The sequence below is a fragment of the Mycobacterium syngnathidarum genome (assembly GCF_001942625.1).
Classification (GTDB): Bacteria; Actinomycetota; Actinomycetes; order Mycobacteriales; family Mycobacteriaceae; genus Mycobacterium; species Mycobacterium syngnathidarum.
Genome location: NZ_MLCL01000024.1, coordinates 57672 through 167906, shown reverse-complemented (window position 1 = coordinate 167906; position 110235 = coordinate 57672). Strand labels below are relative to the sequence as shown.

Annotated in this window: 120 protein-coding genes and 6 pseudogenes (2 of these 126 running past the window's edge); 62 read left to right on the top strand and 64 right to left on the bottom strand. The window is 64.8% G+C overall.

Going from position 1 to position 110235, the window contains the following annotated elements; translation table 11 throughout:
* Positions 1–330, bottom strand: the 5' end (the start) of a protein-coding gene (locus BKG60_RS06995; protein ID WP_070944942.1) for an acyl-CoA thioesterase. Its footprint begins 468 nt before the window's first position; the window shows 330 of its 798 coding nt (coding positions 1–330); its start codon is at positions 328–330; its stop codon lies off the left edge, out of view.
* A 27-nt stretch (positions 331–357) separates the two neighbouring features.
* The gene (locus BKG60_RS06990) at positions 358–1515 is read right to left on the bottom strand and encodes an acyl-CoA dehydrogenase family protein (protein WP_070944943.1); all 1158 of its coding nucleotides are present in this window, start codon (positions 1513–1515) and stop codon (positions 358–360) included.
* Between the two features lie 103 nt (positions 1516–1618).
* Here BKG60_RS06990 and BKG60_RS06985 point away from each other — a divergent pair, with 103 nt between their 5' ends.
* From BKG60_RS06985 to BKG60_RS06975, 3 genes are read left to right on the top strand one after another with little or no spacing between them, the layout of a single operon-like run.
* Positions 1619–2164 (top strand): RNA polymerase sigma factor, encoded by a 546-nt coding sequence (locus BKG60_RS06985; RefSeq protein WP_070944944.1) that lies wholly within the window; start codon positions 1619–1621, stop codon positions 2162–2164.
* A complete protein-coding gene (locus tag BKG60_RS06980; RefSeq protein ID WP_083339253.1) occupies positions 2157–2768 on the top strand; it encodes a methylated-DNA--[protein]-cysteine S-methyltransferase in 612 nt (203 codons plus the stop codon). Before BKG60_RS06985 ends, BKG60_RS06980 begins: the two co-directional genes overlap by 8 nt.
* On the top strand, positions 2765–3484 hold the full coding sequence (locus tag BKG60_RS06975; RefSeq protein WP_070944945.1) for a 2OG-Fe(II) oxygenase: 720 nt from the start codon (positions 2765–2767) through the stop codon (positions 3482–3484). Before BKG60_RS06980 ends, BKG60_RS06975 begins: the two co-directional genes overlap by 4 nt.
* A 127-nt stretch (positions 3485–3611) precedes the next feature.
* Here BKG60_RS06975 and BKG60_RS06970 read toward each other — a convergent pair whose 3' ends face one another.
* From BKG60_RS06970 to BKG60_RS06960, 3 genes are all read right to left on the bottom strand, one after another.
* Positions 3612–6521: an MMPL/RND family transporter gene (locus BKG60_RS06970; RefSeq protein ID WP_075909444.1), complete on the bottom strand. Its 2910-nt coding sequence runs from the start codon at positions 6519–6521 to the stop codon at positions 3612–3614.
* The gene (locus BKG60_RS06965) at positions 6518–6973 is read right to left on the bottom strand and encodes an MmpS family transport accessory protein (protein WP_075909443.1); all 456 of its coding nucleotides are present in this window, start codon (positions 6971–6973) and stop codon (positions 6518–6520) included. Before BKG60_RS06965 ends, BKG60_RS06970 begins: the two co-directional genes overlap by 4 nt.
* Positions 6974–7170: 197 nt before the next feature.
* Positions 7171–7788 (bottom strand): sigma-70 family RNA polymerase sigma factor, encoded by a 618-nt coding sequence (locus BKG60_RS06960; protein WP_083650260.1) that lies wholly within the window; start codon positions 7786–7788, stop codon positions 7171–7173.
* Between the two features lie 315 nt (positions 7789–8103).
* On the opposite strand from BKG60_RS06960, the gene BKG60_RS06955 reads away from it, so the two are divergent.
* The 3 genes from BKG60_RS06955 to BKG60_RS06945 all read left to right on the top strand — a co-directional run bounded on the left by BKG60_RS06955 (position 8104) and on the right by BKG60_RS06945 (position 10910).
* On the top strand, positions 8104–9516 hold the full coding sequence (locus BKG60_RS06955; protein ID WP_075909442.1) for an NCS2 family permease: 1413 nt from the start codon (positions 8104–8106) through the stop codon (positions 9514–9516).
* A 38-nt stretch (positions 9517–9554) separates the two neighbouring features.
* Complete coding sequence (locus BKG60_RS06950; RefSeq protein ID WP_075909441.1) at positions 9555–10517, top strand: DUF808 domain-containing protein; 963 nt, start codon at positions 9555–9557, stop codon at positions 10515–10517.
* A gap of 189 nt (positions 10518–10706) precedes the next feature.
* Positions 10707–10910 carry a cold-shock protein gene (locus tag BKG60_RS06945; RefSeq protein ID WP_036447055.1) on the top strand — a complete coding sequence of 68 codons (204 nt, stop codon included), beginning with the start codon at positions 10707–10709 and terminating at the stop codon, positions 10908–10910.
* Positions 10911–10972: 62 nt separating this feature from the next.
* Here BKG60_RS06945 and BKG60_RS06940 read toward each other — a convergent pair whose 3' ends face one another.
* From BKG60_RS06940 to BKG60_RS06915, 6 genes are all read right to left on the bottom strand, one after another.
* On the bottom strand, positions 10973–11446 hold the full coding sequence (locus BKG60_RS06940; protein WP_249383772.1) for a DUF5994 family protein: 474 nt from the start codon (positions 11444–11446) through the stop codon (positions 10973–10975).
* Positions 11447–11791: 345 nt separating this feature from the next.
* Positions 11792–12646, bottom strand: a complete 855-nt coding sequence (locus tag BKG60_RS06935) for an oxygenase MpaB family protein (protein ID WP_075909440.1) — start codon at positions 12644–12646, stop codon at positions 11792–11794.
* A 66-nt stretch (positions 12647–12712) separates the two neighbouring features.
* On the bottom strand, positions 12713–13345 hold the full coding sequence (locus BKG60_RS06930; RefSeq protein WP_070945052.1) for a TetR/AcrR family transcriptional regulator: 633 nt from the start codon (positions 13343–13345) through the stop codon (positions 12713–12715).
* A gap of 5 nt (positions 13346–13350) precedes the next feature.
* On the bottom strand, positions 13351–16239 hold the full coding sequence (locus BKG60_RS06925) for an MMPL/RND family transporter (protein WP_070187714.1): 2889 nt from the start codon (positions 16237–16239) through the stop codon (positions 13351–13353).
* Positions 16236–16664, bottom strand: coding sequence for an MmpS family transport accessory protein (locus tag BKG60_RS06920; RefSeq protein ID WP_070187715.1), 429 nt, complete (start codon positions 16662–16664; stop codon positions 16236–16238). Before BKG60_RS06920 ends, BKG60_RS06925 begins: the two co-directional genes overlap by 4 nt.
* A gap of 116 nt (positions 16665–16780) precedes the next feature.
* Complete coding sequence (locus tag BKG60_RS06915) at positions 16781–17449, bottom strand: TetR/AcrR family transcriptional regulator C-terminal domain-containing protein (protein WP_075909439.1); 669 nt, start codon at positions 17447–17449, stop codon at positions 16781–16783.
* 101 nt (positions 17450–17550) lie between these two features.
* Between BKG60_RS06915 and BKG60_RS06910 the strand changes: the two genes are divergently transcribed.
* On the top strand, positions 17551–18615 hold the full coding sequence (locus BKG60_RS06910) for an NAD(P)H-dependent amine dehydrogenase family protein (protein ID WP_075909438.1): 1065 nt from the start codon (positions 17551–17553) through the stop codon (positions 18613–18615).
* A 42-nt stretch (positions 18616–18657) separates the two neighbouring features.
* Entirely contained in the window at positions 18658–20355 is a 1698-nt protein-coding gene (locus BKG60_RS06905; RefSeq protein ID WP_075909437.1) for a hypothetical protein, read from the top strand.
* On the opposite strand, the gene BKG60_RS06900 is transcribed toward BKG60_RS06905, so the two are convergent.
* Positions 20300–20812 (bottom strand): OsmC family protein, encoded by a 513-nt coding sequence (locus BKG60_RS06900; protein ID WP_075909436.1) that lies wholly within the window; start codon positions 20810–20812, stop codon positions 20300–20302. The two genes, BKG60_RS06905 and BKG60_RS06900, sit on opposite strands and share 56 nt — an antisense overlap.
* Positions 20813–20892: 80 nt before the next feature.
* Between BKG60_RS06900 and BKG60_RS06895 the strand changes: the two genes are divergently transcribed.
* Together BKG60_RS06895 and BKG60_RS06890 are read left to right on the top strand one after the other, a co-directional pair.
* The gene (locus BKG60_RS06895) at positions 20893–21837 is read left to right on the top strand and encodes an oxygenase MpaB family protein (RefSeq protein WP_075909435.1); all 945 of its coding nucleotides are present in this window, start codon (positions 20893–20895) and stop codon (positions 21835–21837) included.
* Positions 21838–21850: 13 nt separating this feature from the next.
* A complete protein-coding gene (locus tag BKG60_RS06890; protein WP_070187721.1) occupies positions 21851–22432 on the top strand; it encodes a TetR/AcrR family transcriptional regulator in 582 nt (193 codons plus the stop codon).
* Positions 22433–22435: 3 nt separating this feature from the next.
* On the opposite strand, the gene BKG60_RS06885 is transcribed toward BKG60_RS06890, so the two are convergent.
* Together BKG60_RS06885 and BKG60_RS06880 are read right to left on the bottom strand one after the other, a co-directional pair.
* Positions 22436–23293: a LysR family transcriptional regulator ArgP gene (locus BKG60_RS06885; RefSeq protein WP_075909434.1), complete on the bottom strand. Its 858-nt coding sequence runs from the start codon at positions 23291–23293 to the stop codon at positions 22436–22438.
* A gap of 9 nt (positions 23294–23302) precedes the next feature.
* Entirely contained in the window at positions 23303–23989 is a 687-nt protein-coding gene (locus tag BKG60_RS06880) for a TetR/AcrR family transcriptional regulator (protein ID WP_070944956.1), read from the bottom strand.
* A 150-nt stretch (positions 23990–24139) separates the two neighbouring features.
* Here BKG60_RS06880 and BKG60_RS06875 point away from each other — a divergent pair, with 150 nt between their 5' ends.
* The 12 genes from BKG60_RS06875 to BKG60_RS06820 all read left to right on the top strand — a co-directional run bounded on the left by BKG60_RS06875 (position 24140) and on the right by BKG60_RS06820 (position 34739).
* Complete coding sequence (locus tag BKG60_RS06875) at positions 24140–24382, top strand: hypothetical protein (RefSeq protein ID WP_075909433.1); 243 nt, start codon at positions 24140–24142, stop codon at positions 24380–24382.
* 90 nt (positions 24383–24472) lie between these two features.
* Positions 24473–25690: a sensor histidine kinase gene (locus tag BKG60_RS06870; RefSeq protein ID WP_075909475.1), complete on the top strand. Its 1218-nt coding sequence runs from the start codon at positions 24473–24475 to the stop codon at positions 25688–25690.
* Positions 25687–26349, top strand: a complete 663-nt coding sequence (locus BKG60_RS06865; protein ID WP_075909432.1) for a response regulator transcription factor — start codon at positions 25687–25689, stop codon at positions 26347–26349. The genes BKG60_RS06870 and BKG60_RS06865 overlap by 4 nt, the downstream gene beginning before the upstream one ends.
* 83 nt (positions 26350–26432) lie before the next feature.
* Positions 26433–27932 carry a bifunctional aminoglycoside phosphotransferase/ATP-binding protein gene (locus tag BKG60_RS06860; protein ID WP_075909431.1) on the top strand — a complete coding sequence of 500 codons (1500 nt, stop codon included), beginning with the start codon at positions 26433–26435 and terminating at the stop codon, positions 27930–27932.
* Positions 27933–28105: 173 nt separating this feature from the next.
* Positions 28106–28780, top strand: a complete 675-nt coding sequence (gene crp / locus BKG60_RS06855; RefSeq protein WP_075909430.1) for a cAMP-activated global transcriptional regulator CRP — start codon at positions 28106–28108, stop codon at positions 28778–28780.
* A 55-nt stretch (positions 28781–28835) separates the two neighbouring features.
* Positions 28836–29336: a MarR family winged helix-turn-helix transcriptional regulator gene (locus BKG60_RS06850; RefSeq protein WP_075909429.1), complete on the top strand. Its 501-nt coding sequence runs from the start codon at positions 28836–28838 to the stop codon at positions 29334–29336.
* Between the two features lie 15 nt (positions 29337–29351).
* Complete coding sequence (locus BKG60_RS06845; RefSeq protein WP_070188618.1) at positions 29352–29780, top strand: DUF5313 domain-containing protein; 429 nt, start codon at positions 29352–29354, stop codon at positions 29778–29780.
* Positions 29781–29842: 62 nt separating this feature from the next.
* Entirely contained in the window at positions 29843–30490 is a 648-nt protein-coding gene (locus BKG60_RS06840; RefSeq protein WP_242671587.1) for a GntR family transcriptional regulator, read from the top strand.
* Entirely contained in the window at positions 30487–31743 is a 1257-nt protein-coding gene (locus BKG60_RS06835; protein WP_075909427.1) for an MFS transporter, read from the top strand. Before BKG60_RS06840 ends, BKG60_RS06835 begins: the two co-directional genes overlap by 4 nt.
* 222 nt (positions 31744–31965) lie before the next feature.
* Complete coding sequence (locus BKG60_RS06830; protein WP_075909474.1) at positions 31966–33447, top strand: serine hydrolase domain-containing protein; 1482 nt, start codon at positions 31966–31968, stop codon at positions 33445–33447.
* Positions 33448–33513: 66 nt separating this feature from the next.
* Positions 33514–34098: a helix-turn-helix domain-containing protein gene (locus BKG60_RS06825; RefSeq protein WP_075909426.1), complete on the top strand. Its 585-nt coding sequence runs from the start codon at positions 33514–33516 to the stop codon at positions 34096–34098.
* Positions 34095–34739 (top strand): RES family NAD+ phosphorylase, encoded by a 645-nt coding sequence (locus BKG60_RS06820; RefSeq protein WP_075909425.1) that lies wholly within the window; start codon positions 34095–34097, stop codon positions 34737–34739. The genes BKG60_RS06825 and BKG60_RS06820 overlap by 4 nt, the downstream gene beginning before the upstream one ends.
* A gap of 25 nt (positions 34740–34764) precedes the next feature.
* On the opposite strand, the gene BKG60_RS06815 is transcribed toward BKG60_RS06820, so the two are convergent.
* Genes BKG60_RS06815 through BKG60_RS06800 form a run of 4 tightly spaced genes read right to left on the bottom strand, consistent with a single transcriptional unit; the run spans position 34765 to position 37135 of the window.
* Entirely contained in the window at positions 34765–35064 is a 300-nt protein-coding gene (locus tag BKG60_RS06815; protein WP_075909424.1) for a cytochrome C oxidase subunit IV family protein, read from the bottom strand.
* Positions 35065–35640 carry a cytochrome c oxidase subunit 3 gene (locus tag BKG60_RS06810; RefSeq protein WP_075909423.1) on the bottom strand — a complete coding sequence of 192 codons (576 nt, stop codon included), beginning with the start codon at positions 35638–35640 and terminating at the stop codon, positions 35065–35067.
* A complete protein-coding gene (locus tag BKG60_RS06805; RefSeq protein WP_075909422.1) occupies positions 35637–36431 on the bottom strand; it encodes a hypothetical protein in 795 nt (264 codons plus the stop codon). Before BKG60_RS06805 ends, BKG60_RS06810 begins: the two co-directional genes overlap by 4 nt.
* The gene (locus tag BKG60_RS06800) at positions 36428–37135 is read right to left on the bottom strand and encodes a hypothetical protein (RefSeq protein ID WP_070944966.1); all 708 of its coding nucleotides are present in this window, start codon (positions 37133–37135) and stop codon (positions 36428–36430) included. Before BKG60_RS06800 ends, BKG60_RS06805 begins: the two co-directional genes overlap by 4 nt.
* A 165-nt stretch (positions 37136–37300) precedes the next feature.
* Between BKG60_RS06800 and BKG60_RS06795 the strand changes: the two genes are divergently transcribed.
* Together BKG60_RS06795 and BKG60_RS06790 are read left to right on the top strand one after the other, a co-directional pair.
* Positions 37301–37816 (top strand): TetR/AcrR family transcriptional regulator, encoded by a 516-nt coding sequence (locus BKG60_RS06795; protein ID WP_075909473.1) that lies wholly within the window; start codon positions 37301–37303, stop codon positions 37814–37816.
* Positions 37817–37937: 121 nt separating this feature from the next.
* Positions 37938–38966 (top strand): coiled-coil domain-containing protein, encoded by a 1029-nt coding sequence (locus BKG60_RS06790; RefSeq protein WP_075909421.1) that lies wholly within the window; start codon positions 37938–37940, stop codon positions 38964–38966.
* Between the two features lie 29 nt (positions 38967–38995).
* On the opposite strand, the gene BKG60_RS06785 is transcribed toward BKG60_RS06790, so the two are convergent.
* Complete coding sequence (locus BKG60_RS06785) at positions 38996–39886, bottom strand: helix-turn-helix domain-containing protein (protein WP_075909420.1); 891 nt, start codon at positions 39884–39886, stop codon at positions 38996–38998.
* A 128-nt stretch (positions 39887–40014) separates the two neighbouring features.
* On the opposite strand from BKG60_RS06785, the gene BKG60_RS06780 reads away from it, so the two are divergent.
* Together BKG60_RS06780 and BKG60_RS06775 are read left to right on the top strand one after the other, a co-directional pair.
* On the top strand, positions 40015–40920 hold the full coding sequence (locus BKG60_RS06780; protein ID WP_075909419.1) for an MBL fold metallo-hydrolase: 906 nt from the start codon (positions 40015–40017) through the stop codon (positions 40918–40920).
* Between the two features lie 25 nt (positions 40921–40945).
* Positions 40946–42382: a carboxylesterase/lipase family protein gene (locus BKG60_RS06775; RefSeq protein WP_070188608.1), complete on the top strand. Its 1437-nt coding sequence runs from the start codon at positions 40946–40948 to the stop codon at positions 42380–42382.
* 82 nt (positions 42383–42464) lie between these two features.
* Here BKG60_RS06775 and BKG60_RS06770 read toward each other — a convergent pair whose 3' ends face one another.
* The 3 genes from BKG60_RS06770 to BKG60_RS06760 form a co-directional block, all read right to left on the bottom strand.
* The gene (locus BKG60_RS06770; protein ID WP_083284494.1) at positions 42465–43808 is read right to left on the bottom strand and encodes a PucR family transcriptional regulator; all 1344 of its coding nucleotides are present in this window, start codon (positions 43806–43808) and stop codon (positions 42465–42467) included.
* Positions 43809–44129: 321 nt separating this feature from the next.
* Positions 44130–44588: a DUF3237 domain-containing protein gene (locus BKG60_RS06765; protein WP_070188607.1), complete on the bottom strand. Its 459-nt coding sequence runs from the start codon at positions 44586–44588 to the stop codon at positions 44130–44132.
* Positions 44585–45067, bottom strand: coding sequence for a nuclear transport factor 2 family protein (locus BKG60_RS06760; protein WP_075909418.1), 483 nt, complete (start codon positions 45065–45067; stop codon positions 44585–44587). The genes BKG60_RS06765 and BKG60_RS06760 overlap by 4 nt, the downstream gene beginning before the upstream one ends.
* A 288-nt stretch (positions 45068–45355) precedes the next feature.
* On the opposite strand from BKG60_RS06760, the gene BKG60_RS06755 reads away from it, so the two are divergent.
* Positions 45356–46399, top strand: coding sequence for an NADP-dependent oxidoreductase (locus tag BKG60_RS06755; RefSeq protein ID WP_070188606.1), 1044 nt, complete (start codon positions 45356–45358; stop codon positions 46397–46399).
* Positions 46400–46429: 30 nt separating this feature from the next.
* Here BKG60_RS06755 and BKG60_RS31090 read toward each other — a convergent pair.
* The 3 genes and pseudogenes from BKG60_RS31090 to BKG60_RS06735 form a co-directional block, all read right to left on the bottom strand.
* A pseudogene (locus BKG60_RS31090) lies at positions 46430–46743 on the bottom strand (hypothetical protein); the annotation flags it as partial.
* Positions 46722–47278 (bottom strand): annotated as a pseudogene (locus BKG60_RS06740) (IS607 family transposase). The pseudogenes BKG60_RS31090 and BKG60_RS06740, both read right to left, overlap by 22 nt.
* A 261-nt stretch (positions 47279–47539) precedes the next feature.
* Entirely contained in the window at positions 47540–49042 is a 1503-nt protein-coding gene (locus tag BKG60_RS06735) for a long-chain-fatty-acid--CoA ligase (RefSeq protein ID WP_070188605.1), read from the bottom strand.
* 244 nt (positions 49043–49286) lie between these two features.
* On the opposite strand from BKG60_RS06735, the gene BKG60_RS06730 reads away from it, so the two are divergent.
* The gene (locus tag BKG60_RS06730; protein ID WP_423226850.1) at positions 49287–49997 is read left to right on the top strand and encodes a TetR/AcrR family transcriptional regulator; all 711 of its coding nucleotides are present in this window, start codon (positions 49287–49289) and stop codon (positions 49995–49997) included.
* Positions 49998–50047: 50 nt separating this feature from the next.
* On the opposite strand, the gene BKG60_RS06725 is transcribed toward BKG60_RS06730, so the two are convergent.
* The 4 genes from BKG60_RS06725 to BKG60_RS06710 all read right to left on the bottom strand — a co-directional run bounded on the left by BKG60_RS06725 (position 50048) and on the right by BKG60_RS06710 (position 53533).
* Complete coding sequence (locus BKG60_RS06725) at positions 50048–50914, bottom strand: mycofactocin-coupled SDR family oxidoreductase (protein ID WP_075909417.1); 867 nt, start codon at positions 50912–50914, stop codon at positions 50048–50050.
* An 80-nt stretch (positions 50915–50994) separates the two neighbouring features.
* Complete coding sequence (locus BKG60_RS06720; protein ID WP_070188603.1) at positions 50995–51420, bottom strand: VOC family protein; 426 nt, start codon at positions 51418–51420, stop codon at positions 50995–50997.
* Positions 51417–52922, bottom strand: a complete 1506-nt coding sequence (locus tag BKG60_RS06715) for a CoA-acylating methylmalonate-semialdehyde dehydrogenase (RefSeq protein WP_075909416.1) — start codon at positions 52920–52922, stop codon at positions 51417–51419. The genes BKG60_RS06720 and BKG60_RS06715 overlap by 4 nt, the downstream gene beginning before the upstream one ends.
* Positions 52923–52972: 50 nt before the next feature.
* Positions 52973–53533, bottom strand: coding sequence for a cupin domain-containing protein (locus BKG60_RS06710; RefSeq protein WP_064934158.1), 561 nt, complete (start codon positions 53531–53533; stop codon positions 52973–52975).
* A 229-nt stretch (positions 53534–53762) separates the two neighbouring features.
* On the opposite strand from BKG60_RS06710, the pseudogene BKG60_RS31400 reads away from it, so the two are divergent.
* From BKG60_RS31400 to BKG60_RS06690, 4 genes and pseudogenes are all read left to right on the top strand, one after another.
* Positions 53763–53906 (top strand): annotated as a pseudogene (locus BKG60_RS31400) (DUF3237 family protein); the annotation flags it as partial.
* Positions 53907–53932: 26 nt separating this feature from the next.
* Complete coding sequence (locus tag BKG60_RS06700; RefSeq protein WP_070944976.1) at positions 53933–54865, top strand: alpha/beta hydrolase; 933 nt, start codon at positions 53933–53935, stop codon at positions 54863–54865.
* Positions 54866–55011: 146 nt separating this feature from the next.
* Entirely contained in the window at positions 55012–56370 is a 1359-nt protein-coding gene (locus BKG60_RS06695; RefSeq protein ID WP_165617774.1) for a lipase family protein, read from the top strand.
* Positions 56371–56462: 92 nt separating this feature from the next.
* The gene (locus tag BKG60_RS06690; protein ID WP_070944977.1) at positions 56463–57308 is read left to right on the top strand and encodes an LLM class F420-dependent oxidoreductase; all 846 of its coding nucleotides are present in this window, start codon (positions 56463–56465) and stop codon (positions 57306–57308) included.
* A 56-nt stretch (positions 57309–57364) separates the two neighbouring features.
* On the opposite strand, the gene BKG60_RS06685 is transcribed toward BKG60_RS06690, so the two are convergent.
* Positions 57365–57904 (bottom strand): Rossmann-fold NAD(P)-binding domain-containing protein, encoded by a 540-nt coding sequence (locus BKG60_RS06685; protein ID WP_239252202.1) that lies wholly within the window; start codon positions 57902–57904, stop codon positions 57365–57367.
* A gap of 179 nt (positions 57905–58083) precedes the next feature.
* The gene (locus BKG60_RS06680) at positions 58084–58455 is read right to left on the bottom strand and encodes a DUF2834 domain-containing protein (RefSeq protein ID WP_200806173.1); all 372 of its coding nucleotides are present in this window, start codon (positions 58453–58455) and stop codon (positions 58084–58086) included.
* Positions 58456–58562: 107 nt separating this feature from the next.
* On the opposite strand from BKG60_RS06680, the gene BKG60_RS06675 reads away from it, so the two are divergent.
* Both BKG60_RS06675 and BKG60_RS06670 read left to right on the top strand, forming a co-directional pair.
* The gene (locus tag BKG60_RS06675) at positions 58563–59168 is read left to right on the top strand and encodes a TetR/AcrR family transcriptional regulator (protein WP_070944978.1); all 606 of its coding nucleotides are present in this window, start codon (positions 58563–58565) and stop codon (positions 59166–59168) included.
* 26 nt (positions 59169–59194) lie between these two features.
* On the top strand, positions 59195–60406 hold the full coding sequence (locus tag BKG60_RS06670; protein WP_070944979.1) for an acyl-CoA dehydrogenase family protein: 1212 nt from the start codon (positions 59195–59197) through the stop codon (positions 60404–60406).
* Between the two features lie 11 nt (positions 60407–60417).
* Here the strand turns inward: BKG60_RS06670 and BKG60_RS06665 are convergent, their stop codons facing one another.
* Positions 60418–60684, bottom strand: coding sequence for a YdeI/OmpD-associated family protein (locus BKG60_RS06665; RefSeq protein WP_070944980.1), 267 nt, complete (start codon positions 60682–60684; stop codon positions 60418–60420).
* Between the two features lie 152 nt (positions 60685–60836).
* On the opposite strand from BKG60_RS06665, the gene BKG60_RS06660 reads away from it, so the two are divergent.
* Positions 60837–61505 (top strand): SDR family oxidoreductase, encoded by a 669-nt coding sequence (locus tag BKG60_RS06660; protein WP_070188595.1) that lies wholly within the window; start codon positions 60837–60839, stop codon positions 61503–61505.
* A 12-nt stretch (positions 61506–61517) separates the two neighbouring features.
* On the opposite strand, the gene BKG60_RS06655 is transcribed toward BKG60_RS06660, so the two are convergent.
* Complete coding sequence (locus BKG60_RS06655) at positions 61518–62612, bottom strand: tartrate dehydrogenase (RefSeq protein WP_070944981.1); 1095 nt, start codon at positions 62610–62612, stop codon at positions 61518–61520.
* Positions 62613–62701: 89 nt separating this feature from the next.
* The gene (locus BKG60_RS31395) at positions 62702–62869 is read right to left on the bottom strand and encodes a hypothetical protein (protein ID WP_120764836.1); all 168 of its coding nucleotides are present in this window, start codon (positions 62867–62869) and stop codon (positions 62702–62704) included.
* A 304-nt stretch (positions 62870–63173) separates the two neighbouring features.
* Between BKG60_RS31395 and BKG60_RS06650 the strand changes: the two genes are divergently transcribed.
* Positions 63174–63725, top strand: a complete 552-nt coding sequence (locus BKG60_RS06650; protein ID WP_070944982.1) for a VOC family protein — start codon at positions 63174–63176, stop codon at positions 63723–63725.
* Between the two features lie 5 nt (positions 63726–63730).
* Here BKG60_RS06650 and BKG60_RS06645 read toward each other — a convergent pair whose 3' ends face one another.
* The gene (locus tag BKG60_RS06645) at positions 63731–64894 is read right to left on the bottom strand and encodes an aromatic ring-hydroxylating oxygenase subunit alpha (protein WP_070944983.1); all 1164 of its coding nucleotides are present in this window, start codon (positions 64892–64894) and stop codon (positions 63731–63733) included.
* A gap of 69 nt (positions 64895–64963) precedes the next feature.
* On the opposite strand from BKG60_RS06645, the gene BKG60_RS06640 reads away from it, so the two are divergent.
* The 3 genes from BKG60_RS06640 to thiD all read left to right on the top strand — a co-directional run bounded on the left by BKG60_RS06640 (position 64964) and on the right by thiD (position 67581).
* A complete protein-coding gene (locus BKG60_RS06640) occupies positions 64964–65563 on the top strand; it encodes a TetR/AcrR family transcriptional regulator (protein WP_070944984.1) in 600 nt (199 codons plus the stop codon).
* 24 nt (positions 65564–65587) lie between these two features.
* Entirely contained in the window at positions 65588–66550 is a 963-nt protein-coding gene (locus BKG60_RS06635; RefSeq protein WP_083339261.1) for a universal stress protein, read from the top strand.
* A 233-nt stretch (positions 66551–66783) separates the two neighbouring features.
* Positions 66784–67581 (top strand): bifunctional hydroxymethylpyrimidine kinase/phosphomethylpyrimidine kinase, encoded by a 798-nt coding sequence (thiD, locus tag BKG60_RS06630; RefSeq protein WP_070944986.1) that lies wholly within the window; start codon positions 66784–66786, stop codon positions 67579–67581.
* Between the two features lie 12 nt (positions 67582–67593).
* Here the strand turns inward: thiD and BKG60_RS06625 are convergent, their stop codons facing one another.
* A complete protein-coding gene (locus BKG60_RS06625) occupies positions 67594–69504 on the bottom strand; it encodes a DNA/RNA non-specific endonuclease (RefSeq protein ID WP_070944987.1) in 1911 nt (636 codons plus the stop codon).
* A gap of 176 nt (positions 69505–69680) precedes the next feature.
* Between BKG60_RS06625 and BKG60_RS06620 the strand changes: the two genes are divergently transcribed.
* Together BKG60_RS06620 and BKG60_RS06615 are read left to right on the top strand one after the other, a co-directional pair.
* On the top strand, positions 69681–70460 hold the full coding sequence (locus BKG60_RS06620) for an SDR family NAD(P)-dependent oxidoreductase (protein WP_070944988.1): 780 nt from the start codon (positions 69681–69683) through the stop codon (positions 70458–70460).
* Between the two features lie 84 nt (positions 70461–70544).
* Positions 70545–71171: a hypothetical protein gene (locus BKG60_RS06615; protein WP_070188586.1), complete on the top strand. Its 627-nt coding sequence runs from the start codon at positions 70545–70547 to the stop codon at positions 71169–71171.
* Between the two features lie 10 nt (positions 71172–71181).
* Here the strand turns inward: BKG60_RS06615 and BKG60_RS06610 are convergent, their stop codons facing one another.
* The 3 genes from BKG60_RS06610 to BKG60_RS06600 are packed head-to-tail and all read right to left on the bottom strand — an operon-like array spanning position 71182 to position 74535.
* Positions 71182–72159, bottom strand: coding sequence for a glycoside hydrolase family 6 protein (locus tag BKG60_RS06610; protein ID WP_075909415.1), 978 nt, complete (start codon positions 72157–72159; stop codon positions 71182–71184).
* Between the two features lie 40 nt (positions 72160–72199).
* Entirely contained in the window at positions 72200–73441 is a 1242-nt protein-coding gene (locus tag BKG60_RS06605) for a sulfotransferase family protein (protein ID WP_075909414.1), read from the bottom strand.
* A complete protein-coding gene (locus BKG60_RS06600) occupies positions 73438–74535 on the bottom strand; it encodes a DUF1214 domain-containing protein (protein WP_242671585.1) in 1098 nt (365 codons plus the stop codon). Before BKG60_RS06600 ends, BKG60_RS06605 begins: the two co-directional genes overlap by 4 nt.
* Positions 74536–74601: 66 nt before the next feature.
* Here BKG60_RS06600 and BKG60_RS06595 point away from each other — a divergent pair, with 66 nt between their 5' ends.
* Positions 74602–75234, top strand: coding sequence for a TetR/AcrR family transcriptional regulator (locus tag BKG60_RS06595; protein ID WP_075909412.1), 633 nt, complete (start codon positions 74602–74604; stop codon positions 75232–75234).
* A gap of 12 nt (positions 75235–75246) precedes the next feature.
* Here the strand turns inward: BKG60_RS06595 and BKG60_RS06590 are convergent, their stop codons facing one another.
* Positions 75247–76869 carry an FAD-binding protein gene (locus BKG60_RS06590; RefSeq protein ID WP_278247912.1) on the bottom strand — a complete coding sequence of 541 codons (1623 nt, stop codon included), beginning with the start codon at positions 76867–76869 and terminating at the stop codon, positions 75247–75249.
* 74 nt (positions 76870–76943) lie between these two features.
* Here BKG60_RS06590 and BKG60_RS06585 point away from each other — a divergent pair, with 74 nt between their 5' ends.
* The 4 genes from BKG60_RS06585 to BKG60_RS06570 are packed head-to-tail and all read left to right on the top strand — an operon-like array spanning position 76944 to position 78904.
* Positions 76944–77543: a TetR/AcrR family transcriptional regulator gene (locus BKG60_RS06585; RefSeq protein ID WP_075909410.1), complete on the top strand. Its 600-nt coding sequence runs from the start codon at positions 76944–76946 to the stop codon at positions 77541–77543.
* Positions 77544–77565: 22 nt separating this feature from the next.
* Positions 77566–78246 (top strand): DsbA family protein, encoded by a 681-nt coding sequence (locus BKG60_RS06580; protein ID WP_075909471.1) that lies wholly within the window; start codon positions 77566–77568, stop codon positions 78244–78246.
* A 47-nt stretch (positions 78247–78293) separates the two neighbouring features.
* Positions 78294–78524 (top strand): type II toxin-antitoxin system Phd/YefM family antitoxin, encoded by a 231-nt coding sequence (locus BKG60_RS06575; protein ID WP_075909409.1) that lies wholly within the window; start codon positions 78294–78296, stop codon positions 78522–78524.
* A complete protein-coding gene (locus BKG60_RS06570) occupies positions 78521–78904 on the top strand; it encodes a type II toxin-antitoxin system VapC family toxin (RefSeq protein ID WP_075909408.1) in 384 nt (127 codons plus the stop codon). The genes BKG60_RS06575 and BKG60_RS06570 overlap by 4 nt, the downstream gene beginning before the upstream one ends.
* Positions 78905–78928: 24 nt before the next feature.
* Here BKG60_RS06570 and BKG60_RS06565 read toward each other — a convergent pair whose 3' ends face one another.
* Entirely contained in the window at positions 78929–79306 is a 378-nt protein-coding gene (locus BKG60_RS06565) for an ArsR/SmtB family transcription factor (protein WP_075909407.1), read from the bottom strand.
* A 67-nt stretch (positions 79307–79373) separates the two neighbouring features.
* Here BKG60_RS06565 and BKG60_RS06560 point away from each other — a divergent pair, with 67 nt between their 5' ends.
* Positions 79374–79793 (top strand): DUF5313 domain-containing protein, encoded by a 420-nt coding sequence (locus BKG60_RS06560; RefSeq protein ID WP_070188635.1) that lies wholly within the window; start codon positions 79374–79376, stop codon positions 79791–79793.
* A 5-nt stretch (positions 79794–79798) separates the two neighbouring features.
* Here BKG60_RS06560 and BKG60_RS06555 read toward each other — a convergent pair whose 3' ends face one another.
* From BKG60_RS06555 to BKG60_RS06540, 4 genes are read right to left on the bottom strand one after another with little or no spacing between them, the layout of a single operon-like run.
* Complete coding sequence (locus tag BKG60_RS06555) at positions 79799–80737, bottom strand: M56 family metallopeptidase (protein WP_075909406.1); 939 nt, start codon at positions 80735–80737, stop codon at positions 79799–79801.
* Positions 80734–81108, bottom strand: a complete 375-nt coding sequence (locus tag BKG60_RS06550) for a BlaI/MecI/CopY family transcriptional regulator (protein ID WP_070188575.1) — start codon at positions 81106–81108, stop codon at positions 80734–80736. The genes BKG60_RS06555 and BKG60_RS06550 overlap by 4 nt, the downstream gene beginning before the upstream one ends.
* Positions 81109–81165: 57 nt before the next feature.
* Entirely contained in the window at positions 81166–82041 is an 876-nt protein-coding gene (locus tag BKG60_RS06545) for a cytochrome c biogenesis CcdA family protein (RefSeq protein WP_075909405.1), read from the bottom strand.
* Complete coding sequence (locus BKG60_RS06540; protein WP_075909404.1) at positions 82038–82775, bottom strand: DsbA family protein; 738 nt, start codon at positions 82773–82775, stop codon at positions 82038–82040. The genes BKG60_RS06545 and BKG60_RS06540 overlap by 4 nt, the downstream gene beginning before the upstream one ends.
* A 186-nt stretch (positions 82776–82961) precedes the next feature.
* Here BKG60_RS06540 and BKG60_RS06535 point away from each other — a divergent pair.
* Positions 82962–83783, top strand: a pseudogene (locus BKG60_RS06535) (L,D-transpeptidase); the annotation flags it as partial.
* Between the two features lie 186 nt (positions 83784–83969).
* Entirely contained in the window at positions 83970–85439 is a 1470-nt protein-coding gene (locus BKG60_RS06530; protein WP_070188572.1) for a glyceraldehyde-3-phosphate dehydrogenase, read from the top strand.
* Here the strand turns inward: BKG60_RS06530 and BKG60_RS06525 are convergent.
* From BKG60_RS06525 to BKG60_RS06495, 7 genes are all read right to left on the bottom strand, one after another.
* Positions 85415–86080 (bottom strand): MspA family porin, encoded by a 666-nt coding sequence (locus BKG60_RS06525; RefSeq protein ID WP_070188571.1) that lies wholly within the window; start codon positions 86078–86080, stop codon positions 85415–85417. The genes BKG60_RS06530 and BKG60_RS06525 overlap by 25 nt on opposite strands.
* A gap of 61 nt (positions 86081–86141) precedes the next feature.
* Positions 86142–86774, bottom strand: coding sequence for an MspA family porin (locus tag BKG60_RS06520; protein WP_374243098.1), 633 nt, complete (start codon positions 86772–86774; stop codon positions 86142–86144).
* A gap of 328 nt (positions 86775–87102) precedes the next feature.
* A complete protein-coding gene (locus BKG60_RS06515; protein ID WP_131823164.1) occupies positions 87103–87678 on the bottom strand; it encodes a hypothetical protein in 576 nt (191 codons plus the stop codon).
* Positions 87679–87801: 123 nt separating this feature from the next.
* Positions 87802–88242, bottom strand: a complete 441-nt coding sequence (locus tag BKG60_RS06510) for a hypothetical protein (RefSeq protein ID WP_234998528.1) — start codon at positions 88240–88242, stop codon at positions 87802–87804.
* Positions 88243–88337: 95 nt separating this feature from the next.
* Entirely contained in the window at positions 88338–90089 is a 1752-nt protein-coding gene (locus BKG60_RS06505) for an alpha/beta fold hydrolase (protein WP_234998527.1), read from the bottom strand.
* Positions 90082–90381, bottom strand: coding sequence for a type VII secretion target (locus BKG60_RS06500; RefSeq protein WP_070188568.1), 300 nt, complete (start codon positions 90379–90381; stop codon positions 90082–90084). Before BKG60_RS06500 ends, BKG60_RS06505 begins: the two co-directional genes overlap by 8 nt.
* 124 nt (positions 90382–90505) lie before the next feature.
* Positions 90506–90865: an Rv2640c family ArsR-like transcriptional regulator gene (locus BKG60_RS06495; RefSeq protein WP_070945060.1), complete on the bottom strand. Its 360-nt coding sequence runs from the start codon at positions 90863–90865 to the stop codon at positions 90506–90508.
* Positions 90866–90967: 102 nt separating this feature from the next.
* Between BKG60_RS06495 and BKG60_RS06490 the strand changes: the two genes are divergently transcribed.
* From BKG60_RS06490 to BKG60_RS32760, 4 genes and pseudogenes are all read left to right on the top strand, one after another.
* Entirely contained in the window at positions 90968–91447 is a 480-nt protein-coding gene (locus BKG60_RS06490; protein WP_070944997.1) for an ArsI/CadI family heavy metal resistance metalloenzyme, read from the top strand.
* A gap of 115 nt (positions 91448–91562) precedes the next feature.
* Positions 91563–91931 carry an ArsR/SmtB family transcription factor gene (locus BKG60_RS06485; protein WP_070188566.1) on the top strand — a complete coding sequence of 123 codons (369 nt, stop codon included), beginning with the start codon at positions 91563–91565 and terminating at the stop codon, positions 91929–91931.
* Positions 91928–93516: pseudogene (gene arsB / locus BKG60_RS06480) on the top strand (ACR3 family arsenite efflux transporter). Before BKG60_RS06485 ends, arsB begins: the two are co-directional and overlap by 4 nt.
* 28 nt (positions 93517–93544) lie before the next feature.
* Positions 93545–93727, top strand: a complete 183-nt coding sequence (locus BKG60_RS32760) for an arsenate reductase/protein-tyrosine-phosphatase family protein (RefSeq protein ID WP_083284489.1) — start codon at positions 93545–93547, stop codon at positions 93725–93727.
* Here the strand turns inward: BKG60_RS32760 and BKG60_RS06465 are convergent.
* The 7 genes from BKG60_RS06465 to BKG60_RS06440 all read right to left on the bottom strand — a co-directional run bounded on the left by BKG60_RS06465 (position 93679) and on the right by BKG60_RS06440 (position 97710).
* Positions 93679–94044, bottom strand: coding sequence for a SpoIIAA family protein (locus tag BKG60_RS06465; protein WP_070944999.1), 366 nt, complete (start codon positions 94042–94044; stop codon positions 93679–93681). The genes BKG60_RS32760 and BKG60_RS06465 overlap by 49 nt on opposite strands.
* Positions 93962–94222, bottom strand: a complete 261-nt coding sequence (locus tag BKG60_RS32880; RefSeq protein WP_083339262.1) for a MerR family DNA-binding transcriptional regulator — start codon at positions 94220–94222, stop codon at positions 93962–93964. Before BKG60_RS32880 ends, BKG60_RS06465 begins: the two co-directional genes overlap by 83 nt.
* Positions 94219–94566 carry a hypothetical protein gene (locus BKG60_RS06455; RefSeq protein WP_070945000.1) on the bottom strand — a complete coding sequence of 116 codons (348 nt, stop codon included), beginning with the start codon at positions 94564–94566 and terminating at the stop codon, positions 94219–94221. The genes BKG60_RS32880 and BKG60_RS06455 overlap by 4 nt, the downstream gene beginning before the upstream one ends.
* A gap of 121 nt (positions 94567–94687) precedes the next feature.
* Entirely contained in the window at positions 94688–94939 is a 252-nt protein-coding gene (locus BKG60_RS32685; RefSeq protein WP_278185116.1) for an MBL fold metallo-hydrolase, read from the bottom strand.
* Between the two features lie 5 nt (positions 94940–94944).
* The gene (locus BKG60_RS32680) at positions 94945–95403 is read right to left on the bottom strand and encodes an MBL fold metallo-hydrolase (RefSeq protein ID WP_165617776.1); all 459 of its coding nucleotides are present in this window, start codon (positions 95401–95403) and stop codon (positions 94945–94947) included.
* Between the two features lie 13 nt (positions 95404–95416).
* Complete coding sequence (locus tag BKG60_RS06445) at positions 95417–96370, bottom strand: fumarylacetoacetate hydrolase family protein (RefSeq protein WP_239252210.1); 954 nt, start codon at positions 96368–96370, stop codon at positions 95417–95419.
* A complete protein-coding gene (locus tag BKG60_RS06440; RefSeq protein ID WP_083339263.1) occupies positions 96367–97710 on the bottom strand; it encodes an alpha/beta hydrolase family protein in 1344 nt (447 codons plus the stop codon). Before BKG60_RS06440 ends, BKG60_RS06445 begins: the two co-directional genes overlap by 4 nt.
* Positions 97711–97858: 148 nt before the next feature.
* Here BKG60_RS06440 and BKG60_RS06435 point away from each other — a divergent pair, with 148 nt between their 5' ends.
* From BKG60_RS06435 to BKG60_RS06420, 4 genes are all read left to right on the top strand, one after another.
* The gene (locus BKG60_RS06435) at positions 97859–98419 is read left to right on the top strand and encodes a TetR/AcrR family transcriptional regulator (protein ID WP_070945002.1); all 561 of its coding nucleotides are present in this window, start codon (positions 97859–97861) and stop codon (positions 98417–98419) included.
* A gap of 137 nt (positions 98420–98556) precedes the next feature.
* Entirely contained in the window at positions 98557–99156 is a 600-nt protein-coding gene (gene lysE / locus BKG60_RS06430) for an L-lysine exporter (protein WP_070945003.1), read from the top strand.
* Positions 99157–99284: 128 nt separating this feature from the next.
* Positions 99285–100166: an alpha/beta fold hydrolase gene (locus tag BKG60_RS06425; protein ID WP_165617777.1), complete on the top strand. Its 882-nt coding sequence runs from the start codon at positions 99285–99287 to the stop codon at positions 100164–100166.
* 53 nt (positions 100167–100219) lie between these two features.
* Positions 100220–100468, top strand: coding sequence for a hypothetical protein (locus BKG60_RS06420; RefSeq protein ID WP_070945005.1), 249 nt, complete (start codon positions 100220–100222; stop codon positions 100466–100468).
* A gap of 6 nt (positions 100469–100474) precedes the next feature.
* On the opposite strand, the gene BKG60_RS06415 is transcribed toward BKG60_RS06420, so the two are convergent.
* The gene (locus tag BKG60_RS06415; protein ID WP_070945006.1) at positions 100475–101329 is read right to left on the bottom strand and encodes an SDR family NAD(P)-dependent oxidoreductase; all 855 of its coding nucleotides are present in this window, start codon (positions 101327–101329) and stop codon (positions 100475–100477) included.
* A 62-nt stretch (positions 101330–101391) separates the two neighbouring features.
* Complete coding sequence (locus tag BKG60_RS06410; protein ID WP_083339271.1) at positions 101392–102741, bottom strand: cytochrome P450; 1350 nt, start codon at positions 102739–102741, stop codon at positions 101392–101394.
* A gap of 153 nt (positions 102742–102894) precedes the next feature.
* Here BKG60_RS06410 and BKG60_RS06405 point away from each other — a divergent pair, with 153 nt between their 5' ends.
* Entirely contained in the window at positions 102895–103464 is a 570-nt protein-coding gene (locus tag BKG60_RS06405) for a TetR/AcrR family transcriptional regulator (protein WP_070945007.1), read from the top strand.
* A gap of 16 nt (positions 103465–103480) precedes the next feature.
* Here the strand turns inward: BKG60_RS06405 and BKG60_RS06400 are convergent, their stop codons facing one another.
* Positions 103481–103909: a hypothetical protein gene (locus BKG60_RS06400; RefSeq protein WP_070945008.1), complete on the bottom strand. Its 429-nt coding sequence runs from the start codon at positions 103907–103909 to the stop codon at positions 103481–103483.
* A gap of 291 nt (positions 103910–104200) precedes the next feature.
* Between BKG60_RS06400 and BKG60_RS06395 the strand changes: the two genes are divergently transcribed.
* Together BKG60_RS06395 and BKG60_RS06390 are read left to right on the top strand one after the other, a co-directional pair.
* Positions 104201–105553 (top strand): MFS transporter, encoded by a 1353-nt coding sequence (locus BKG60_RS06395; RefSeq protein WP_070945009.1) that lies wholly within the window; start codon positions 104201–104203, stop codon positions 105551–105553.
* A gap of 110 nt (positions 105554–105663) precedes the next feature.
* The gene (locus BKG60_RS06390; protein ID WP_070945010.1) at positions 105664–105990 is read left to right on the top strand and encodes an MmcQ/YjbR family DNA-binding protein; all 327 of its coding nucleotides are present in this window, start codon (positions 105664–105666) and stop codon (positions 105988–105990) included.
* Positions 105991–106009: 19 nt separating this feature from the next.
* Here BKG60_RS06390 and BKG60_RS06385 read toward each other — a convergent pair whose 3' ends face one another.
* On the bottom strand, positions 106010–107479 hold the full coding sequence (locus BKG60_RS06385; protein WP_070945011.1) for an amidase: 1470 nt from the start codon (positions 107477–107479) through the stop codon (positions 106010–106012).
* An 83-nt stretch (positions 107480–107562) separates the two neighbouring features.
* On the opposite strand from BKG60_RS06385, the gene BKG60_RS06380 reads away from it, so the two are divergent.
* The gene (locus BKG60_RS06380) at positions 107563–108435 is read left to right on the top strand and encodes a crotonase/enoyl-CoA hydratase family protein (protein WP_075909401.1); all 873 of its coding nucleotides are present in this window, start codon (positions 107563–107565) and stop codon (positions 108433–108435) included.
* 13 nt (positions 108436–108448) lie between these two features.
* Here the strand turns inward: BKG60_RS06380 and BKG60_RS06375 are convergent.
* Positions 108449–109244, bottom strand: a pseudogene (locus tag BKG60_RS06375) (SDR family NAD(P)-dependent oxidoreductase).
* Positions 109245–109344: 100 nt separating this feature from the next.
* On the opposite strand from BKG60_RS06375, the gene BKG60_RS06370 reads away from it, so the two are divergent.
* Positions 109345–110235, top strand: partial view of an acyl-CoA dehydrogenase family protein gene (locus BKG60_RS06370; RefSeq protein WP_070945013.1) — the 5' portion only. It continues 288 nt past the right edge of the window; only the first 891 of its 1179 coding nucleotides appear in the window; it begins with the start codon at positions 109345–109347; the stop codon falls past the right edge of the window.

Sequence of the window (110235 nt, the reverse complement as noted above, 5' to 3'; positions counted from 1 at the left end):
GTCGCGACGCAGCCCGAAGATCGCGGTCGCGGTGGTCTTGACCTCACCGTCCTGGCTGAGTTCGACGATCCAGTGCTGATTGGACCGGTTGGTCTTGACGACCCTCGTGACGATGTCGAACTCGCCGTCGGCGATCGGCGCCACATAGTTCACCGTCAGGGCGATGGGCTGGCCGTGCCGTTGCGGATGCAACTCGACCGCCCGCACCAGGGTGGCCGCCGTGATGCCGCCGAACGGTCCCACCATGTTGGCCCACTCCGGCACGGTCCGCCCGCGCCACCGTCCGTCATCCGACGGTTCGAGTTCCAGGGCCTTGTCGAAGGGATGCACCCGGCCACAGTACCGACGCGGCTGCACTCACTTTGCCGGCGCATAGCTGGGCCGGCCCAGGCCCAGCGCTTGCTGCGCGATCATGTTGCGGAACACCTCAAGGGTGCCGCCGTAGATGCCGGTCGGCCCCGCCAGTCGGAAGATGTACTCGGCTCCCCCATCATCGGCGGCCCCGGCCGTCCCGACCGGCAGCGCACCGGCGGGTCCGACGATGTCCATCAGGTCCGGCGACACCTCACGCATGGTTTGGGCGATCGCGACACGGCCGTACATGTCGGGACTGCTCAGCGCCGCTTCCAAGCGGGCGATGCCCCGGCCCAGCCGGTAGTGCGACGCGGCATCGTCGGGGGCGACGGCCGCGACGCGGTCCACCGCCTCGGCCATCAAGGTGATGTGCTCGGTCATGGTGGCCAGCTTCTGCAGTCCGCGCGTCTCGCGCTCAAAGGTGCCGTGCTCGAGCTCGAGCGCACCGCGCAGCACCGTCCATCCGCCGTTGACCTCGCCCACGCGGTACCGATCGTCGATCCGGACATCGCTGTAGTAGGTGATGTTGGTGCGGTCGCCGTCCACGGTGCGCAACGGCTGGATCTCGACGCCCGCGGAATCCAGCGGCACCAAGAACATCGTCAGGCTCTTGTGTTTGGGCGCGGCCGGGTCGGAGTTGGTCAGCAAGAAAACGTACTGGGCGTTGTGCGCATTCGACGTGAACATCTTGGAGCCATTAATGACCCAGCTTGATCCATCGGCTTCTCTTACGGCGCGCGTCTTGCAGGTGGCCACGTCGGATCCACCCTCGGGCTCCGTGTAACCCAGGCACAGCCGCACGCTTCCGTCCAACACGCCCGGCAACACCTCGTCGAGAAGCTCCGGTGCGGCGAACTTCTCCACCGTGTGGGCGACCATCGCGGTGGTTCCCCAGTGGAACCACGGGGTGTGGGCCCGGCCGATCTCCAGTTCCCAGATCCGGCGCCGGACGGCACTGAACCCGCCGTCGGCCTCGTCCCGGTAGTCACCCGCCAGATAACCCGCCGCGCCCAAGGCCAGATGCACTGTCTCGTCGAAGTTCTCGCCGGTCTGACGGTCGCGTTCGATCACCTCGTCCGTAACGACCCGGGCCAGGAACGTCCGCAACTCATCGCGGAAGGCCAGGTCTTCCGCGGCGAGCTCGACGTGGGAGAAGTCCATCCCGACACCGTGACACTCACACGCTCATTTGTAAAGATGATGGCCGCTGACCGTCTGGCTCGATGGCCAGTTCACGCGACATCCCCGACATAAATCGCTCACGATGGAGACCTCACAAAACTCGACCACGGAGCGTCTACAGGGTGTGAATGCCAAACCGCCGTTCGAGACCGTGGTGCGCGACCACGGCCCCACCGTCTTTCGGGTCTGTTGCGCCATCGTCGGCGTACACGACGCCGATGACGCCTGGTCGGAGACGTTCCTGGCGGCGCTGAAGGCCTACCCCGACCTCCCCGCGGACACCAATTTCGAAGCCTGGCTGGTCACCGTCGCGCACCGCAAAGCCATCGACATCACCCGGACCCGGACGCGCCAACCCGTTCCGACGGACATCGTCCCGGAAACACCGACCACCCACGGCACCGGGAACTTCACCGACCTGGCCGCGGCGGTGGACCAGCTTCCGCACAAGCAGAAACACGCCGTCGCCTACCACTACCTGGCCGGCCTGCCCTACGACGAAATCGCCGAAATCCTCGGCGGCAGCGCTGCGGCCGCCCGCCGCGCCTCCAGCGACGGCATCGCCGCACTGCGCCGCACCTACCTGGCCGAGATCGGCACTCCTAGGAAGGGAGCCACCCATGAGTAACCACAGCATCACCGGGGACCTGACCCGAATCACCCAACCCGGCCCCGGCAAGTTGGCCGCACTGCACGACAGGCTCGCGGCCGCGGCCCAGCATGAGGGTCTCCTCGACATCGCCTACCGCATCGTCGACAGCCCGGTCGGGCCACTGCTGCTGGCGGCCACCGAGCAGGGCCTGGTTCGCGTCGCCTACGCCCGCGAAGACCACGACACCGTGCTGCAGCACCTCGCCGATGCGGTGAGCCCGCGCGTCCTGCACGCCCCCGCCCGCCTCGACTCGGTGGCCCGGGAACTCGACGAGTACTTCGCCCGGACCCGACGCAGCTTCGACCTGCCGCTGGACTGGCGTCTCGCGGCCGGATTCCGCAGCACGGTTCTGCATCACCTGCCCGATATCGACTACGGGCAGACCGCCAGCTACGCGACCGTCGCGGCGCTGGCCGGCAGCCCCAAGGCAGTGCGCGCCGTCGGGACGGCTTGCGCGAAAAACCCTCTCCCCGTTGTCATCCCCTGCCACCGCGTGGTCCGCAGCGACGGCGCGATGGGCGGCTACCTCGGCGGCGCGGAGGCCAAGCGCCTGCTGCTCGACCTGGAGGCCGCGGCATGAGCGGCACCGACTCCTGGCAGCGGCGGGTGGACGCCACCGACTGGAGCGCCGTCGGCGACGAACTCGACACCACGGGATGCGCGTTGACCGGGCCGCTCTTGACTCCGTCGGAGGCCGCCGACATCGTCGCGCTCTACCCCGATGTGGCCCGGTTCCGCTCGACCATCGACATGAGCCGCTACCGGTTCGGCGAAGGCCAGTACCGCTACTTCCGGCAGCCCTACCCGCCGGCGGTGACCGCACTGAAGCGCGCGCTGTACCCACACCTGCTGCCGATCGCCCGCATGTGGTGGACCCGGCTCGGCCGGGAGGCACCGTGGCCCGACGACTTCGACGACTGGCTGCGGCTGTGCCACGCGGCGGGTCAGACCAAGACGACGGCGATCCTGCTGAGATATGTTGCCGGCGACTGGAATGCGCTGCACCGCGACCTCTACGGCGAGTTGATCTTCCCACTGCAGGTGGTGGTCAACCTGACCCAGCCCGACGTCGACTACACCGGTGGCGAGTTCCTGCTCTACGAACAACGGCCCCGCGCGCAATCGCGCGGTACCGCCACCGTCATCCCCCACGGGCACGGACTGGTGTTCACCACCCGCGACCGACCGGCCAAGTCGGTGCGGGGATGGTCGGCGGCCCCGATCCGCCACGGTGTCTCCACCGTCCGTTCCGGGACCAGATTCACCCTGGGCCTGGTGTTCCACGACGCGGCATGACGGGCTATTGCGGCCTGCCACAACAGCATTCACATTGACAAGCCATGCTCTATGTCTAGGATCGCAGCCACATACTGGCAGCAATCCTAGACATAAGTGGCTCCAGGGCTGCCGGACCGACCGAGAGCTAACTCGTAGGCACCGGAATGGCCGCGGTGTCGTCGTCATCCTCGCGAGGCACCCGTCGCGGTGCCGGCTTGCGGAAGTGGTTGTCCCCGCGGGGATAAACCACCTGCGGCCACCAGAACCACCGGCCCAGCAGAGTCGCGATCGATGGCATCAGCAGTGACCGCACGATGAAGGTGTCGATCAGCAGGCCGATGGCAATGGTCGAGCCCATCTGGGCCAGCACGATCAGGTTGCTCGCCATCATGCCGGCCATCGTCGCCGCGAACACCAGACCGGCCGAGGTGACGACGCCGCCGGTGCCGGCCATGGACCGGATGATGCCGGTCTTGAGGCCCGCGTGGATCTCGTCCTGGAACCGGGACACCAGCAGCAGGTTGTAGTCCGATCCAACCGCCAGCAGGATGATCACCGACATCAACATGACCAACCAGTGCACCGGCATCCCGAACAGGTCTTGCCAGAGCAACACGGAGATGCCGAACGACGCGGCGATCGAGCTGCCGGCCGTCGCCACGATGGTCAACGCGGCCACCGCACTGCGCGTCAGGATGAGCATGATCATGAAAATCAGCGTCAGCGCCGACACCACCGCGATCATCAGGTCGTAGCGGGCGCCGTCGGACATGTCCTTGTATGTCGCCGCGACACCGCCGAGATAGATCTTGGCATCCGACAGTGACGACATCTTCAGGGCCTCCTGCGCGGCCTTGCGCTCGAACTCGACTCGTGCGATCCCGTCCACCGTCGCCGGGTCGGTCTGGTGGGTGATGAACATGCGGGCGGACTTGCCGTCCGGCGACAGGAACATCTTCAGGCCGCGCTCGAAATCGGGGTTCGTGAAGGCTTCCGGGGGCAGATAGAACAGGTCGTCGTTCTTGGCGTCGTCGAAGGCCGCGCCCATCGACAGCGCGGTGTCGTTCATCGCCTGCATCTGGTCGATCAGGGCCTTCTGCGAGTTGTACGACGCGAGCGACAGGTCCCGGCTGGTTTCCATCGACGCGATCGTCTGCGGCAGTAGCGCAGTCAATTTCGGTGCGAGGTCGGCCAGTTCGTCGGTGTTGACCTGTACCGCCGAGGTCTTGTCGGTCAGTTCATCGATCCCGTCGAGGGCATCGAAGACCGAACGCGCCGCGGAGCACATCGGGATGTCGAAGCAGTGCGGTTCCCAGTAGAAGTAGTTGCGCATGGGCCGGAACTGATCGTCGAAGTTCGCGATGTTGTCGCGCATCTTCTTGGTGACCTCGAGCAATTCCTGCGACTTGGCCGCGGAGTCCTGAGTGAGCTGGGTCTGTTCGAGCGAGAGCTGGTATTGCCTCTTCATGATGTCGATCGAGGTATTGGTCGCGTCGATCATCCGAAGCTGGTCTTCGAGTTGCTTGCGCTGGAACGGCAGATTCATATTGCTGGTCTGCCCCGAGATACTGGTCTGGAACGGAATCGAGCTGTGCTGGATCGGGATTCCCAGCGGCCGGGTGATGCTCTGCACCATCGCGATACCGTCGGCGTGCATCACATTGCTCGAAATCTTGTTCAGCACAAGCATGTCGGCAGGATTGCGCATGTCATGGGTGGACTCGACCATCAGGATGTCGGGGTTCATCCTGGCCTGGGAGAAGTGCCGGTCGGCAGCGGCGAAACCGACGTTCACCGGGGCGTCCTCGGGCAGGTAGTACCGGTCGTTGTAGGCCGGCTTGTACCCGGGGATGGCCACCACCCCGATCAGGACGACGAACAGGCTGGTCACGAAAATCGGTGCGGGCCAACGCACCACCGCGGTGCCGACCTTGCGCCAGAACTTGCTCTGCGGGGGACGCTTGGACTCGTACAGCCCGACGCGGCTACCGAGGTAGAGCACCGCCGGGCCGAGCGTGACCGAGATGACAACGACCACGACCATGCCGATCGCGACGGGGGCACCCATGGTGGAGAAGTAGGGCAATCGCGCGAAGCTGAGGCAATAGGTCGCTCCGGCGATGGTCAGACCGGAACCCACGATGACGGGCGCCACCGATTTGAAGGTCGCGTAGTAGGAGTCATCCCGGTCCAGGCCCATGCCGCGGTCTTCGCGATACCGGCCGAAGATGAAGATGCCGTAGTCGGTGGCGGCGGCGATCGCCAGCATGGTCAGGATGTTGCCCGCGAAGGTGGTCAACCCGAACACATCGTGCATCGCCAGCACGGACACCACGCCGCGGGCGGTCAGCAGTGCCAGGAACGTCAGGAACAACTGGATCAGCGTGGTCCTGATCGAGCGATAGACCACCAGCAGCATGACTGCGATGGCGACCAGGGTGATCAGGGTGATCTCGGCCAGGCTCGCGTTGCCGATGACGTGCATGTCGTTGGTCAGCGCCGCAGGCCCGGCAACGTGCGCCTGCACCCCCGGCGGAGCCTTCGTCTCCTCGATGACCTTGCGGACGGCTTCGACGCCCTCGTTGGCGAGCGTCATGCCTTGCTCTCCGGCGAGGTTGATCATCACGTAGGACGCTTTGCCGTCGGCGCTCTGCGCGCCGGCCGCGGTCAGTGTGTCACCCCAGAAGTCCTGGATGTGCTGGATGTGCTCGGGATCCTGCTGCAGTTTGTGGATGATCTCGTCGTAGTACTGGTGCGCGTCCGGGCCCAGCGGCTGCTGGCCCTCGATGACGACCATGATCGTGCTGTTGGAGTTGAACTCCTCGAAGTTGGCGCCCATCAACTTCATCGCCTGCATCGACGGGGCGTCCTCGGGCGCCATCGGTGCGGCGTGCAATTCGCCGACGACCTCGAGTTGCGGGGCGATCACATTCACCACGACCGCGATCGCGATCCAGACCAGGATGATCGGCCACGCCAGAATGCGGAGCAGGTGCGGGAAGACAGGGCGCTTCGGCTTGCCGGTGGACTCGGGCGAGGTGGCGGATGTGGTCATGCGGACTTCACCAGGCAGTAGGTCTGGGCGTTGACACCATTGGCGGATTGCTCCTCGCGGACAATGCCGTTGACGGTCACACGGCACCCGATGTGGTCGCCGCTGTTTTCACTGTCGCTGCGCGCCATCAGGTTCGCGCTGACGGTCGGCAACGTGGTGGACAAGGTGACGGACCAGGGCAGCGGGGCGTTCACCGAGTGCACATGGGCGTCCGGATCGAAATAGCTGATGTCGGCGGAGGTTCCGGGTGGTCCGTACACCTCGTACAAGACCACCTTGGGGTTGAACTGGACGATCTCGATGCCCGCGCCGGCGTTCGCGTTGAGATCTTCGGAGCCGAACATCCGGTGTAGTCGTGAGACCACCAGGCCAGACACGGCGAGTACGACCACCAACACCAACGGGATCCACGCATATTTCAACGCACGACGAACAGCCCGACCAGGACTCACCGGTACCTCCCGACGATTACCCGAACCCGCCGACGGCGATGACTCGCCCCGGCGATCGACGAATTAGTTCGAATAACTATGTACATCGGGATGGAACTTTACACGCCCTGGCCGGGCCCACAACCGCAGACCGCTTTTCTGTGAACTTGCTGTTCGGTTCCTGCACACCGCCTTTGGTGGACAGCCGGGCGGCGCTCCTAGGCAGCCGTGCCGTCGCGCGACGGGCGATCGAGATAGCCACGGGCAACTGCCATTTCGACCAGGCGCGAACGCAAGGCACGACGGCCCCGGTGCAGCCGGGACATCACCGTCCCCACCGGAATCTGCAGGATCTCGGCGATCTCCTTGTAGCGGAATCCCGCAACGTCGGCGTAGTACACGACCACGCCCTGCGATTCCGGCAACGCCCGCATGGCCTGACGCACGTCGTCATCACCCATCGATTCCAGCGCCGCGAGTTCGGCCGAGACCACACCGAGCGGGAACCGCTGCGCCACGTCCGCCAGCTGCGCATCCGTGAGTTCGTCCGCGAAGACCTCCTGCGGGCGACGCTGCGCAGTGCGGTACGAGTTGATCCACGTGTTGGTCAGGATCCGGAACAGCCAGGCGCGGATGTTCGTTCCGTCACGGTAGGTGTGAAAACTGCTGTACGCCTTGGTCATTGTCTCCTGGACGAGATCCTCGGCATCAGCAGCGTTGCGGGTGTACCGACGCGCGGCGGCGTAAAGCTGGTCCACCAACGGCAACGCGTCACGCTCGAATCGTTCGCCGCGACATTCGTCAGAACTCATCTGCACACCAGTGCTCATCGGCATGGCCCCCGCTCCTGCCACTGCTCATATCGCTTGCCTCAGACACTCACCAGCCGAAGCTATCCGTCGACGAACCCCAGACCCAGGGGGATAACCCCCAGGTTCCGAGCGGTTTTCCAGGCCGCAGTGGTCACGTCGATCTGTCATGTACGCAGCATGACACCTCAACCCAAGTTGAGGTCAAACCATTTTTCGGCACCAATGTCATTGCGGCTGTTGCCGTTCAACATCTGGTAATTGACCGCAAAGAAGATCGCCCCGACCGCGTTGGACGATACGCCGGGAAACTGGGCCGCTGCCGCCTTAGGCTCATCGGTTATGAATCGAGTGGATCGCTTCTTCGAGATCTCGACGCGTGGTTCGACGGTCCTGTCCGAGATCCGTGGAGGTGTGGTCACCTTCATCGCGATGGCCTACATCATCGTGCTGAACCCCGTGGTCCTCTCCGCCACCGCCGACGTCGACGGAAACAAGCTGCAATTCGCACAGGTCTCGGCCACCACATGTCTGGCGGCAGGCGTGATGACCATCCTGTTCGGCATCATCGCCCGATTGCCGTTCGCGTTCGCCGCCGGTCTGGGCATCAACTCATTTCTTGCCACCACCGTGGTGGGCACGGTCACCTGGCCCGAGGCCATGGGCCTGGTGGTCATCGACGGTCTCATCATCGTGGCGCTGGCGGCCAGCGGGTTCCGCCGTCTGGTGTTCGACGCCGTCCCGATGCAACTCAAACTGGCAATCACCGCGGGCATCGGACTGTTCATTCTCTTCATCGGGCTGGTCGACGCCGGATTCGTCGGCTCGACCGGCATGCCCTCACCACCGGTCGGGCTCGGCACCGGCGGCGTCGGCTCGATCGACACGGTGCCCACGGTGGTCTTCGTATTCACCCTTCTGGTCACCGGCATCTTGGTGGCCCGCAAAGTCCGTGGCGGCATTCTGATCGGTCTGGTGACGGGCACCGTAGTCGCCGTGATCGTCGAGGCGATCTGGCACCTGGGTTCGGCGCAGGAGAAGCACGGCGGTTGGGGTCTGTCGGTGCCGACCCTGTCCGGTTCACCGTTCGCGCTGCCCGACCTGTCTCTCGTCGGGGAAGTCAGCCTCGGCGCCTTCAGCCGGATCGGGGCACTGGCCGCGATCATGGTGGTGTTCACGTTGGTGTTCGCCAATTTCTTCGACGCCATGGGGACCATGACGGGGCTGTCCCGGGAAGCCGGATTGTCCGACGCCCAGGGCAATTTCCCGCGGCTGAAGTCGGCCTTGATCGTCGAAGGCGCGGGCGCGGTCGTCGGCGGCTCCTCGTCGGCATCGTCGAACACCGTCTTCATCGAATCCGGCGCCGGCATCGAGGAAGGCTCGCGCACCGGGTTCGCCAACCTCATCACCGGCGTGCTGTTCCTGGCGGCCATGTTCGTTGCCCCGCTGGCCTCGATCGTGCCCACCGAGGTCGCCGCGGCAGCCCTGGTGATCGTCGGCGCCATGATGGTGTCGCAGCTGCGACACATCGATCTCTCGGAGTTCTCGGTGGCCCTGCCCGTGGTGCTCACCGTGGCCACGATGGCGTTCAGCTACTCGATCGCCAACGGCATCGGTGTCGGCTTCGTGGCCTGGGCCGTGCTGCGGTCGGCTGCGGGAAAGGCCCGCGAGGTCAGCCCGCTGCTGTGGATCGTGGCCGCCGGCTTCATCCTCTACTTCGCCCGCGGCTGGATTGAATCGCTCATCGGGATGTGACTGCCGGTAGCCTTCTCAGTCATGGAGAGGACCCGCCGGTGAGCGCTGGCCTGTTAGGTTTGCTCGACGACGTTGCCGCACTGGCCCGGCTGGCGGCAGCATCGATCGACGACATCGGTGCGGCCACGGGCCGAGCCACCGCCAAGGCCGCCGGCGTCGTGATCGACGACACCGCGGTGACACCGCAATATGTCCACGGCATCGCCGCCGATCGCGAGCTTCCGGTGGTCAAGCGCATTGCGATCGGCTCGCTGCGCAACAAGATCCTGTTCATCCTGCCCGCGGCGCTGTTGCTCAGCCAGTTCGCGCCTGGGTTGCTGACCCCGATCCTGATGCTCGGTGCCACCTACCTCTGTTTCGAAGGCGCCGAGAAGGTCTGGGGCCGCTTCCTCGGTCACGGTGCACACGACTCCGCTGGTGCGCCCGCAGCCGCAATCGGCGGCGATGCCGAGAAGTACATGATCACCGGCGCGATCCGCACCGACTTCATCCTGTCCGCCGAAATCATGGTGATCGCCCTCAACGAGGTGGCCGATCAGACTTTCTGGCCCCGTCTGATCATTCTGGTGATCGTCGCGCTCGTGATCACCGCCGCGGTCTATGGCGTGGTGGCCGGCATCGTGAAGATGGATGACATCGGCGTGCTGCTGGCCCAGCGTTCATCGAAGGTGGCCCAGACGATCGGCCGCGGCCTGGTCGCCGGGATGCCCAAGCTGCTCTCGGCGCTGTCGACGGTCGGCACAGTGGCCATGCTCTGGGTCGGCGGGCATATCTTGCTGGTCGGCACCGACACCCTCGGCTGGCACACCCTCTACGGCCTGGTCCACCACGCCGAAGAGGCCGTGCATCACGCCGTGGGCGACACGTTTGGCGGCGTGCTGGCCTGGGTGACCAACACCGTCGCATCGGCGGTCATCGGCCTGGTGGTCGGGACCGTTGTGGTGGGGATCATGCATGTGCTGCCGTTCGGCAAGAAGGGCGAGCACAACGCAGCTGCGTGACGTTTGTTCAGCGCCGATTTCCCCTGCGGGGCCGCAATTCTCAGCGAGGCAGCAGCCGCAGAGGGAGAAACCCGCCGCGGGCGCGAAATGCGCCGGCGCAAAGACTTTTTAGGTCAATGTCTTTCAACGTGCCATACTGGGCGTGGACGCGTTTCGTACGTCCGGTTTGAACAATGAGAGAAGCAGAATATGGCACAGGGAACTGTGAAATGGTTTAACGGCGAAAAGGGCTTCGGCTTCATCGCCCCTGACGGCGGCGCCCCCGACGTCTTCGTCCACTACTCCGAGATCACCGGCAGTGGTTTCCGGTCGCTGGAAGAGAACCAGCGCGTCGAGTTCGAGATCACCCAGGGAGCCAAGGGCCCCCAGGCAGTAGGAGTCACCGCGGTCTAAACCGCGCTAAAACCTGATCATGGGCTGGTACGGATTAATTTCGTACCAGCCCATTTTGCATTTCACACCGGCGCTTCCGTCGGATCCTTCAGATGCCCGAGCCAGCGCGCAGATTCGAGTTGCGCGACACGCAGTACACGGTCAGCGGTGTCATATGCCGGTGTACGTCGTTCCGCTTCCCCCACCGGCATCGCCGCAGCGCAACGCATCACCAGAGCACCGAGACCAACAGACGTCTTGGACGGAACGACAAGAAGTTTCACGCATACGTCCCGGCCCGCCACCATCATCAAACGAGGGCGGCTCAGCTTCATCCCGGTCGGCCCCCGCGTGCCGGGAACGATGGAGTCCAAGTCGAGCTGCCCCTCGGCGGCCGACCAATTCACTCGAATGTCAACGACTTCCCCGAGCGATCGATGAAGGACTCCGACGAGATCGGGCAGCTCGTTTGCCACCGACCCGGTGTGCGGCCACCACGCTCCGTCGATATCCGAGCCCAAGTGCCGGGCGAGGGCGAGCCGGACCGGACTGGCCATCCGCCGCGTCCCGTTGAGGCCATTCACGATGACTGCGCATCGGCGCGGGGCGCGAGTCGATCCGTCGGTCGATCCGAGAAAACCAGCGTCTCTGCCGGTTCAGCCGACAACACGCCGGCCGGAGCAGAATCGTGCTGCTCGCGGTGTGAAAACAGTTCGGACGTTTCCATGAAGAGTGTCCTTGAGAGGTGCGGGACTACCGCACTGGTATGGATTACCGAGCGATTGTGAATCACTGGCTGACCGCCGCCATCGAAGTAATCCGCCCATCGCGGTTGGCACTCAGATGTATCCGGTCTAGACACAAATCTACACCCGGTGGCCCCTCGCGCCTTGGACCCGGTGTCAAACCAGCGGCCGCCCGAGCCGGTACCGGGCTCGAACGTCCCATAGCAATGCCCGGAAACCCAACTGCGACAGCCAGAGCGGCTTGCGTCGCTCGCGTGCGACGTGCTGTGCCACATAACCGTCGAACCAGTGTTGATCCTCATCCGTCCACGGCACCCGCATCGCTTCGCGGAACGCCGGCGGGAGGTACCCGATGGTGCGACGATATTTGACCGGCCCGAACCGCGCCTGAATCAGCGGGTGTGCATAACCGAAGTTGGCGATGCCGAGCAGAAATCCCCGCACCTCATCGCTGACCTGGACCTTTGCCACCTGGTCATCCCAGTAGCGAGTGAACGCATCACGATCCGGCGGCCACATCTCGGCCGGCATTTGCAGCGTCGTGCCGCATACCTTCCCCTGCTGGTAGAACTCCTCACGCTCGGCACCGGCAAGCGGCCCGTGGACGCGTTGATAGATGTCCTCCCAGCCGAAGAACAGGCAAGCCGCGACCCACAGCTGCAGGTCAGGGTCCATCGCGTTGTACTGCACCGGACTATCCCCGTCAGAACGAACCTGTGCGTGTTGGCGGTTGACCGCCTGGCGGTATCGGCGACGGTCCTCGGCGTTTCCGAATACTGCGACAGCCAGATATGAGGCCGTGGTGCGCGCCCGTTTGATCGGATGGCGGTCCAGGCGGCCGCCCTCCACCTTGCTATGGGCCACTCCATAGCCGACTGCCGGGTTGGCCAACTGCATGATCACGTTTGCGGTGCTCATGGTCTGCCCCATGGACAACAGCGACCTGGCAAAGAACCGGCAGTCGAGCTCGTCCATCTCGCTGCGAGACAGCCGCTGCGCGCTCGGCCCCATACCCGCCCCTATCTGGAAACCAATGTTCGCAGATCATGGTGGCGCACGTAGTGTGAAATCGCAACGTCACCCGTTGGATGAGCGCACCGCGGGCAGGATCAACGTATCGATGACGTCCCGGATGAACTTCGCGTCGATGCTCTGCCCGCTGATCACCCGCATCAGAGACATTCCGGTCATCACGTCGGCGACCAGCGACCAGTCCCGGTCGCGTGACAGCTCACCGCGAGCTGCGGCCTGCTGCAGGATGGCGTTGACCACCCGCCTGCCTTTGAGCAGCATCAGATCATCGAGGGCCGAGGCAAGATGCGGATCGTGCGTGGCCTCGACCGCGGCCTGCAATACCAGGTCGTAGGAAAAGTGCTCTTCGTCGTTGCGCACCGCACGGCGTACGAGTTCGTCGAAATCGCCTTCCAGACTGCCGGTGTCGGGCGCATCGTCATCGAGCAGGTCGGGCCGCCAATACACCAGTGCGTCGGTGATCAGCGCGGCCTTCGACGACCACCGGCGATAGATCGCGGCCTTACCGACACCGGCGCGTGCGGCGATGTCGTTCATGTTGGTGTTGACGTAGCCGTTCTCCGCCAAGGCCGCCAGCGCCGCGTCGAGGATGGCCGCGTCCCGCGATCGATCCAGCCGACCGTCGGTACGCCGGCGCAGCTTCGACTCTGCATCCGGCGCATCCTCACGGCCGGTCATCGCGGTCACTCCGTAGTCGCCGATATCGGGGCCGTGGCGTCAGCGTCATCGCCCGCCGCCTTTCGTTCGCGCTCCAGGCGGCCCCGCCTGGTGATCTCAAAGGTGTTGAGCGGCCACCAGAACCAGCGTCCCAGCGCCGCGGCGATGGACGGGGTCATGAACGAGCGCACGATCAACGTGTCGACGACCAGACCTATACCGATGGTCGTACCGAGCTGCCCGATCACGCGCAGGTCGCTGACGATCATCGACGCCATAGTGAAGGCGAACACCAGCCCGGCCGCGGTGACGACACGACCGGTGGCACCGACAGCCCGGATGATGCCGGTGTTGAGCCCGGCGTGGATCTCCTCCCGGAGTCGCGACACCACAAGCAGGTTGTAGTCCGAACCGACGGCCAGCAGGATCACCATCGACAACGGGATCACGATCCACTGCACGCCGAGGCCGAGGATGTCCTGCCACAGCAACACCGAAAGCCCGCACGCGGTCCCCAGAGAGGCGGCCACGGTGCCGACGATCACCAATGCCGCCACCACACTTCGGGTGATGATCAACATGATCGAGAAGATCAGGATCATCGACGCGATGATCGCGATCATCAAGTCCGTTTTCACCCCGTCCTGCATGTCGGCATACATCGAGGCGGTACCGGCCAGTGACACCTTCGCGTTGGCCAGCGGGGTGCCCTTGACCGCGTCGGCGACAACGCCTTTGAGGTCGCGAACGTGCGAGATGCCCTCCACCGAGGCGGGGTCACCCTGGTGGGTGATGATGTAGCGGACCGCGTGACCGTCCGGTGAGACGAACATCTTCAGCCCCCGTTCGAAGTCGGGGTTGTCGAACACATCAGGCGGCAGGTAGAAGAAGTCGTCGTTCTTGGCCTGATCGAAGTACAAACCGATCTCGGTGGCACCCTTGGCCAGTTCCTGCTGCTGAGCCTGGGTACCGGCCATGGTGCTGTGCGTGGCGATCATGAAATCGCGCATCCGCGACATCGAATCGATCGTCGAACGCAGCACCGGCAACATCTGCGGCATCAGCTGATCCATGCGGTCCATATCGATTGTGAGACCTTGCATTTCGTCAGTGAGTTTGTCGATGCCGTCGAGGGTGTCGAAGATCGACCGCATCGACTGGCAGACCGGGATGTCGAAGCAGTGCGGCTCCCAGTACAGGTAGTTACGCAACGGCCGGAAGAAGTCGTCGAAATCAGCCAGATGGTCGCGCATTTCCTTGGTGGCGTCCACCATCTCGTGCGTCCGGCCCACCATGCTGTGCGTGGTGTCGGTCAACTCCGACATCAGGGTGTACATACGCTCCATGCTGGCGACGGTCTGGCTCATCTCGTCGGCCTGCTCGAGCATTTGCGCCGAGTTGTCGTTGTTGAACTTCGCGCCCTGCAGCGTGGCGGCGTTCTGCGCCCCGAGCAGGAACGGGATGGAGCTGTGCTCGATCGGCGACCCCAACGGGCGGGTGATGGTCTGCACCCGCTCGATGCCGCGCATGTGGACCACCCCCTTGGCGACCCGGTCGATGACGAGCATGTCGGCCGGGTTGCGCAGGTCGTGATCGGCTTCGAGCATCAAAAGTTCCGGGTTCATCCGGGCCTGCGAGAAGTGCCGGTCGGCGACGCCCATGGCCAAGTTGGCCGGCATGTCGGCCGGGGTGAACTTCTGGTCGTTGTACTGCGGCACATACGTCAGCAGGCTGACGAAGCCGATCACGGCAATCAGGCTGGTGACAAAGATGATCGGGATCGGCCAGCGCACCACCGACGTACCGACCTTGCGCCATCCCCTGGTCGAAAGCTCCCGTTTCGGATCGAGCAACCCGACCTTGGACGCGACGGTCAGCACAGCCGGGGCCAAGCTCAGGGCCGCGGCGATGATCACCAGGATGGCGATGGCGCACGGCAGACCCATCGTCTGGAAGTACGGCAGCGTCGTCATGGTCAGGCACATGCACGCACCCGCGATGGTCAACCCCGAGCCCAGGATGACGTGCGAAACACCGTGATACGCGACGTAGAACGCGTCGTCCTTCTCCAGGCCCTTGGACCGCTCCTCGTGATATCGGCCCAACAGGAAGATCACGTAGTCGGTTCCAGCCGCCAGGGACAGCATCGTCACCATGCTCACCGCGTACGGGGTCAGGCCGATGATGTTCACATACCCGGCCGCCGCCGTAATACCCTGCGCAGCAAAGAGCTCCAGGCCAATGACGACCATCGACACCAACATCGTCACGATGGACCGGTAGATGAACAGCAGCATCACGATGATGACGGCGACCGACACCAACTCCATGGTCGCCATGCTTTGATGCCCGGCCACCTGGGTGTCTGCGTTGAGCACGGTATTGCCGGCGACGTGGGCCTTGATGCCCGGCGGCGCAGGCACCGATGCGACGATGTCGCGTACCGCGGCCACCGACTCATGGCTGGCACTGGTGCCCTGCGAACCGTTGAGGAAGATCTGCACATACGCCGACTTGCCGTCGACGCTCTGCGAACCGGCGGCGGTCAGCGGATCGCTCCAGAAATCCTGGATGTTCTGGACGTGTTCGTGATCGGTCTCGAGCTTGTCGATGATCTGGTCGTAGAACTTGTGCGCCTCGTCGCCGAGCTTGTCGTCGCCCTCGAGCACCACCATCGCCGAAGAGTCGGAGTCGTACTGCTGGAACACCTTGCCGATGTTCAACATCCCCTGATATGACGGCGAATTCGTCGGGCTCAACGGAACTTGCCGCATCTCGGCGACCGCGTCGAGCGACGGTACAAGGGTGCCCAGGGCCACCACGACGAGCACCCAGAACACGATGATCGGCAGCGAGAAGATCCGGACCATGTGGCCCAGGAACGGGCGGTGCGGCTTCGAGTGCGCGTTGCTCATACGGATTTCACCAAGCAGTAGATGAACGGTTTGACTGTGTCTGTACTCGTCCGGTCGTCACGGACCTCGCCATCGACCGTCACCCGGCACCGCAGATCGCTCACGTCACGATCGCCCTGGGCCATGATGTTGGCCGACATCGACGGCAGCGTCGTCACGATCGTGAACGACCAAGGCAGCGTGGTGTTTTCGATGAGATGCGGTTGACCGTTCTCGTCGAGGTAGTTGAGGTTGGCGGTTCCGCCGGAGCCGGTGACCTCGTAGGTGATGTGTTTGGGATTGAAGTTCGCTGTGATTCCGGAGCCGTCTGCCGCCCGCGGTTCGTGGTGGTTGGACTCACGAATCCGCACGATCGCGTATGCGCCCAGAGCGACGACCACCACCAAAGTGAGCGGTATCCACGCTTTCTTGAGCAACCGGAACACAGTTGCGCCTCCCCGACCTGACCCTATGCAACAAATTGACCCAGACGGAACTCAAGTTCCGCCTAAGAGGATGCTGAGCACCTTACTCGAGCCGGTTCTCGGCGACGACCCGGCGTCTATTTGGCCAGGAAGCGCTCGAGGCCGGCGATCACGATGTCGAGGGTGAAGTCGAAGTCTTGAGCTGAGGTGGCGGCGGCGCTGCGGTCGGCGACCACGCCACTGAGCAGCGGGAAGTCGCTGGACGGCAGATCTTTCAGGGCCCGCACCACCTCGGGTGTCTGATGGTGCAGTCGGGACCCCGCCGACCCCAGCACGTCGTGCGCGGCCGACATGGCGAGCCCGGACACCAGGGTGAGCGCCCGCCCGGCGTCGTCGGTAGCGAAACCGCCGTCGGTCAGGGCCTGCAGCACCTGTTCCGCCAACGCGAGGCTGGCCGCCCCGCTCGTCCCGCGCAACTGGAAGCTCGTGGCCGTCACACCCAGTTTGAGCACACCCTGACGGATGGCGTTGCCGTAGGCCCGCAGGACCTCCTGCCAACTCGCCCCCTCCGGCAACTTGATCGAGCGCAACTCGGTCTCGAACAGATCGGCCACCACCAACTCGAGCAAGCCGTCGCGGTCGCCGACGTAGTAGTGCAGCGTGGTGCGGTCCACCCCGAGAGCGTCGGCCACCGCCTGCATCGTCAACGCGCCCGGCGCCATGGCGCGCGCCGCGGCCACGATCTGCTCCTGATCGATGCGCGGAGGCCGGCCCCGTCCCCGGCGCGGCGCGTTTCCGGTGGTCACGCCGGCAATCCTAATTGTTCGCGGGCCGGTCGATGCACCGCTCTTCCTTTTTTCTCACGGTCGTGGAAAACTGCCCCGAAACCGAGCAAGGGAGCTGCCGCATGTCACCAACCTCTCCACACCGGGTCGTCCAGTGGACGACGGGGAACGTCGGGAAGAGTTCGGTTGCGGCCATCGCCCGAAACCCGAACCTGGAACTGATCGGCTGCTACGCGTGGTCACCGGACAAGGCCGGCAAGGACGTCGGCGAACTGGCCGGCATCGAGCCTCTCGGGGTCGCCGCCACCAACGACGTGCAGGCACTGCTCGCCCTCAAACCCGACGTCGTGGTCTACAACCCGATGTGGATCGACGTCGACGAACTCGTCGAAATCCTTTCGGCCGGAGTCAATGTCGTCGCTACGGCCTCTTTCATCACCGGACACAACCAGGGCGAGGGCCGCGACCGGATCGCCGAGGCGTGCCGCAAGGGCGGTGCGACCATGTTCGGATCGGGGATCAGCCCAGGCTATGTGAACCAGCTCGCGATCGTGGCTGCCGGCATCTGCGACCGCGTGGACAAGGTCACCGTCAACGAGGCTGCCGACACCACGTTCTACGACTCACCCGAAACCGAGAAGCCGGTCGGGTTCGGGCAACCCATCGACCATCCCGATCTCCAGGCCATGACAGCCCACGGCACCGGGGTGTTCGGCGAGGCCGTGCGCATGATCGGTGACGCGCTCGGTATCGAATTCGACGAAGTCCGCTGCGACGCCGAATACGCCCAGACCACAGAGGATCTCGACCTCGGCTCCTGGACCATCCCGGCCGGCGGGGTGGCGGGGGTTTTCGTCAGCTGGAAGGGAATCGTCGGGGATACCACCCGCGTCGAGCTCACGCTGCGCTGGCGCAAAGGACAGGCTCTACAGCCGGATTGGCAGATCGATCAGGACGGCTGGGTCATCGAGGTGGCCGGCCGGCCGACGGTGACCATGAAGGTCGGCTTCCTGCCGCCGCCCGACTTCGAGGCCACCACGCTCGAGGAGTTCATGGTGCTCGGCCACATCATGACCGCCACTCCCCCGATCAACGCGATCCCCGCGGTGGTCAATGCCGCGCCCGGCATCGTCACTTACAACGATCTGCCGCTGATCCTGCCACGGGGAGTGGTACCTGCGAGTTAGCATCCAGCCATTCGCGGTCGGCCTACCGGTGGGGGATTTCTGATGCACGTGTCTGGATGGGTGGGCGCCGGTGCGCTGACTGCCGGGGTGTCGGCGGCATTGCTCGCCGGCGCCGCATCCGCCGGCGCCGACACCGACGGTGGCTCGGATCCCGGGCCGGGAAAGACGTCATCGGCCGGCGCTGAAAAGGCAAGCGGCACCACATCATCCGTGCGGACCCGCGCCAAGCCGCGTGTCAAGCACAGTGGTCGTCCGGCCACCACGGCCACCACGGCCGCCACAGCCTCACGTCTCCGAAGTTCCGTCGAGGACGCCGTCGAGAAGGCCGCCGGGAGGCCCGTCGCGAAAGCGAAGGCCGAGAAAGCGAAGGGCGTCCCGGCGTCCCGGCATCGACTTCCCGCGCTACGCAGCGAGGCCCGCACACAGACCGATGAACGCCCGACACCCCAGACCACAAAGGTGGAGGAGCGTCGCGCGTCTACCGTCGACGCTCCGGCGGTTGATCCTCCGGCGGTTGATTCTCCGGCAGTTGATTCTTCGACGGTTGACGCCCGCGATCCACTGGCCGCGATCTCGCAGCTAGCTTCCCGCGTGTCCGAGACGGTGGGCTCGGTGGTCTTCAACACCATCGGCGCCGTGATTCAAGCCGCCGACGGCCCGCCCGTGGTGCCTCTCGGGTTGCGCGATTCGGTTGAGGTGGGCAGCTCGACGCTGGTTGTCTCCCCGGGCAACGAGGTCGCCGCTGACTGGTACTTCCCGACGGACGGCGAACCGGACCGGCTGATCTACCTGCAGCACGGATTCATCGCCACCGGTCCGATGTACAGCTACACGGCGTCCTATCTGGCCGACCGGACCAACAGCGTCGTCGTGGTCACCACGGTCACCTCCAACCCATACGCCGAGGGCGGCATGTGGCTCGGTGGGGACAACATGCACAAGGCTGTCGCCGAGCTCTTCCTAGATTCTGATCGAGATGCGTTGAACGCCAGCATGACAACTGCCTCGCTGAAAGCCGGCCGGGAGCCTTACCTGGTGCCGCAGCAGTTCGTGCTGGTCGGGCACTCGCTCGGCGGGGGCTTCGCGCCCGGGGTCGCCGGGTACTACGCCGAGGGGTTGGTGACCCGCCGGGCCGACGGCCAGGATGCTCCCAACGATCTGGCCGGAGTGGTGTTGCTGGACGGGGTTCCACCCTCGGGCACGTTGCCGAACGCGATGGAGCGCCTCGCGCAACTGGAGGCCAGCAACGGCAACGACCCCGCCGATTATGTGCCGGTCTACGAGATCGGCGCACCGTCGAACGCGTTCAACTCGACGAGCACGGTGAACGAGGATCTCTCGGCCGCCAGGCCAGGAAAGTTCAACGGAGTCGTCGTCGACGGTGGCGTCCATATGGATTCCATGCTCGGCGGCAACCCGCTGATCCAGGCCGCGGCCTACCTCGTTGCCGGCATCCCACAACCACAGAATCCGCCGGCCGTGCAGTGGCTGATGGCCGGTTGGGTCAACGACATGTTCGACGGCAACATCGATCCCACCACCGGCCGCTGCCTGAGTGACTGCCATGGCATCTACGCCGAGCCGGGCGATGCGCTCGACATCGATGGCGACCGGGGTGACGCCACCGCAGAGGTGATCGACTCCGGTCCGCCACCGAACGAAACCCTGTGGAATGCAATCCGATTCATTCCGTCCCCGGCGACATCCATCCCTGGTTCGGTGCTGTCACGGTGGGTGTAGCGCTCACCGGAAAGTTGACCGAGTTGGCGATGAAGCACATCCGGTGGGCTTCATGATGCAGCTCGGTGGCCTCCCCGACACGCTCCACATCGGTGACGGTGACCTGCGGTCGTAGCGTGACATCGGTGAAAATGCCGCTGCCCTCGGCATTTTCGCTCATCGTGCCCTGCGGCCGGTCGCTGTAGGCCGTGACGACGATGCCCGCTTTTGCGCAAAGTGCCGGATACCAGAGCATGTGGCACTGGGACAGGCTGACCACGAGCAGTTCCTCGGGATTCCACCGCTGCGCGTCTCCACGGAAGGCGGGATCAGCGCTGCCCGGGATCGCCGGCTTCCCGGGTGTCTCGACACCGCTCACCTCATGGTCACGCGCGTAATCGCGGTAGCCGCTGGTCCCCGAACCGGTGTTGCCAGTCCAGGTCACCTCGACCTCGTATCGATGCGTCCGGTTGGCCATGGCGCGAAGATACCAACCAGGGAAGACGTTCCTGTCGAACCACCATTGACACGTTGGCACAGATAGCTAGACTTTGTGTCATGTCCATTGGCAGCCCGGCCGACACAGACGTGGCGCGGCCGCACGTACTGGCAGATTTCCGCAAGCACTCGGGCAGCATCCTCGGAGGCGCCTTCGGCGCAGCGGCATTCGATGAGGTGGCCCTGGTACCGGTGGCCGCCGCCGTCGACCGCAGCGGACGGTTCGAACGCAACTTTCTCGATCGAGGAGTGCGCAGCGGATTCTCCGCATTCCTGGCGATCTGGGGCGACGCCGAGGACCGTGAGACCGAGGGGCGCCGCCTACAGACCATGCACCGCGACGTCCGCGGGCACGGCAAGGACGACTTCGCCGAAGTCCGCTACAGCGCGCTGAACCCGCAGTTGTGGAACTGGATCGCCATCAGCGGGATCTTCGTCGTCCTGCACTCGTTCACCCCGGCAACCGGCATCACGCTGAACGCCGCGGAACAAGAGGCGGCCTATGCCCAGCTGCTGGAGGCGTTCCGCTCGATCGAGTTGCCCGGCGCTTCGGCGAAACTCCCGCAGACGTACGCCGAAGCGATCCGGTACTACGACGACATGGTGGAAAACCAGTTGCAGGGCAACCCATTCCTGAGCCGCGTCACTACCGGACTCACCCAGCTGCCGTTGCCGACCCTACTGCTGCCCGCTCCGATTCGCCTGGCACTGACACCGTCCTGGATGGCAGTCCGGCCGATCGCCGGCCGCGTCATCAAAGTGTGTTCGTTCGGCATCCTGCATCCGGGAATCCGGGAGATGACCGGGTTCCGCTGGCAGTCCCGGCACGATCGGGAGTTCGCCGTGTACACCCGGTTGCTTCAACTGGCCTGGCGGGTGCTGCCCGATCGGTTGCTGCTGGTTCCGCTGGCCTACAACCGGCTGCAATACGAGAAGCTGGTGCGTCTGCACCGGTCGGTGGCGCTGGATTCGTTCGCACCGCTGGGATGTCCGGCAGCGGGCTGACACACTGGTATCAATGCCGCGCAGCAACGCCAGCCAATCCGAGCAGGAAGACGCCATCCTCAAGGCCGCCGCCGAGGAGGTGTCGCTCGTCGGGCTGGGTCGGGCCAGCCTGGAGGTCATCGCCAAGCAGGCCGGCGTCAGCCGTCGGACGCTGTACCGTCGCTTCCCCACCCGCGACGCGTTGATCACCGAACTCGGCCGACGCACCTTCGACTCGGCCATGCACCGGTTGCGCACCGTGGCAATCGATTCGGGCCCCGGTGACGCGGCGGTGGCGGCGTTCTGCGAAGGGCTGCGACTGCTGACCACCGAACCCGTGATGCGCCGGTTCCTGCGCCTGGACACCGACTTCACCGCGGTCGCCGGCGCCTACGACCAAGCCCCGGCTTTTCTGCACCATGCCTCCTCGGCAATGGCCAAGGCACTTCGTGCGGCCGGCGCGACCATGCCCGACGCCGAACTGCTGGCCGTGTCCGAATTGCACATCCGACTCGCGGTGTCGCTGGCCCAGATGCCCAGCCCGCTACTGGACGTCACCGACGATGCCGCGATCCGTGACTACGCACGCAAACACTTGGCGCCGCTGGTGCACTAGAGGTCAGGCCCGCAGGCGTCCCGCCGCATCGCGCACCGCTGCCGTGATGGCCTCGACCGTGCGGCTGTCGAGCTTCCAACATTGCCAGTACAGCGGCACGTCCAGGTACTGCTCGGTGATCCGGACGAAGTCGTCGTCGACCAATTCCTCGGGATACATCCCCCAGGCCAACCCGGCCCGTACCGCGGCACCGAACCCCTCTGCGGTCGGGATGAAGTGAATCGGCCTGACGACATCCTTGCGGAACACCTTGCGCACCAATTGATCTTGCAGGGCGTCATCGCGGTTCCAGGCCAGCGAGGGTGCTGTCTGCGCGGCCTCGCGAGTAAAGCCGTCGGGCAGGTAACGCTGCACGTATTCCGCGCTGGCCACCGGCACGTAGCGCATCGCCCCCAACGCATGCACCCGACAACCCGGAACCGGACGTCGCTCGGTGGTCACCGCGCCCATCACGACACCCTCCCGCAGCAGCCGAGCCGAGAGGTCCTGATCCTCGATCCTGATATCGAACAAGAACTCGGCCGCCTGGGCAAACACATCGGTGAACCACGTCGCCATCGAATCGGCGTTGACCGCCAGAGCGATCCTGGTGCGGTGCGCCGAGCCACCGCCCATCTCGGCAAGGGTCTCGGACTCCAGCAGTGCCGTCTGCGCCGCCAGTCTCAACAGCGGAACACCAGCAGAAGTTGGGGTGCAAGGCTTTTCGCGAACAACGAGCACCTGACCGACACGCTGTTCCAAGGCCTTGATGCGCTGGCTGATCGCGGACGGAGTCACGTGCAGACGCTGCGCGGCCGCATCGAAGCTCCCCAGTTCGACCACCGCGGCGAAGGCAGCAAGCTGCTGGCCGTCGATCTGCACGCTGCGATCCTAGTCGGGTTGGCGCTCATCGCCGAGTAAACCGCTGCCGGTGAACCGGACGAGCTGGTCGACCCAGCCACGGTCCAAACCCTCGGGCCCGAGCGGGCGTCCGTACAGCGCGAGATCCGAACTGGCGAGCGCACCGATCATCGACAAGACGGCAATTGTGCTGCGTTGCTGGCCTTCTCTGCTCTGAATGTCAGGTATCGCACGGCCCGCCGCGGCAAAGAACAGCTCGGGCAGACTCGGTGTACCTGCCAACTGATCCAGCCAGATCTGATCTTCATCCAGGGCAAGCTGATTCATCACCTTCAGCCAGCGCAACCCGCCGACGGGATCCTCGTCGAGCAGACGGACGTACGGCGCGATCAGGGCTTCGACGACATCACAGACGCCAATCTCGTTCTCGGACTGAGCCACCCGGACAAGTTCGGAGATGACAGCCGCGAACACCGTCGGGGCGCGGCGCTGGGCCACCTCCAGCACCAGATCCCTCTTGGCCGGAAAGTGATAGGCCACCGCGCGGCTGGCCACGCCGGCCTCCCGGGCCACCGCGCGCGAAGCCACCGCGCCGATCGACGTCTCGGCGAACATTCGCTCGGCGGTGTCGACGATCAGGGCACGGGTGTCGACATCGCGCCGGGGGCCACGCCTGCGCGTCGAGCTCGGGACCACAGCACGAGCGTAATCACTCACGCCCGGATCGTCCTATGGTCGGTGCAGATCTCCTACCACGGTCGTAGGACAAGATCGGACAGCAGCGCGATGTGGGTTGACCTGCATTCTTCATAGCGTCAAGACATGACACGAGCACAGCGTTCCCCAGCTATTTCCCTAGCGAATTCAGTGACTGGCGTCGCCCGTGGATGGACGGCCAAAGACGCCGTTTTCACCCCGCCGGAGACCGCGCCGGCAACCGCGCACCGGCCGGGTCGCCGGGACGGCAGCCTTTGGGGCCGCGCCCTGACCGCGGTGCGGTCCGCACTGGTCGCCGTACCCCGACCGAATCTGAAACAGCCGTACTATCCGCCGCTGCGTGAAGGCTTCGTCGAAGATGCCGCCATGGCGCGCGAAATGTGGCGACTCTGAGTGCTGAAGTCCGATCCCGGAAAATCCGGCCCCAAAAAATCCCACCGCAGTAGGAGGCATGACCGCGACCTCGCCTTCTACGATCAGAACATGCTCGGCAGCATCGCGCGCGGCCTCCGTGCGCACGTGCGCCGGCGGGGCTACGCCCTCCCGGTGGGCTACAACTGGGCCATCGTATTGGCGTTCGATGCCACGGTGATCGGCGCCGGCGTGGTGGCCATGCTGCAGCGCCCGACCGCCGATTTCCCGGCGAGCCTGCTCGCGGTCGTGGTGTGCGTTGCCCCGTTCGCGCTGTTCTACCTGTCCGGCGTCGACTTCAAGGCACCCATTGTCTGGGCGACATGGACCACCGCTACCGCGGTGTTGCTGTTCGCGACGACCACACCGGTATCCAATGACTTCGCTCCGCTGATCGCGGTGCTGATGGTCGGCGAAGTCGCCTCACTCGTCGGCGTGTGGGGTGGATTCCTGGCCTCGCTGACCGCGGCCACACTGCTGATGGCGGCTGCCGCACAGCACCGCCTCGAAGCGCTGCCGCTGTACCTGGGGATCCTCGGAATGGGTTGGCTGGTAGGTTATCTCGTGCACACTCAGCAGCAGCTCATGCGCCAGCAGCAGGATGCGCAGGCCGCGCAGGCCCGGCACGCCGCGGCCGACGAGCGCCGCCGTATCGCCCGCGAGGTCCACGACGTGATCGCCCATTCGCTGAGCGTGACCCTGCTGCATGTGACCGGCGCACGTCGCGGGTTGCAGCAGGATCGCGATGTCGACGACGCCGTCGAGGCACTGGAACAGGCCGAACGCCTGGGCCGACAGGCCATGGCGGACATCCGCCGCACGGTCGGACTGCTCGACGGCGCCCCGATGAGCATGGCTCCCGAACCTGGTGTCGACGATATCTCTTGCCTGGTCGACGATTTCGTACGCGCCGGGCTGACCGTGCGTTTCGACGCCACAGGGCGCACCGATGTGGTTTCCGGCGCGGTGGGCTTGGCGTTGTATCGCATCGCCCAGGAGTCGCTGGCCAACATCGCCAAGCACGCACCTGATGCGGAAGCCACAGTGTTACTGAGGATCTCACGCACTTCGGCGTCGCTCACCGTCGCCAACCGAATCCCGGTCCCCGCGTTGTCCGTCAGGAACGGCCGCGATGTCGATGGCCGCGGCGTGCGCGGTATGCGCCAACGTGTCGAGCAGCTCGGCGGGATCATCAGCGTCGGCCCGGCCGATGACGGATGGTCGGTGCGCACGAACATTCCGTTGGACGACACCGACCGGGCGCCCCGATGGTGCCCTGTGGTGTCATGACGGACCCCGTGACCGAAGTGGCGGTCCTGCTGGTCGACGACCAGGATCTGGTGCGCTCTGGGCTGCGACGCATACTGCGACGCAAGGACGGCTTCGTGGTCGTTGCAGAGTGCGCCGACGGCGACGAGGTGCCAGATGCCATCACCCAGTACCGCCCCGACGTGGTGGTGATGGACCTGCGGATGAAACGCGTCGACGGGATCGAGGCCACCCGCCAGGTGACCGCGTCCGGCGGCCCTCCGGTGCTGGCGCTGACCACGTTCAACGACGACGAGTTGCTGTCCGGAGCGCTGCGCGCCGGGGCCAGCGGATTCGTGCTCAAGGATTCCTCGGCTGAAGAGCTGATCCGGGCGGTGCGCGCAGTGGCCCAGGGCGACAGTTATCTGGACCCGGCCGTGACCTCACGGGTGCTCACCACCTACCGCAAGTCAGCCGAGCCGCGTCGCAGCGCCGCAGTCGGCGACCTCACCGCCCGCGAACTCGATGTGCTGAAGCTGATCGCCAAAGGGCATTCCAACGCCGAGATCGCCGACGAGCTCAGCATCTCCGGTCTCACCGTCAAGAGCCACATCGGCCACATCTTCATCAAACTCGACCTGCGTGACCGCGCCGCCGCGATCATCCATGCGTACGACACCGGACTGGTCAGCCCCCAGTGAACGAACCTGCCGCGGTACCCCACCAGAGCGAGGTAGGACCTATGGCCCTACCGCCGCGGGTCCACACACGGCCATCATGAGGTATGGGTACTTCAGCTTGGCCCGCGCCGGCGCCGACCGCTGAGTCCGAGACCACGAGTGCCGCGGCAGAGATCCACGAGACGCATACCGGCATCGTCGCCTTGGTCGGCGACCGGGCGTACAAGGTCAAAAAGCCCGTCGTGACCGATTTTCTCGACTTCAGTTCGGTCGAGCGTCGCGAACAGGTCTGTGACCGTGAGGTGCGGTTGAACCAGCGACTGGCGCCCGACAGTTATCTGGGCGTCGCACACCTCTCGGATCCGCAAGGCGGTCCGCCCGAGCCAGTGATCGTGATGCGCCGATACCCCGATGCCCGCCGACTGACGTCAATTGTCGTCAACGGTGAACCCGTCCTCGAGCAACTGTCGGCGATCGCGCAAGCGGTGTCGCGGTTCCACGCCGATGCGCAGCGTTCGGAGGACATCGACACTGCGGCAGGGGTTCCCGCGGTTGCCGGCCGCTGGCACGACAACCTCAGGGAACTGCACCGGCACGCCGGAACTGTGGTGTCCACGGAATCGCTGAGCGAGATCGGCCGACTGGTGGACCAGTTCATCGAGGGCCGGACCGCGTTGTTCGCCGACCGCATCGCGAACCGGCGCATCGTCGATGGCCATGGCGACCTGCTGAGCGGCGACATCTTCTGTATGCCCGAGGGCCCGGCGATCCTGGACTGCCTCGAGTTCGATGACCACCTGCGTCACCTCGACTGCATCGACGACGCCGCCTGCCTGGCCATGGACCTGGAATTTCTCGGCCGCAAAGATCTGGCTGACTACTTCATCGCCGAGTACCGGCGGCTCTCTGGCGACACCGCCCCGGCCGCTCTGGTTGATTTCTACGTCGCCTACCGTGCGGGAGTTCGCGCCAAGACCGACTGCATCAGGGTCGAACAGGGCAACCACAGCGCCGAGGCCGACGCTCGGCACCACCTCGACATTGCCCTCGAACACCTTCGCCGAGGCGCCGTCCGGTTGGTCGTCATCGGCGGTGGCCCCGGCACCGGCAAGACCACATTGGCGCATGCGCTGGCCGAGCAGTTGTCTGCACGGGTGATCTCCACCGACGACGTGCGCCGCGAGTTGCAGGAACAAGGCCTGGTCAGCGGCGATGCGGGAACTCTGAACGAGGGGCTCTACAGCAGCGAGAACGTGGCAGCGGTGTACGACGCCGTCCTGCGCAACGCCGGCTCCGCCCTGGCCGGGGGCCGATCGGTGATCCTGGACGGCACCTGGCGAGACCCGGTGCTCCGACGGCGGGCCCGCGACCTCGCCGCAGAACATCATTGTCCGACAACGGAATTGGCCTGCACGGTCCCCCTGGACGAAGCCAAGGAACGCATCACGCAACGGCGGGGCACCAACTCGGACGTCACCCCGCAGATCGCCGAGGGACTGGCGGCCGGCGGTACCGATTGGTCCGACGCCCACCTCATCAACACGCGTCGTCCGCTCGCCGACTCCGTCGCCGAAGCTCAGCGGATCTGCTGTTCGACGATCTGACTGCAGCAGGTGTCCCACGCCCGGCAGCCATTACGAAACCCGCCGTTGCTGTAAACCCGGCAGCCGCAGGTGTCCGTGGGCCCTTGTAAAGTAGAAAGGCGGTCGCACTTTCGGCTGCTACCAGTGCAAACACTCCGGGCAGCCAGGTTCGGCACATCCACCAAGGGGGAAATATGAATGAAGTGCTGGCCCGTGCCGGCATCTTCCAGGGTGTGTCACCAGATGCCGTGGCCGCACTGGTCCGGCAGCTCGAGCCGGTGACCTTCCGCCGGTCCGAGGTCGTGTTCACCGAAGGTGAGCCCGGCGACACGCTGTACATCATCACCTCGGGCAAGGTGAAGATCGGCCGTAAATCGGTGGACGGTCGCGAAAGCCTGATCACGCTGATGGGCCCGTCGGACATGTTCGGTGAGCTCGCCATCTTCGATCCCGGGCCGCGGACCTCGACGGTGACCGCACTGACCGAGGTGAAGGCAGTGGTGATGAGCCGCGCGGTGCTGCGGAGCTGGATCGCCGATCGCCCCGAGATCGCCGAACAACTTCTGCGTGTGTTGGCCCGCCGGCTGCGTCGTACCAACGACAACCTGTCCGACCTGATCTTCACCGACGTACCGGGCCGGGTCGCCAAACAACTGCTCTACCTGGCGCAACGGTTCGGCAGCCGCGATGGCAACGCACTACGCGTCGACCACGAGCTGACCCAGGAAGAGATCGCCCAGCTCGTCGGGTCCTCGCGGGAGACGGTCAACAAGGCGCTGTCCGATTTCGCCCAACGCGGCTGGATCCGGGTGCAGGGCCGGACCATCCTCATCGACAACGCCGAGCGGTTGGCCAAACGCGCGCACTGATCGTGTGACCACCGAGACATTGTTAGCGCCCTAACTATTAGGGTACGTTCATTTTGTGTCCGCAGTATCCGAAGCGCCGGAGCTCAGCGCCGATCCGCTAGCCCTCGAACGGCAGGTCTGTTTCGCGCTGGCCGTCAGCAACCGCGCGGTGCTGGCGGTATATCGCCCACTGCTGGAGCCGCTGGGTCTGACCCACCCGCAGTACCTCGTGATGCTCGCGCTGTGGGATCACCAACGGTCCAGCTCCGGCGGTGCATCCCCGCTCTCGGTCAAGGAGATCGCCGCCGCACTGCAACTCGATTCGGCGACGCTCTCGCCGATGCTCAAGCGGTTGGAAGCGCTCGGCCTGTTGACCCGCAGCCGCCGCGCCGGCGATGAACGCGCGACCGACGTCAAGCTCACCGAAGCCGGGGTGGCCCTGCGTGAGCAGGCACTTGCCATCCCGGCCGCGGTGGTGCAACGCCTGGGCGTCGACATCGCCGAACTCGAAGAGCTGCACCGAGTGTTGACCCGCATCAATGTGGCCGCGCTGGCGGCCAATTCACTCACCGATTGACACCAGGAGCCCACCATGGCCGGCCAGAAAACCAAAGACCGTCCCAACCTCTTTCAGTACATCGCCTATTGCTACGGCAAACGGTTGCCTGATTCCATGCGTGATTGGGTGGCCCACGACCTTGCCGACCACGGGGCCGTCCGCCGGCACCTGATCCGCATGGCCATCCCGCCGCTGTTCGTGCTGGCACCGTTCTGGCTCTTGCCCGCGTCGCTGTACGTGCACATCGAAATGACCGTGCCGATCTACATCTGGGCGATTTTGATGGCTCTTGCACTGAACAAGATCTGGCGTCGGCACCGGCTGGCCCAGCACGGGCTCGACCCCAACCTGGTCGACGAGATCCAGTACAAGAAAGACCAGCAGAAACACGAAGACTACATCCGCCGGTTCGGCCCGCGACCGGAATCCTCCAAGTACCAGGCCAACAGCAGTCCCTTCTAGGCGTTTCCCCTGCGCAAACCCCTTGCATGCAAGCTTGCATGCAAGGGGTAGTGTGGTCTCCCGTGGGCACGGACGAGAAGTCGAGCAACAGCCAACGCGTCTACCGGATGACCAAGGACCAGATCCTCTCCGGTGAGTTTCGCGGCGGACAGCTGCTCAGCGAGGTAGAGGTGGCGACGCAGCTCGGCGTCAGCCGCACCCCCGTGCACGAGGCGTTTCTGCGGCTGGCCGCCGAGGATTTCCTGGACCTGGTGCCGCGGCGCGGCGCTGTCGTCGTCCCGGTGTCCGCGCAAGAGGCCACCGATCTGCTGGAGATGCGCCTGGCACTCGAGACCGCCGCGGTGCGCAGGCTGTGCCGGTCAGCCGAATCCATCGACAGCCTGTTCGGTGAGCTGAACGAGTTGGTGGAGCGGCAGCGGCACGGCGCGGCGATCGGTGATGCCGACCAGTTCGCGGCCGCCGATGACGCCTTTCACCGGCGCATCGTGGAGGTCGCCGGAAACACGATCGCCGGCCGCTTCTACGGGTCGCTCAGCGACCGTCAGCGCCGCATGATGGCCGATGCCGCCCGCTCCGACTCCGCGCGGTTGACCGATTTGATCGGCGAACACGCGGCGCTGGCCGACGCCATCGGCCGGCGCGATGTGTCCGGTTTCGAGGGAGCGTTGCTGGCACATCTGGAAGCGACGTACCGGGTGGTGCTGGCATGACCGCTGTCGCTCTGGACCCTGTCGAGGCGCCGGATCAGATTCGGCACCGCCTTCAGCCCTGGCTGGCCGTCGCGATCGCGGTGTTCTGTATCGGTTGGGGCGGAAACCAATTCACCCCGCTGCTGATCGCCTACGCCCAGCACGCCGGCTACACCCGGGTGGACGTGGACATCCTGCTGGGCACGTACGTGCTCGGCCTGATCCCGGGTCTGCTGATCGCCTCGACCCTGTCGGACCGCCACGGCCGACGCAACGTGATGGCCGCCGGTGTGATCAGTGCGGCGCTGGGCAGTCTCATCCTGGCCATCGGTGATTACTGGGGTTTCCCGGCCCTGTTCACCGGCAGGTTGTTCAGCGGAGTGGCCGTCGGTATCGCAATGGCGGTCGGCTCGGCATGGATCACCGAATTGTCTCGGCCACCGTTTGACAACGCGCCGGCCGGTGCCGGGGCGCGCCGGGCCTCGATCTGCCTGTCGTTGGGCTTCGGCGTCGGACCGCTGTGTGCCGGACTGCTCACCGTGTACGCGCCACTGCCGCTGGTGTTGACGTACCTGGTCCACGCGGCGCTCTGCGTGCCGGTGCTGTGGGCGGTGTGGAACCGGACCGTCGAAACGCGGACAGCGCCCTCGGACCGGCCCTTCCTGGACGGATTGAAGGTGCCCGCAGCCGGACACCGCCGATTCCTGCACGTCGTTGTTCCCATGGCGCCGTGGATCTTTGGTTCGGCAGCCATCGCCTACGCGGTGGTGCCGGCACTCGTCGCCGACCAGCTCGGCTCCTGGGCCCTGCTCTATACCGTCGGCCTGACCGTGCTGACACTGGGCTGCGGGGTGGCGATCCAACCGGTGGCGCGACGCCTCGACGACGTGTCCAGCTCGCGGGCCGTCGTGGTGTCAATGGCATTGATGGCGCTGGGCATCTTCGCCGCCGTGGCCACCGCCGTCACCCGCTCAGCACTCGTCGCCCCGCTGGTCGCGATGCTGCTGGGCAGCGCGTACGGCATCGCGATCGTGTCAGGCCTGCTTGAGATCCAGCGTATTGCTCCGCCCGACGAGCTCGCCGGGATCTCCGGTGTCTACTACTCGCTGGCCTATCTCGGGTTCCTCTTGCCCGCCGTACTGGCGGCGCTGGCGCACTGGTTCAGCTACCCGGTGATGCTGAGTTTTGTGGGCTTGTTGGCGCTGGTCTGCACTGCGGTGTGCGCGTCGGGGTGGGCGCAACACCTTGAGCCGCGGACGCAGGCAACACATTGAGCGCAATCGTTGTCCCTGTCTGCACCTGGGTTCCCCTCTGACGCGCTGTGACGAGTCTGCAGGCTCTTGCGACGAAAAGCCGGAAAAGCCGCAAGAGGCTACATGTTCGTCACAGCGTCAGGCACACGACACCTCCCTCCCAGACTCGCACCACTTCGCGCGGGACGCCTGCGAACGCAGGCTCGGGCTCGACACTGATCCCGTACCGTCGATCGGGTGACCATGTCGCGACCGCTTGCCCGGATCTGCGCGGTGGGAACAGTCGTTTTCGCCGTCGTCGCGACCTCGTCGTGCGGGCAACCAGCGTCCCCGCCGACGGCCAGTTCCCCATCGACGACGACCGCGGCGGCACCCACCTTCGCGGCACCCACCCTGGCCGCCGTCGTTCCGACGGGCGATTTCACCGCGGTCTCGAAGCTCGTCAACGACTCCATCGCGGCACATCGGCTGCCGGGCGCGGTGGTCCAGGTCGGGCATGGCGGCAACGTCGTGTTCCGCAAGGCATACGGCTCGCGCAAGCTCGACGGTGAACCCGGGCTGGACGGGGTGCCCGCTCCCGCGGAGCCGATGACCGAGGACACGATCTTCGACCTGGCGTCGCTGTCGAAGAGCATCGCGACGACGACGGCGTTCATTCAGCTCTACGAACGGGGCCTGGTCAAGGTCGACGAGCCGGTGCAGACCTACCTGCCGGACTTCAACCCGGCCAGCGACCCACGCCGCGCGCAGGTGACCGTCCGCATGTTGCTCACCCACACCTCGGGTATCGCCGGCGATCTGAGCCTGGACGGGCCGTGGGGGCTGGAAAAGGCCGACAAGGCTGAAGGTATTCACCGCGCGCTCGGCGCGTGGGTGGTGTACGAACCCGGACAGCTGTTTCACTACTCCGACATCAACTTCATTCTGGTGGGCACGATCATCGAGCGCATCACGGGCCAACCTCTGGATCGGTACGTGCCGGACAATGTCTTTACCCCACTTGGGATGTCGGATACCCGCTATCTGCCGGCGGCCAAAGCCTGTGGCCCACACCAGGTCCGGGGAACCGCGATCGCCTTCGACTCGAACGCGCCCGAGGTGACCGACTGCCCGGCCGGCACCTGGAGCACCGACCTGTTGCCCCGCATCGCACCGACGGCGCTCGACGAGGACACCCCGGGCCTCAACCCCGACTACGGCCACCCGTTGCGCGGCACCGTGCATGACCCGACGGCACGCCGCATGGGCGGGGTGGCCGGGAGCGCCGGGGTGTTCTCGACGGTGAACGACGTCGGCCGGTTCGCGCAAGCCCTGCTCGATCGTCTCGCCGGCCGGCCGAGCACATTTCCGCTGAAGCAGTCGACCGTGGAGTTGATGACGACACCACAACAGCCCGGGCACAACGCCCAACAAGTCGAGGCGGCCAACAACGCCAACGGCGCCCGTCTCGCTCCGCACTACCCGGCCATCAACGGGCACGACCTTCGGAGCTTCGGTTGGGATATCGATACCCCGCATTCCAGACCGCGCGGCACGGTCTTTCCCGTCGGCAGTTTCGGTCACACCGGGTTCACGGGCGTCACCCTGTGGATGGATCCAGGGTCAGACACGTACGTCGCCGTCCTGGCCAACGTCATCCATCAGCGCGGTGGTCCACCCATCGCGAAGTTGAGCGGCGAAGTGGCGACGGCGGCAGCCCGAGCCTTGCACCTGTACGGGACCTGAACGCGTCTCGACACGCTCGACTAACGAACATAGACTGTTGTTAACTTCCGTTAGAAGGAGGTTGCCATGCAGCCGAACGCCGAGCTGGAGCAGCTGCTCCAGGAGCGTTTCGATATCACGACCCCTCAATTTGTCGCGGCGCTGAAAAGCTTTCCCACGCTGCGACCATGGGCCGCTGCCCTCAGCGAGGACGAGGCTCGACTGCTCGATGAGGCAGGTTTCGCCGAGGATCAGGACGCGCTGATTGCGGCCGGCACAGAGATCGCCGGCCGCACGGCTCACCTCACGGTGACCGCATTCACCCCCGACGAGGTCGCCACCGGACTCGGGATCAGCCCGTCACGGGTGCGGCAGAAACGGCTCGCCGGCGAATTGTGGGCGATCCCGGACGGGCAGACCTGGCTCTTTCCCGCGCTGCAGTTCGAGACTGACGCCCACGGTGGGCCCACACGCCAGATCCGCGGCCTCGATCAGGTGTTCAAGGCGCTGCCCGCCGATCTTCACCCCGTCGCCGTGGCCGGGTTCCTCCGCACCCCGCAGCTTGACCTGTTCCACGACCGGCCGCTGACTCCGGTCGAGTGGTTGCGCGATGGTGGTGACGTCACCCAAGCAGTCGCCGCTGCGGCAGGCACCGACTGGTACACCACGTGACCGCTCGCCTTCCTGGACCGCCGACGGCAGCCAAGCTACGTGCCATCGGTATCCGGAACGAGGAATACCGGATCGTCACAACGGACGAGCTCTGGTGGCGGATACACCGCACCACCGGCAGTCACATACTGGCCTGGAACGGTTTTCGCGAGTACGGTCCGCACTTGCGGTTCGACCCTCATCCACCGCCGGCGCGAGATCACCCTGGTATCGGTGTCTGGTACGGCGCCTCGGCACCAACGCCGGCATTGGCCGAGGCGTTTCAAGTTGGGCGCACCATCGACCGGTTCCGGGGCGACCCCTACCTGACCGGGTTGCGGTTCGCCCGTGACATTCGGCTGCTCGATTTGGCCACGGACAGCACCGGATCCTGGCCGACGCGAGCCGGCGGCACATTCGCGATATCGACTGCACCACACTCGATCACACAGCGCTGGGCCAGACGAATCACCGAAGCCTTCCCGGATCTCGATGGGTTGCGCTACAACAGTCGGTTCGCCGGGGAGCCCTGTATCGCCCTGTTCTTTCCCGCAGCCTCGGCGATGCCCGCATGGCCCGCACTCTCACTGCCGCTGACCCATCCCGGTCTGGCCCTTCGGATCGCCGGGGCTGCACAGCGTCTCGGCTACTTGGTAATCTGAACCGGCCAAGGCGGTGTGGCCACAATTAGCTCGCGATGGCTGATCCCACGAAGTAGCTTCCCAACAGGCACACACCGATGAGCACCACCCATCCGTCGGTCAGACGGCAGAGCAGCGCCGGCGCGTGCCGCACCTCCATGAATTCCCGGAAGATGATGCGCACCTTGATGAGTGCGATGCCGATCGCACTGACGGTGACCACCGTGCTGGCCGTCAAGGTCCCGTTCTGGTCGACGGCTTCGTCCAGCCAGACGTAGACAAGCGTCATTCCCGTCAAAACCGCCCAGACAATCAGCAGTCTCTTGTCGAAGCCGTTGCGCACCACTCACCTCACGACGTAGATCAACGCGAAAATCAGGACCCAGAGGAAATCGACGGTGTGCCAATAGGTGGCCCCCGTCTCGACGAGCTGCTGGGATCGCCGCTTCGGGTTCCACAACTGGTAGACGACGACACCGAGCACCACGAAGCCGATCAGCACGTGGATGCAGTGAATAGAGGTCAGGAAGAAGTAGTGCTGAAAGAACTCGTCGCTGGTGAACGTGTTCCCCATGCGGATCTGGGTGATCCACTCGACGATCTTGCCGGCCAGGAAGAGGACACCGAACGAGATCGTCAGGAACATGTTCGTCAACGCGGATCGGTAGTTGCCCTCGCGGGAGGCCTGGACGCAGCGGGCGATCGCCCACGAACTCAGCAGCAGTGCAATGGTATTGGCGACGCCGATGCGCAGGTCAAGGTGGGCCTGCGACTGCAGGAAGAGTTCTGGATTCTGGGTGCGTGACACCAGGTACACCGAGAAGTACGCGGTGAACAACAGCGACTCGAACAGTACGAACATCCACATGTCGGGCTGGCCGGGCACAGACCTCGCGCGCACATCGTGGACTTGCTCGGTCATCGAACCACCTCCGCCACGTGGTGCTCGTCGGCCTCGTTGCCTGCAAGGTCCGGCAGCGGACCGGTGCCGAAGTCCTCACGCTCGATCATCCGGCGCAGCAGCACGATGAAAACGCCGGTGTACGTGACGAATACGACCATGTTGACCCACCAGGCGATCGCGCCGTTCCAGGCAAACGCACCTCGCTGAAAGATCCAGGCCGGCGCGACGACCACCTCGGTCAGCGCGTTGCAGAGGTTGAGATAACCGAACCACTTCGGGAACACGCGGTTCTTGTCGAGCAGGACTGCAGTCATCCACACCAAGGAGCCGATCAGGAACACGCCCATGGTCCCGCTGAACGACAGGAAGGCGAATTCGTAGAGCCAGTGGATGATCTCGGGGTCGCGGTCGGGCCGCAACGCGGCCGCGGTCATCGCGATGGCCATGACCAGCATGCCCGGAATTGCGCTCAGCGAGTACATGATCAGATACGAGTAGGCGAACACCGGGCTGACCGACATTCTTCGCATCGAGTACGCAAGGAGGGCATTCATCGGCGCGCACAGGCCGGTGATGAGGAAGACGACGCCGAAGCCGGCGAGCACGCCGAATCGATGGCCGGTGACCCACTCCACGACGGTCGGGGTGTCCCATGCCGGGCTCGGCGGTGGTTGCACGCGGGTGACGAAGAAGAACAGCACACCGTAGAGCTGGTAGAAGAACACCATCACGTACCAGGCGAACCACAGTTCGCGTTTGGGGTGGTAGCGGACGTTCCACAGGAACCTGCTCCACCGTGAGCCGGTCATGCGGGCACCGTGTCCTGCGCCCGTTGCTGCTTGACCGCCTGGGCGAGAACGACTCCCATCACCAGAATCCAGACGGCGATGGCGATGTTCTTGAGCCAGAAGGACAACACCCCGTCCCAGGCGAAGGGCCCGTCGAACGACAGTGCGGTGAACGTCGCGGGGACCAGCGCGGCCGCGATGGCGAGATTGAAGTACGCCACCCACGGTTTGAACACCGGTCGTTCCTGCTGATCCCAGCAGATCGCCAAGGCCAGCAGCAGGCACTGCGCGATCAGATACGGCACCAGCAGCGTGAAGGTCAGCCACGCGAGGTCGTTGAGTACCTGGGTCAGCTCGGGGGCACGGTCGGGACGGAACGATCCGAGCAGCCAGAACATGTTGGCGATGAGGAACAGCGCCGGCGGACCTCCGGCCGCGGCGACCAAGCTGTAGGACAGGATCGGCGTGCGGTGGGCCATCCGGCGCACCTGCATCGCCAGCAGGATCACGATGGGGATGAGGCCGACGCCGAACCAGTTGAACAGGATCATGCTGTAGCGGATCCGTGCGGCCTCGTCCTGATAGAAGGCGGCGACCTGTTCGGCAGACATGTTGGGGGACATCGGATGTACGAATCCCGGGAACAGGAAGAACGCTGAGATCCAGATGATTGCCACGACGGGCAACGTCCCCAGCAGGATCAACTCACCGTCAGGTCGTCTCATCGTCGAACTCTCTTCGTACGTGGCCTTGGTTGCCGATCGGCAACTTGGACGGTAGCCGATCGGCTACTTGGCGGTCAATCGTCGGCTACCGTTGACGCTGTGACGTCCACTCAGGAGGCCCGCACCTTCGGCGGGATCACGCGCACCGCCGCTCAGACCCGGGTGATGGACGCGGCCCTGAAACTCATCGCCAGTCACGGAGTCAGCGGGACGTCGCTACAGATGATCGCCGACGAAATGGGCGTCACGAAGGCCGCCGTGTACCGGCAGTTCAAGACGAAGGACGAAATCGTCATCGCGATCACCGAGCGGGAGCTGAGCCGCCTCGAAGCCGCACTCGAAGCGGCCGAGGCCGAGGGGGCGCCCGGGCAGGCCCGCGATGCGCTGCTCGACCGGATGATCGAGCAGGCCATCGACCGCCGCGGCACGTTCAGCATTCCGATGTTCGACCCCGTCATCATTCGCCTGCAGGCCGAGTACGAACCGTTTCAGCGATTCATCGAACGCCTCTACGCCGCGCTGCTGGGCACCGAAGCCGGCGTCGAGGCCCGGTTTCATGCCGCGATGCTCTCGAGCGCGATCAGTGTGGCCGTCATGCATCCGCTGCTCGCCGATATCGACGGCGAGACCCTCCGCGTCCAGCTCAACCAGATGACCCGCAGGATGCTCGGGCTCGATTAGCTACAAGTCGACTGAATGAGACACCGGGTAGACATCGTCTAGACCAGTTCGTAGCCTGTCTCGGGAGATATACAGCCGGGCCAGGATTCGGTCCTTGCAACGAAGGATCGTGACTATCCGAATGACCGGGGTGCGCCATCTGGTTCGGCGAACGGTGTGTGGCGTGGCGGCCGCGGCCCTGGTGCTGACGCCGCTCGGCGATGCGAAGGCGGACCCCGCGGCCGACGGACTGACCAAGCTCGACGAGTTGTCCCGCCAGGCCGTTGAGAGTCGCAAGGCCGTCACCGCTGCTCAACGCGATGTCGACGCCAGGCAGGCCGAAGAGACAGCGACCGCGGACCGCCACCGCGCCGACCTGAACGCCCTCGAGGTCGCGAACACCCAGCTGCAGCCCTTTCAGGAGGCTGTCAACCGGGTGGCGGCGATGAGCTACATGGGTAGAGGCACCGGTCAGGTGGCGGCGGTGCTCACCGCTGACTCCCCGCAACAGCTGATCGATCAGCTGACTGTGCAGCGGGCGGTCGTCGATGGGGCGGCCGACAAGATGGAGGCCTACCGAACAGCGCGCGAGCGCGCGGCCGAGGCTGCCGGAGCCTCGGAGAGATCGGCCGCTGATGCGCGCACCGCAGCCGAGCAGGCTTCCGCGGTACGCGAAGATCTGCAGACCAAGTTGCGCGAGCTGCTGCGTCAGATCGCCGAAGCCGAGGCCCAGTACGGAGCCTTGACGCCGCAACAGCAGGCCGTGGTCAACAACGCGGCGGCGGTGATTCCCGGCGCCGGGGCAGCAGATATTCCGGAGTCGTTGCCCGTCGGCGTCGCCTCCGAGGTCGGGCTGCAGCCCAACACCATCGTGGCCGCCCGGGCCGTCAGCGCACAGTTCCCCCAGATTTCCGAGATCGGTGGGGTCCGGCCGGACTCGAAGCCATGGCATCCCAGCGGGCTGGCCATTGACATCATGATCCCCAATGCCGGGAGCCCCGAGGGCATCGCGCTCGGCAACGAGATCATGGCGTTCGCGTTGAGCAACGCAGCCCGATTCGGGCTGCAGGACGTGATCTGGCGGGGCACCTACTACACGCCGTCCGGACCGCAAGGTTCTGGTTACGGCCACTTCGACCACGTGCACATCACCACGACTCCGCGTCACTGAGGGCCGACAACCGTCCGCCGGGCGGAGCCTTAAACGCGGGATCTCTCGGACAGCTCGCGGTCGTGCATGGGTGCGCCCAGAGTTCGCAGCAGCGCCAGCGCCCGTTCCGAGGGTGACCCCGCGAGGGTGGTGACCACAATCAGACTCTGGCCAGGCGAGCGCGCGATGGCCAGCGTCTGCTGGGTGACGGTCAGGGCACCTACCACGGGATGGTGCAGGTCGTAGGACGCCGCGTCACAGGGGGTGATCCGATGATCGCCCCACATGGCGACGAACTCCGGGCTCTTCATCGTCAGCTCACCGATAAGAGCGGCAAGGTCACGGTCGTCCGGGTACCGACCCACGGCGATACGCAGATTGCCCACGACTGCCCTGGCCTTGCGTCGCCAGTCTGTGTAGAGCTCGCGCTTGTGTCGGTCCAGGAACACCATCCGGCTCATGTTGGGCCGGTTCGCCGCATCGTCTACGGCGGCTCGGTCCACATGTCCAGCCAGCAGGGCGTGCCCCAGCTGATTCCACGCCAGCACATCGGTGCGCCGGCCCAGAACCAGTGCCGGCACCCCGTCGAGGGCACGCATCAGATCCCGTGTCTCGTCGCTCACCCTTTCTGGCCGCGGGCGCCGCGGCCGAGGTGCCCGCCGGGCCACCCCGGCCAACCGGTCGAGGTGTTCACGTTCGTGCGTATCTAGTTGCAGCGCACCGGCAATTGCTTCCAGGATCTCGGGTGACGCACCGCGGGATATGCCCTGCTCAAGCCGCGTGTAGTAGGACACGCTGACTCCCGCCAGGTGCGCCACCTCGTCGCGACGCAGACCCTGCACCCGACGGCGCGCACCGAAGTCCTGCACACCGATGTCCTCGGGTCGGGTATGTGCGCGCCGCGCCTGCAGAAATTCTCCGAGTGGCCCGGGTCCGTCCATCCATTCAGTATCCGTGCGCTGCGGGATCCCAGCCACCCCCTGCCAGGGGTAGGACCGACGAGGTGTGGCTGACCCCCCACGCCCGTCGACAGACTCGGGTGAGCAGCGCCGATGAGCAAGGGAGTCACATGGAACAGATCGAATTGGGGGAAGTCACCGTCACCCGCGTCAAGGAGTACTACGGCTCCGTGCAGATGGGTCCCGACGAATTCTTCCCGGACAGCACCGACCACGACTGGGCAGCCAACAAACACTGGCTGGCCCCTGATTTCTGGGATCCCGGCACCGATCAGTGCATCTCTGCCATCCAGACCTGGGTCCTGCGCAGCGAGGGACGCACCATCCTGGTCGACACCGGTGTCGGCAACCACAAGGAACGGCCGCATGTCCCGGTGTGGAACCACCTCGACACCGCGTTCCTCGACAACCTGGCCGCCGCAGGCGTCGCACCCGAGGACGTCGACCTGGTGATCAACACCCACCTGCACATCGATCACGTGGGCTGGAACACCCGACTGGACGGTTCGACGTGGGCGCCCACCTTCCCGAACGCGACTTACCTTATGCCGCAACGGGATTTCGACTTCTGGAATCCGGCCAACGGCCACAAGGCCGCCGCCAGCCGGGGAAGTCTGAATGTGTTCGAGGACAGCGTCACCCCGGTCCACGAGGCCGGGCTGACGCAGCTGTGGGACGGCACCTACCAGATCGACAAGAATCTCCGGATGGACCTCGCGCCCGGACACACCCCCGGCTCGTCGGTCCTGACGTTGGCATCCGGCGGAGACCGTGCCGTGTTCGTCGGCGATCTCATCCACACCCCGCTGCAGATCGTCACACCACACACCAACAGCTGCTTCTGCGAAGACCCCGCGGAATCCCGCAACACCAGGCACAAGCTGCTGGGCCGCGCCAGCGACGACAATGCGCTCCTGTTCCCGGCACACCTCGGCGGACACGGCGCTGTCGAAGTGGTCCGGGAGGGCTCCAGTTTCGCCATCAAGGGCTGGGCCGACTTCGCCCGTATCAGTTGATCGACCAAGCATCTCAGGAGAACCCTTGTCTCAGAACAACACTCCCGTCGTCCGAACTCCTTCCGGTGCGGTGGGCGGCGTCCGCGACCATAGCGGCGAGCGCTACTGCGCCATCCCCTATGCCGCCACGCCGACGGGAGCTGCCCGCTTCGCTCCGCCGGCACCGCACCCGGGTTGGGATGGCATCCGGGACGCGACCGGTCCCGGGGCGACGGCGCCTCAGCCCGTCCGCGACTTCGGTGCACTCGACATGCGGCCGTACTTCGGCCCCGGGTGGGTGCGCGGCGCGGACTATCTGACGCTCGACGTGCACACTCCCGCCGCCGACGATGCGGCGCGACCCGTCATGGTGTTCGTCCACGGCGGCGGATTCGTCACCGGGTCGTCGCAGGCCGCACTGTACGACGGCCGGGCCTTCACCCGTGACGGCGTCGTGCTGGTTACCCTCAACTACCGCTTGGGGGTCTCCGGGTTTCTCGACGTCCCCGGAGCGATGCGCAACCGCGGGCTGCTCGACGTGCTGGCCGCGCTGAGGTGGGTCCGCGACACGATCAGCGCCTTTGGTGGTGACCCGGGGAATGTCACCCTGGCCGGCCAGTCCGCCGGCGCCACCTTGGTAGCAGGCATGCTCGCTACACCGGACGCCGCCGGATTGTTCCGCCAGGCTGTCATGCAAAGCGGTAGCGGCACAGGTGCATTCACGCCGGAGCAGGCTGCCCGAGTCACCCGCGCAGCCACCGCCGAATTGGGCGTTGAGCCCACAGCGGACGGGCTCGCGGACATTCCCGATGAACAGTTCGTCGCAGTCCTTCCCAGGCTGGCAGGCCTTGACCTGCGTACCGCCACCGCCACCGACCCGCTGGTGGGCCTGAGCCCGTTCAGCCTCGTCCTCGACCGGCAGCCCGCCGACGCACTGGGCCTCGGCCCAGCCGCCGACGTCGCTCTGCTCATCGGCACCAACACCCGGGAGGGCAACCTCTATCTGGTGCCTCAGGGCGCCTTCGATACGTCGCGGCACGGCGATGTCGTGGCCGTTGCGGCCCAGACACATTCGGACCCCCAGGCCACGGTTGACGGCTTGGCCGCCCGGCTGCCCCATGCCACTCACGGCGAGCTGCGTTCGGCCCTGCTGGCCGACGCGCTGTTCGGTTCCGGCTCCGCCCGGATGGCGCGGGCGCACTCGCTGGTCTCGGCACGCGGTACCTACGTCTACCGATTCGGCTTCCGCTCGACCGCGGTCGACGGCAAGCTCGGAGCTGCACACACCGTCGAGCTTCCCTTCGTCTTCGACATCGCCGATTCACCGTGGCTGCACGGGAATACGAGTCTACTGGGGCCCGATGTGGTTCCGGAGGGCCTGGCCCGGCGGATGCACAGTTCGTGGGTGTCGTTCGCCCGCAACGGTTCTCCTGGATGGGACGGCTATCGTGGCGATGACGCTGCAGTGCAGCACTTCGAGTAGCGAGATCCGTGGGTCACGGCTCGGACAACCTTGTTCTTTGGGGCCGGATCGGCCACGACCGGCCGTTGGACGCTGCCCTGGCTTATGCGCTCGAGGTATGCAATGTCGTGGCCGTGGCAGCTGGGCGTCCGCCACTGTTCACGCGCTTGGCCGGGCTCAGAACTGCCCTGCCGAACCATTGGCATAGCAGCAGCGCGACTTCCACATCAAGGCGATCATTCTCGATCGGTCTACCCCGACGTTCGAGGGCGCGTTGTACGCGATACTTCACCGAATTGACATGAATGTGCAGCTCGGGCGCGCTGGCTTTGAAGCTCGATCTGTTGCGCAGGAACTCGGACAACGTGTCCCGCAGTCGCTCGTCGCTGTCATTGTCCGAAGCAAGTGGGCCGAGGACCTGCCCCACCCACGAGCGGGCGTTTTCCAAGTCGGAGCTGAACTGTGCTGCGACGACGAGACCGGGTTCGTTGGCCGCGGTCACCCGCCGTGGCGGTACGCCCGGCGCGAGCGCCACGGTTCGGGCCGCGAAGGCCTGGCGATGTGACTGTCGGAACCCGGCGGGGCCGGGCAACACATTGCCGGCGGCGAGCCACGGCGGATTCGAATGCAAGCGGACGAAATCCTGGAGCCGGCCCACGGCATCGCCCGCCGCTGCGTCGGCGGGGAGCGGAATCCACGCCCACCCGGTGATGCGATCGGAGGCGACGAACAACGGGCGATCCCGAGCGCCCAATGCGACGGACAGCTCAGCGACGAACCGCTCCATGGTGTCCAGTTCCTCGCCATCTTCCTGTTCAGGGCACCAGAGAACGAGTGCGAGATGAACCCGGCGCAACGGATAGCGGATGAGAACGGAAGTTTCGTCGATATCGAGATCATCGTCGCCGTCGAGCACCTCGCGTACCCGCAGTGACCGCGTCTGGTTTTGATTGGCCAGCCACCGATCACGTTCTTCCTGATAGGCGTTGACGACTTGATGCGATACGCGATCCAGATAGGCGAACGAGCTCGCCGACATCTGTGCGAATACCAGCAATCCCAAATGAGCCTCAAGCTGTGCGGCCTGGATTTCATCGAGAATGATCGAGAGGAAATCTTGGTAGCCGAGCCAATAGGCGCGGACCAATTCTTCGACATGGGTACCGCGTTGCGCCATCCGACGCGCATGCTCAAGGGCTGCAGTGGGCGCCACTACGCGGTCAATGGGAATCCCGTGACGGATGGCTGGGAAGAACGTTTCGAGGTTGCTCTGGACCGTGTCGTAGAGCAATGCCAGCAACTCACCGTCGCCGGCCATCTCCGACTGCTCCCGGTACAGCATCTCCTGGATGGACCGCGACGCCGCCGGGAGTTTCTGGCTCAACCGATCCATGATCAGAGTGGCGGTTTCCGTGGCAATAGTCCGAGTCACGTCTGCTTGCACCATGATTCACCTCTCTGCGCGGCCATCGCAGACAGACAGCCGTCCGCCGCAGCTCGTGGGGCAACGTTGTAATCACTGCAGTCCAATCGATTTGGAAACGCGACGGCTTAGGGCACGCCGCCAGGTTCTACGACGGTGTCAGCGTTGATCGTGCGCTCGGTCCGCACCCGGCGAGTCCGGGCGCAGCGCCGAACCGGACGCGGTCGATGCGCCCGGTCGGCGCGCACGCATCAGCGTAGGCATCCGCTGATTGGATTCCAGCCCCGGCAACAACGGTGGCAGAAGCAGGCCCCCACCGTTACCGCGTTGATGAAACCCGGCCTGTTACAGCGTGACTCGGAAGACCTGGAATTCGACGACGGGTCCGGGTTGGATGCGTCCTTGTCCGACGAAGATGGTCTGGTTGACCCAGGCGTATTTGGGGTCTCCGCATTCCAGGCGTGGGGTGGTGACGAAGTAGTGGTCGCCGAAGTCGGTGCCACTGCCGACACCCCCGAGGGCGCCTGCGGCTGCTTCGTTGACCTCGACCAGGCCCTGGTAGCTCATGTAGATCACCGCGCCGTCGTCGGTGTAGAACTGGGCCCGTACGTCGAGCCGGCCGTAGCCGTCGTCGCCGGCCAGTAGCCAGTCTCCGCCGCCGGGGGCGGCGGTGCCGCTGATCCGGTTTCCGGTGACCTTGCCTCCGGTGACGGCGAGGACCTGACGCAGGCCGTACGGGCCCGGGCCCACGATTTGCGGTTCGGCGAGCTCTGCGGTGTAGCTGAACTCCGGCTCCAACTTCACTGTGCAGCCCCCACTCCGGCGGCTGCCATCACAGCAGACATGCCCTCGGCGATCACGTCGCGTCCAAATGCCTTGAGGACCACATTGGGATTGAAGTACTCGCGGATCAGCACAACCTTGCCGTCCCGGATGCGCATATGTGTGCAATAGGTGTTGGCGTAGATCTTACCGGTCTGCGTGACCGTCGCCTTTCCGTGCAGTTCCAGAATGAAGAGTTCCGGGTCGGTCGTGTCGTGCACGACAAGCGAATCGATCCGGAGGTCGGGCACCGAGGCGAAGAACCAGTCGATGAAATGACCGATCAGGTGTTTGCCGGGAACGGTATCGGCGAGCGGCTCGGGTGCGAACGGCATCTCCCAGACGCCGTCTTCGGCAAAGTTCCCCTTCCACACCTCCAGCGCCTCACCGCGAGGCGGACCGTCATCGAGGGCCTCCCAGAATCGCTCAACCGTCGCGCGGTTGTCCGTTTGTACGCTCATGCGCCCGCCTCCATCTCTCGGTCGACTGCCGTCACAGTCGGATGTCAAAACTGAGAGTGCACCAAACGTCGTCAATAGTCAACAGTGTGTCGATATACCCGTATCCGTTGGCCCCGAACGTGACTGACGCTCATCGATGCGGATGCCACATAACTACTCGACATGGCGTTGATTAATACCGACTATGCGTTTACAGTCAGTAAAGGGTCTTGCCGTCATCCCTGCCGATGCGATGCCGCGCGCCCTGACGACCACCATTCCAGTCACCGCCGACAACGAGGATTCGCCATGAAAACACCCACCAACCGGCTGTTTCGTCTGCAGAGGCGGCCGCAAGGCCAGGTCACCGAACAAGATCTCGAGTGGGTCGAGGAGCCCATCCCCGACATTGGGGAGGGGCAGGCATTGATTCGCACGCTGTACCTCTCCCTCGACCCCACGAACCGTGTCTGGATGAGCCAGTTGCGTTCCTACATCCCGCCGGTTGAGTTGGGCGCGGTGATGCGAGGCCTCGGTGTCGGACAGGTGATCGAAAGCCGGAGAGACGATCTGCCGGTCGGCGCATTCGTGCTCGGCTTCACCGGCTGGCAAGAATATTGCGTCGCTGACGATTCCGTTCTGGAGTTTCCGTTCACAGTGCTGCCCGACCCACTACCGGCACCGCTGTCGGCATTCCTGGGCGTGCTTGGTCACACCGGAATTTCCGCGTTCATCGGTATCGAGCTGGGCGATCCGCAACCCGGCGAGACGGTTGTCGTTTCCGCCGCAGGGGGCGCCGTCGGTTCGATCGCCGGTCAGCTGGCCAAGCAGCGCGGCGCCCGCGTGGTCGGCATCGCCGGCGGAGCCGAGAAGTGCCGGCACCTGGTGGAGGAACTGGGATTCGACGCATGTGTAGACCGGCGCTCGGACGACTGGCGCGAGCAACTCGACCAGGCGACCCCCGACGGCATTGACGTCGACTTCGAGAACGTGGGCGGCCCGATCATGGATCACGTCCTGGGCCGGTTGAACATCGGGGCACGGGTGGCGCTGTGTGGTCTGATTTCGGAGTACGACACCTACAACGACGACGGAGGTCAACGGGGCCTGCGCAACGCAAACCAGTTGCTCATGCAGCGAGCCACCCTGCGGGGCTTCATCGTCACCGACCACATAGAGCGCTACACCGAGATCATCGGCAAACTCGCCGGGGCGCTGGGCGAGGGCTCGGTCATGTACGACGAAACCGTCGTCGAAGGTCTGGAAAGTGCTCGGGAAACCCTCAATCAGGCACTGTCCGGCGGCGCGCGCGGAAAGACAGTCGTCCAGGTCGCACCGCTCCGTTGCAAGTGAGTGATCTTTAGTGGTCACGCGACTTGCACCCCCATCTCGGGGTTGTTCGGCAGCCTTGTGGCTGCGTCCCTTCCGCGCTTCACGGCCACCAGCCCGGCCAGGCCGGGTCTTACGGTCGGTTCCACGCTTGACGGCGGCCCCAACTGGGGCCGACGACGCTAGATTGGCCACGGTCGCCGACGCTGACGGCACTGTCCCTTCTGCCGCAGCAACCCGGCCGCGTCCAGGCCTTCGACAACGATCCGACCGTGAGCTTTGACCAAACGTGTCGTCAGGACGTGCAGATGGTGGTTCCTCGTAGCGTGCGAGGTTGACCGCGGCATTACCAACGTCCTGTCCAGGTACAGCTAGCCGCAGCACGTTTGCCGTACAACCGGGCACACATACTGGTGAGAATCTCGGTCATATCACCCACCAGGTCGTCGTCGACCCCGGCCGAATCGACCACGATCAGCTCATGGCCCTGGGCGGCACGGGCGGCTTCCACATATTCAGAGCCGAACCGGCAGAACCGATCCCGGTGTTCCACCGCGATCCTCGGCACTAACCGATCGCGAAGCAACCCAAGAAATGTGCGGCGGCGCCCGTTCAACGCGGAACCGACCTCAACAACGACCTTGTCCACCGGGATCTGCTGCGCGGCTGCCCACACGGTCCCCCGAGCAACCTGCCGGTCCAGGTCCAACTTCTGATCAGCTGACGACACCCGTCATACACAGCCGTCAGCACAGGCCGGGCCGTCGGCCCAGCAGATGAGTCGTCGACAAGGATCAGTCGGCCCACCCGCTGGGCCGGGACAGGCAACAGCCCGGCGCGGAACCAGCGACACGTAGTAACCCACGCAACACTATTGCGCTCAGCCCACACCACCAGATTCACGCTTCTGTTCCTACAGCACGCCACCGACAACTACCGACCACTCACCATGCAACAGCTGACAACCCCCTAACCCGTCAGGGGAACAGTGCGCAGCCCAACCGGTGGCAAAGCACCGGTTGGGCTGTGTGGCAACGGAAAGCGGTCAAGAATGGTCGCGTTCGCGCGGCGTGCGTTCTCGTGTCGCAACAGACCCTGCCAGACACCGCCGCCGGGTTCGGCCGACCGAATCGCCGCTGCAACGGACGAGCTCGAAATGGCGTACTAGTCAGCCGATCCCCGTGGATTGGGCGGCTGCACTTCGCGTCGGAGGATCTTGCCGGTCGGGCCCTTGGGTACGGAGTCGACGAACCAGATCTCGCGAGGGTATTTGTACGCGGCGAGGCGATCTCGGACGAACGTCTTCAATTCACCGACTTCTGCGCGCACCCCGGACTTGAGGGCAACGGCCGCGCCGATCTCCTCCCCCAGGACTGCGTGTTTGATGCCGATCACCGCCGCTTCGGCGACAGCAGGATGTTCGTAGAGCACTTCCTCGACTTCGCGTGGGTACACGTTGTACCCGCCCCGGATGATCAGATCTTTCTTCCGGTCGACGATGGTGTAGTAGCCGTCGCCGTCGCGAATGGCGATGTCCCCGGTGCGAAACCACCCATCGGGGATGGCTTCGGCCGTTGCCTCAGGTCGGTTCCAGTATCCCTTCATCAGATTCTCGCCCTGGATGGCGATCTCGCCAGGTACGCCATCCGCTATGTCCTCGCCATCGTCGCCGACGATGCGCAGCGCGCAGCCCCGCACAGGTATCCCGATCGTGCCGGGCCTGCGCTGATGGCCTGGCTGGTTGAAGCAGGCAATAGGCGCCGTCTCTGAGAGCCCGTACCCTTCGTAGATTTCGCAGTCGAACTTGTGCTCAAACGCTTTGAGAATCTCGACAGGCATGGGTGCACCGCCGGTGATACACGTGCGGAGCGAGGACATGTCGGTGTTATCCGCATCGGGAGAATGCAGCATCGCGGCGTACATGGTGGGCACGCCTTCGAGAACCGTCACTCGATCGCGGGCCAGGACCGCCAATGCCTTGGCAGCCTCGAAGCGCGGAACGAGCGTCAGGAGGGCACCGGATTTGACTGCTGCATTGAGGCCGCAGGTGAGGCCGAAGACATGGAACAGCGGCAAGCATCCAAGGATCACGTCTTCGGGGCCCACGTTGATCAATGTGTCCACTGTCGTCGCGGCGTTGGAGGACATGTTCCGGTGGGTGAGTTCTGCTCCCTTGGGCTTGCCGGTGGTTCCCGAGGTGTAGAGGATCACCGCAGTATCGTTGTCGGCCCGCTCGGCTGCTTCACGGATTATGCTGCCGGACAGGTTGATTGGCCCCGTAGGGGGCACCAATACCGAGCGAATTCCGACTTTCACCGCTGCGGCCGGCACGACGGTATCGTTGCCTTCCAACCCGTACACCATCGTCATACCCGAGTCGGTGAGGTAGTACTCGACCTCACGTGCACCGAGCAGCGGATTCATGGGAACTGCGACAGCGCCCGCCAGAAGGATGCCGTAGAACAGCACGGGGTAGGCCGGGACGTTGGGGAGCACCAGGCCCACCCGGTCGCCGGGGAGCACACCTTGGGCCCGCAGATCTCCAGCCACAGCCGAAGCCTGGTCATAAAGCTGCCGGTACGACAGCACGTATTCGTCGAGCTTCACGGCCGGCCGGTCCCCGTATTCGTGCGCAGTCGCGACCAGATTGCCAGCGAGGTTGGACACGGTTGACTCCTACTTCGAAAGAGAGCTCGCATTTTCATTCCGCGGCCAGGCGTGCGAATCCCGTTTGAGCGCGGGCGGAAGCGGCCGAATCTGAGTCGACGGCCGGCGCCGGCGCCAACGTTGAAGGCGAGGCCGATGCAACGCTCATAGTATGCACTAATCGTTGGTGATACTCAACACAATGTCGATAATTACCGGTACTTCGGCCTTTGGTGCACCTGTTTCGCAGTTGGCCTGACCTATCATGTTTCGCATGGCGTCCACTTCATCTTTCAACCTGAGCACCACAGAAACGCGGGTGGGCCGACGAAACATCAAAGGTGACAGACGCGAGCAAGCCATCCTCGAAGGTGCTTACGACATGTTGCGCACAGTGCCGCTGCGCAACATTTCCATCGACGATCTCACCAAGCGCGCCGGGCTGTCGCGGTCGTCGTTCTACTTCTATTTCGAGTCCAAGTGGCAGCTGTTGTCGGCGCTGCTCTCGCGGGTCACCTCCGACGTGTTCCAAGCATCGCAGCTGATTTTTGAACGCCCAGCCGGTATGCCGCCGGAGGCTGCCATCGAGCATGCGGTCAACGAAGTTATTCAGGTGTGGGAACAGCACGGTCACGTTCTTCGTGAAGTGGCCGACGCTGCAGCGGCCGAGCCAGACTTACAGTCCCAGTGGGACTCGATCCTCGGCCGGTTCATCGACGCTGCGGCGGCGGGCATCGAGCGCGACCGAGAGACCGGCGTGGCGATCGCCGGCCCGCCGGCCAGGTCGCTGGCTGCTGCGTTGATGTGGATGGGTGAACGCAACCTCGCGTTGATGAGTCTGCGCAGCGACAACGCAATCCCGTTGGAGGACATGGCCGAAACGGTGACGACGATCTGGCTGCGGACGGTCTACGGCCTTGAGTGGAAGTCGCGCGAGAAGCCAGGTAAGCGCCGCAAGCCCTCCTCGAAGACGTGATCGACGACTTCGAGGAGGGCTCCGCTTGACCGCTACGGCCGCTCGGATCGTTACTGGTTGTCCAAGGCCATTTTCGTCATGTTCAGCCCTGGCATGAGCATGTGGCCGCCTTCGACCAGCATCTCCAGGCCCGTCGTCCATCGTGATTCGTCGGAGGCCAGCCACAGCACTGCCTCGCTCATGGCCTGCGGCGGCAGCAGGCCGACATCCCGCAGAACTGCCCAGTACCTCGCGCCCTGCAAGTCTTCTTTGACACCCTGGCCAGGTCCCTTGCCTGCGCAGAGGTCGTAGCCCCCTTGCCAGTCCAGGGCGGGCGTATCGGTAGGCCCGGGAAGAAGTGAGTTGACCCGGATGCCGTACTGGCCGAACTCGAGTGCCGCGCTCTTCGCCAGGCCGAGTACGCCATGCTTCGATGCCACGTAGTGGACGTAGTGGGGGGATCCCTCGACGCCGTTGCCGGACGAGGTGATGATCACCGAGCCACCTCCGCGCGTCTTCATGGCGGGAGTTACGGCCTTCAGCGTGCGCCAAGGCCCCACTATGTTGACGTTGAGAACATCCAGGAACTCGTCCTCGGGAATGTCTGCGAACGGATGCACAGTCCAGATGCCGGCGTTGGCCACTGCGACATCGAGTCCGCCGAAGGCCTTCACGCCTTCGGCGACCAACTTGTCCAGCGGAGCCTGCTCACGAACGTCGCCTTGGTGCGCGATGATTCGCCGGCCCAGCGCCTCGACTTCCTTGACCGTGATGTCGAGGTCGGCTGCCGTGCCTACGGGATAGGGAACCCCTCCGTTTGCCGGGCAGTCGAAGGCGAGGATGTCCGCGCCTTCCTGTGCGAGGCGGATGGCGTGCGCCCGCCCCTGGCCTCGGGCCGCTCCGGTGACCAGGGCGACCTTTCCATCCATGCGTCCCATGTTTACTCCTCGTGGTGATTGGTTTACGGTCGGCCGATTCGACGAGACCGCCTGTGGTGCAACGGATATAAGTCGAGTTATCACTCGCTCGGTCTGATCAGTTGGAGAAGAACATCGATTCCGGGAGGTTCGGTCCAGACATGTGTGGCGTCTCCCATCAGGATCGGTGCTCCGATCGGCTCCGGACGGCCAGGCCCTCGGATGGCGCAGCCCGCGAGTTCGGGGCCGTCGGCGTGATGCAGCCGTAGTGCCAGGTGGTCGAGTTTTGCCGGTGCTCCGTCGAGGGCTATCTCAAGCGCGTCCAGGTCGTGCAGGGTGTACAGCTCGACCTCTGCGCCGGAAACGTTGAGGAACGCCGCGCGAAGGCTCATGGCCGGAACCTCGACCGAACGAGCCACCTCCACCCCAAACCGATTGGACCAGTGCGCGAGTGCCGAGTCCAGGTCACGGACCAGGATGCCGACGTGGTCGAGCCGAGGGAGGCCGGCAGCGGGTGGCGGGGTCATTGACTGCCTGCCGCGACGAAGTGCGGAGCAAGGCCGGGCCTCGGCTCGGTCCAACGCTGCGTGACTACTTTGGACCTCGTGTAGAAGCGGTAGCCGTCGTAGTTGAGGCCGTCGTCTCCGAAGCGCGAGTCCCCCCATCCGCCGAAACCGAACCAGGAGATCGGCACGGGGATAGGCACATTGATCCCTACGCTTCCCGCCGACACGCCTCGGCTGAACCGACGCGCAGCGGTGCCGCTGCCGGTGAAGATGATGGCGCCGTTCCCGTAGGGATTGTCGTTGACGATCTGCAGGGCCTGCTCGAGATCTTCGACGCGCAGCACGCTCAGGACCGGTCCGAACACTTCGTCGCGGTAGAGGTCGCTCTCGACGCCGACGTGGTCGACGAGACTGGGACCGATGAAGTAGCCGGGTCCGGGTGCTGTCCGATCACGGCCATCGACGACCAGTCGGCCACCCTGCTTGACGGAGCGTTCCAGCGCCCGTCGGACCCGATCGAGTGCGCACTCAGAGATCAACGGGCCCATGTCGTTACCCGACTCCGCGCCCGGACCCACCTTGAACGCGTTGGCGCGCTCGGCAATCTTGTCCACCAATGCATCTGCCGCCGAACCGACCGCGACCGCGACCGTCACTGCCATGCATCGCTGACCCGCAGCCCCGTAGGCCGCTGAAACCAGCGCATCGGCTGCGGCATCGAGGTCGGCGTCGGGCATCACCACCAAGTGGTTCTTGGCACCCCCAAGAGCCTGCACTTTCTTGCCGGCCTCGGCCGAGCGCCGGTAAATCGCACGTGCGACAGGGGTGGACCCGACGAACGACACCGCAGCGACATCGGGGTGGTCGATGAGTGCCTCGGCTGCCTCCACACCGCCGTGCACAACATTCAGCACGCCGTCGGGCAACCCTGCTTCGCTCGCGATCTGTGCCAACCGCACCGATGCCGATGGCACCTGCTCACTTGGCTTGAGCACGAACGCGTTCCCACACGCAATCGCGGCCGCGAACATCGACACCGGCACCATGACCGGAAAGTTGAACGGTGTGATGCCGGCGCATACACCGAGCGGTTGCCGGAAGGAGTACGTGTCGACGCCATTGGCAACCTGCTCGGCGTACTCCCCCTTGAGTTGCTGCACCACCGAAAGCGACACGTCGACAGCTTCGATCGAGCGCGCCAGCTCTCCCCGGGCGTCTGCGAGCGTCTTGCCCTGTTCGGCCGTGATGATCGACGCCAGGTCGTCCACCTGCTCGTTCAGCAAGACCCGGAAGCGATGCAGTATCGCCGCACGGGCTGGGCCGGGGGTGTCGGCCCAGGCCACCGCCGCAGTACGCGCATTGACGACGGCTTCGTCGACGGCATCGGTACCGCCCAGCACAACGGTCCCGATCACGCGCCCCGTAGCGGGATCATGGATCTCGGCTCGCGGCCCCTCCGCCGAGAAGACGGCCGCGCCGCCGATCCAATGTGGAACGGTGTCAAGAGATACATCGATGGTCACAGCAACTCCAATGGTTCAGTAATGCCAAATATCCGAAACGGAAACCACGCTCACGCGTTCTGGCGGGGATGCGGAATTTCGGGGAACATCTCCAGGCCGTAATTGACCTTCAGGTTCTCGACCTCGGCCTGCAGCTGCTCGGGTGTCCGGAGCTCACGATCGCGCGCTTCGTAGAAGTACTTGTCGATACCGCCGTTGGGCTCGAAACCCGAGCTGTCGGGCCCGGGCACGAACACCACGAGGATCCGGGCTTCGTCGCCGACCACCTCATAGGTGTGCCGCTGATCTTTACGCCCCCAGACGAACTGGCCTTTCTTGGCGTTGTACGAACCGGCTTCGGTGTGGATCTTGATCTCGCCGTCCATCACGAAGAAGCCCTCTTCTTCGCGGTGGTGGATGTGCCAGACCGGTTCGGTACCACGCACCCAGTTGGTCTCGATGACGATCAGCTGACCGTTCGTGGTCTCACCGGTCGCATGAATCCAGAAATCCACCCCGGTCATGAAGTCACCGGTCATGTTGAAGTGGATGTCCTCGCGGTGGGAGACGTAGCTCTCACCGTCGCGTGAAGTTGACGGTTGGATCTGGTCGACGTCCGATCTCGTGGCCATGTCAATCCTCTTTCGTCGTTGTGTGCCGCGCGCCGGTGTCCGGTGTCACGGCCTTGGCGAGTTTGAGACTAGACTCACAGTCGACTGTAGTCAACACAATGTCCACTTTCGGACAACAACGTCGTCGAGCTAATACTCAACAATGTGTTGACTATCACCGACGCATAGTGCACGCTCGGTTCCACCGCGGGCCCGAACGGCAGTCCCGCTCGAAAACGGAGGTCCTTCAGTGAAGTTGGAGCCGGAGTTCAGCTACACCGCAGAGCTCGCCGAACCGCAAATCGTGGGCCCGGGCCCGTACGGGCTGCGTCAGGTCCTCGCCGTCACCGGAGGCAAGGTCACCGGAAACCGGATCAGCGGCACCGCCGCCCCCGAATTCCAAGTCTTCCTAGGCGCGGCATGAGTGCGCTGCATACCCAGGTCCAGCAGCTACTGCGCGCCCTATCCGAACGGCCCGCTGCACAATCGTGGGAGATGTCGATCGCGGCTTACCGGGAGGCCGGGGAGAAGTTGATCACGTTGGCGGGCGACGTTGATAATCGTTGCACAGTAGATGATTTCACGATCCCCGTCCGCGATGGTGTGGTCGCGGCGCGGCGTTACCGCCCACCCGTAGCCTCACCGGCACTGCCGGCCGTTGTGTATCTGCATGGCGGGGCGTTCGTACGCGGAAGCCTCGACACCCACGATCGGCTGTGCCGGAAACTCTGCGCGCGGGGCGAACTCATCGTGATTTCCGTGGCATACCGCCTGGCACCCGAATACCAGTTTCCCTGCGCTCACCATGACGCCGGCGATGCGTTTACTTGGGTGAGTGAGCACGCCGATGAACTAGGCATCGACCCCGAAGCCCTTGCGGTTGCAGGCGATTCCTCTGGGGGCGCACTGGCGGCAAGCGTTGCGCTTGGCTCGCGAGAACATGGCCCTCCGGTCAGGGTCCAAGGTCTGCTGTGCCCCGCACTCGATGCCACCATGAGCAGCGACTCGGTCGAACTGTACAAGGACGGCCCCTTCCTCACCCGAGCCGCTCTTGACTGGGCTTACGACATGTACGTACCCGAACTGGACGACCGTCGTTCGAACCTCGCCTCGCCATTGCTGACACAGAACCTAGTGGGCGCCCCGCCTGCAGTGATCGTCAGCGCTCAGATCGATCCCGTTGCCGACGACGCGCACCGCTACGGTGACAAGCTCGCCGCGGCGGGAGTCAAGGTTCAAACCCACGAGTACGAGGGCATGCCGCACAGCTTCCCCTTACTGGCGGGCGTACTCGACGACGGCGATCACGCCATCACTGTATTCGCGAGGGACCTCGCAGCGTTCCTCAGCTAGCTTTCCGCCCCGGCCCGTCAGGCCGTTCACCCCTGGTTCAAACACGCACCAGCACACGCCATTACCGCGTTGAGCTGGGCTGACTTTGTGCTCGCTCCAGACGCGCACATCAGCCGTCCAACTTGTCCAACCAAAGGAAACCAACGATGATTCCCTTGTCGGGTGACGAATCTGCACATGTCCCGAAATGCCGCACGCGAAGCTGGGCCAGATCGTTGATCATCGCCCTGTGTATTGTTGCGTCAGTGCAGTTTTCGGCGAACACGCCCGTCGCCCGAGCTGACGAATCACAGTACTGGGCGTTCTACACGCCGCCGGATACCCTGCCCGCGGGCGCACCGGGTGATCTCATCCGAACCGAGCCTTCCAGACTGGTGCTGGAGCCTTCCGGGCAACTGGGCTCCTTCGTGGGGACCGGAACGCGAATCATGTATCGCAGCACCGATGCTCAGGGTCATCCCGTGGCGGTCACGGGCACCTATATCGAGCCTGATGTCGCGTGGCCCGGCAGCGGGCCCCGCCCGTTGCTTGCCTACGCCACAGCCCCGTACGGAATGGGAGAGCAGTGCGCTCCGTCCCGCCTGTTCAACCAAGGCATCCATGCCTCGTTGGACACGGGCTTCGACCTGATGTTCAACCTCGAGGAAGGATTCATCGCGACTCTGCTGGCGCGTGGCTTCGCGATAGTGGTCACCGACGGTGTCGGATTGGGGGTGCACGGTCAGATGGCGCCACAGTTCCTGAACCGGGTTGCAGGCGGGAGCGCACTGAACGATGCCGCGCGGGCAGCGATGAAACTGCCCGGTACCACGTTGGATCCGCACGGGCCCGTTGCCTTCTGGGGGTGGCTGGCGGGCGGCGGACATGCCGCTTTGGCGGCGGCCGAGCTGGCCGGTGCATACGCACCCGAACTCAACGTGGTTGGCACCTATGCCAACGGCGCCACGACCGATCTGCCAAGCATGTTGCCGCCTCTTGACGGAAACCAGCTCGCCGGATCCCTTGGGTGGGTGCTGCGAGGGATTCAAGAAGCGTATCCCGATATGACCCAACCGATTGCGGATTCCCTCACCCCGCGCGGTGCGGAGATGTTGGCCAACACCAGCCGGCAGTGCATGATCCAAACCGGCATCAACTATGCGTTCCGCCATCTACAGCCATGGTTCAAGAAAGACCTCTATCAATCGGTGCGCGAGGAGCCATTGAGCTCCATCCTGGCGATGCAGCGGATCGGAAATGTGAAACCCACCGGGCCGGTGTACCTTTCGCACAACCGATGGGATTCTTTCGCGCCATACGAGTCGGTGGTGGCAACCGCGAGAGATTGGTGTGCGCTCGGAGCCGACGTCACGTTGTGGACCAACGAGCAACCACCTTTCCTCAACAAGACGGATACCAACTCGCTCCTGACCGCCTTCGTCGACGGCGAGCGCAGCATCGCCTGGATCGCCGACCGCTTCAACGGCGTGCCCACCACACCCACGTGCAGTCAGCTGTTGGAGTGAACACCCATGCCGCCCGAGACGGTCAGATTGGTGCTGGTGACGGCTCGGCGGGAACACAAATGCCAAAGCCTGAAAGGATATTCGAGGCAACCATGACTAGTCCAACTCTGGGCACCTTCGGCGTATTCGGTCTTTTCCAGCAGTGGAAAAGACTGACCCCGGCACACCTGAGGGATATCGAGGCGCTGGGCTACGGCACAATCTGGGCAGGCGGCTCGCTACCGGCCGAACTCGACTGGGTTGAGTCGATCCTTGAGCCGACCAAGACGCTGAAGGTGGCAACGGGCATCGTCAACATCTGGTCCGCGGCCGCCGGTCCGGTCGCCGAGTCGTTTCACCGCATCGAGGCGGCCCACCCCGGACGATTCCTGCTCGGTATCGGAGCGGGGCATCCCGAGCTGATCGCCGAGTACAGAAAGCCCTACGACGCGCTCACCGATTATCTGGCCAAATTAGATGAGTACGGCGTGCCCAAGGACCAGCGCGTCGTCGCCGCGCTCGGACCGCAGGTTCTCAAGCTGGCAGCACGCCGCAGCGTGGGAGCCCTTCCCTACCTGACCACCCCGCAACACACCGCTCAGGCACGCACTTCGGTCGGACCGGATGCTCTCATCGCCCCGGAGCACAAGGTGGTGCTGAACACGGACGCCGCCCAGGCACGGGCCATCGGACGCGAAGCACTCGCCACCTACCTCAAAGGGACCAACTATGTAAACAACTGGAAGCGATTGGGGTTCAACGACTCCGACGTCGCCGCGCCCGGCAGCAACGCCCTGATCGACGCACTCGTCGCGTATGGCAGCACCGATGCCATCGCCGCCAGACTGAAAGAGCATCTCACTGCCGGCGCGACCCACGTATCCGTGCAAGTCCTGACCGGACCTGACAAACTGATTCCCTCACTTACCGAATTGGCCGGACCTCTCGGCCTCATCTGATCCCACAGCGCGCGGATCACCGACCGATCGAACGGACCCTTCGGCACCCTCGGCGATCAGCGAAATGCATCGAGCCGCTCGTCTGCCCACTGCCGGAACGTGCGTCCGGGCCTTCCGGTGATGCGCTCGACGGATCGCCGCGCCGTGTCGTGCTGTCGCGGCAGCTGCGACCAATAGTCGAGAACGGCGTCGACCAGAGGAAGCGGAGCGTGTCGCGAAAGATTTTGTACGGCTTGTTCTCTGCTGGGCTCGCGCCAGTCCAGTTCTCGCGCGAGCAGGCTTGCCAGAGTGTCGCGTAGTTGATGAAAGCTGAGCACCTCCGGGCCACCAAGAGGCAGGACGAGCCCCTCTAGATCGTCGTCGGTGAGCGCGCACTCGGCCACGTCGGCGATGTCCTCGGGATGGATCACGTCGAGACAGGCTCCCCAGAAGGGCTGCTCGACCGGGACTCCGGCGCGGATGAAGAATCCCCAGTCGAGCGTCATGGTGGCGAATGTTCCCGGCCGCAGCACCGTAATGCTGAACGGCGCAGCAGCAAGGGCTTTTTCGACGTCGGCGTGATGTCGAGCCAGCGAGTTGTGTTCCGCGTTGCCCAACTCAACGAAGTCCGACGAGAGAAGGACGACCCGCTGGACATCTGCGCTTGAATCACTCTGTACTGCAACTCATCTCGTACTCAGCATCCTTGACGGCCGGACTTTGCACCCCTAGCCATTGGCGGCGAGGTGCCCAAGTAGCGGAGGATCAATGCCGCGAATGTTCGACACGGTTTTGCTCATTTACGTTGCATCTCAACCACCGCCCGCCGGTCCGCCAGCACCAGCTGCCGCCGAATCAGAAACAGCGGAAATGCCACACTCACCGCGACGACCGCACTGAGCACGAGGTAGATCCACACCTTCGGGATGCCGATCCGGCGCGCCTCGACGACCATGAACACGAAGGCCGCCAGCCCGAACAGCAATAGGTCGTTGGTGAGCGAGGATGACCCGTAGTTGGCGTAGCCACTCTGGATGAAGTCGATCAGGCTCGCACTTTCGGTTCTGAAGAACGCGATGTTGTTCCACCACGTCGCCACCAGCGCGACCAGTGCGATCACGGCATAGGTGCCGCACAAAATCTTGTCGTTTCGTGTCAGCATTGCCATCGTCACGCCTCCCCCGTAAGACCGACACAGTCCAGGCCAACTTATCGATGCAGCCAGCACTAGGGACCCGTTTGCACCCCAATTTGGTGAGTGAGTACTCTCTCACCATGTCATCCGGAAGGGATCGGCTCTTGGCCACAGCGCTGAAGCTGTTCGCCGCCAAGGGGTACGCCGCGACGTCGGTGGCCCATATCCAGCAGGCCGCCGGCCTGGCACCCGGCTCGGGTGCGCTCTACAAACACTTCGGCTCCAAACGCGAGCTGTTGGAGGCCGCGGTGTCCCACCGCATCGACGCCATCGTGAGCGCCCGCGAGCAGTACGACGCCGGCAATCCCAAGTCGGTCGAAGAGGCGGTGCGCAGCGCGGGGCAGTTGATCTGGACGAACCTGACCCAGAGTGAGGAGCTGCTGCGGGTCATGTTGCGCGAGCCCGATGAGCTCGGCGAGCTCGATGAGAAGACCTGGCAGATCATCACCGACAACGCCTATCAGCGGTTCGCCGACGAGTTGGCGGCGTCCAATCGGTCGGGCCGCTTCCAGATCCCGGATCCAGAGGCCACCGCAGCGGTCGCCATCTCCGGGTTGTCCTATGCCGCGACCCTTCAGGCGCTGACCGGACGCTTGCCGGGCAACGTCGACCACGAACGCTTCTTCGAGGCCTGGGTCACCCAGACCGTCAGCATGATCAATCAACACCGCTCTCAAACCAACTGATCCCCAATCTATTTCAGGAGCCAACCGTGACGTTCTCCATGCAACTCAGCGACGATGTGATCGAGGTCCGCGACTGGGTGCACCAGTTCTCTGCCGACGTGGTGCGTCCCGCAGCGGCCGAATGGGACGAGCGAGAAGAAACGCCGTGGCCGGTCCTCCAGGAGGCCGCCAAGGTCGGGCTGTACTCCCCCGAGTTGTTCGCTCAGCAGACCGCCGAGCCCACCGGGCTCGGCATGCTGACCGTGTTCGAGGAGCTGTTCTGGGGAGACGCGGGGATCGCGCTGTCGATCCTGGGTACAGGCCTGGCCGCAGCAGCCTTGGCGGGCAACGGGACGCCCGAACAGATCGGCACCTGGTTGCCGCCGATGTTCGGCACTCCGGGAGACCCTCAGCTGGGGGCGTTCTGCTCATCGGAGCCCGATGCCGGGTCTGACGTCGGCGCCATCCGTTCCCGCGCCCGCTTCGACGAGGCGACCCGCGAATGGGTGCTCAACGGCACCAAGACCTGGGCCACCAACGGCGGTATCGCCAACGTCCACATCGTGGTGGCCTCGGTGTACCCCGAGCTGGGCTCCCGCGGACAGGCCACGTTCATCATCCCGCCGGGCACTCACGGCATGAGCCAGGGACAGAAGTTCAAGAAGCACGGGATCCGGGCATCACACACCGCAGAGGTGGTGCTCGACAACGTCCGGCTGTCCGAGGATCTGATCCTGGGCGGGCGGGAGAAGTTCGAGGCCCGCATCGCGCGAGTGAAGTCCGGGGCCTCGGCCGGCGGCCAGGCCGCGATGAAGACCTTCGAGCGCACCCGGCCCTCGGTCGGTGCCATGGCGGTCGGTGTGGCCCGCGCGGCCTACGAGTACGCCCTCGACTATGCCTGCCAACGTGAGCAGTTCGGTCGCAAGATCGGCGAGTTCCAGGCCGTCGCGTTCAAGCTCGCCGACATGAAGAGCCGGATCGACGCCGCACGGTTGCTGGTGTGGCGGGCCGGCTGGATGGCGCGCAACAACCAGCCCTTCGACAATGCCGAGGGATCGATGGCAAAGCTGGTGGCCAGCGAGACCGCTGTGTACGTGACCGATGAAGCCATTCAGATCCTCGGCGGTAACGGCTACACCCGCGACTACCCGGTGGAGCGGATGCACCGCGACGCGAAGATCTTCACGATCTTCGAAGGCACCAGCGAGATCCAGCGCCTGGTGATCTCCCGGGCCATCACCGGCCTGTCGATCCGGTAGGCATTCAGCGGCTACTTCCCGTTGCGCTCGCGGTGCTTGCATCCGGGCCAGCAGCACGGACGCCGCTGCCCCTCCTCCAACTCTTCTTGCGTCCGACGGATCCGTCGCTCGCGCGTGACCTGCTGCTTGGCGTCCTCGACCCAGCAGATGAACTCGTTGCGCGCGAGCGGCGTGATGTCTTTCCAGGCTTCCAACGCCGTCACATTGCCGATCAAGGCTTCCCGCAGGTCGGCCGGCAACTTGTGGACCACTCCACCGGGCACGCGTTGACCAGTCATGAGGCCAGGTTAGGCGGCGCACCGCAGCAACACACTTGCGACGCGACATTGCCCTTACCGTGACCTTAAAAGGGTCTTATTTTTCTTAGAGTTGCGGTACGGTGGGTGCTCAGGGCGGTCATCCGCCTCGGCAGTGACGGAAGGAACCCGACATGCAGCCTGCAGCAGCCACCCGGATCGCTCTCGTCACCGGCGCATCGCGGGGTATCGGCGCCGACGTCGCTCAGCAGCTCGCCGGTCCGGACACCCACGTCGTCGTCAACTACCGCGAGAACGCCAAACGCGCCGACACGGTCGTCGACGAAATCCGCCGCGCGGGCGGTCGCGCCTCCACGCTCGGCGCCGACATCTCCGACGAAGCCGCCGCCACCGCGATGATCGAGCGGGTGGGCCGCGAATTCGGCCGCTTGGACGTCCTGGTGCTCAACGCATCGACCGGGCTTCAGCTCGGATCCGATCCGGGCTATGCGATGCGACTGAACCGCGACGCGCAGCGTCGCCTGGCCAAGCTGGCCCTGCCGCTGATGCCGGTGGGCGGTCAAATCGTGTTCGTCACCAGCCACCAGGCACACTTCTTCCCCAACAAGGCCGTGCCGAAGGGCTATGCCACGATCGCCGCGAGCAAGCGGGCCGGTGAGACCGCGCTCTATGCGATGCGCTCCGAATTCGACCGGCGGGGAATCGATTTCACCGTGGTTTCCGGCGAGGTGATGTCCGACCGCGAGCTGGCGACCACGATCGTGCGTGCCGCGTCGGCTCCGTACCCGTCGGGCATCGTCTACGTCGGCGGGCCTGACTTTCTCTGCCAGATGTCGGCCTGACACATAGCGAACCTATTGCGAACCAGAAAGATTCACCTGTAGCTGGTCGCGAACGGCAGTGCCGAGCGCGCTCGTCGTCGCCGATCCACCCATGTCGGGTGTGAGGATGTCACCCCCACGCGCCAGCACGTCCTCGACGGCTTTGACGATCGCCGCGGCGGCATCGCGCTCACCCAGGTGGTCGAGCATCAACGACGCACTCCATATCTGCCCGATGGGATTGGCGATTGCCCGTCCGGCAATGTCTGGTGCGGAGCCGTGCACCGGCTCGAACAGGCTCGGAAAACGTTGTTCCGGGTTGATGTTTCCGCTGGGGGCGATGCCGATCGTGCCGGTGCACGCAGGCCCCAGGTCCGACAGGATGTCACCGAAGAGGTTGCTCGCGACGACGACGTCGAACCAGTCGGGATGCAGCACGAAGTTCGCCGCGAGGATGTCGATGTGGAACTTGTCCACCTGGATGTCGGGGTATCGCTCGCTCATTCGCTCGACGCGTTCGTCCCAGTACGGCATCGTGATCGAAATGCCGTTGCTCTTCGTAGCGGAAGTCAGATGCTTGTCGGGCCGACGTCGGGCGAGCTCGAACGCGTACTTGAGGATCCGGTCGACGCCGACGCGGGTCATCACCGTCTCTTGCACCACGGTCTCGCGATCGGTGCCCTCGAACATCTTGCCGCCGATACTCGAGTACTCACCTTCGGTGTTCTCCCGGACCACGACGAAGTCGACGTCGCCGGGTCCGCGGCCGGCAAGCGGACTTTTCACCCCGGGCATCAGCTTGACCGGACGTAGATTGACGTACTGGTCGAAATGCCGACGGAACTGCAGCAGGCTGCCCCACAACGAAATGTGGTCGGGCACAACGTCGGGCCAGCCGACGGCGCCGAAGAACACCGCATCGAAGCGGCTGAGTTCGTCGAACCAGCCGTCGGGCAGCATGGCGCCGGTGTCGGTGTAGTACTCCGCGCATGCGTAGTCGAATTGCTCATAGTCGATGGCGAAATCGAAGGCGGCGGCCGCCGTCTCCAGCACCTTGAGCCCCTCGGGCATTACTTCCTTGCCGATACCGTCGCCCGGAATCACTGCGAACCGGTGGGTGGTGGTCATTTCGCCACACTACTTCCAGGGACTCGACGCCGACGGACAAGCGAGGGGCGCCCAGGTAGACGTCCCTCGCTTGCGTCGTGCGTCGTGCGTCAGCGGCCGTTGCCGAAGACCGGGGTGACGGCGCCGGTGCTGGCGTGCTGCTGGATGTCGTGCACCCACTGGTGATGGGAGACGTCGGCTTGCGCCGGGGCGGCCAGGCCGACGATTGCGGCGGCGAAACCAGTGGCGATCATGCTCGCAAAACCAAACTTCTTCATGTCGAAGCCCTTCTGTCTGGGGCGTTCGAGCCGTGGCGTGAGTGTCGCGGTTCGGACGTCTGTCCTCCGGTTCGGGGAATTCCTACCCGGTCTGACCTGCACAACACGCAGGTCAGCGCGGTTAATTCCGATGGCAGAAATTGAGCGGCGGTTGGCAGCAATGGCCTTGGTGTGCCGATTTCTCCGTACCGGCCGTGGCCCTTCGCGCGAAGCAACCCTGCAGTGGAAACCGGCGCTCGTTCACCCCTTCCCAGCGCCCCCACTGAGTACTACATTCGGTAGTAGTCGATACCTAGGGGGCCCGATGCGGTGGCGGGGAGTCAGTCATGTCGAGTTCGCGGTCTTGGACTACGACGCGTCGATAGCGTTCTACGACGCGATGTTCGGTTGGCTGGGGTTCAGCAGTTTCTCCTCACTGAACATGGAGTACCAGTCGATCTACTACATGACGCGATTCCTCAACCCCCACAGCTACATTGGCATCCAACCGGCGCGCACCGGCGGCAAGCTCACCCATTCCGAGCAGTCCGTGGGAATCAATCACGTCGCGCTGTGGGCCCGAAACCGCAAAGAAGTCGACCACTTTCATCGTGGCTTCCTGATTCCCCAGGGATTCCGGGTCACCGACGAACCGCGGGATTACCCCCAGTATTGGCCCGGCTATTACGCGGTGTTCTTCGACGACCCGATCAACGGCATCCATTGGGAGCTGGCCTGGGTGCCGAAAGTTCCCAGCCCACGGCAGGTCTGGTCGTTCTACCGAGCAATGCGGACCTTCGGCAAGCAGCGCCCGGACCTGGCGCGCACGGTGCCCGGCATCACCCTGCAAGCGATGCGCGCCCTGCCTGGGAAGTGAGGCTCCTAAGCCAGAGCCACGCCCAACTCATGGGCGAACACCTTGATCATGTGCTGAACCGCAATTTCGTTGCGGCCGATGATCATGTGGTCGTGCTGACCGTGCCGGACACCTTCACCGCATTGCGGGAGCAGGGCGAAATCCTCGTCGCGCACCGCGGCATGGACGCCTTCGTAGACGGCGTCATAAGCCGCCCGCATGTCGTCATTCGTCGCCGGGATGCGACCCATCCAGCTGTGCCGGACCGTGCAGCGGGTCGGCTCCCCCTCCGGCAGCATGTCGATCATCTCTACGCCGACGGGGCTGTTCGCGAGAATGAGGTTCGGGTAGACCCAGTAGATGACGCCCATGTTGGCCGAGGGGTCGAATGCGGCACTCGGATCTTCGGCAAGATTCTTGATCCAGTTGAACGGGAATCCGATGCGGTGGTGCCTGCCGAATTCGTCGTAGATTGCGGTGTTGGGCAGGGTGTTCTGCCCGATCAGGCTCTCGCCGTGCACGAACGGGAAGTGGTAGCCCTCCGCGAACGCCTCGAGTGCACCCTTCCACGACACCTCTGAGGAGAATTCGCGATCGGTGTGGTAGCCGTAGTCCTGGTAATTCCATTGCGCCAGTTCTGGACCGAGCGCTCCGAGGTGGCCGTCGAGGTCAATCGACGCATCCGCGGTCAGGACCGCCCAGACGAACCCGTAACGCTCCTCCGACGGCAGTTCCACCAGGCCGTACTCCGCCGGGTCCATCGTGTCGAAACCGGCCTTACCCGGAACCATGAACAGCTCGCCGGTGTTGCGGTAGGTCCACGCGTGATACGGGCACACAAAGCGGGACGCATTGCCTGACCCGCAGGCCGGCATCGCGCCGCGGTGGCGGCAGTAGTTGAGGAGAACATGGCTGGCGCCGGTGCGGTCGCGGGTGACCAGCAGCGAGTCCCCGAGCACCGAGCGGACAACGAAGTCGTTCTTCTCCGCGATCTGGGTCGACGGCACGATCGCCAGCGGCACCCGGCGCAGGATCTGGGATTCCTCGATCTCGGTGATCTTCGGATCGCGGTAGTAGTGCAAGGGCACCTTCAGCACCGCCTCGGCCATATCCGTCGTCCCCTCGACGGCGTGCCGCAGGGCACGGCGGGTCAGTTCCTCATCAGTGCTGCTAACTGGGCTGACAGTCATAATTTGACCATACAATTGTCACTTACTGTATTGTCAAGATCTCAGCGTCTTTCGTGCGACGATCAACGGATGCGCAGGCACGGCTGGTCGGGAGACATTCCCGCCGACGACGACGAAGCCGTCAGCCGCATCATCGGCACGGCCCGCCAGGCGATCGACGCGCGCGGCACGGTGAGCGTGTCCGAGGTGGCGCAGGCCCTCGGGGTGACGCGACAGACCGTCTATCGCTACTTCCCGACTGTCGAGAGCCTCATGGCTGCCACGGCCGTCTCCTCAGTGGACGGCTTCCTCGATCGGCTCGCAGCGGAACTGGGCTCGATCACCGATCCCGGCGAAGCCGTCGTGGAGGGCATCGCCTACACCACCGAACAGATCCCACACGACCGTTACCTCAGCCTGGTGTTGCACCCCGGCAAGGCCAGCGCGTTTACCGCCGGCGTAACCTCGGATCTCGCCATCGAATTCGGCAAGTCGATCCTGAAACGTTTCGACATCGACTGGGCTGCAGCCGGATTCGATGATGAAGTATTCACTCAGCTCGTCGAGTTCATGCTGCGGACCCTACAGTCATTCATCATCGACCCGGGCGGGCCGTCACGACACGACACCGGTTTGCGCACCTACCTCTGGGATTGGGTCGCACCGGCCGTTGCCGCACATGCCGTTTAGAGCGTCGCACCACCCTCGAAGCAGGTGGTGGCACCACCGACCCAGACCGATCCATCGGATTCAGCCACCACACTGATCTCGCCGGCCTTGCCCAGCCTCGGCTGGTCGTCAACCCGACGAACTGCAGGAACCGACTGGAAGATTCGCGATTCGACCCCGGGGGCTCATCAGCCGGGCTCGATCACCAATTTCCGGCTCAAGGCGCGATCAGGTGATCTAGACATTGCCATCGTTCCATCGCAAGGGCCAAAAGTCCCTCGCCGTTGGAGCCCTAGAACCATCGTCGCGATCGACTTGGGCTGCCAGAATGGACGCGTGACGACGCTTCTCCTACTGGCCGGCTTCCTCACCGCATGGCTCCTGACGGGTCTGATCGCAGGCATCTGGATTGTCCGTCGTGGCCACGACAAGACATGGATCGCAATTGCCGCTGTATTGGGTCCACTGTTCGTCCCAATTGCGGCCGAGCGTGTCGAGCACGGATCGCGGCTCGCCAATCCAGGATCACAGGAGCCACCGCCCCCACGCGATGCGCAGCCATCTGGAGTGCGGTTGCTCGTTGGGCTGGACGGCTCGCCCGCAGCACAACGTGTGCTGGACACTGCAGTGAGCCTGTTCGGACGCCAGTCCGAGATGATCGTGCTCGCACGGGTTGTGTACTACGAAGCCAGCGAATTCCCGCACCATCGCGCGCTCGGCGAGGCGACCGAGGAACTCGCCAACTCGGCGGCGCTTCTTCGCCGCCAAGGGATTCCGTGCTACACCGAGATCCTCACTGGCCCTCCGGCAGCCACGTTGGGCCACTTCGCCGAAAGCTACGATGTCGATGCGATCGTCATAGGCCGGCAGGGCCGCGGACTGACCAAACGGCTTCTGGGCAGTGTGGCGACCGAGCTTACCGAACACTGCGCCGTACCCATCATGATCCTGGCGCCCGGCCGCGGCGAACCTACGCCGGTCCCGCGCGACCACCCTCTGCAGAAGTGATATCCCCGATCCACTGCAGTTCCTCGACACAGATGTTGCGGGCAAGCCGTTGCATGGCAACGTCATCGAAGGCTTCGCCGTCGAGCACGACCGACGGGGTTGCCGCGGTGCGGGGTTCGCGAGAGCACGTTGACCCGGGCGAATGCACGACGCCGGGGGCATGGTCGTCTCACCTCTGAACGAGCGCGGCAACGTATGCCAGTATCCGCCGGCGCAGGCGTACGCTCACCCACGTGGTCGATCTCTCGTATGTCATCGCCGGATCCGAAGCCACCGGCGGCGCCGGTTTGCAAGCTGACCTGCGCACTTTCCAGGAGCTCGGCACCTACGGCATGGGCACGGTGACGTGCATCGTTTCGTTCGACCCCAACGCGAACTGGGGCCACCGGTTCGTACCCGTCGATCCCCGGGTGATCGCCGATCAGATCGAAGCGGCGACGTCGGCCTATGACCTCGACGTCGTCAAAATCGGCATGCTCGGCACCCCGGCGACCATCGACGTCGTCGCAGAGGCCCTCGCCGGCCAGCCCTGGCGGCACATCGTCGTCGACCCTGTTCTCATCTGCAAAGGGCAGGAACCGGGCGCCGCGCTCGACACCGACACCGCACTGCGCCGTCAGATCCTGCCACTGGCCACCGTCGTCACCCCGAACCTGTTCGAGGCCCGCACCCTCGCCGGGATGGATTCCATCAACTCGATCGATGACCTGATCGAGGCCGCCCGACGCATTGCCGATCTGGGACCCGCGCACGTCCTTGTGAAGGGCGGGGTCGAGTTTCCCGGCGACGACGCTGTCGACGTGCTCTTCGACGGCAGCGACGCCGAAATCCTGCGCGCACCGAAGGTCGGACACGCTCGCGTCGCCGGAGCCGGATGCACTCTGGCAGCAGCGATCACGGCCGCGCTGGCCAAGGGCGCCGGCGTCTCCGAGGCAGTGCGCCTGGCCAAGGACTTCACCACCGCCGGCATCGTCCAGCGGATCAGCGGCAACGCGCCGTTCGACACCGTGTGGCAGGGTGCGACTCGCTGAGGTCAGGTCGCCTCACCAGGCCGCCTCGTCCAGGGAGTCCAGCTGCGGCGAAACCGCCTCCAGCCCCACTGTCATCGTGTCGTGGTCACGCAACCCACCGAACGACAGCCCGGTGAGCCGTTCGATGTCGGCAACGGATTTCTGGAACATCACCACTTTGTCTATGTCGGTGAAGGATTCGGTGTCGGCTCCGAAGGCCGCATCGAGCGCCGCGTTCTGATCGGCCAGGAATGCCGTGGCGCGCAGATCGCCGTCTTGGGCACTGACCCGGACCACGATCTTCCAGAACTGCCGTGGCACAAGGACTCCCCGGTACAGCGGGTCACGGTCACCGAATACCGGCCCGGTGACGACGGTGATCTGGCGCTTCTCGGCGTCGGCGTTGTCGAGGGCGTAGTTTTCGATCTTGGCCCAGAGGTGTTGATTGAAGGCCGAGATCTGCGGGCAGCAGTTGGCGAAGTGGAACGTGTCGTCGGCAGCCCGTTTGGCGGCGACGGGACTGCCCCACGCCGGATCGAGGCGGCGCACCATATGTCCGCGATCGAACAAGCGTGGCTTCTGCCGTTCGAATACGTCCTGGTCGAGCTGCTGTTCGGACCGCAGGCGCGAGTCGGCGTACCAGGTTTCGGCGGCCTCGACCTCTCCCGTCGTTCGGTTGATTTTCCGCAATCGGCGGCCATCGATGTTGACGATGGTGAACAGCGGCATTCGCCGATCCGCCCGGATGACGAGGCTGAAGTGGTGGTAGCGCAGCACCACGTTGGCCGACGACCGTTTGAGCCCCTTCGGGAGCGCACACACCGCCAGCAAGTTCGTCGGGATAGACGGAATTGCAACGGCTTTGGACATAAAGTCCGGGTGGTAGCCGGAGCGGTTGCCGTAGTCAGGGTTGGGCGCATCATTCCGTTCGAGGACACCAAGCTGGCCGGTGCCCGCAGCACCACCACTGATCGCGCCCGTTCCTGCCGGCGGGGTGGCGGTAGCCGGCGGATTGAGCGCTTCGGCCAGCAGATCCCTCAACCTGGAGGGTAATTGGTCGTGGCGGGCGCGGAGCGCGTCGACGATGGCGCTGATCCTGATGCCCTCATTGCAGTCCTCCGGCACGGGCTTACCGTCTTCGAGCTCGGTGTCGTTATGGCCGCCACCGGCGTGATGCAGCGCGACCAGATTGAATTGGTCGTTGAACACCGGGCTGCCGCTGGAGCCATGCAGGGTGTCTGCGGCGTAGTAGAGGGTGATGCCCTTCTTACCGCGGCCGATGACCCTGTTCTCACGCAATGCGATCTGCTTGTAGTCGGCGTCGGGGTGTTCGATGATCGTGACGTGGTCACCTTCGGCGTGCTTGTCCTTCGCCGATGACAGTGCGGTCCAACCGAACTCGGCCAGCTTGCCCGCGCCCGCAGTGCGGGATCCGACGGCGATCAGCGATACGTCGAGTTCGGTTTCGTCACTGGTCCAAAAGAAGGTTGCCGGATCGAGTCGAAACTCCGTGACGGCTGCGGGCACGTCATCGATGTCGAGTTGGTAATTGAACTGGATCGAGGTCGACGCGGCGTTCTGCGCATCCGCGATGACGTGATTGTTGGTCATGAACAGCCGCGGCGACACCATGACCCCGGTACCGAGTGGCCGACGCTTGCCATCGATGACCCGTGCCACCGCCTGAGCCGATACCCTGGCCATCTCGACGTAGTAGATGGGCACGAAATCGGTCGTCGGGCCGATGATCTTTCTCAACTCACCGTGCACCTGCGGTTTGACCAGGGCGGCGACCTTGTCCTTGCCGGACTGTGGAAGGTTCTTGAGCAGATCGAGGTCACCGTCGACGACCTTGCTGATCTGAGTCGACGTCAGGTCGCCTGCGGTGATCGCGGTGATGCGGCGAACCAACCGGCCGTGGTCAGGCTCCATGAAGATCGACATGACAGCTACCTCGCGTGGGTGGGGATATCGCTACACCCAGTCTTTTCCTGCCACGGTTCGGGCACACGCGTAGACGACTACTCGATTCGAGCCGGCTATCTGAGCGCCAGTCTCTGACAGCGCTCGCTCGCATGAGCTAGCGTGCCAACTCTGGTCGACTCCGGAAAGGCAATGCCATGTCCGCTTACAGCCATCCGCACTCGTTGGACGGCCACGCCGTGATCGTCACCGGCGCGGCCCGTGGTGTCGGCAAAGGCATCGCCACCGCTCTGCTCTCCCGCGGTGCCCGCGTACTGGTGACCGACATCCTCGATGATGTGTTGGCAAACACCACAGCGGAATTCGCCGAGGCCGGGTTCGATGTCGCGTCTGTGGTGGCAGACCTACGTGAAGCTGACAGCGCCCAGCGCATCGTCGGCGCCGCACTCGAGGCATTCGGCACGGTGAACGGACTGGTCAACAACGCCGTGGCCAGCGCCGGACCGATCCCGTTCGCCGACATCCCGGCCGAGGAGTACGAGCAGGTCCACGACACGGGCCCGCGGGCGACGTTCCGGCTGATGCAGGCAATTCACCCGGTCATGGTGAAAGGCGGCGGCGGATCGATCGTCAACCTCGGTTCGGCCGCGGGCACGGTTGGTACGCACTCTTTCGGGGCGTATGCCGGCGCCAAGGAAGCCATTCGCGGCATGTCCAAGGTGGCCGCACTGGAATGGGGCGTCGACCGGATCCGCGTCAACGTGGTCTGCCCGCTCGCCGAAACCGACGGCCTGAAAGTGTTGCGCGACATGGCACCCAAACAGTACGACGCGGTGGTCCGAAGCACCTCACTCAAGCGAATCGGGGATCCCACCACCGACATCGGTGCTGTTGTCGCGTTCCTGATCGGCGACGACTCCACCTACCTCACCGGGCAGACGCTGCTCGTGGACGGCGGGGCCGGCTCCTTCCGGTAATTGCCAATCCCCGCCTAACCGCAGGTCACCCTTGTAGGTTCGAGTTTGCCGATCAAAAGCACGAGCCAATAAGGAGGAATACCAATGACGAAACATTTCGGGAGCTCGTTCTCCCGCCGCACGTTCATCCGCGGTGCCGCCTTGACGGTTCCCGTCGTCGGCGCGGCCGTAGTGGCACCTGTTGCCTTGGCAGCACCGCAGGAATGCGGTGATCCGGCAGGCAAGCTCGGCAATTGCGCGGCCCAACTGCCGCAGGAATTCACCTCGACGAGTTTCAGCACGACCGCGATCGTCGGCGGCACGAACTACTCAATCCTGTTCAGCACCAACATCAGACGCGGGCCCCTCATCCCCGGCGGTACCACCGGCTACCGGATCAGAAGCGTCAGCGTCTCCGGCAACAAGCTCGACGGCACGCCGTTCTACCTCACACCGGGCATCGGTGAAGCCGGCCCACGGTTGCTCAATGCCCTGTCCGCGTCGTCGTTGGGGTTCGCCCTCGATGTGCCTTGGAATCCGAGTCAGCTCGTGCGGTCGTTTCTGTACACCTATGACGTCGAGTTCCTCACGGGCCTGACGGTGAATCAGACCTGCCGCTACACGACCACGATGACGCTCGCCGACAACGGGATGACGCTCGGCGGTGTCGGGTCGGTCAAGTTCTCCACACCGATGCTCGCCGAGTGCCAGGCGGCGCCACCGCCCCAGTAGGCCTCGGCAACTAGCCGTGTGCCTTGCGGACCAGGTCGATGGCGTACTGGTTGACGAAGGTTCCCGCCGACGCTTCGCCCGTGCCACAGGCGCCGTCCGACTCGCCCGGCCGCTTGACCCAGAGGAAGGCGTCGACGTTGCCGTTCCCGGTTGCCGTGGTCGGCGCCGCGCCGAGGGCCCGACCGCTCGGGTTGCACCAGTACATCTCGCCGTCAGCCGGCCCGGCGCCGTTACGCGACGTGTCGATGACGTAGGGCTTGCCACCCGTCTGTCCCGAAATCGCGTCGCCGTATCCGACTTCCTCTTCGGTGGTGAAGAAGTTGGCGGTGTTGAGGCTGAAACCGCGCGCCTTGGCCACCCCGACCCGGTTCAGCCGGTTGGCCATTTCGTCGGCGGCCACCCACCGGGAGTGACCCGCGTCGACGTACACCGCGGTGCCGGGATTGCGGGTCAGCGTGTCCACCGCGTAGCTCATCAGGTTGTAGCGTTCCTCGCGCTGATCACCCGACAGACAGTCGGCCATGGCGAGCGCATCGGGTTCGAGGATGACCGCTGCCGGACCACCGCCGATGGCCGCCGCCACACCGTCGATCCAACCCTTGTAGGCCGCGGCCGATCCGAATCCACCCGCGGCGTAGCTTCCGCAGTCACGGTGCGGGATGCCGTACAGCGCCAGGATCGGCATGGTGCCGGCGGCCTGCGCCGCAGCGATGTACTTCGCATCGACGGCCGGGCTGGAGACGTTGTCCATCCAGTAGGCCGTCGGGGTGTTGGCGATCGCCTGCAGCTCAGGGCTTGGGTCGGCTTGCGCGGCGCGCATGGCCTTCGAGGAGGGGTTGACGTAGAACGAGTGCCCCTCGAGCGGGTTGCCGTCACTGGCCAGGCGCACCATGGGCGCCGACTCGGCAGCCAGACCCGCGCCGACCACGGCGGCAACTGTCAGAAAGGGGACGATCAACCGCGCGACTGCGCCAGCAGCTGAGGACATCACCTCAGGGAAAGTAATGGGACGACGCGAAATGCGCCAGTCACTCCCCCACGAGCGTTTGGGTGTAGAAGCGCATCCGCTCGCGCAACTCGTCCGGGACGATGCCGAATTCCTCGGGCCGGTACCGGTGTTTACCTTTCCCGTCGCGGGGCTGGGTGCGGTGGTGCTCGGCGAGCATCCCCGCGATGTCCGGCGGCTCCATCTGGGCCGCGGCGTAGATGCGACGTACCGTCGTCTCGGGGTCGGCAACCAGGTCGGTGTACTGAATGTCGAGCCAGGTGACGGTGGATTCCGAGGCACGGGCGGCGACGGCGCGGCGCAGCCACAGTTCGGTCTGCTCGGTTTGGAACCGGCCCACGTCCGCGCCGTCCACGTGGTCGCTGTAGGTGGATCGGTACGTGGCGAACAGGCTCGCCCCCGAGGTGACCGTCTCGACGATGTCGCGGTGCAACTGCACGACGCAGGCGCCCGGATACGTCGCGGCCACGTGGCGGAGTTCGGCGGTGTGCGCCGGGGCCTTGAGGACCCAGCGACGGCTGTCGCCGGCATCGAGGATCTGCAACATCCGCCGGTGCCGGGCGTACTCGTCGGCGAAGTCCTGGCCGGCCAGCCAGTTCGCGTAGCTGTCCAGGCGCGTGGTGGCGGCGAAACCCCAATTGCGCAGGGTGGTGCCCATGCCGAGCACGCATTCCTCGGGCAGGTCTGGCCCGGAGTCGTGCACGATCGCCATCGCCGGGTTGAGCACATGCAGCAGGTATGGGCCGGCGGCGGCCTCCGCGAGGCGCCGCGAGCGCTCGTCAGCGTCGAGATCGCCGGACAGCCGCCAGGGCGCACCCAACTCGGCGGGCAGCGGTGCCCGCAGCCGGGGATCACGGTCGAGCAACCGGAACAAGAAGGTGGTACCAGTGCGCCAGCCCCCGGTGATGATGATCGGAGGTCGCAGCGGCCGGTGCTCGGCCGCGGGGTGCTCGTGGAGATATCGCGCGATCGACACCCGGGCGGCCAGCCGGCTGGCCGCTGTCCGCTGGGCGGTGAACGCGCCGAGTGCGTTGAGGCGGCCGTCCTCCTCGGCCGATGCGAGGTACTGCTGCAGACCGGGACGCCATTGGTCGGGGTCACCGAGCACACCGGCACCCGTACGGCGAGTCCCGCGATCGATGACGATGTCCACCGCGTCCGTCCCGAGCCGGTAGCGGTCAGGACGTGCGGCCCGGTCCTGCTCGGCCGCCGCATACGCCGCGAGTGCCTCGGGTGTACGGGCCGGCGCGGACCAACCGGTCATGAGCGCTCCGCCAGGTCGGCGATGCGGACGACGCGCGTGGACGGCAGCGCCGGTTGCTGCTCGGGTTGCAAGAACCGCATGACGACGATGCCGAATGCGCGTCCCTCACTGTCGATCCAATCGCCGGCGGCCGGGCCGGGGTCGGTGGCCGAGACCACGAACCGGTAGCGCCCGCCGTCGAGGTGGGCGGTGGCACCGGTGTAGGAGACCTGCCGATGGCGGTAGTCCAGCGAGTTGAGAAATCTGCTGTACGCCAAGATGTTCCAGTACCGGCACGGCACCAGATCGCCTTCGATGAGCAGTGCTTCGTCGGGTTCCAACTGCCAGCCGCCGCGCACATATTGGATCGCCGGTTCGGTGAACACCGCGCCACCGGTCATCTCGCTCCAGTGGCGCAGCTGGTTCGGTGTCTGGTGGTCCGCGGAGGCGGCGGCATTCCAGATGCGGGGCAGGTGAGTTATCACGGCCGATACCTTGGACAGCTGCTTGCCGAACCTCACCGACTCGATCGGTGCGGGGATCGGAGGCACCTCGACCGGTTCGATGCCACACCACCCGGGCCGCTCGGTCTGCACTCCCTCGTGGAAGTGGCGCACCCAGACCACCGTGGCTCGCTCCGGCAGATCGAGCCAGTCCCCGGTCGGCGGCCGATCGCCGCCGACCGCCAGCTCGTAGCCGCCATCGGCGCCGAAAGCCATGGTGTCACTGTCGATCCGGGCGGTTGCCTGGGCCCCGTTCTCGCCGGTGCCGTAGACCGTGATCGACACATACGCCGCGTCGCCGCGATTACCGCGGATCCGGTAGCGACCGTCGGGGCGAATATCGGCGACCCAGTACCGGAAGTCGGGATTGTCCATCAGGAACTTCTGACGCCAGCCGTTGAATGCGACGAGTTCCGGTTTGTCGCGGTCGACTTCAAAGCGCCCCAGTTGGTTGGACAGGCCCCGCAGCAAGGCCCGGTAGCCGTCGGCGCGTTCAGACTCCGGCAGACCCGCGGTATCGGAGGCGAGTTGTTCACCGGCCGTGCGTAATCCGTCGACGAACGCGTTCCAGGCGTCGACCTCGGCGCGGGGCTCTTCTGCACTGCTCGCCACGGCTTGCCTCCCCAATTCCGGAAGCATGTGCTTCCGGAATTGGATCGTGCCCGTTAAGCTCGCGGCATGTCAAGGGCGTACCGCGGCCAAGGCGCCGACGCACGATCGGCGGAGCGCCGCGCCCGTCTGTTGCAGGCAGCCGTTGACCTGATCGGCACTCAAGGGGTGTCCGCGATGACCATGCGCGCGGTCTGCCGGGAGGCCGAACTCAGCCAGAAGTTCTTCTACGAAAGCTTCACCGACACCGACGATCTGCTCCGCGCGGTCTACCGCAGCACCTTCGAGCACGCCCGCGACGTCATCGGTGCCGCAAGTGACGCGGCGTCCGACCTGCCCGCACGAACACGTGCCGGCGTGCGAGCCGCGGCACAACTCGTCACCGACGATCCCCGCATCTGCCGAATCTTGTTGGTAGAACCCATAGCCGACCTCGGGCTGCGACAGTTTGTGCGCGACACCATCGGCGCACTGACGGGTGGTGCGGCGGTTGCGGCCGGCCGGGCCGACGCGGCGTCGGCACCGGTGAAGATGCAATACGCCACAGTCTTCGGCGCAATCATCTCGCTGTTCATCGAGTGGACCGAGGGCAACCTCGGGTCAGACCAAGAGATGTTCGTCGATCACGTGACGACCATGCTGTTGTCATCACCCCTGTTCGGCAACGACGTTCAGGCGGTCCCGCCATCGGCGCCCAACTAGCAGGTCAGAGCCCTACGCTGACGGCACGGCTTCCTGTTCGACGGCGTGTTCTGCGGCCCGCCGCCCCGAGAACACGCAGTCCGCGATGGACAGCCCACTGACGTACGAATTGACGCACAATCCGATTGCCGTGCGCCCCGCCGCATAAAGTCCTGGGATCGACTGTCCCCCAGGCATTTTCACCGCTCCGGTGACTTCATCGACGACCAGGCCCCCGAGGGTGAACATGGGGCAAGGGTTGATCAGGCTGCGCTTGATGGATATCGCGATCAGTGAGAATGGCCCCTGTTCAACAGGTTTCACGTACTCGGCTGGCTTTCCCATCGGATCGGGCAATCCCGCCGTGGCCGCCGCGTTGTGGGCCTCGACGGTGGCGCGCAAACCGGCCGGATCGACGCCGGCTTTGGCCGCCACGTCCTCCAAGGTGTCTCCGACCACCCGGTCGGTGCGCAACATCGCTTCCATCTGCAGGCGCTGAAACCAGATGGCCTGCTCGGGAAGTTGGGCGCGCGCCTGCCTGAGCAGACCGTCGTCGGCCAGGATCCAGCCACGGCCGCCGTGGTCTTGGATCATGGCGTGTCCGACGGCCGCGCCGTAGCGGGTCTCGTCGATGAATCGTTGCCCTCGTTGATCGACCACGAGCGCACCCAGGAACGCGCTGGGCGGGGTGATGAACCGCCAGGCCGAGACGTTGTCGAGGCGGTCGACGGCCGCACCGACGTCGGCGGCCAGCGTGATCCCGCTGCCGTCGTCCCCGGTGGTGCCGAGCTGCAGTCCGTCGCGGTAGTCGGGCGCGTGCTCGGCGATCCAATCCCGATTCGCGATATACCCACCCGCGCTGAGAATGACTGCCTTGCGCGCGTGAATGTCGACGGTGCGGGCGTAGCGCCGTTCCAGCCGGTTCAGCAGCTTTTCCATCGCGGCCCGCAATGGCGGGTAGTAGATGCCCGGTTTGATCGCGAGCTCGGCGTATGCGCGGTAGCGATGCTGGACCCACGCCGGCGCATCGGCCAGTGTGCTGGCCCGCACGCCGACCACCCGGCCCTCGGAGTTGGTCAGCAGTGCGACGGCACGGGTGTGGAACTGCGTGCGTACCCCGCGGGCAGCCGCCGACTCGGCCAGCGGTTGATAGATCTTCTTGCCCGAGGCTCCCGGCCCTTTGGCCCGGTGACCGCGCTGGGCCGGCGGCGTGATCGCGCGGAAGCGTCCGGAGTTCTCACTGCCCGAGTAGTACAGGTAGTACTTGTTGTTCGGGTAGGACGTCTTGTACGGGCACACTGACGCCTCGAACGGCACGCCGTGTTCGGTGAGCCAGTCGATCATCGCCGGGCTGGTGTCGACGAAACGGCGCAGCGTTTCCGGGCGGACGGCATCCCCGATCTCGGCCTGCAGGTAGGCGTACATCGCGTCGGCGCTGTCATCGACGCCGGCCTGGCGCTGCACCCAGGTCCCGCCTCCGGCATAGATGATTCCGCCCGACACCTGAGTTGCACCGCCACCATTGAATCGGTCGATGGCCAGCACATCGGCGCCTCTGGCCCGCGCTTCCAGCGCAGCGCAGACGCCCGCAGCTCCGTATCCGACGACGAGAACGTCCACTGTGCGCGCGCCTGTCATGGCTCTCCCTGAAACGATTGACCATCGAACTTGAACTCCTAGTTTGTACTCAAAGTACAAACTCTGCGCAAGGACACTCGTAGACTGCGCTGGTGGCTCAACAGACCGGGCGAAAAGTGCCCCCTGCGGTGGCCGAGAAGCTGTACTCCGCGACTGACCTGATTGCCGCTCGCGGGCTGGCCAAGACCAAGATCGAGGACATCGCTACGGCATCAGGCGTTCCGAAAGCGACGCTCTACTACTACTTCAAGGGCAAGGACGACATCCTTGCCTTCCTATTCCGGGACGCCCTCGACGCGCTGGCCAGCGACGTTGCCGCGGCCGCCGATGCCCCCGGGCCGGGCAGGCAAAGATTGGCCGCAGTAATCCAAGTGCAGGTCGCCCACACCATGAACCGCCCGGGCACCGCCCAGGCACTCGTCGGGGATCTGGGGCGTGCGATCCGACTCCCCGAGCTCGCATCGGCCGTTCAAGAGGTGTTCTACGAACCCATCGCCCGAGTGCTCCGCTCCGGAGGCGCCGACGGCTCACTGCGCAACGTCGCCGACCCGGACAGCGCCGCGATCACCATCTTCGGCGCCATCATGATGACCGCGGTGCTGCACAACGTCATCAATTCCGAGAAGACGCACGACAAAGTCGCCGACGAGGTCATGCACCTCATCGAGAACGGGCTCGCGCCGTCGAGTTGATCCGTCAGACATGATGAAGCACATGAGCCACACACGGACCAGATCCGAACACCCACGCACCTCGATTGCTCTCGCGGTGGTGCTGGCCCTGCTGGCAACGGTTCTGGCGTGGGGCCCCGGCGTCGGTCGTGCGTACGCGGCCGAAGCCACCCCGGCCGGGAATGTGCTGTCCATCGGCGATCCCGCCGCACCGGGCCAGATCGAGCTGTATCTGGATCCGCTCTGCCCGTACAGCGGAAAGATGGTCCGCGAGCAGGGCGCCGAGATGGGCCGGCGCATCGAAGACGGCAAGCTCCACATCAACCTGCGTCTCGTCAATTTCCTCGAAAAGTACTCGGCGAGTGGCACTTACGACAGCCGGGCGATCTACGCCGCGTTCATCGTCGCCGATCACTCGAAATCCAGCGAGGTCACATGGCAGTTCATCGAGCAGATCTTTTCCGCCGAGCAGCAGCCGCAGGAAGAAGGCCCGACCGATCTGAGCAACGAGCAGCTCGCCGGCTTGGCCGATCGCGCCGGTGCGCCGCCCTCAGCGCAGGACATGATCAAGCTGGGGCTTCCCATCCCCTTCGACGGACACCTCATCGCCGCCAACAACCTGCCGCTGCTGCGGGCACTCCCCGACTCCGGGGTGCCGATGGTGGTCATCGACGGGGAATCGCTCGACGGAAACTCCGACTGGCTCGATCGACTACCGCGCTGATCATCCATTGCTAGTCCAACTAGACTAAGTCCAGTAGGCTGGGCTCCATGTCGACGGTCAATGTCCACGACGCGAAGACACACCTGTCGCAACTGCTCACCCGCGTGGAGAACGGCGAGAAGATCACGATCGCGCGGGCCGGCAAACCGGTAGCGGACCTGGTCCCGCACACCCGCGTCGACATCGCCTTCGGCGGGCTGGCCGGACAATTCGATTACGACACCGAACACTTCGATGACGTCGACACCGACCTCAACACGTTGTTCGGCCTCGAATGAGGGGGCTGCTGCTGGACACCCACGTCCTGCTCTGGCTGCTCGAAGACAGCGCAAGGTTGGGAACCGAGGCACGGGGTCTCATCGCACAAAGCCCTGCGGTGTTCGTGTCCGCGGCCAGCACCTGGGAGCTGAGCATCAAGGCGGCGATCGGCAAACTCGCCCTGCCCGACGGCCTTGACGATGCAATCGGTCGCTCCGGCTTGCAGAACCTTCCCATCACGCGACGCCACACCCTCGCTTCGGACCTCACCGCGCTACCGCACAAGGATCCTTTCGACGCGATCCTGCTCGCCCAGGCGACCGTGGAGGGGCTCGCGCTGCTCACCGCCGACGCGAAACTACTGGCGGCGGTAGCCGAAGCCGTCGACGCCAGGAAGTGAGAGGCGGATCGTCAACCGCGCTGACTATCGCGGCGTCCCAATTGGCGGCAATGAACCGACGGCCTCGAGCTGACCCTGCTGGGCGGCGAGGGTGTCGGCGAGGAACGTGCGGGCGATGCGCAACAGCTCGGCGATCTTCGGATGGGCGAGGGTGTAGTACACCGCGTTACCGACGCGGTGCCCGCTGACCACGTGATGGCGTTTGAGGACCGCGAGATGCTGAGACAGCAGGGTCGGTTCGATGTCGGTGGAAGCCAGGATCGCGCTGACCGGCGTCGGCCCCTGGCTCACCGACAATATCTCCAGCACCCGGATCCGTGCGGGGTGTGCCAACGCCTTGAACAGGTTGGCTTTGATCTCGTACAACGGCCGCTCGGGACCTCCCAGAACGCTGTCGGTCACTACTGCCCCAATGATTGACGGATTGATGAAATTCGCAATCCATCATAGCGAGCGCTACCCTTCAGCGATGCCCACCGGCCAAGCCCCACGCACCAAACCGGGCCCACTGCAGTACATCGGGTACTGCTACGGCAAGCGGCTACCCGATTCGATGCGCGACTGGGTGGCCAAGGACCTGGCAGGCCCCGGAGCCACCATTCGGATGATGGTCCGCGTCGCGATCCCCGCGATCCTGGTTCTGGCGCCGATCTGGTTCATCCCGATGTCGCTCTATCTGCACGCCAGCATGACGGTGCCCATCTTCATCCCTTTCGTGTACTTCTCTCACGCGCTCAACAAGGTGTGGCGTCGTCACATGCTCGCCAAACACGGCCTCAACCCGGGCCTCGTCGACGAGTTGTCGCGCAAGAAGAACGCCCACATTCACCAGGCGTACGCCGAACGCTACGGGCCCCGCACCGGGCCGAGCAGCAGCCACGACGTCTGATTCGGCTACGGCTGCAGGGTGCACAAGGTGAGCGCGAAAGCCGGCACGACGGCCGTCGCGATCACGATGAGCGTCATCGCCAGGGTCGATGGGCGCCACCAGATCGCTCGCTGAGGTTGCAAGAGCCGGGTGACCCGGGCGGCCACCGCGGTACCGGCGACGGCCAGCACGCCATCAGGAACACGGCCCCGGGTGCTCAACGCGACCAGGCTGGCCAACAGCGGCTCCCGGCCATACCGGCGAGTGGCCGCGTCGTCGGCGCACATCTCCAGTAATGCCGGTACGGACTGCGCCGCCGCCCTCATCAGCGGCAGCCGCGGCAGCGCCGCAGCCAGGGTGTTGAGCAGGGCGATGACGTGATGATGGCGGCCACGCAGGTGCGCCCGCTCGTGGGCCAGTACCGCCGCGAGTGCGGGCGGCTTGAGCAATTCCAAGGCCCCGGTCGTGACGACGATCGCGCGTCGCCGGCCGCCGGACACGCAGTAGGCTGCGGGTTGGTCGGCCGTGATGGCGACGACGCCGTTGTGCTCGGTGGGCCGCCCGATGATCCGGACCGCTTCTGCGTGTGCTCGATTGGCGCGCCGCACCCCGCGCAGCGAGACCATGACGCGACGCACGGTGTGGATCGCCACCGTGCCAGTGACCGCGAGCAAGACCACCACCAGCGCCGTCGCCACGGTCGGCGGCAACGTCACCGCGCTGGCGATCCCCAGTGTCTCGACGCAGAACGTGAGCGCCGTGTGGGTGATCAGGCTGTGGGCGGCACCTGCGATCAGGATCGCCAACGCCGCCACCCACGCGAATGCCGCGGTGCCGACGGCGACCAGCCACCCCGCCACCGAAAGCCTGGGGTGGACGTTGGCCGAGAGCGGTCCGCTGAACAGAACGGGCGCCAGCCAGCTCAGCGCCACCGCATAGACGAGCAGAAACGTGACGGCGTTCATCGTGGCTGCTCCTCGGTGAACCGCTTGAGGGCCTGTCGGAGTTTCTTCGAGTCTTCGTCGACGATCTGCTCGAGGAAGAAGTTGAGGATCAGCTCGCTGTCGCCGCCGGATTCGAACACCGTGCGCATCAGCTGCGCGGAATGCTCCTCCCGGGTCATCACCGGCCGATAGCTGTACGCCAGGCCGATCTTTTCCCGCTCCAGCCAGCCTTTCCGGAACAGGTTGTCCATGGTCGACATGACCGTGGTGTAGGCGATCTGGCGCTGGGTGACGAGCTCGTCGTGCACGCTGCGCACCGTGGAGGGCTCCGCACGTGACCAGAGCACTTCCATCACTACAGCTTCGAGATCGCCAAATCCCTTTATTCCCATACCCATTACCGCTCGTGTTGGTGCGACGTCGTCATTTCGTGGCCCAGCCCGTCAAACCTATGTAGCGCGATAGTAGCTGCTCTGCTCATCGTGAGTCCCGCTCGCGGTGCTGGACGTGGTGCGTCGCCGCCATAACCGAATGGACCGCCACACGATGAGCGCCGCCACGACGCCCAGAAGCAGCCAGGGATCGCTGACGCCGGACGACAAGCGGCCCAGCCATACCTGCAGGTCGTACTGTGCGTCGACGGAGAGCAGCCCGCCCAGACTCGCGGTGCCGTCGGTGAACAGGAAGATCCCACCGAGAACGATGAAGATCGCCCCGGTGAGCAGCGAGGTGGTGTGGGTTTCCAGCGGGCCCAGACGCACCGGCCGCCCCCGCAGCCAGGCGCGTTTCGACAGGTTGAAGCGGTCCCACAACCAGGCGAGTACGAACAACGGGGCGGCCATACCGAGGGCGTAGACCGCCATCAGAAGTGCTCCGTAAGCCGGGTCGGCGCCCATCGCGGACATGGTCAGGACGGCGCCGAGCAGCGGTCCCGCGCAGAAGCCGGCCAGACCGTACACCGCCCCCAACGCAAGCACCGAGACCGTGCCGGAGATGTTGATCCGGGCCGTCAACCGCTGCATGCCCGAGAGGCCGAAACCCTTGCCCAGCAACGTCATCAGACCGAAGCCGATCAACACCAGGCCACCGATCACGGTGACTTCGCTGCGATAGCGCGTGACCACGCTGCCCAGGGCGCCGACGCCGGCACCCAGCGGCACCAGCACGACACAGAGTCCAGCCCAGAATGCGACGGTGCGCCGGATCAGCAGGCGCGTCCGATCGAAGGCGTAAGCGAAGAACGACGGCAGCAGCAGCGCCGAACACGGGCTGAGCAGCGAGGCCAACCCGCCGAGGAAGGCACCGAGCAGGCCGACGCCGCTCATCGTGTGGCCAACGCTCCGTCGATGGCGGTCACGAAGTCTTCGGTGGGCTGCGCACCGAGCATCGGCACGTCGTTGATCAGGAATGCCGGTGTGCTGGGGACGCCGATCCCCGTGCCCTGGGCCAGGTCGGCGTTGACGGCGGCGTCGTAGGTGGTTCCGCGCATCCCGGCGGTGAACTTGTCGATGTCGGGGACACCGGCTTGCCTGGCGAAACCGATCAGATCGTCATCCGTCAGGTCTGCCTTCTTCCGTTCCGGTGCGGCCGCGTAGACGGCGCGGTTGAACTCCCAGAACTTGCCCTGCTCGGCGGCAGCGCGTCCGGCACGTGCGGCCGTCATCGACTGGGGGCCGAAAATCGGGAAGTCGCGCCACTCGATGCGCAGCTGGCCCGTATCGACGTATCGCTTGACCAGTTCGGGCTCGGTGTCGCGACTGAACTTGGCGCAGAACGGGCACCGAAAGTCGGAGAAGACCACCAACGCCACGGGCGCGTCGGGATCTCCCAGCGCCAGCGGGTCACCCGCCTGACGGCGTTCAACCGGCGGATGAGCCCGGTCCGAGCCGGCGGTCGCGCCGGTTGCTTGCGAGGTCGCCGACGACTCCGCGACGGGCGCGGCGGAAGCGGGGCCATTGTCGGGACGTACCAGCAGGTACGCGATCAGTGCGGCGGCGATCACCACAAGTCCCCCGATGAAGATCAGGTCTTTCCTGACGCTCTCTCGCCGCCCGCTCACCGCGTACCTCCGTGCTAGCCTTCCTACGTAGCTACGGCGTAGCTACGTATTCCGTTCTAGCACAGGGCGCCGCAGTGCGGCGGACAGATGGGAGGCTCCGGGATGCCGGTGGGTTCACCCGCGAAGCGACCGGTACCAGTCCTGTCGCTGCTTGCCATCGCCGCCGCCCTCCTGCTGACGCAGCCGACCTCGATGGTCGCCACACTCACCGCCGGTGAGCAGAAGCAAGTCAGCTTCACCGCGACCTCGGGGGCGAAGTTGGCCGACGGAGGGACTTACGGCGTCGGCACTGTCATCGTGGCCAACTTCGACGAACCGGTCGCTGATCGCGCGGCCGCCGAACGCCGCCTGTCGGTGAAAACCGTTCCGCCAGTTGATGGTTCCTGGTACTGGATGGATAGCCGGCACGCCCACTGGCGGCCGCAAAACTACTTCCGTCCAGGCACCGAGGTGAGCGTGGTCGCCGACGGCCAGGAGGCCGGCCGGGTGTCGTTCGCCATCGGAGAGTCGCACGTATCCATCGCCGACGACGCCACAAAGCAGATCCGTGTCTACCGCAATGACGAACTGGTCCGGACGATACCGACCTCGATGGGTATGGGCGGTTCAGAAACCGTCGCGGGAAAAACCATTTCCTTCTGGACCCAACCCGGCGTCTACACGGTGATGGACAAGGCCGACACCGTCGTCATGGACTCCTCCACCTACGGTCTGCCCGTGGATTCACGGCTGGGCTACAAGGTGACCGTCAACAATGCGGTACGGCTCACCAACAGCGGGATCTACGTCCACCAACTCGACAGCACCGTCTGGGCGCAGGGCAAGACCAACACGTCGCACGGGTGCCTGAACGTCAACGCCGACAACAGCCGGTGGTTCTACGAATTCTCCCAGCCCGGAGATGTGTTCGAGGTTCGCAATACCGGCGGTGAGCCACTGCCGGTCTGGCAGAACGGCGACTGGGGTGTGTCGTGGGACCAGTGGCTCAGCGGCAGTGCGCTACGGTGACGGCTGGGCGCCGGCTCGATGGCGGGACGTCCCTGCCGGCCGCCACGTCCACCCAAATAGACCTGTGACCTGCGCCACTGCTGATCTCACCGCCCTACCAGGGCGTTTTGTGAAATCCGGCAATCGCTAACATCTAAGCGCTACTCATCCGAGGGGCCAGCCCACACGACGCACAGGACGCTTGATTTGAACTCGCCAGAACTCGCCAACTGGAATGCCCAAGAAGCACTCGCGGAGGCGATGATCCCGATCATCGGAACCCTGCACCGGGCGAAGGGCGTGACGGTTCTGCTGCACAGCCGGTCGCTGGTGAACAAGTCCGTCATCAGCATCCTGCGGACGCACCGCTTCGCCCGCCAGGTGGGCGGCAACGAACTCTCGGTCGAAGAGACCTTCCCGTTCCTTCAGGCCCTGGCCGACCTGGACCTGGGCCCCGCGAAGATCGACCTGGGCCTGCTGGTCATGGCTTACCGCGCCAGCGATGGCAGCGCATCGGTGCCCGAGTTCACCGCACAGGTGCTCAGCGATGTGACCGGGGAGAACAAGATCGAGCCGCAGGGCCCGCGGGACGTGGTGCTCTACGGGTTCGGCCGTATCGGTCGGCTCGTCGCACGCCTGCTCATCGAGAAGGCCGGATCCGGCAACGGCCTGAACCTGCGCGCCGTCGTCATCCGCAGCAACGGGGAAGGCGACCTCGCCAAGCGGGCATCACTGCTGCGCCGCGACTCGGTGCACGGCCAGTTCAACGGCTCGATCAAGGTCGACAACGAGAACAACTGCCTCATCGCCAACGGCAACGTCATCAAGTTCATCCACAGCAACGACCCGTCGACCGTCGACTACACCCAGTACGGGATCAACAACGCGATCCTGATCGACAACACCGGCAAGTGGCGCGACCGCGAAGGGCTGTCCAAGCACCTGCGCCCCGGTATCGCCAAGGTTCTGCTGACCGCACCGGGCAAGGGCGACGTGCCCAACATCGTGCACGGGGTCAACCACCGCACACTCGATCTCGAGCAGCAGATCTTCTCGTGCGCATCCTGCACGACCAATGCGATCGTTCCGCCGTTGAAGGCCATGGACGACGAGTTCGGCGTAGCGCGCTGTCACGTGGAGACCGTGCACTCGTTTACCAACGACCAGAACCTGTTGGACAACTACCACAAGGCTGACCGCCGCGGCCGGTCCGCGCCGTTCAACCTGGTGCTCACCGAGACCGGCGCGGCCTCGGCGGTGGCCAAGGCGATGCCAGACCTCAAGGCCAAGATCAGCGGCAGCTCGATCCGCGTTCCCACCCCGGATGTGTCGGTGGCCATCCTGAACATGCAGCTGCACAAGCAGACCACCAAGGGTGAGGTCCTGGAGTACCTGCGCCAGGCCTCCTTGTCGGGACCGTTGAGCCGCAACCTGGACTACACCGCGGCCACCGATGCCGTTTCGAGCGACTTCATCGGCTCACGTGCGGCGAGCATCATCGATGCGAACGCCACGATCGCCGACGAGGACAACGTGATCCTCTACGTCTGGTACGACAACGAATTCGGCTACTCGTCCCAGGTCGTGCGCACCGTGCAGTACCTCTCGGGTATCGAATACCCGACGTATCCGCAGATGCGGGCGGACGCGGATCAGACGGTTTTGGTCAGTCCGTAGTACGCGACGATATCTTCGGATCCCGGGGCAGCGCTGGTCAGCTGCGCGTATGAGCGCAGAAAAGACTGGCCGACGCACCCATCGATCTTGATGTGCACGTCTTTGAGCGTGACCCGGGAATCCTTACCCTTGAACTTCATTTTGGTGACCGGCACGTTGATGACCTCGCCGGGTTTGGGCCGTACTTCGACATTGCCCTGGATCGGCGCGCTGACCCCGCCGAGGCCAGACCGGCTGAGCGACGAGGACAGGCCGAGGCTGCCGGTCAGGCGAACGGCGCTCAGCGCAATACCGCAGCCGATCTGGTAGCCCGCCTCCAGCGAACCGCCTCGCAACGACGTACTGCCATTGCCGCTGATGCTGCCGGTGAACGTCCCTCCAGCCAGGTACTCACGCGATGAGGTCGCCGTCGTGAGGGCCGGGATCGGCAATTGGGTTTCGTCCCTGGCGGCGAGCTTCAACACCCAGCCGTCTGGCGTCGTGACCACGGATGGTTCGCCGGAAGCGACGGCCCCGGTGTCCGGCGTCGGTTCGGGCTCGCCCTCAACGGGCGGCACAACAGGTTCGGGCGCGGCGACCGCATAAGGTGCCGGCGCCACCAGCGCACCAATCGTAACCAGGGCAGCAAAGAACTTGGTCATGTCAGCTTGACACCTCTCAAAGCGTAAATTGTTGAGCGAGCGTGTATTTGGGTTTGGGACGTCAGACAGCCTTGGTCACGCCCACGTATGACACGACATCCTGCGTGTCGGCGGTGGAGCTGGTGAAGGTCGCGTATGAGCGGATGAAGGACTGACCGACACAACTGTCGATCTTGATCCGCAGGCCGGTGATCGTCGCACGAGCCGAATCGCCCTCGTATTGAACTTTCGTCACCGCGACAACGGTTGCCGTACCCGGCTTGAGCGTGGGGCGGATCTGCGCGAAGAGCCCACCTCCAACACTCGGCAGACCCGCCGAGCTGAGCGAGGGCGTGATGTTGCCGCCGAACCGGGCATCCACGACATCGGCGGTGATTCCGCAACCGATCTGGTACCCCGCCTCCAGAGTGCCGCCGGTCAAGGCGGCCTTGCCGGCACCAGTCACCTCGCCCAGAAACGTTCCGCCCACCAGGTATTCACGCGACGAAATGGCCGTGGTCAACGGCTCTACGGCGATCTGCGTTTCGTCCACCGCCTTGACTGAAAGAGTCCAACCCTCTGGAGTGGGCAGGGTCGCGGGCGCTGCAGACGGCACGGAACCGGTGCCAGCCCCGATTCCGGCTGTGCCGTCAGGCGCAGGCGGTTCCGGAAGCGGCTGGGCCACAGACTGGTTGGCGGTGCCAAGTGCTGTCATGGCCGCGAATGAACCGGCGACAGCCAGTGCGACAAGAGTTTTCAACATGGTGCGAAGTCGCGCCTCTCGGTATTAGAAATTCTCCCCGAGGGAAACTAGCAACGCCCGCGAAGGGATGTCACCACCCATCGTCAGTTTCCCCATAAACAGTTGGGACACAGCGTTTCCCGGAGGTGACTGACAGGGAAACTGTGCCTGGACATTAACCACCCAACCTGGGCGCCAATGATCCCTCGGCTTTCATAGCTTGGCCCACAACAGTTTTGCGCAGCGTCGTCACAGAGGATGGGAGAAAACGCGCATTGGCGCGGCGCGGATGGCGCGGGATCTAGGTGACAGAGCGGGCCGGGGAGACGTGTACGGCGATCCGGCTGATTGCCATACCGATGCTCACGGCGATGTACTCGCGGGCAGTCATCTCCGCTTCGTCCCGGCTGACCGCGGTCACGACTTGATCGAGTTCGAGGACCCGAACCCGATAGCCGTGCCGGGTCGGTTCGATCTCCACGGTGAAGCGGTGATCCGGCAGCGGCATCGGCCGCGGCTGGAAGAACCTCATGTTCAATGATTCCAGCAGACAGTCGATCTGATATTGCTCACGGCGCTTGCGCCGGACGGATTCCCGAAGGCGAGGCATCCGGCGCCGACTGCGACCGTCGGCCAAGTGCCTGGCGAGCAGTGCGCAGTCGCGAGCCAACTCCTCGTCGATCTCAGCCCGCTGCGATTCCAGTAGCCCCCGGTAGTAGCGGGCCTGCCGCAGCTCCTGCTGGCGAGTCAGCCGGACGACCTCGTCACGTTCTGAGCCTGCGACAGTGAGCCTGTCGACTTCATCGGCGACGCCCACCACGCGGATCAGCGAGCCATCAACTCGTTGCTGATCGCAGGAAGGTGCCGACGCCGTCACACTGACATTCTGCGGACAGAAACAGCGTCTGCCGCCGACTTCATATCAACTTCATGTCAGTCGACGCAGAACCCGGGGGCTCAGTGCAAAGGTACGGTTCCGGCCGGTTGCTGCGGTACGCGGCTAGCCGAGATCAACGTGTTCGGTGGTGCCCGCCGAGTCCTTCGTCGTGGTGACGTCGCGGCATTCACCGTAGAGCTCGATCGATCGATTCACGGTCCCCTTGGCTTGAGGGTTGAAGACCGCGACCACCTGGTTCTTGGCCAGGCTGCTGGCGTGCGTCTTGAAATCCGTGTTTTCGCCCCACCCGTTGGACTTCAGCTGCTGCACCATCTGTTCGACCTCGCTGCCGGAGGCTTCGAAACTGGAAGCCAACGGGTACTTGATCCTGACGACGCCCCGGAACGGTGCCTCGTGCTGGTCATTGCAGGACGAACGCCGGAACACCACCGCCGACGTATCGAGTTTCAGGGTCTGCACGATCTCGCGAGCGGCGTCGACCACCTGGGTCTTGGACTGCTCGGGTGTGAGCGGGTCCGAAACCCCATAGCTCTTGGAACTCACGGCATCACATCCTGAAGTGAGAGCGGCGACCGTCATGACCACCGCGATAAACAGATTCGCTCGCACGCTGACCTTTTCTCTATGCCCCATGGCGATCATTGGTGACGGTGCCCCCCGGTGGCGATTCGCCACGCCTCGGGATCGATCTCCACGCCGAGAACTTGCGTTCGATGATCAGCAGTCATCCCATCATGCTCCAACGCGTCGCCGTGCCCTGAGGCGATATCGGAAATACTGAACAGCGATTCACTGCCAGGGACCAGGTAGCCACTGTGGTCTTTCCACGGCAACGTCCAGCCTTCCACCTCGGCTTTGAAGCGCGTCGACCCGAAGTCGTCGTCGGCGGGGTCGGTGCCCAGTCCGATGGTGACGCCGGTTCCGGGGATATGAACCTGATTGTTGTCCCCGCCCAGATGAGTGATCGGATCGGTGGAGGCGGCGCCCACGTACACATGGCCGTTCTCGGGCAGGTGGAAGTCAGCAGCGCTCTTCGCCAAATCGGTTCCGGGTGAACCGATCAGAACCACGTCGTCGACGCGCATGCCGTAGCCGGCAGCGGCGTCGGCGACGGTGGTCGAACCATAGGAATGGCCGATGACCGTGACATGGGAGTCGCCGTGGTTCGTCACCGACAATGCATTGACGTCGGAGGACAACAACGCCCCGCCCTCACGTGCATTGCCGACTTGTCCGACCTGCGGGTCGGTGAGGCTGTCGGGGGCGTTGTACCCCATCCAGGCCACCACCGCGTTGCTCTTGCTCGGATCGGCACGCTGGGTTTCGTTGTACACGTTGGCGGCGTCGTCGCTGCTCAGCCATCCCTCTGAAACGCTGTGGCTGGTCCCGGGCACCACGACCGCCGTGTTGTCGGCCGTATCGGGGTCGCCGATCGAAATAGCCGCTCTGCCTTGGCCGTTGAACGCCTCCGGTTCGTACACGTAGAGATATGAGGGAGCGTCGGTGCTGTCCTCGTTGTGCTGAAGTCCCTCGCGCACCTTCAGCGCGTTGTAGTAGCGGGTCATTTCCTGCTGAGACAACGCCTCCGTGGCATTCTCCACACGAGCGATGTCGGCATCCATCACTGCCTTGTTGGCCGTGCTGCGGTCGGCGACCGGGATGCCGTTGAGGTTGCCGAGCTTCTCCGGCTGCTCACGCAGCAGCCGTTCACGATCCTCCTTGCTCAGCCCCTCCCACCACTTCTTGACTTCCGTGGCGTCCTTGCCTTGCGGTATCTGAGGACCGGTGTCCTTGGGGCTCTGGGGCGCAGGAATTCCTCCTGGCCCGAAGTTCTGCATCGGTGAGTCCAGTGCGCTGACGGCGCCGCGCAAATTCTGGCCCAGCCGGCGATCGGCGGTGTCGAAGCTGGCCAGCATCGTCTTCACGTTCACCGCGTTGCTCGCCGCCAACGCCTGCAGTTGCATGGCGTTCGCGGGGCTGAGCTTCGCGTACTTCTCGAGCGTCGAGCCGGGGCGGACCGAGACGGAACCGTCAGGCCCGACCTGCCAGCCCTGTGCGGTCAGGCCACTGACCGTCTGCAAGAGGCTGGAACGGGTCTGGGCAAGCTGACCGCCGCCCTCCTGCATGATCGTCTGGGTCCGGGTCAGGGCTTCCTGCAGTTGTTGCATCCGCTGAACGGTCGCGGTCGACTTGGCCTGCGCGGCCTGCGATGCTGACCCCTGCCACCCGGCGTGCAATGTCTGCAGACCCTTTTGATGTTGCTCGATCTGGGTACCGAGCGCCGCGGCTTTCTGCCCGATCTCCGCGCCGGCCTGCACCAGGTTGGCAGGTTGCGACGCCTGGACCTGGGGAATCGTGACCGGCATCCCTGCCGGCGCGGCGTCAGCCACCGATCCGCCGTATGCGGCGGCCGAACTCCTCGTCGCCTTGTCGGTACCGTTCAGCCGCGACGGTCAGGCGGTCTTTGTGCATTGTCAATTCGTCGTTGACGGTTGCGGTGGCCTTGTCGATCGCTGATGCCACGAAACTACAGGCAGCGCCACTGACCAGGTCGGATACGCCGCTGCTCGCGCTCGCCACCGATTGCCCGGCACCCAGCGCCGACACCGCGGCGGCGACCTCGGCCTGCGCCGCAGCCGCCGTCCGCAGGTCGGCGGGAGCCACTCGCAGATTTGCCGACATGCACAAAGCGTAAGGCCACTCCGACGGGCCTCGGTGCACTATTTCTGGGCGTCGGCGTGCGCGCCCGCGGCTGGATTCGAACCGGACCCACCGACGGTGCCAGGGCGTCCGACCGTCTCTGCGACTAAGTGCAGCAGTTCGGGTCGAGTACCACGCAGAGTGCTTGCAGGGCTTCGGGTTTCACCCGATGAAACACGTTCATGCCACGCCGATCGGAGATCACCAGACCCGCCTTGCGGAGCTGACCTAGGTGATGGCTGACCGTGGACTCCGCCAGGTCGAGCACCGCGGCCAGGTCTCCGCTGGCCTCTTCGCCAGTCGATGAGCTGTACAGATACGACAGGATTTTGACCCGCACTGGATCGGCGATCGCCTTCAGTCGCATCGCCACCTCTAGGGCGTCGGCGTCACTGAGCGGCCCGGCGGCCACCGGGGCGCAGCACACCGGGGCGGACATGTCGATCACGGGCAGGGCCTTGGGCATGGCACCCATCCTGCCACATTTCTTGACATATATCGAAAAGGTGGCATCCTGAGCGTGACGCGTCAGTTCGATATATGTCTCATCCCTAGTGGGAGGTTGATCATGTCCCGTGTTCAGTTAGCGCTCAACGTCGACGATCTCGACGAAGCGATCACGTTCTACACCAAACTGTTTGGCGTCGAGCCGGCCAAGGTGAAGCCCGGCTATGCCAACTTCGCGGTCGCCGAGCCGCCATTGAAGCTGGTGCTGCTGGAAAACCCCGGCAAGGGCGGCACCATCAACCACCTCGGCGTCGAGGTCGAATCCAGCGACAAGGTGCACGCCGAGATCGCCCGGCTGACCGGCGAAGGGCTGTTCACCGACGAGGAGATCGGCACGACCTGTTGCTTCGCCACCCAGGACAAGGTGTGGGTGACCGGCCCGGCCGGCGAGAAGTGGGAGGTCTACACCGTGCTGGCGGATTCCGAGACGTTCGGCACCAGCCCACAGCTCCGCGCCGACGGCGAGACCGGCGTCTGCTGCGGCGGCACCGCCGCCGCAGAGGCTGAGCCCGAGGCGACAAAGGCAGCATCCTGCTGCTGACCGTCCATCCTTGGTGAGCTGGCGGTGGACATGCCGACCTGCATGCCCACCGCCCAGCTTTGCCCGCCGACACTGCCCACTTGCAGGTGATATCGATCTCTGTCAATATCGATGTATGTCGAAATCATCGGGGCCGCTCGACCAGGCGTGCTGTCCGCCCGGGGCGCTGCTGCGCGAACCCCTGTCGGCAGCCGAGGCCGCGGATATGGCCGTCAAGCTCAAGGCCCTGGCCGATCCGGTGCGGCTGCGGTTGTTCTCGGCGATCGCCAGCCACGCCGGTGGTGAGGCCTGTGTCTGCGACATCTCCGTGGGTGTGGAGGTCTCCCAACCGACCGTGAGCCATCACCTCAAGGTGCTGCGCGACGCCGGCCTGCTGAGCTCGCAGCGCCGGGCGTCGTGGGTGTACTACGCGGTGGTCCCCGATGCGCTGGCCAGCCTGGCCGTGCTGCTCGGCACCGAGACCACCGCCGGAGCGCCGGCATGACCGGCACCACCACTCCCGCACCGCCGGTGGTCGGCAAGCTGTCCACCCTCGACCGGTTCCTGCCGGTCTGGATCGGCGCGGCGATGGTCGCCGGGCTGTTGCTGGGCCGCTGGATCCCCGGGTTGAACACCGCGCTGGAAAAGGTTCAGCTCGACGGGATTTCGCTGCCCATCGCCCTCGGGCTGCTGATCATGATGTATCCGGTTCTGGCCAAAGTCCGCTACGACCGACTCGACACCGTCACCGGCGACCGCAAACTACTGCTGTCCTCACTGCTGCTCAATTGGGTGCTCGGCCCGGCACTGATGTTCGCCCTGGCCTGGCTGTTTTTGCCCGATCTGCCGGAGTACCGCACCGGCCTGATCATCGTCGGACTGGCCCGCTGCATCGCCATGGTCATCATCTGGAACGACCTGGCCTGCGGGGACCGCGAAGCCGCCGCCGTCCTGGTCGCGCTCAACTCGATCTTCCAGGTCGTCATGTTCGCCGTCCTGGGCTGGTTCTACTTGTCGGTGCTGCCCGGCTGGCTCGGCCTGGAACAAACCACCATCGACACCTCACCGTGGCAGATCGCCAAATCCGTGCTCATCTTCTTGGGCATCCCGTTGGCGGCCGGCTACCTCTCCCGCCGCATCGGCGAGAAGTCCAAGGGTCGCGACTGGTACGAGACGCGGTTCCTGCCCAGGATCGGGCCATGGGCGCTCTACGGGCTGCTGTTCACCATCGTGATTCTCTTTGCCTTACAAGGGGATCAGATCACCCACCAGCCATGGGACGTCGCCCGCATCGCCCTGCCCCTCCTCGCCTATTTCGCGATCATGTGGGGCGGCGGCTATCTGCTCGGCACCCTCCTCGATCTGGGTTATGAGCGCACCACCACCCTGGCGTTCACCGCCGCGGGCAACAACTTCGAATTGGCCATCGCCGTGGCGATCGCCACCTACGGCGCCACGTCCGGCCAAGCACTCGCCGGGGTGGTCGGGCCCCTGATCGAAGTCCCCGTCCTGGTTGCGCTGGTCTATGTCTCGCTGGCCCTGCGTAAGCGGTTCGGACACCACACCTCCCAACATCTACCCACCATCGGCTCGACGACGCGAACGGACACGACGCCATGACGGACAGCCCACGTACCCACCAGCTGCACGCCCGCGGACGGGTCGAAGGCAAGATCAGCGACGGCAAGCCCACCGTGCTGTTCTTGTGCACCCACAACGCCGGGCGCTCGCAGATGGCCCTCGGGTACTTCACCCACTATGCCGGCGACAACGCGATCGCCTGGTCAGGAGGATCTGAGCCCGGCAATGAGATCAACCCCGCCGCGATCGAGGCCATGGCCGAGGTTGGTATCGACATCACCGGTGAATACCCGAAACCCTGGACCGATGAAATCGTGCAAGCTGCCGACGTCGTCATCACCATGGGCTGCGGTGACGCCTGCCCGATCTTCCCCGGAAAGCGTTACGAGAACTGGGAACTGCCCGACCCTGCCGGCCAGGGCATCGAGGCGGTCCGCCCGATCCGCGACCAAATCGACCACCGGATCCAGCAACTGCTCGCCGAGCTGAAGGTGTCGATCAGCCAATAGCCCACTAAGACAAGGGAACACGCCGAGTATGTCCGATAAGTCTGTGTGGTTCGTCTGCGTCAGCAACACCGGGAAGTCGGTCATGGCCGCCGGGCTCATGCGCCATATCGTGGCACCCAACATCCACATCCACTCCGCGGGCACCCAGGCCAGAACCGGGTTTTACTCGCGCAACCATCGCCATGCGTCGGTAAGCCGGTCCCGTGGATAGGTTCGCAGTTCACCACGTATCAGCCACGAAGCAGGTTTCCGGACGCACCATTCTTCCCATTTCGGGGCGCCGACCATCGCGATCTTGTCGAAGTCACCTCGGTGCTTGAAGTCGAAGACGGTGTTCGCCCATGCCGCCGAGAATGTCCAGCCCTCAAAGGATTCGTCCATCAGGATGAGTACCTTCAGGGCCCTGAACCGTTGCAGCATTGCCTCGACGTGTGGGCCGAGCACATCACGATAATCGGACGGGCTGAGCTTTCCACTGAACCGGATACCGACTATGTTGTCGGCGCCCTCGGCAAGAAAATCGATCATGACACCGTACTCCCGAAACGACAGTTAGCGTGCGCGTCGCCCACCAACGTGCGCAGGTGGCATTGAGGGAACGCTGCGGTTCGCGCAGCAGACCGCGCCGCTCGTAGTACCGCAAGGTCTCGATATTCACCCCCGCGGCGGCAGCCAGCTCACCGCTGCGCAGACCCGCCCCACTCATGACGGCGCCCTGCCGGCGAGCACGGCGTCGACTCGGTCGGTCAACGCATCGAGCACCTCGACCTGCGCCTGCGGCACAGAGATGCTCATCACCACATCTGTCCCTGCACCGGCGAAGTCGAAGGTGAAGAACGAACAGCAACCGGCCTCTCGATCCGCCAGATCCCGCGCCGTGGCCTCAGCGGCCGACGGCAACACCAGATCCAATCGGGTGGCCGATAGCCTCGCGGACCGCAGCACCGAATCGGCGAACAACCGGTCGAATTCAGCGACTCGTGCCGGCTGCTCACCGGTGGGCAACGAGCAGGACTCGGGCCCCCACGGCGGCGTTGCATCGGTGGCCATATATCGACGATAAACCCGTACCTGGGTACAGGGTGCAACCCCAAACGTGCCGCTGGCGCGCGGCGCCGGCGGCACCAGGCGATGACACCCAATACGGCTTCCACGGTTCAGCCAACCCTGCTTACGGCGTGGATTCGTTGTGGACGATGGGCGCGCCGTGTCCGGGGACCAAGATATGAGCAGGTTGGGCGGCGAGCTGCCGTGCGCTGAGCCGGGACAGTGCCTCGTCGTGATTGAAGAGCGACGGCAGAAGTTGCGGGCCGTCGTCGTCCAGCAGGGGGTGCCCGGTGACCAGGGCATCACTGGAGAACAGTACCTTCTCCGAAGCCATGAAATAGGCGGTGTGACCGGACGTGTGTCCCGGTGACGGCACGGGGATCAGCCCACCCGGCAGTTGGGCGAGCACCTCGGCCACGGCGGCAGTCGCTGTGGGCACTGTTGTCTTGATTCCCCCTCGCGCGGCTGTGACGGTCTGGGTGACCACCGTCGACCACGCCGACTGGCGAGCTGTTTGAGCATTTCGACAGGCGTAATTTGTTGCAGGTATTCGCGTTTGGCGTGCCGCACTTCTTCGGTTCCGGTGTAGACCGGCATCCCGATGCGCTCGACGAGCGTGGGGATCGCGCCAATGTGGTCGAGGTGAGCGTGGGTCAACAGGACGGCGGTCACATCCTCGAGGTGGTGCCCGATTTGGCGGATCGAGTCGAGCAGATCGTCGGTGTCGGCCGGATAGCCGGCGTCGATGAGGGTGGTCCCGGAGCCGTTACTGATCAGTGCCCAGTTCACGTTGGTGCCAGCGACCACGTAGACGGAATCTGAGACTTGATGGATCTTCACTGAGAGATCACCTCTAGCTTTGGATTCGGTGTTCGATGACACCGATCGCGTCGATCTCCAGCCGCAGTTCGTCCCCCGGGGCCAGCCATCGGCCCAGTTCCATCCCGCTGCCGCCGGGCAATGTGCCGGTGCTCAGCAGCTCGCCGGGAAAGAGTTGTTCGTCGCGCGATGCATGGGCGATCGCCTCGGCCATGGAATACCGCATCCCCGCGGTCGTGGTGCGTGACACAGTTTTACCGTTGATGGTGACGCTGGCGGTCAACCCGTCGAGACGGTGTGCCAGGGCGGAGCCGGCGACGGCGGTGGCCGACATCGAGCTGAGGAAGTGCTTGGCCTTCTGCGGGCCGAAACCGGAACGCATTTCGGCCAGTTGCACGTCCCGCGCGGAGAAATCGTTGACGACGACCACCGCGGCGATCGCGGCCGTCGCCTGCTCGACGGTTGCGTTGCGCAGCGGGCTTCCGAGTACGACACCGAGTTCAAGCTCGAAATCGAGGGCGCGACTGTAGGACGGGGCGCGAATGGGCACTCCCGACGGGACAATGGTCAACGCGTTGGACATGTAGTAGACCGGCTCGCGATACCAGAGCGCGTTGGGTCGAAACATGGGAAACGTTCGGCGAGTCATGGTTTCGTAGATCCGGGACGCCCGGTAGCCCTTCGGCAGGAACCGTTTCGTCAGGCCGCGGGCAGCATCAACCGCATGCTTCTCGTACACCATGAAATCGCGGAAGGACGCCGGGCAGACAGGCAGTACCGTGGCCCCGTCGACAAGGCCCAACTGTTGGTAACGGGCGATCTCGAACTCCGGCGTGAACGCCGCCGGCAGGGTGCGCAGATCCTCGGGCCAGACGGCATTCTGAGCGTCCAACCAACCTGCTTCGTTGGAGATTTGGGTATCGATGCGGTGGTCAGCGGCACGGAGGACGCGCCGCATCTGCGGCAGGCTTTTGATTGCCTCGGTCACGCGTGCGCCTCCCCGATCGGGGCGGTCAAATGGTCGCGCAGGAATCTCGCCGCCAGCGGCGACCAATGTTCGGCATTACCCATGGCGCAGTGATCATCACCGGCATACAGGGCCAGCAACGCATCGGGAGCTGCGGCGGCGATATCGATCGAGTCCTGCGTGTCGACCAAGGTGTCGTGGGCCCCGTTGATCACCAGCAGCTGAGCAGAAATCCTGCTGCAAAGCTCAGTCACCGCGAAGTCAGACAACTTGTGCGACAAGTCGATTGGGTTACTAGCGCCGAGAGTTTTGAGCAAAGTCCACACCATGATCTCCGGCATTCCTACGGAGTTGAGCGTGCTGAAACTCCGATCCGCCAGGGGCCCGTTGGAAACGACAGCTTTCAGCCGATCGTCGACAGCGGCCATTCGCGTCGACCAGTACCCGCCGAAGCTCGCGCCGAACATGCCGATCCGGTCAGCGTCGACGCGGGGGTCAGCTACCAGGTAGTCGATGACTTTGGAGTATGCGCTTTGGCCGCCGGCCACCGTCAGTCGCTCGGTATAGCCGTAGGTGCCTGGCATCTCCATGACGAACAGGCCCAGTCTCCCGTCTTGCTGGGCCAGCATCGGAAACAGCACCTCGGCGATGCTGCCCTCTAGCCCGTTGGTGACCAGCACCGTCGGGACGCGGGCCGCTCCTTGGGGCAGTACCAAGTACCCGCGCACGACATCGCCGCCACCGGACGGGATCTGCACCACGTCGACTGTGCAGCCCATAGCCGGGGCCAGTGCCGTCACCAGAACCTCGGTCAGCCGATCCATTCTCTTGTAGGCGCGCAGTCGGTGGGGGCTGAATCCTGGCCAGGCCGCGGCGAATTCGTAGACCAGCGTCTTGATCAGCGCGTCCAATGCCTCGGCGGCGTCTGCCGACTCAGGGTGCTGCCTACAGAACTCGGCCACCGCGTCGGGGTCGGCCACGGCTCCTCGGTCGGCCAGAATCGTCACGGCGGGGGCCAATAGCTCACCGAGTGCGCGCACGTCGACATCGACGTCAGGGTCGACGAGTTGTTCCGCGGCTGGGCCACCCAGATGCGAGAGCGCCTTGTCCGCCCGGACCAATTGCGCGCGGGCGAAGCCCTGCCAATGCGATGCCCACCCTGCATCCTCGAATGTTCGGCATGCGGCCAACTGATTGCGGAACTGCGCATCGGTGAAGCCACCCAAGTGAGTGAACCGATCCACGAACAGTTTGGGCAGAAACGGCGACACTCCCAATCGTCCCGCCACCTGATCGGTGGTGTGCGTGAGGGCACATGCGGTGACGGCCACCCGCTTCGCAGCATCCAGTACCGACGTCATGGCCAGCCTCCTCGATCACCCAATCGCAGATTATTCTGCGTTAAGAATAGGCAACTTCTCGCGCTAAACGCAAGACCTTCTGTTTTAAGATGCCGGTATGGCTCATCCCGCATCGTCACGAGCGCGGCCGGGCGGCCGAGCTGCCCGCGTGAAACAGGCTGTCCACCAAGCGGTAATCGAGGCGGTAACCGAGCACGGTGCCGACAAGGTCAGCATTCCCGACGTGAGCCGGCGCGCCGGCGTTCGGGACAGCTCCATTTACCGGCGCTGGGGAACCCGGGAAAATCTGGTCCTTGATGCCCTACTCGCCTCCAGCGCGAGGGAATTGCCCATCCCCGACACCGGATCGCTGCACACGGATCTCACCGCCTTCGGCACCGCACTGGGTGACTACCTCGATACTCCGCTGGGGCGCGGCCTGGTGCGGGCGCTGTCTGCCGTCAGCGATTCCGAGGAGCTGGCGGCCGCACGAGAAGCGTTCTGGGAGCAGCGCTATCAGATGATCTTGCCGATGATCACGCGCGCGGTCACGCGTGGCGAACTTCCGGGTGACGTCGATGCCCGGCAGGTGATCGAACTGCTCATCGCACCTATCCACTTCCGCAGCGCACTCACCCACCAGCCGATCAACACCGCTTTTGTCTCCGAACTGGCCGGCCGAGTGATCAAGGCGGTCCAGAACTGCCAACCCCCTGCAGACGCCTACTGAGCGCTGCTGTGTCGCCAAGAATGAAGTCCTCCTCCTACTCCCGGCCGGCCACCCCGGGTGCTCTCAATAAGCAATACTTATGTATATGCAGAATCATTAGCTGTACTTGATCATCACTCGTCCATAGCCTCGAGCGCATGGCTTCACCTGTCCTGATCGGATTCCTGACCACCATGGCGTTGATCGCCGCGATCGGCGCGCAGAACGCCTTTGTGTTGCGTCAAGGCATCCGTGGGGAGCACATCGTCGCCGTGATCGCGTTGTGCACGGTCTCCGACCTGATCCTGATCGCCGCCGGCATCGCCGGGGTCGGTGCGTTGATCACCGCCCATCCCGACGCCATGACGGTGGTGAAGTTCGGCGGTGCAGCCTTCCTGATCGGCTACGGCGTGCTGGCGGCGCGTCGCGCTTTCCGGCCCTCGACGCTGAATCCCTCCGAGCGCACGCCGGCCCGGCTGGCCGAGGTACTGGTCACCTGCCTGGCGCTGACCTGGCTGAACCCGCATGTGTACCTGGACACTGTGGTCCTGCTCGGCTCCCTGGCCAACGAACACCACGAGCAGCGGTGGCTGTTCGGCGCCGGCGCGGTGGCCGCCAGTGCGGTGTGGTTCACCGGCCTGGGCCTGGGCGCGCGCCGGTTGGCCGGATTGTTCGCCACCCCGATGACCTGGAGGATCCTCGACGGCGTCATCGCGGTGATGATGGTCGCGCTCGGCGTCAGCCTGGCGGTGTCCTGAGCGCGGTCCGCAGCGAGCTGTCCACTGCCAGAAACCGTCGGGCAAGTGTCAATCGGATTTCGGGCATGCGACAGAATTAGCAGGTGAGTCCCATGTTCCGTCGTGAACCATCTCCACCGCCGCATCCGATGGCGGAAGCTCCAGCCTGGTTCACCTCTGCCCTGGCACAGACCCCAGAGCACTCCACGATCGACGTCGACGGCTGCCCGATCCACGTGCGCAGCTGGGGTGACCCGGACAAACCCCCGCTGGTGTTCGTCCACGGCGGCGGCGCCCACTCCGGATGGTGGGATCACATCGCCCCGTTCTTCGCCCGCACCCATCGGGTCGTCGCACCTGACCTGAGCGGACACGGCGACAGCGGAACTCGCACCGAATACGCGCTGTCGATCTGGGCGCGGGAAGTACTCGCGGCAGCCGCGGCCTCTGGCTCATCGGCGCGGCCGACCATCATCGGGCACAGCATGGGCGGTTGGGTCGGCGCCTCCGCGGCCACCCATTACGGAGCGCAGATCGACAGCATCTTGGTCATCGATTCACCGTTGCGGGATCGCGCACCCGAGGAAGTACGACTGCGTAACCGCCGCCGGGACACCGCGGGCTACACCACCGAAGAAGAAATCCTGGCCCGATTCAGGGCTGTGCCCAAGCAAGAGGTGACACTGCCCTACATCGGTCACCACATCGCCGTGCAATCCGTGCGCAAGACCGACGACGGGTGGGTGTGGAAGTTCGACCCCGACATCTTCGGCGGCCTGCTGATGGACGAGACCCCCGACGACGAGGAGATCCTGGAGAACGCCTTCGCCCGAATCCCTTGCCGGATCGGCTATTTGCATTGCGAGCGTGGCGTGGTGCCACCCAGGATGGCCGAGCAGATTCGCTTGATCCTGCAACTGCGGGGGCCGTTCGTCGACCTCGCCGAGGCCGGCCACCACCCCATGCTGGATCAGCCGCTACCGCTCGTGGCGACCGTCCGCACCCTGTTGGAGTTCTGGTCGATCACCTGAGACGTCCGTCATGGACCCGTTTGGCACGCGGCCAAAGCGGCTATCGCCAGGAAATGTCTCTACCCAACGCTGACAGTCGCATCAACGAGGTCGCCCCCGGTGACATCATCACCCTCGGGGCCGGTGAACCGGCCCGCAAAGTGGTCCACAAAGAACCCACCGAATCGGGCTTCTTGATCACCTTCGAGGGCGAGGAGGGCGAGACATTTCAGCGTGAAGTCCCCAGCGGTGCACCGGTCAAGCGGTCGCTGGAGTCCAAGTGGGAGTCAACGCAGAGTCCCACCGCACACCGGAGGCCGTGAGACCTCTCAGCGCACCAAAGTGGCGCCACCGTCCAGCCGGATCTGTTGTCCCGTCATGAAGCGCGACTCGTCGGCCAGCAGATACAGCGCCGCATATCCGGTCTCCCAGGCACTTGCCCGGCCCATTTTCAGCTTGACCACCTCGCGGTAGGCCTCGTCGACCTCCTCGGGCTCGAAGCCGAACAGTTCTTGGGAATCGGTGTTTCCGAGCGTCGAGTCGATCGGGCCCAGCATCAAGGTGTTGGCACGGATACCGGCGTCGGCATACTGGGTCGCGGTGAGTGCGGTGATGTAGTTCAGCCCGCATTTGCCGAGGGCGTACGGCATGATCCCGATGTTGAGCCCGACCTCGTTCTTGATGCTGGCGATGGACGAGAAGTTCACGATGCTGCCGGTGGAGTCGCTGTCGTTCTTCTCCATGCACTGTGCGGCAAAGAGATTGCAGTAATAACACCCCAGCATGTTCACGTTGAGGCCGTGGTTGAAGTTCTCCACGCTCATCGAGTTGTTCACTTGATCGAACGGCGGGTTGATCGCGACGCTGTACACCATGCCGTCGACGTGACCGCTGCGCTGCATCGCGGTGTCGAAAATGCGCTGACAGTCGTCTTTTTCGGACACATCCGCCTGGACGGCGTAGGCGTTGCCGCGCTCGGCGGTGATCATGTCGACCGTCTCCTGGGCAGACGCCAGATTACGGTCCACTACTACCACCTCGGCACCGTGGCGGGCCGCCACGATGGCCGTGGCCCGGCCGTTGCCGATCTTGGGGCCAGGCATCTGCCCGCCGCCTACGACGACCACCACCTTGCCGGACAAGTCGAAGACCCGACGGTCGCGACGCTCGAAATCTGTTGACATGGTTACTTTTCCTTCGATTGCTATCAGTAGTAGTAAGGGTTGTGGAGGATCGCCTGCTCGGGTCAGCCAGTGACGGCTTCGGCGCTTTCCGTGTCGGCCGCCGGGGTCAGCTTGAGGTGCAGATCGGTCAAGCCTCGCAGGATGTAGGTCGGCACATAGTCGTAACGCCGTGCGTCGGCGGGCCCGTGGTGGGCGCCATCGATCTCGATCGCGCTGGTGGTCGCCAGCAGACGCTGGATGACCACCTTCGCCTCGGCCCGGGCCAGCGGCGCGCCGATGCAACTGTGGACGCCCCGACCGAAGGCGATGTGCCGCCGGGCGTTGTGCCGGTCCAGGTCGAACACGTCGGGATTGTCGAACTGACGCGGATCCCGGTTGGCCGCACCGTAATGCACCATCACCACCGCTCCCGCGGGTATCTGGACCCCGCCGACGTCCGTGGTGGCACGGGCCAGCCGGAAATCACCTCGGATGGGACTCTCGAAGCGCAGCGCCTCCTCGACAAAGTTGGTCACCAGCTCGGGTGCGCGCCGCAGCCGCTGTTGCAGCTCGGGATCCTCGGCCAGGATCTTCAGCGCCGAGGACAGCAGCCGGACCGTCGTTTCCTGGCCCGCGGAGAACAGATTGGCCGCCACCCGCACCACATCGATCACCTCCGGCGTCGATCCATCCGGGAATGTGGCGTGGGCCATCTCGGTCATGACATCGCGACGGGGGCGCCGACGCCGATCCTCGATGTAATCGCTGAAACGGGCGTAGAGATATTCCAGCGGCGCGTGCTCCATCGCGGTCTCGTTGGTGCTGCCCAGCGACACGTCTCCGGTAAGCCGAGCCGTGAGCTCGGGTCGGTCGGCTTCGGGCACTCCGAGCAGATCGGCGATCACCAGCAACGCGACGGGATTGCCTACGGCACGGATGAATTCACCGCCGCCGGCCGCCACGTACGGTTCCAGCACCTGATCGGCGAGGCGCCACATGAACTCTTCATTTTCTTTCAAGCGTTTCGGGGTGATAAGCCGCGACAGCAGCGAACGGTGCGCCGTGTGTTTGGGCGGATCGAACGAGGGCAGCTGGTCGCTGAACGGCAACTCGTCGCGATGAGCCTCGATCAGGGCACGCACCTCGGATTCATCGAGCCCGTCGAGAGGCACCGGGAATCCGGGCACCGGACCGGTGACGGTATTACAGGACGAGAACGACTCATGGTCGCTGACGACGGCCAACGCTTCCTCGTATCCCGTGACCACGACGACTCCGAGGGATGGTTCGCGGAGCACCGGACTGGTCGAACGCATGCGCTCCAGCACCGGGTACGGGTCGGCCACCATCGTCGGGTCGTGGAAGAAGTCGACGTCCCGCAGAGGTGAGGCACCAGCGAAAACGGGTGGTTGCGGCACGGTGTCCAACGTCATGATGCGCTCCTCGAGTGGGTTTGCGAGCTGACCGGCCGGGGCATATCCACTGACCAAACGTACAGCTGCTTACTGACCAATCGTACAGGGATAAACTGTACGATTGGTCAGTGGAGAGCAAATTGTTAGGCACACTACATTTAGGGGGACCGCGTGAGCGATCCAGCATCGGACACTCGCGGAGCGACACGTCAGAAGCTCATCGACGCCGCCGTCGACCTCTTCCGGCGACACAGCGTGGCGGGAACGTCGCTGCAGATGATCTCCGATGAGCTCGGCCTGACGAAATCGGCGATCTACTACCACTTTCGGACCCGCGACGAGCTGCTGACCGCCGTAATGGCACCCGTCATCGACGAGCTGACCCACCTCATCGAGACAGCCGAAGCCCAGCGAGGCGCTCGCGCACAAGCCGAGGCCATGCTCGCCGGATACGTGTCCCTGGCCGTGTCCCACCGGGACCTGTTCCCCATCCTCACCGGCGATCCCGGCGTCGGCGACTATCTGCTACATCGCCCGCCACTGCGCGCCCTCGTGAAACGGCAGGCGGATCTGCTCGCCGGCGCGGAGCCCGGAGCGAACGGTCAGATCAGGGCAGCCATCGTCATGGCCGGCATCTCCGCGGCCGTCGGCGTGGAGTTCGACGGGGTGGATGACACCGAACTGTACGAACAATTGGTCGGCGCCGGCCGGCGCACCCTGAATCTGCGAGCGCCACGGTAGGGCCCGCCCGACACCTTCACCTAGCCTGCAGCGGTCCGGCGAACGACTTCTTCAACGACGCCGGGGCAACGACAGGCAGCAGCGCGGCGAGCAGTTTTCGCTTGATTCCCTGCGGATCGCGGACCAAGTGGATGTCGATCCGGGTGCCGCCGGCCTGCGGAGCGAGTTGGAATGTCCAGCCACCGCCCGGGCCGAAGACCTTCGAGTCATGGGTGGTGATGGTGACGCGCCGCCGTCGGACATCCCAGTCGTAACGTGCACGCTCCCACGCCGCGGCAGTCCCCTCGGTCACTTCTGCCCAGGTATCCCCGAGCGAGTGCACCTGGAAATGGTCCGCGTCGATCGTCGGCCACAGCCCCGGACGCCTGGGCCCGAAGTCGGTCAACACGTCCATGACGGATTCGGGGTCGAGCACTGATGTCATCTGAAAGCTGACGACGGACATGTGGCACTCCTAGGGCAACGAATTCTTTTGGGAAATCAGGGCATTCATTCAGCGGCGATAGCCGGGCTCCCGGCTGATGCCATGGGTCCATCTGACCGGGTGGAGACCATCAAGTCCAACGATTGCTTTAGATGTAAGCCATCTTCCGTAGAGATGACAGCGGATTCGCGGGCAACTCATACAAAGGTTGGATTAGCTGATGCGCAATTGGTCTTGGACGTGCATCAATAATCTGCTTGACATTCCATTGTGAGGCGGGTCACTCGCCGAGGTATCTCCAAAGGAGCGGAAGTGTCGATCACGCAATCCGCGTCCGCCGACTTGCAGTCGGCCGTGTCGAAATTCTTCCGCCGCGTCGTACCGCTGCTGATCATCATGTTGATCTGCAATCAGCTCAACCGCGCCAACATCGGTTACGCACAGGAATACCTCGAAGCAGACGTCGGAATCGGCGCTGCCGCTTACGGTTTCGGCGCAGGCGTGTTCTTCGTGGCCTATGCGCTGTTCGAACTTCCGAGCAACATCCTGATGGAGAAGTTCGGCGCCCGGATCTGGTTGACACGCATCATGATCAGCTGGGGCCTGGTGTCGGCCGCCATGATGTTCGTCCGAAGCGCCGAAATGTTCTACGTGCTGCGATTCTTGCTCGGCATGGCCGAGGCCGGCTTCTTCCCGGCGGTCATCTACTACATGGCCAAGTGGTTGCCCGACAGCCACCGCGGACGGGCAACCGCCCTGTTCATCGCCGGCTCCTCCATCGCCGCCGCGATCTCCGGTCCGCTGTCGGGCCCGCTGCTCTCGCTGCACGGTCAAGGCGGCCTGCGCGGATGGCAGTGGCTGTTCCTCATCGAAGGCATGGTGTCTGTCCTCGTCGGCGTCGTCGCGTACTTCATGCTCAACTCGAAGATCCGTGATGCCAGGTGGCTGACCCGCGCCGAGCAGGACGCCCTCATCGACGCAATCGAAGTCGAGGAAGCCGAAAAGACCAGGGCATCGGGCGTCGAAGGCAAGGGCAACCGCTGGAAGATGCTGGCCGACCCCAAGCTGCTGCTGTTCTGCTGGATCTACTTCGCCATCCAGCTGTCCATCTACGCGAACACCTTCTGGCTGCCGTCCATCGTGCGCCGCATCGACGGCCTCAACGACATCACCGTCGGCCTGCTGTCGAGCCTGCCGTGGATCAGCGCCGTCATCGCGGTGTACCTTTCCTCCCGCCTCGGCGATCGCAGGCCTGACCTGCGCCGTCCCCTGCTGATCTTCGCCCTCCTCACGGCCGCCGCCGGAACCTACCTCGCGGCCATCACCTCGCCACTGCTGGCTCTCCTGTTCCTGTGCATCGCGGCGATGGGCTTCAAGAGCGCCAGCCCCCTGTTCTGGTCAATCCCCCAGTCCTCCATGCACCCACTGGTATTGGCACCCGCGATCGCGATCATCAACTCGCTGGGCAATCTCGGCGGGTTCGTCGCGCCGTTCGGGTTCGGCCTGATCAAACAAGCCACCGGCACCGTCACCTGGGGCCTGTATGCGCTGGCCGCCGCCAGCCTGATCGCTGCCGCTTCCGTCATGCTCGTGCGGAAGAAGTCGGTCGACGTCACCGACTACTTCTTCCCCGAGCCGGCCCCGGCAGACAAGACCTCGCGCTGAGTTCGGGTCGATCACCTAACGGGCTGCCCCCGCCGAGGTATCCGCCACGTCATGGCCCCCGGTAGGCTGCCGGAGCGAAAACCCATGCGCGATCGGAGGTCCGATACCCCGTGCTCGACGCTGACGATGTGCGCAGCATCGCACTCTCCTTCCCCGAGACCACCGAGAAGGAGCGCTGGGGCCATCCGACCTTCGACGTGGCGGGCAAGATGTTCGTCACCGTGCCCGACGACGAGACCTCATTTGCGGTGCGCTGCCCTCGGTTTGACCGTGAGGAATTGATCGCCGCCGAACCGCACAAATTCTGGGTCCCACAACACGAGGCCGCCTCGGCCTGGGTGCGGGTCCGGTTGGCTGAACTAGAGGATCGGCAAGAGCTCCGCGATATTGTGCTCGACTCCTGGCGGCAATCAGCGCCGAGCCAGTTGACCGAGTAGCTTCGGATGGCGCACCCCGTCAGACCGGGGCAAAACGACCGGCCCAGGGCATGGCCTGCTCAAGCTGAGCCGCCAGCTTGAGCAGCAGCGATTCACCGGCCAGCGGTGCGACAAACTGGACGCCGAGCGGCAGCCCTTCCGCCGTCCAGTGCACAGGCAACGAGATCGCCGGGCGGCCAGTGATATTCGCCAGTTGCGTGTAAGGCACCCAGCCGAGGTTCTTGTCCACCATGTCGTCGACGATCTTGGTGTAGCGCAACATGCTTGCCGTACGGGTCTTGATCAACACGTCCGCGCCACGTTGCAATGCGACCGGCAGATCGAACTCGCCGATCCGCGGCGGCAACGTGGCCAAGGAAGGCGTCAACAGCAGGTCGTAGGACTCGAAGAAGGTACTCAGCCGCCGCGTGTGCTCCTGGCGCCGCTGCACCGCATCCAGATAGTCGACGCTGCTCGTGGCGCGGCCGATCGCCGCCATGATGAGCGTGTCACGTTCGAAATCGTCATCCCCCGCACCCGTCAGCCGCTTGGCCTCGGCAAGCTCCCACGCGCTGTAGACGAACCAGGTCAGTAGGAAGTCACGGGCCAGCGCGGCATCATCGAACGGCGCCTGCGGCAGTTCCTCGACATGGTGGCCGAGCTCGGTCAACGCGGCAGCCGTTGCCTCGACGGCGGCGAACGCCTCGCGGTGAGGTGTGGGGTTGATCGCCGACGGCACCCGCAGCCCGATCCGCAGCTTTCCCGGGTCAGCCCCCACACACGACGCGAACGACTCGGCCGGCAGGCCCGGCACATACGGTCCCCAGGGCTCGCCGCCGCTGAGCACATCGAGCATCGCCGCCGTGTCGCGCACCGTCCGCGAGACGACCCCTTGTACGGCCGCACCGTGCATGGATTCCCCGACCGCCGGACCCGACGGCGTCAACCCACGGCCCGGTTTCAGCCCGACGAGACCGCAACTCGCCGCCGGAATGCGGATCGATCCGCCGCCGTCGTTGGCGCCGGCGCAGGGCACAATGCCCGCGGCAACGGCCGCCGCCGAGCCTCCGGAGCTGCCACCCGGCGACCGGGCCAGATCCCAGGGGTTGCGGGCCGGACCCCACACCTCGGGCTCGGTGATGCCCTTCGCGCCGAACTCGGGAGTGTTGGTTTTGCCGAAGATGACCAGGCCGGCGTCGATCCAGCGCTGCACCACCGTGGCGTGCTCGGGGGCGATCAGCGACTTCAGTGCACGTGAACCAGCCGAGCTGGGCAAGCCCGCGTAGTCCTGCGCCAGGTCTTTGATCAAGAACGGGACCCCGGCGAACGGACCGGTCAGATCGTCGGACGGCGAGGCCGGGACATCACGCACGATGGCGTTGATCTTCGGGTTGACCGCCGCGGCCCGCCGCTGGGCGGTGGCGAGCAGCTCAGCCGCCGAAACCTGCTTGTCAGCAACCAGTTTCGCCAACGAGGTGGCATCGTGGCCCCGGTACTCGTCAAAGTCCATCCCACGAAGGTAGTCCGCGTTGACCTCACGTGGTGACCTACCGGCAGTATCTGAGGAGCAACCGAACCCGAGGAGGAGCATCCGTGGACTTCACGACGATCCGGCACGAACTCGACGACGGGATCCTCACCGTCGTCCTCGATCGCCCGGACAACCTCAATGCTTTCACCGTCGAGATGGCCGATGAGCTGGAGCGCACCTTCGTGGCGGTCAACGACGACGACGCGGTGCGTGCCGTCATCGTCACCGGCGAGGGCCGTGCCTTCTGCGCCGGCATGGACCTGTCGAGCGAGGGCAATGTATTCGGCCTCGACGAGTCGAAATCACCGAGCCTGGCCGACATGGCCGACCTCGACGACCCCGAGTTGCGCCGGGTCAGGGACACCGGCAGCCGGGTAACGCTCGCGATCTACGCCTGCCGCAAGCCGGTGATCGCCGCCATCAACGGGGCCGCGGTCGGGATCGGCGCGACGATGACGCTGGCCATGGACGCCCGGCTGATGTCCACCAAAGCCCGCTTCGGGTTGGTCTTCGGCAAGCTCGGCATCACCCCGGAAGCGTGTTCGACCTGGTTCCTGCCCCGGATCGTCGGGATGCCAACGGCTTTGGACCTGGTGTACCGCTCCGACATCCTCACCGCCGACGCCGCCCGAGAGATCGGACTGGTGCAGGCCGTGCACGAACCGGACGCGTTGCTCGCCGAGGCGCGGGCGCTGGCCGATGCGTGGACTCGCGACCGCTCACCGGTGTCGGTCGCGCTGATGCGGCAGATGCTCTACCGGAACGCGGCCGAGCCGCATCCGGTCGACGCGCACCGGGTGGACTCCCTGGCGATGTTCTATACGAGCATCGGCGACGGCCACGACGGTGTGCGGGCCTTCCTCGACAAGCGCGCCCCAGAGTTCACCGGGCGGGCTTCCGAGATGCCGCCGTTCTATCAGGAGTGGACGTCGTGAGGCGCGCTGTGCACTAGTGCTCCCCCAACCCCAGCAGATCGGTGACGCCGTGGTCGCGGCCCGCGGTGTACCCGCCGTCCACGGCGATCGCCTGGCCGCTGACGAAACTCGCCTCGGCTGAGAGCAGAAACGTTGCCACCGAGGCGACTTCGTCGGGCTGCCCGAACCGCCGCAGCTTGTGTTCATGGCGCAGGGCTTCACGCGCCTGATCCATTCCCGGCATGCCGACCACCGAATCGAAGAGCGGGGTCTCGATGAAGCCGGGGCAGATGGCGTTGGCGCGGATTCCGCTGGGACCGTAGTCGATCGCGACGTTCTTGGTGAGCAGGACGACGCCGCCCTTGGCCGCGTTGTACGAGCTGCCTCCCGCCGTGCCTTCCAGGCCCTCGACGCTGGACAGATGCACGAGTGCCCCGCGTTCACCGTCAACCCGGTTCTGCTGCATCATCCTGTCGCAGCGCGGCACGGGTGACGACAAAGGTGCCTTTGAGGTTGACGTCGAGCACCCGGTCCCACTCCTCGTCGGGAACGAGGTGGACCGGTCCGCCGCCGGCCACTCCCGCCGCGTGTACCACCCCGTCGAGCCTGCCGACGGCGTCGACCACCGCGCTGACCGCCGATTCGACGGCCCCACCGTCGCGCACGTCGGCTTTTCGGTAGTCGAATCGATCGCCGGCAACGTCGGTCCCGTCCGCGACGTCGACACCGACCACGGTGGCGCCCTCGGCCAGCAACCGCTCGACGGTGGCCTTCCCGATACCCGACGCTGCACCGGTCACGAGCACACCCTTGGACCCGAATCTGTTCACAACGGCCAACGTAGCGGCAAGGGCGCGCTTGTCCGGGCACTTTCCCTACCGTTGCCCACGGCAGCGTGCACGCACCACCACCGATCCGAAGGGGTATCCGATGACGACGACTGCGCGGGTGAGTCCGGTCGACTTGGCCAGGACGCTTCGTGACGTGGTGGCGCAGGAAGCCTCCGAGAGCGAGCAGTTGCGGACGCTTGCGCCCCCGATCGTCGACGCGATGTGGCACAGCGGTCTGATGACGGCCCTGAACCCGGCGGCCGCGGGCGGGCTCGAACCGTCTCTTGCCGAGATGATCGAGATGTGGATCGAGATGGGTTGGCAGGACGGCTCGTTCGGCTGGATCGGGATCGCCAATCTTCCGTCGTCGTTCGCTGCGGCGACATATCTCCCCGACGAGGGCTTCGCCGAGGTCTTCGGAGGCGACGCCGACCGTGTCACGTTGGGCGGCCAGTTCGCGCCCAACGGCCAGGGAATCGTCACCGAGGGTGGCTACCGGCTGACCGGATCGTGGAATTTCGGTTCGGGGACCGGCCACTCCGCCTACATCGCCGCCGGCTTCATCCCGATGGAGGACGGCGAGATGCGATGGATCCGTGAAGGCGAACCCGAACTCATGGTGGCCGTCATTCCCCGAGACGAAGTGACCTTCACCGACGGGTGGCATGTGCAGGGCCTCAAGGGCACGGGCTCCTTCGACTACAACGTCGCCGACCTCTTCGTGCCGTCGTCGAGAACATTCCGGTTGTTCACCAGAGAACCGCGACGAGGCGCATCGGCCGCCGGCCGGATGGGAATGATGCCGGTCACCGCGGCCGGTCACGCGGCGTGGGCGCTCGGCGTCGCCAAGAGCATGCTCGACGACGTCGAGGAGCTGGCGGCCACCAAGTTCCGGATGTCGGACATGGCCTCACTGGCCAGTCGCCCCACCTTCCAGAAGAACCTCGCCCATCACGTCGCGGCATGGCGCGCAGCCCGGCTCCTGGTTCTC

What these genes read in the sequence shown, in the direction of transcription:
- BKG60_RS06990 (WP_070944943.1), bottom strand. Translation starts at nt 1,515, where the DNA reads ATGGACTTCTCCCACGTCGAGCTCGCCGCGGAAGACCTGGCCTTCCGC.
- BKG60_RS06985 (WP_070944944.1), top strand. Translation starts at nt 1,619, where the DNA reads ATGGAGACCTCACAAAACTCGACCACGGAGCGTCTACAGGGTGTGAAT.
- BKG60_RS06980 (WP_083339253.1), top strand. Translation starts at nt 2,157, where the DNA reads ATGAGTAACCACAGCATCACCGGGGACCTGACCCGAATCACCCAACCC.
- BKG60_RS06975 (WP_070944945.1), top strand. Translation starts at nt 2,765, where the DNA reads ATGAGCGGCACCGACTCCTGGCAGCGGCGGGTGGACGCCACCGACTGG.
- BKG60_RS06970 (WP_075909444.1), bottom strand. Translation starts at nt 6,521, where the DNA reads ATGACCACATCCGCCACCTCGCCCGAGTCCACCGGCAAGCCGAAGCGC.
- BKG60_RS06960 (WP_083650260.1), bottom strand. Translation starts at nt 7,788, where the DNA reads ATGCCGATGAGCACTGGTGTGCAGATGAGTTCTGACGAATGTCGCGGC.
- BKG60_RS06955 (WP_075909442.1), top strand. Translation starts at nt 8,104, where the DNA reads ATGAATCGAGTGGATCGCTTCTTCGAGATCTCGACGCGTGGTTCGACG.
- BKG60_RS06945 (WP_036447055.1), top strand. Translation starts at nt 10,707, where the DNA reads ATGGCACAGGGAACTGTGAAATGGTTTAACGGCGAAAAGGGCTTCGGC.
- BKG60_RS06940 (WP_249383772.1), bottom strand. Translation starts at nt 11,446, where the DNA reads ATGGCCAGTCCGGTCCGGCTCGCCCTCGCCCGGCACTTGGGCTCGGAT.
- BKG60_RS06935 (WP_075909440.1), bottom strand. Translation starts at nt 12,646, where the DNA reads ATGGGGCCGAGCGCGCAGCGGCTGTCTCGCAGCGAGATGGACGAGCTC.
- BKG60_RS06930 (WP_070945052.1), bottom strand. Translation starts at nt 13,345, where the DNA reads ATGACCGGCCGTGAGGATGCGCCGGATGCAGAGTCGAAGCTGCGCCGG.
- BKG60_RS06925 (WP_070187714.1), bottom strand. Translation starts at nt 16,239, where the DNA reads ATGAGCAACGCGCACTCGAAGCCGCACCGCCCGTTCCTGGGCCACATG.
- BKG60_RS06910 (WP_075909438.1), top strand. Translation starts at nt 17,551, where the DNA reads ATGTCACCAACCTCTCCACACCGGGTCGTCCAGTGGACGACGGGGAAC.
- BKG60_RS06905 (WP_075909437.1), top strand. Translation starts at nt 18,658, where the DNA reads ATGCACGTGTCTGGATGGGTGGGCGCCGGTGCGCTGACTGCCGGGGTG.
- BKG60_RS06900 (WP_075909436.1), bottom strand. Translation starts at nt 20,812, where the DNA reads ATGGCCAACCGGACGCATCGATACGAGGTCGAGGTGACCTGGACTGGC.
- BKG60_RS06895 (WP_075909435.1), top strand. Translation starts at nt 20,893, where the DNA reads ATGTCCATTGGCAGCCCGGCCGACACAGACGTGGCGCGGCCGCACGTA.
- BKG60_RS06890 (WP_070187721.1), top strand. Translation starts at nt 21,851, where the DNA reads ATGCCGCGCAGCAACGCCAGCCAATCCGAGCAGGAAGACGCCATCCTC.
- BKG60_RS06870 (WP_075909475.1), top strand. Translation starts at nt 24,473, where the DNA reads ATGCTCGGCAGCATCGCGCGCGGCCTCCGTGCGCACGTGCGCCGGCGG.
- BKG60_RS06865 (WP_075909432.1), top strand. Translation starts at nt 25,687, where the DNA reads ATGACGGACCCCGTGACCGAAGTGGCGGTCCTGCTGGTCGACGACCAG.
- BKG60_RS06860 (WP_075909431.1), top strand. Translation starts at nt 26,433, where the DNA reads ATGGGTACTTCAGCTTGGCCCGCGCCGGCGCCGACCGCTGAGTCCGAG.
- crp (WP_075909430.1), top strand. Translation starts at nt 28,106, where the DNA reads ATGAATGAAGTGCTGGCCCGTGCCGGCATCTTCCAGGGTGTGTCACCA.
- BKG60_RS06845 (WP_070188618.1), top strand. Translation starts at nt 29,352, where the DNA reads ATGGCCGGCCAGAAAACCAAAGACCGTCCCAACCTCTTTCAGTACATC.
- BKG60_RS06835 (WP_075909427.1), top strand. Translation starts at nt 30,487, where the DNA reads ATGACCGCTGTCGCTCTGGACCCTGTCGAGGCGCCGGATCAGATTCGG.
- BKG60_RS06830 (WP_075909474.1), top strand. Translation starts at nt 31,966, where the DNA reads ATGTCGCGACCGCTTGCCCGGATCTGCGCGGTGGGAACAGTCGTTTTC.
- BKG60_RS06825 (WP_075909426.1), top strand. Translation starts at nt 33,514, where the DNA reads ATGCAGCCGAACGCCGAGCTGGAGCAGCTGCTCCAGGAGCGTTTCGAT.
- BKG60_RS06810 (WP_075909423.1), bottom strand. Translation starts at nt 35,640, where the DNA reads ATGACCGAGCAAGTCCACGATGTGCGCGCGAGGTCTGTGCCCGGCCAG.
- BKG60_RS06805 (WP_075909422.1), bottom strand. Translation starts at nt 36,431, where the DNA reads ATGACCGGCTCACGGTGGAGCAGGTTCCTGTGGAACGTCCGCTACCAC.
- BKG60_RS06800 (WP_070944966.1), bottom strand. Translation starts at nt 37,135, where the DNA reads ATGAGACGACCTGACGGTGAGTTGATCCTGCTGGGGACGTTGCCCGTC.
- BKG60_RS06795 (WP_075909473.1), top strand. Translation starts at nt 37,301, where the DNA reads ATGGACGCGGCCCTGAAACTCATCGCCAGTCACGGAGTCAGCGGGACG.
- BKG60_RS06790 (WP_075909421.1), top strand. Translation starts at nt 37,938, where the DNA reads ATGACCGGGGTGCGCCATCTGGTTCGGCGAACGGTGTGTGGCGTGGCG.
- BKG60_RS06785 (WP_075909420.1), bottom strand. Translation starts at nt 39,886, where the DNA reads ATGGACGGACCCGGGCCACTCGGAGAATTTCTGCAGGCGCGGCGCGCA.
- BKG60_RS06780 (WP_075909419.1), top strand. Translation starts at nt 40,015, where the DNA reads ATGGAACAGATCGAATTGGGGGAAGTCACCGTCACCCGCGTCAAGGAG.
- BKG60_RS06770 (WP_083284494.1), bottom strand. Translation starts at nt 43,808, where the DNA reads ATGGTGCAAGCAGACGTGACTCGGACTATTGCCACGGAAACCGCCACT.
- BKG60_RS06760 (WP_075909418.1), bottom strand. Translation starts at nt 45,067, where the DNA reads ATGAGCGTACAAACGGACAACCGCGCGACGGTTGAGCGATTCTGGGAG.
- BKG60_RS06755 (WP_070188606.1), top strand. Translation starts at nt 45,356, where the DNA reads ATGAAAACACCCACCAACCGGCTGTTTCGTCTGCAGAGGCGGCCGCAA.
- BKG60_RS06730 (WP_423226850.1), top strand. Translation starts at nt 49,287, where the DNA reads ATGTTTCGCATGGCGTCCACTTCATCTTTCAACCTGAGCACCACAGAA.
- BKG60_RS06725 (WP_075909417.1), bottom strand. Translation starts at nt 50,914, where the DNA reads ATGGGACGCATGGATGGAAAGGTCGCCCTGGTCACCGGAGCGGCCCGA.
- BKG60_RS06720 (WP_070188603.1), bottom strand. Translation starts at nt 51,420, where the DNA reads ATGACCCCGCCACCCGCTGCCGGCCTCCCTCGGCTCGACCACGTCGGC.
- BKG60_RS06710 (WP_064934158.1), bottom strand. Translation starts at nt 53,533, where the DNA reads ATGGCCACGAGATCGGACGTCGACCAGATCCAACCGTCAACTTCACGC.
- BKG60_RS06700 (WP_070944976.1), top strand. Translation starts at nt 53,933, where the DNA reads ATGAGTGCGCTGCATACCCAGGTCCAGCAGCTACTGCGCGCCCTATCC.
- BKG60_RS06695 (WP_165617774.1), top strand. Translation starts at nt 55,012, where the DNA reads ATGATTCCCTTGTCGGGTGACGAATCTGCACATGTCCCGAAATGCCGC.
- BKG60_RS06690 (WP_070944977.1), top strand. Translation starts at nt 56,463, where the DNA reads ATGACTAGTCCAACTCTGGGCACCTTCGGCGTATTCGGTCTTTTCCAG.
- BKG60_RS06680 (WP_200806173.1), bottom strand. Translation starts at nt 58,455, where the DNA reads ATGGCAATGCTGACACGAAACGACAAGATTTTGTGCGGCACCTATGCC.
- BKG60_RS06675 (WP_070944978.1), top strand. Translation starts at nt 58,563, where the DNA reads ATGTCATCCGGAAGGGATCGGCTCTTGGCCACAGCGCTGAAGCTGTTC.
- BKG60_RS06665 (WP_070944980.1), bottom strand. Translation starts at nt 60,684, where the DNA reads ATGACTGGTCAACGCGTGCCCGGTGGAGTGGTCCACAAGTTGCCGGCC.
- BKG60_RS06660 (WP_070188595.1), top strand. Translation starts at nt 60,837, where the DNA reads ATGCAGCCTGCAGCAGCCACCCGGATCGCTCTCGTCACCGGCGCATCG.
- BKG60_RS06655 (WP_070944981.1), bottom strand. Translation starts at nt 62,612, where the DNA reads ATGACCACCACCCACCGGTTCGCAGTGATTCCGGGCGACGGTATCGGC.
- BKG60_RS31395 (WP_120764836.1), bottom strand. Translation starts at nt 62,869, where the DNA reads ATGAAGAAGTTTGGTTTTGCGAGCATGATCGCCACTGGTTTCGCCGCC.
- BKG60_RS06650 (WP_070944982.1), top strand. Translation starts at nt 63,174, where the DNA reads ATGCGGTGGCGGGGAGTCAGTCATGTCGAGTTCGCGGTCTTGGACTAC.
- BKG60_RS06645 (WP_070944983.1), bottom strand. Translation starts at nt 64,894, where the DNA reads ATGACTGTCAGCCCAGTTAGCAGCACTGATGAGGAACTGACCCGCCGT.
- BKG60_RS06640 (WP_070944984.1), top strand. Translation starts at nt 64,964, where the DNA reads ATGCGCAGGCACGGCTGGTCGGGAGACATTCCCGCCGACGACGACGAA.
- BKG60_RS06625 (WP_070944987.1), bottom strand. Translation starts at nt 69,504, where the DNA reads ATGTCGATCTTCATGGAGCCTGACCACGGCCGGTTGGTTCGCCGCATC.
- BKG60_RS06620 (WP_070944988.1), top strand. Translation starts at nt 69,681, where the DNA reads ATGTCCGCTTACAGCCATCCGCACTCGTTGGACGGCCACGCCGTGATC.
- BKG60_RS06615 (WP_070188586.1), top strand. Translation starts at nt 70,545, where the DNA reads ATGACGAAACATTTCGGGAGCTCGTTCTCCCGCCGCACGTTCATCCGC.
- BKG60_RS06610 (WP_075909415.1), bottom strand. Translation starts at nt 72,159, where the DNA reads ATGTCCTCAGCTGCTGGCGCAGTCGCGCGGTTGATCGTCCCCTTTCTG.
- BKG60_RS06605 (WP_075909414.1), bottom strand. Translation starts at nt 73,441, where the DNA reads ATGACCGGTTGGTCCGCGCCGGCCCGTACACCCGAGGCACTCGCGGCG.
- BKG60_RS06595 (WP_075909412.1), top strand. Translation starts at nt 74,602, where the DNA reads ATGTCAAGGGCGTACCGCGGCCAAGGCGCCGACGCACGATCGGCGGAG.
- BKG60_RS06580 (WP_075909471.1), top strand. Translation starts at nt 77,566, where the DNA reads ATGAGCCACACACGGACCAGATCCGAACACCCACGCACCTCGATTGCT.
- BKG60_RS06575 (WP_075909409.1), top strand. Translation starts at nt 78,294, where the DNA reads ATGTCGACGGTCAATGTCCACGACGCGAAGACACACCTGTCGCAACTG.
- BKG60_RS06570 (WP_075909408.1), top strand. Translation starts at nt 78,521, where the DNA reads ATGAGGGGGCTGCTGCTGGACACCCACGTCCTGCTCTGGCTGCTCGAA.
- BKG60_RS06560 (WP_070188635.1), top strand. Translation starts at nt 79,374, where the DNA reads ATGCCCACCGGCCAAGCCCCACGCACCAAACCGGGCCCACTGCAGTAC.
- BKG60_RS06555 (WP_075909406.1), bottom strand. Translation starts at nt 80,737, where the DNA reads ATGAACGCCGTCACGTTTCTGCTCGTCTATGCGGTGGCGCTGAGCTGG.
- BKG60_RS06550 (WP_070188575.1), bottom strand. Translation starts at nt 81,108, where the DNA reads ATGGGAATAAAGGGATTTGGCGATCTCGAAGCTGTAGTGATGGAAGTG.
- BKG60_RS06545 (WP_075909405.1), bottom strand. Translation starts at nt 82,041, where the DNA reads ATGAGCGGCGTCGGCCTGCTCGGTGCCTTCCTCGGCGGGTTGGCCTCG.
- BKG60_RS06525 (WP_070188571.1), bottom strand. Translation starts at nt 86,080, where the DNA reads ATGACCAAGTTCTTTGCTGCCCTGGTTACGATTGGTGCGCTGGTGGCG.
- BKG60_RS06520 (WP_374243098.1), bottom strand. Translation starts at nt 86,774, where the DNA reads ATGACAGCACTTGGCACCGCCAACCAGTCTGTGGCCCAGCCGCTTCCG.
- BKG60_RS06500 (WP_070188568.1), bottom strand. Translation starts at nt 90,381, where the DNA reads ATGTCGGCAAATCTGCGAGTGGCTCCCGCCGACCTGCGGACGGCGGCT.
- BKG60_RS06495 (WP_070945060.1), bottom strand. Translation starts at nt 90,865, where the DNA reads ATGCCCAAGGCCCTGCCCGTGATCGACATGTCCGCCCCGGTGTGCTGC.
- BKG60_RS06490 (WP_070944997.1), top strand. Translation starts at nt 90,968, where the DNA reads ATGTCCCGTGTTCAGTTAGCGCTCAACGTCGACGATCTCGACGAAGCG.
- BKG60_RS06485 (WP_070188566.1), top strand. Translation starts at nt 91,563, where the DNA reads ATGTCGAAATCATCGGGGCCGCTCGACCAGGCGTGCTGTCCGCCCGGG.
- BKG60_RS32760 (WP_083284489.1), top strand. Translation starts at nt 93,545, where the DNA reads ATGTCCGATAAGTCTGTGTGGTTCGTCTGCGTCAGCAACACCGGGAAG.
- BKG60_RS06465 (WP_070944999.1), bottom strand. Translation starts at nt 94,044, where the DNA reads ATGATCGATTTTCTTGCCGAGGGCGCCGACAACATAGTCGGTATCCGG.
- BKG60_RS32880 (WP_083339262.1), bottom strand. Translation starts at nt 94,222, where the DNA reads ATGAGTGGGGCGGGTCTGCGCAGCGGTGAGCTGGCTGCCGCCGCGGGG.
- BKG60_RS06455 (WP_070945000.1), bottom strand. Translation starts at nt 94,566, where the DNA reads ATGGCCACCGATGCAACGCCGCCGTGGGGGCCCGAGTCCTGCTCGTTG.
- BKG60_RS06440 (WP_083339263.1), bottom strand. Translation starts at nt 97,710, where the DNA reads ATGACGTCGGTACTGGATGCTGCGAAGCGGGTGGCCGTCACCGCATGT.
- lysE (WP_070945003.1), top strand. Translation starts at nt 98,557, where the DNA reads ATGGCTTCACCTGTCCTGATCGGATTCCTGACCACCATGGCGTTGATC.
- BKG60_RS06425 (WP_165617777.1), top strand. Translation starts at nt 99,285, where the DNA reads ATGGCGGAAGCTCCAGCCTGGTTCACCTCTGCCCTGGCACAGACCCCA.
- BKG60_RS06420 (WP_070945005.1), top strand. Translation starts at nt 100,220, where the DNA reads ATGTCTCTACCCAACGCTGACAGTCGCATCAACGAGGTCGCCCCCGGT.
- BKG60_RS06415 (WP_070945006.1), bottom strand. Translation starts at nt 101,329, where the DNA reads ATGTCAACAGATTTCGAGCGTCGCGACCGTCGGGTCTTCGACTTGTCC.
- BKG60_RS06410 (WP_083339271.1), bottom strand. Translation starts at nt 102,741, where the DNA reads ATGACGTTGGACACCGTGCCGCAACCACCCGTTTTCGCTGGTGCCTCA.
- BKG60_RS06400 (WP_070945008.1), bottom strand. Translation starts at nt 103,909, where the DNA reads ATGTCCGTCGTCAGCTTTCAGATGACATCAGTGCTCGACCCCGAATCC.
- BKG60_RS06385 (WP_070945011.1), bottom strand. Translation starts at nt 107,479, where the DNA reads ATGGACTTTGACGAGTACCGGGGCCACGATGCCACCTCGTTGGCGAAA.